Below are 115,343 nucleotides of genomic sequence, written 5' to 3'. Positions count from 1 at the left end.
TCAGAAATAACGTGTCTTAACTGCATTTGATGATAACGCCGAATTAAGCGCCAATAAAGCACGATCAAATCACCAATACCCATAAAAACGATAAAGGTATTTTGCCAAGACCACAAGTGACGTCCACCAGCAAAAGTAATGGTTCTTTTTAAAAAATAAATACCGTTAACCAGGTTTTTATTTTGTAAAATTGTCAAGTTGATTAAAATAATCACCGATAGGTTTAACAATAACAGCAAGATCACCGTTATAACGCCTTCAGCAAACAACTCGCTTTTTTCAGCAGCTGTCAGCTTGACTCTTTCTTTTTTCATCTAGCTAAGCCTCAACTTTATAGCCTACACCCCAAACTGTTTGAATAACATCTTCGCCGCCTGTAGCCGTTTGAATCTTGTCACGCAAGTGGGAAACATGCACCATAACGGTTTTGGCAGAAACTATCGATTCCTGTTGCCAAACTCGTTCAAAAATTTCATCTGCAGAAAACACGCGATTAGGGTGACTGGCGAGAAGATACAGAATACCGAATTCCAAAGCAGTTAACTGAATATCTTTGCCATCAATCGTTTTTACTTCATGTGAATCACGGTTAATAATAAGCGGCCCAACCTCAAGAATGTCAGGTTCATCATCTTTGACCTGCTTTTGACTGCGACGTAAAAGTGAGCGAACCCGTGCCATTACCTCTAATGGATTAAACGGCTTTGACACATAGTCATCAGCCCCCGTAATCAAACCCTGGATTTTGTCCATGTCACCAGTTTTGGCAGACACAATAATAATAGGAATGTCTGAATCCTTACGAACTTCCTTAATAACATCAATTCCACTCATATTAGGCATCATGACATCTAAAATCATTAATGCAATATCAGGAGTGGTAGTTAATTTTGTAATTGCTTCTTTGCCGCTGTAGGCAACTACTGGGGTATACCCTTCATTTTTAAGATAAATACTTAACAGTTCGACGATTTCTTTATCGTCGTCAACAACTAAAATTTTCATAGGGCTAATTTCCCTTCTTTTTACTTATTGATTATATTCGTTTTATTTTTATATTCTACTAAATATAGTGTAGCAGAATCTATGTCTAATATTTTAGACAATTTTGTAACAAACTACTAATATTCAAGCATAACTTTATTGTTTTATTAAAAAAGCCGGATTTTCCAGCTTAGTTTCTACTTTAAACTATTAATATTATTCAGATATGTAACCAGCCATTGCCGATCAACAAGGCCTAAAAAGTCCCCACTGGCATTTTGTACCAGCACTTCATTTTGCTCACTTAAAAGAGTTAACAATTTAGCAATTGTGTCCTCGACATTAATTAACGGCATTGCCGCCCGTGAGCCAGATTCAGCCCGTTTAAATTTAGTCAATAAAGCTGCTTGCTTCAAAGTTGTTTCATATAGGTTGCTGCCTATGCTGCCTCTGAAAAAGTCTCGGACAAAGTTATTAGCCGGATGCCGTAAAATTTCTTCTGGCTGATCAACCTGCAGCAATTGGCCATCCTTCATAATACCAATTCTATCAGCTAAATGGAGTGCCTCGTTCATATCATGCGTCACAAACAAAATAGTATTATGCAGTTGCTTATGCAAGTCAACAACTAGTTCTTGTAAATTTGCTCGAGAAAGTGGATCAAGTGCACTAAAAGGTTCATCCATCAACACGATAGGAGGCTTTGATGCAATAGCCCTTAAAATGCCAATTCTTTGTTGTTCACCACCAGACAGTTCCTGGGGATAACGTTGAGCGTATTCTTGCGGATTGAGACCCACTTTTTGCAGCAGTTGGGCTGCCAATTTTTCCAGATTATCGTTTACCCCTTGAATTTCTGGAATGAGAGTAATATTTTGGGCAACGGTCATATTCGGAAAAAGAGCGATTTGTTGCAACACATAACCAATTTGCCAGCGCAATTTTTGCACATCGTATTCTGTAGTAGGCCGTTCATTAATTAAAACCTGGCCAGAATTTGGGTCTTCCAAACGGTTAATCATTTTAACAGATGTTGTTTTCCCACTACCGGAGTTGCCAACTAGGACAAAAAGTTCACCTTGTTGAATATCAAGATTAAGATCGTTTACTACTATTTTACCGGCAAAAGTTTTTTGTACATGTTCAAATTTAATTGCTGAAGCCATCTTATTTCTCCTTAAGTAAATGCTGTTTTACTAAATAATGATGCGCCACTTGGCCTGGATCCATATTTTTGATATTGACCTCATAATTCATTTCCTGCATTTGCTTTTCAGTGATCTTGCCGGCTAATTTATTTAAACTGTGTACCACTTGGGGATGCCGACGTGCAAAGTCGTTACTCATTAAAGGAGCACCCTGATAAATAGGGAAGTTATGTTTGTCATCTTTTAAAATACTTAAGTGATACTGCCGCAATTCACTGTCAGTTGAATAGGCATCAACGATGTTAACCTTATTTTGGTCTATTGCTTGATAGCGCAGAGCCGGCTCCATTGATTTAACTGGGAAATCAATTTTGTATAGTTTCTTAATTCCTTTAAAACCATCTCCACGGTCAATAAATTCTAAAGTCATACCACCCTTTAACTGATTAGTAATATTAGCCAAATCACTGATTTTCTTTAAATGATTTTTGTTTTTAAAAGAGGTTTTGACAGCCAAAGCATAAGTGTTATCGTAGGCCATTGGTCTAAGTAAAGTAAGTTTATCCTGCTTATTCACTAATTCTTTAGCTTTAGCATAAGTTTCTTTTTCAGATAAACCCGTCGTTTTTACCGGAGTTTTAGCAAAAGTCTCTAAAATAGTACCCGTAAATTCCGGATAAATATCGATCTTACCGTTTTTTAATGCACTAAAGAGAAAAGTAGTCTTACCAAAATTAGGTTTCAACGTCACTTGAACGTGCGCATCACCCTGTTCAATTAATTCTTTGTACATATTAATCAAAATTTCGGGTTCAGAGCCTAGCTTACCAGCAACAGTTATCGTCTCTTTTTGATTAGCAACAGTTTCATAAACACCACTGCCTGCCAAAAATAAAACACTGACAGCTAAAACTCCTAAAGCAGTTTTAACTGAAGCATGTTCTAACCACTTGATCAAGGCACTTAAAATAATAGCCAAGGCACCTGAACAAACTGCGCCGATAATTATTAAAGCAGTATTATTACGGTCAATTCCCAGTAGTATAAAACTACCAAGTCCGCCTGCGCCAATTAATGCTGCCATGGTAGCTGTCCCGATAATTAAAACTAAAGCTGTCCTAATACCAGAAATAATTGTGGGCATAGCTAAAGGTAATTCAACTTTGAGCAGCTTTTGCATGCGCGACATGCCGAACGCATCTGCAGCTTCTTCCAGAGCTGGATCAATTTCTGTTAATCCCAAATAGGTATTCTGAAAGATAGGTAATAAAGCATACACTATCAAGGCAATTACCGCAGGAACTGTTCCTATGCCGACAAGGGGTATTAGCAAACCCAGAAGTGCCAAAGAAGGAATAGTTTGTAATATACTGGCAATTTGCAATAAAAATTCTGCTACTTTGGCATGTTTTACAGTCCAAAAAGCTAGTGGCATTGCAATTACCATAGCAATCAGCAGTGAAATTAATGATATCTGTATATGCTGCAGCAATGCAATCCCTAAATCGCCTCGGCGTTCACTTAAAATTTGGATGATTTGATTCATTTGCGTAATTCCTTTTGTCTATGACAATTTTTTAATTATCCTAAATTACATAAAGATTTTTGTTAATAGCTTTAGACCCAGCTAATTTCTTAAACCTTACCATAACACAAACTTGCGTTCTGTAAGTATTTATTGCTTGCAGGTCTTTTTAAGCAAAAAAATTCCCAGCACCATAATGCTGAGAAAATTTTATCAAAATTACTGTATTTCTTTTTTGCCAGTATATAACTCGTAGTAGTAACCCTTTTGCTTTAGAAGCTGCTCATGGTTACCGGCTTCAATAATATGACCATGATCAAGTACTAAAATCAAGTCCGAGTTAACAATTGTGGAAAGACGGTGGGCAATAACAAAACTTGTACGTCCTGCAAGCAGATTATCCATACCAGCCTGCACTAACTTTTCAGTTTGCGTATCAATGCTGGAAGTTGCCTCATCTAAAATCATGACTGGTTCATCAGCGATCATCGCCCGCGCAATACTGAGAAGCTGCATTTGACCCTGAGACAGGTCTCCGCCATTACCATCGATAATGGTTTTGTAGCCTTCGTCCAAGTGATGAATGAATTCATCAGCATGCGACAAATGCGCTGCTTGATACACATCATCATCACTTGCTTCGGTATTACCAAAGCGGATATTATCCATAACTGTACCAGTAAACATGTGTGTGTCCTGCAATACTATTGATAATGACCGCCTTAAATCATCTTTTTTAATTCTATTAATCGGAATACCGTCATAGGTTATAGTACCAGAATTAATTTCGTAGAAGCGATTAATCATATTGGAAATAGTGGTTTTACCCGCTCCGGTTTCACCAACCAGTGCCACTTTCATACCCGGTTTGGCATCAATCGAAATATCATACAAAATTTGTTTATTAGGCGAATAGCCAAAGTTGACATGATCAAAAACAATATGACCATTGACAGTAACTTTCTTCACTGACCCATCTTTTTGCGGTACATTCCAGTGCCAAGCACCCTTTACATCTTCGTCTTTGGTGATAGTTACATCACCATCATCAACTTCAACTGTCTGATCCTCTAAATCGAAAATTCTTTCCGCACCGGCTAAAGCCATTACGATAGAATTTAACTGTTGTGAAATCTGAGCTATCGGCATTGCAAACTGTTTTGATAATTGCAGAAAGGCACCAATAACCCCTAATGAAAGAGGTGCAATATGGTTGATGGCTACCGCACCACCTAAAACTGCAATTAAAACATAAAGCAAGTTGCCCAAGTTACCCATAATTGGAAATAAAATCGTGGCGTAAGTATGAGCCTTGCCAGATGCTACCTGCAAAGAATCGTTATAAGCATTAAAATCTTGCTCAACTTCAGGCTCATGGCTAAAGACTTTAATTACCTTAAGACCATTAAGCATTTCTTCATTATATCCGTTAACTTGTCCTAATTCTTTTTGCTGCAGCTTAAAGTAATGAGCTGAACGTATCGTTAAAAAGCGGACAACGATAATAGAAAGGGCAAAGACTACTAAAGTAAAAATAGTTAGCTGCCAGCTTAAAATCACCATCGCACCCAAAACAAAAATAAGGTTTAAAGCTGAGTTCATAAACTGTGGAATCGATTGAGAAATCATTTGTTGCAACGTATCAATGTCGTTAGTATAACAGCTCATGATGTCGCCATAATCATTTTCATCGAAATAAGAAATTGGCAATTTTTCCATGTGCTCAAACATTTCCATCCGCACTCTGAATTGGACTTTTTGTGCTAAAACTGCCATTAACATTGCAAAAAGATAATTAGAAATGAATCCAATAGCATAACAGCCAAACATTACCGCAATTGCGTGCAAAAGTGGACCAAAATCTGGTCTGGCCTCTTTGGTTAGCGGAATAATGTAAGTATTTATCAAGCGTTCAATAAACAAGGAACCTAAAACATTCGCAGCAGCCGTGAGAATTATGGCAACTGTAGAACTGATAAGCATCCAAGGACTGGTGCTGGCAACTAATTTAAGCAGACGCCACAGTATTGTAGAACGTTTACCAGAGATTTGGTTATTTTGCTTTTCCACTGCTTTATTCAAATTAATCACCTACTTCTTCTGTTCTTCTTGAAACTTGGCAATCGAGCTGTACAAGTCATTGCGCTGCATCAGTTCTTCATGCGTACCAATATCCTGAATTTTACCATCATCCATGACAATTATTCTGTCTGCATCCTTAATGGATACGATCCTCTGCGAAATAATTATTTTAGTGGTATCCGGCATATTTTCTACCAGTGCTTCGCGGATTTGACGCTCAGTTTGTGTATCAACCGCTGAAGTAGAATCATCCAAAATTAAAATCTTAGGCCTCTTTAGCAATGCCCTTGCAATTGTAATTCTTTGCTTTTGGCCACCGGAAACATTAGCCCCGCCTTGTTCAACCATAGTTTCATACTGGTCAGGCATTTCACGAATAAAATCATCTGCATGAGCAATTTTGGCAGCAGCAATAATTTCTTCATCAGTGGCATTTTCGTCACCCCATTTAAGGTTCTCCTTAATGGTTCCTGAAAACAGAACATTATTTTGCAAAACCATCGCCACGTTGTCACGCAGTGTTTTTAAATCATATGATTTTACATTGTGTCCTGATACCCGAACGGCTCCTGAATCCGTATCATAAAGCCGTGGAATCATTGATACTAAGGTTGATTTTGATGACCCGGTTTTCCCAATAATACCAATTGTCTCACCCGGTTTAATGGTTAAATTGATATTGTTTAAAGCCAGGTTCTTATCATCTGGATCATATTTAAAATTAACGTGATCAAAAATTACTTCACCATTGTTTACATGCTTTAAAGGTTTGCGTGGATTTTCAATTGATGGTTTTTCATTGATAACGTCAGCAATTCTGTGACCACTAGCAGCAGAGACAACCAGTTGAGTAAAGATCATTGCCAACATATTCAAACTGCCTAAGACAGAGTTTGAATATGAAAACATTGAAATAAGCTGACCAGTTTGTAAACTGCCACCAACAATTTCTTTGGCCCCAAACCAGCAAATAGCCAGGTTAGAAATATTTAACACTGCCATAACCACAAGTGAGTTCAATGACATGATTTTTTGTGCAGTTGCAAATAGTCTGTAGATAAAGCCGGCAGATTTTTTAAATTTAACTGTTTGTGCTTCTTCTTGCACATAGGTTTTAACTTCACGAATGCCGCGAATGTTTTCCCGCACTACTTGGTTCATGCGGTCATAGCCCCTAAAAATCTTAGGAAAATACTTGCTGGCACTTTTAATAATGATACCGAGCAGAATGACAAAAACTGGTGCAATCACTACAAATACCAGTGATAATTGGGGACTGACAATAACAGACATGATTATTGAAACCAATAACATCATTGGCGCTCTGACTGCAATTCTAATTAATATTTGATAAGACATCTGAACGTTATTAACGTCAGTCGTCATTCTTGTAACCAAACTGGCACTAGAAAAATTATCAATATTTTCAAAAGAATAGTCTTGCACATGATAAAACATGTCTTTACGCAAATTAGCTGCAAACCCAGCTGCAGCATGAGCAGAGGCATAGCTGGCACCAGAACCCAAAACAAGTGAAAGAACCGTAAACACCAATAAAACAATACCGCTTTTAGTAATGTAGGGCATGTTCCCTTTCATAATGCCATTATCAATTAAAATACCAACCAAATATGGTATTAACATTTCAATGATAACTTCACCAGTGACAAAGAGTGGCGACAGCAAAGACAGTTTTTTATACTGCCTGATTGACTTACGCAACGTGTTAATCATTAAATACCTCTTTCTAATTTGCTAAAACGTTATTTAATTCTTATATGTATCAGTTTAAAAAGGATAAATAGATTCATAGTAAATCTATTTATCCTTTAAAATATATAGTTATCTAAGTATAGCTCTTTTCTTGACAAAAAGCACCTATTTACTCCTATCAGCTGGTGAAAATGCAGAGCCAATGATTTGATAATGACGGCGGAAAAGCCAGCGAATACCGTATGCCACCGCAGCAATTATCAAATTATATATTCCTGGTAAAACAGGATTAATAATTTGTAATGCCCGCAAAGACAGTACGCCAAAACAGATAAAGAGCAATGCCATCATTAAAATGAAGCCCCAAATTAATTTTGACCAGGGAATTTTACGATTTTTACCACCATTAGGTAAAACCCACTCATTATACTTGGTCATAAAAACACCTAATGCAGCACCAACAATCAGTAAGGTTAATGCACCCATCTCTGAATTATATTTGTTGTTCTTTTGGAATAAACCGATTAAGCCAAAAAGACCAAAGAAAAGGGCAACATAAAATAAAGCATTATCTGTGGCATATTGCCAAAACGGAATATCAGAAGCTTTCCGCTTTTTCGGCTTTAACATATCAGCAGCTTTTAATTTAGGTGATAGGCCGTAATATGTACTGGCCGGTTGACCATGACGCTGCGCAATTATTAAATCATTCAAAAGCTCATCTACTTTCTTTTGAGCATCTTCATGACTCATCTTGCCTTGTGTTTCAAGTTCTTTTTGCAAGCGAAAAACATAGTCAGAATTTTTATTACTGAGTTGTTTACGCAATTCAGCAGGCTGCATTTGTTTGACTTCATCATCTATGTTCTGATTGATTACTTTTTCTTTTAGTTTTTCCTGCTTGCTAGTATCTATTTTAGCTTGTGCTTCAGTTTTCTTTTCTGCCATTATTATTTCCTAAACGTTAAATCTAAATTCAATAATGTCGCCATCTTGAACTTCATAATCTTTGCCTTCAAGACGCAACCTACCAGCTTCTTTAACTTTCTGCATGGTTTCATATTTGTCTAAATCCGCAAATGAAACTACTTCGGCGCGAATAAATCCCCGTTCAAAATCAGAATGGATAACACCGGCAACTTGTGGTGCTTTCATCCCCTTATGGAAAGTCCAGGCACGTGTTTCAGGACCACCAGCTGTGAAGAAAGTTCTGAGGCCTAGAATATGGTAAGCTGCCCGGATTAAACGGTCAAGACCTGATTCCGTTACACCTTCAGCTTCTAAAAACTCGGCTTTTTCATCGTCATCTAAGCCAGCAATTTCTTCTTCAGTAGCTGCGGATATACCTAAGCATTCAGCGTTTTCACTGTCGGCATGTTTTTTGACAATTTGATAATATTGATCTTCTTCGGGATCGGCCATTGAACTTTCAGCAATATTAGCTACATAAATAACCGGCTTGTCAGTTAACAAAAATAGGCCCTTAACAATTTTTTGGTCATCTTCATTAAACTTGATTGAGCGCACGGGTTTACCCTCTTCTAGAACTGGCTTAATTTTTTGCAAAACGTTAAATTCAGCTTTAGCTTCCTTGTCATTTTGCTGGGCAATCTTTTTAACCTTATTAATGCGGCGGTTAACAGCATCTAAATCGGCAATTGCCAGTTCTAAATTAATAGTATTGATATCTTCTTCCGGATCTACTTTACCGGTAACGGAAGTAATATTGTCATCTTCAAAAGCACGGACAACATGAATAATCGCATCAGTTTGGCGAATATTTTCCAAGAATTTATTACCCAGACCTTCTCCTTTGGAAGCCCCTTTAACTAAACCGGCAATATCAGTAAATTCAAAAGTAGTATGAACTATTTTTTTAGCGGGAATTAGTTCCTGAATTCTAGCAAGTCTCTTGTCTGGAACTTCAACCATACCAACATTCGGTTCAATCGTAGCAAACGGATAGTTGGCCATTTCCGCTCCCGCTTTAGTAATTGCGTTAAACAAAGTCGACTTACCAACATTAGGCAACCCAACAATCCCAGCAGTTAGTGACATTTTTTATCCTCTTTCTAAAACAAAATCAGTTATTATCTTGATTAAAGTGCGGTTGTGCTATTTCATTTTTAGGCACATAAAGCTCATTTTTAGTGTTGACCGGATCATTCGCCTTAGTTAAAACTTTTTTAAAGTTATGCGTAAACTTTGAACGCGGCATCATTACGATGTGGCCGCAGCCCATACATTTTAACCTGATATCTGCTCCTATGCGCAAGACTTCCCAGTCATTAGTTTTACAGGCATGAGGCTTTTTCATCAGTACCGTGTCCGCTAAACTATAGGAAATTTCTTTATTCATCAAGATCGACTCCCAGCACATCAAGTATTCTGTTTAATTCGGCAGTTGAAGAAAAGCCAATAGATAAATGACCACTGCCCTTTTTGCTTTCAGAAATATTGACAGTTGAACCCAATTTATTAGCCAGCTGATGTTCAGTAGCGCGGATAAAGGGTGACTTCTGCACTGTCTTTTTGCGGGGCTTTTTAGCATTAAGATTGGCGACCAGTGCCTCAACTTTGCGCACTGGCATCCCTTCTTTAACTACTTGTTTTGCTACTTCATCAATCTTGTCTTTGTTTTTCAAACCTAAAAGCGTTCTGGCCTGACCCATAGAAAGATCACCGTGCTGTAATAAATGCTTTGTCTTGTTAGGCAAGGTTAACAGACGCAAGTAATTCGCAATATAAGGACGGGATTTGCCCATTCTTTTTGAAACTTCTTCTTGAGTCAGACCCAAGTTTTTTTGCAACATTTCGTAAGCCTGGGCTTCTTCAAGCGGTGTTAAATCTTCACGCTGCAAGTTTTCCAGAACCGCAACTTCCATCATTTGACTTTCACTAAAGTCACGCACAATTGCCGGTATAGTAGTTTTCTTAGCTAATTTAGAGGCGCGAAAGCGACGCTCACCGGCAATAATTTCATAGCCGTTAATAGACTTACGCACAATTATAGGCTGAAAGACACCATTTTCTTTAATTGAATCAGCTAGTTCTTTAAGCGATTTGTCATCAAAATTTTTCCGAGGCTGATATGGATTAGGCCTGATATCGCCCAAGTTTAAATCTTGAATTTCTTCCTCATTATTGTCTTCAATCTGCGGCTCGTCTTCAAACAGCGCTTCGATCCCGCGACCGAGACCACCATGCTTTTTGGTGTCCTTATTTCTTGAGTTTCTTGCCATGATTCTTCAACACCTCCTTGGCTAAATCATCATAAACTTCGGCACCACGAGAATTTGGCGCATATTCCGTAATTGCTTGACCATAACTTGGTGCTTCAGCCAGTTTGGTAATTCTGGGGATAATAGTTTTATATACTTTATCAGAAAAATAGGAACGTACTTCTTTAACAACTTCAGCACCCAGATTAGTCCGGGCATCTAGCATTGTCAGTAAAACTCCCTCAACTCCAAGGTCTTTGTTAAAGTGCTTTTGCACCAAGCGGATAGTGTTAAGTAACTGACTAAGACCTTCCATAGCATAATACTCACTTTGAACCGGAATCAAAATTGAATCAGATGCTGTAAAGGCATTAATAGACAATTGACCTAAAGAAGGCGGACAATCAATAAAGATAAAGTCGTAATTGCCACTAATTGAGTCTAAAGCTGATTTCAACCGCGTTTCTCGTGCCATCATACTAATCAGTTCTGTTTCCGCACCAGACAAATTAATAGTTGCTGGAACTAAATCCAGGCGATTAGTCGAAGTATGGAAAATCGTATCTTTAAGCGGAACATCATTAATCAAAACGCTATAAATATCTTGATCAATTGCGGACTTTTCAATTCCCAAGCCAGAAGTGGCATTACCCTGCGGATCAATATCCACTATTAAGACTTGATAACCGCGTTCTGCAATCGAAGCCGCCAAATTAATAGTCGTGGTCGTCTTACCAACGCCACCTTTTTGGTTAGCAACCGAAATTACACTCACCATATTTTCCATGCCTTCCTACTTTCTTTTTAATTCAATCGTAATCATATAATCATCAGGATCGTTATTTTCTTTAAACTTAACTTTAATGCCAGACTGCTGTGCAAGTTTTATTGCCTTTTTGATCGTATTAATCTGTACTTTTAAGTCCTTGGGAATGCGATTAGCTGCTCGTCTGGTCTTTTCAGCCTGCTCTTTTTCTTTGTCCTCAATTTTTTTGTCGGCAAAATATTGCTCTACATTTTTAACGATTTTCTCGGTATCACTCACATTAAGGTTGTGAGCCAAAATTTCATCGAGAACGCGGCTCTGGTCTTTTTCACTAAGCCCGACTAAACAACGACCATGACGAGGAGAAATTTCACCACTGGCCAAATAACTCTGCACCTTAGGTGTCAGCTTTAGTAGGCGCAACTTATTCGCTACATAAGATTGCGACTTGCCAATATTTTGGGCCAAAGTTGTTTGAGTTAAATTATTTAACTTCATGAGATTATTATAGGCCTGTGCTTCATCAATCGGATTTAAATCTTCTCTTTGCAGGTTTTCTATTAAAGCTAATGAAGCAGCTTGACTATCATCCATATTGTTAACGATAGCCGGAATTTTTTCCCAAGCAAGATGCTTTGCGGCCCGCAATCTGCGCTCACCAGCAATAATTTCATAATCATCACCCTTTTCACGCACAATAATAGGTTGAAGCAAACCATCTTTATCTAAAGTCGTTGCTAATTCACGAATTGATTCTTCAGAAAACTCATGTCGTGGTTGATATGAATTAGGTTTAATTTTACTTAGTTCAATATCTTGAACTTGTTTATTTTTAGGTATTTCTTCATGATGACGCAAAGAAGAAAATAATGACATTTTGAGTCCCCCTGTTTAATGAATTGGTTTGCGGTGCGGCGTACCCGCCTGCCGCGGATATTTTTTGGGTGTAGGCTGCACTTTTTTTATCAAGATTAGCGTGCGATCTTCACTGCTTTGAGGCAGTTGCAATTCTTTTATGGCAATTGCCTTGCCGCCTAAAGTTTTTAAAGCTTTCTGACTAGATTTTAATTCATCTTCAGCTTTTGGTCCCTTGAGAGCGATAAAATTGCCGTTTTTCTTAACTAGTGGCAAACAATATTCACTCAACACAGCCATGTTGGCAACAGCCCGGGCAGTTACAATATCAAACTGCTCACGATATTGTTTGTTTTGGCCCACGTCTTCAGCGCGACCATGAACTAAAGCAACATTTTTTAAATTTAGCTGGCTGATTAACCCTTGCAAAAAATTCAACCTTTTACCCAGAGAATCGACGATCGTTACCTGCAATTCCGGCAACATAATTTTAAGCGGAATTGATGGAAAACCAGCACCCGCACCAACATCACACAAAGACTGGGACTTTTTAAATATTTCGCCAAACATTAAAAGAGGCGTAATACTATCGAAAAAATGTTTTAGGTAAACATCATCTTTTTCTGTTATGCGAGTAAGATTAACTTTTTTATTAGCTTCAATCAGACTGGTAAAGTATTGGTTAAATTGGTTGATTTGATTTTCATTTAATTTAAAATTACGTTTTGATAATTCTTGGACAAATTGTTCAGGATTCATTTTTCACCCGTGAAACCTTGTTTCACACCCTCTAAATTTAACGCTAAAAATGGCTTATTGTAAAGTCAATGCATCCCTTTAATTATGAAATATTTTTCGACTGTCGTCAAAGTCTAAACGCATAAATTAAGCTATAATATCGTCAAAGGAGATTAATATGATTGTTACTCTAATTGTTCTGGCTTATTTGGCACTAAAAACTTATAAAGGATTTCAAACAGGCTTTACCAGACTAATCATCAATTTGGTATTTTCTGCTATTGTCTTCATTGCCGCAATCCTTTTTCAGAATCCTGTTGGCAATTGGCTTTACAGTCAAATTACGGGACAGAATATTCAAACCACTCTAACTCCTGGAACCAACTTAATGCTTTTCCGTTTTTTAGCATTTTTTGTTATTGTCTTTATCGGCAAGATGGTGGTTAAGATTTTTAAAGGATGGGTGCCAAATAAAAATCCTCATGCAACTAATTTTGGCAATTTACTTGATAGCGTATTAGGTGCTTTTGCATCCTTTTTTGCCAGTTACTTTTTCGTTTATATTATATTGTCAATGCTTAATGCTTTACAAAACCCGTGGTTTATCCAGCAGACCCTTGATTCGTCATTTATCCGTTTCATTATTTACAACACTCCCGGTTTATCCAATGGTTTGTTTAACAGCATTTTTAGCATTAGTCGAACAGCTGCTTAAAATAATTAAATTTAGAACTGTTTTTTAATAAAATTGTAAATAGCGCCCTTATCATTACCTTTTAAGAATAAGAACATACTGTAAATAAAAAGTGCCCTTCACGGCACTTTTATTTACTACTTTTGAAAATTGTCATACTCAACGTGTTCATCATTATATACAAAGACAGCTCCAATGCGATCAGGATCATCATGCCAACCAGCAAGCGGCTTTCCTGCAAAGAACAGTCTCTTGCATTCGATTTCTGCTTCAACTGAATACTTGGTAAAGGTAGTGACTCCAGCTAAATTTGTTTCAACTGGATAACCAGTCCGTGGGTCAATTAAATGATGATATTTATGGCCGTCAACTTCCAGGTAGCGTTCATAAGTGCCACTAGTAACCGCTGAACATTCTGGCACCATTACCGAAGCAATATTATTGCCACGAGGCTCTTTAGGATCTTGCACTCCTACTGACCACTGACCGCTAGTCCTTTTAGGTGAGTCGCCAACAAGTAAAATGTTGCCGCCAAGATTAATAATTCCGGCATGAACACCGTAGGCCAACCAAAAGTCCTTAATGCGATCCGCGATCCAGCCCTTGGCAATACCTCCCAGATCTAATTCCATTCCTGACTTTTTCAAAAAAACGGTTTGGTCAGCGTCATTCAAGTCAACACTAAAAGGATCAATTAGCTTCATCCTTTCTTTAATCTGATCAGCAGTTGGAACATGGGCCCCCTTAAAGCCAATTGCCCATAATTTAACGACTGGACCAATTAAAGCATTGAAGCCAAAATTTTCCCGGCTTTTTTCTACCGCCAATTTGATCAAATCATAGGTACCACTGGAAACTTGCACTGGCTGTTTACCAGCCGCATGATTTACATCCATAACTTCAGATTCATCACGATTAACTGTTAATAAATCTTCATAATGGTCAATCAAATTAAAAGAGTCGTTAATGACATTTTTATCGCGCGCTCCAAAGATTTGTAAGGTTATTGATGTGCCTAAAGCATGATGCTGTCCCACTTGTTGTTCTAAAGTTAAATTTTTAATCATTGATTTTATCCCTACTTTTCCAAATAGTTTTCTCTTATTTTTTCTTTCATCTGCTCATCGATTCTTAATTGGTTGTCAATATAAGAATCCATGCCGCCATAGTTTTCATTGATTGTAATCAAGCTCGTATCAATATACGCATTGGCTACCGAACCCAAAATACGCATGTTGGCACGGAACTTATCATTTTCTCCAGCTCTTTTAAGGCGCTCATCACGCACCTTGCGGTAATCGTTGAGCATTAAGTTGGAATAAAGATAATCCTGCCGAATCGTCTCTAGATCTACTCCTAAAATGTGAAGCAATATTACAGTTACCAATCCCGTCCTGTCTTTACCTTCCGAGCAATGGTATAAAACTGAGCCATGAGTCGTTTCAGCAATTAAACTGACAATTTGGTGAATGCTATTCTGTGCAAATTTATTGCTGACATGATCATGATATCTTTGGCACATTGTATAAAAACCCGCATATTGATCATGGCGATATTGCTCAAATTCTATACTCCTATCAAGGCCATTGCCACCAGTATTGTCATCAGCTGACAATGGGAATTCATAATGAGCAACCCCTGGTATATTTCGGTCAGGGTTAGCCTTGCACTCAGCTGGTGAACGTAAGTCAATAATTTTAGTCAAACCATTAGCAAGCAAAAATTTTTCATCTTTTAATGATATTTCACTTATGTTGCCAGTGCGCAATAATCGCCAACTTTTGATTTTATGGCCGCCCAGGCCAATATAGCCGCCCAAGTCGCGGGGATTACGAACAGATTTTACAGGTAAAACGACAGGTTTTGTCATGCCAACTTCCTTTCAAATCAAAAATAACCGGATAGGATGCTCCTATCCGGTTATTTTACTCTCTACCAGTTAAACTGGCAAAAGTTTATTTATGTGCTTGCTCAACAAACTTGAAGAAGTTATCCATCATGCCATCTAACTGCTTGATAGTAGCTTCATCAGTCAATTCTCCAGTTTCTTTGTTAAACTTATCTGGAGCCTGACCAATTAAAACTTCGTTGCCTGGCAATACATTTGCACTCATATCAGGTGAAAGCAAAATTTCACGCATATCTTCTTGAGCGCGACCAGTACCTTGTGCACCGTATGATGCACCAGCAACAGCAACTGGCTTCATCTTCATAACATTAGGACCTGCATGTGAACCAAGCCATTCAAGACTGCTCTTTAAAGCAGCAGGAATAGTATGATCATATTCAGGGGTAGTGATTATGATACCATCAGCACTCTTAACGTCTTCAATCCAAGCCTTAATAGTGTCATCAGCCATTTCTGTTCTGCAGAAAGGTGTCAATTTATCGACTTCTTTTACTTCAATATCTGCTTTGTCACTATAATGCTTGGCAATAAATTGTGCCAAAAAGCGATTATAGGAAAAGGGTGCATTTGTACCAACAATTGCTAATATTTTCATTCTCGACCCTCCTACTTAGTTACTTGTGCGTACCAACTATCAACTTCATCGAAAAATTGACCTAGGAATTTAACAGTTGACTCATCTTTCAAGTCACCATTATCATCAAATTGAGTTGGTGCAACACCCATCATGAATTCATCACCATTAAAGACCTTAGCGCCAAAGCCTGGTGCAGTCAACAAACTCTTCAAACGACTTTGTGAACGAGAACCACCTTGTGGCATTGGTGAAGTTGACACAATAGCAACTGGCTTGCCCTTAAATGGGTGAGTTACACAAGATAACCACTCAAGTGCGCTACTTAAAGCACTGGTAACAGAGTGTTGTTGCTCAGGAGAACCGATTAAAACCAAATCAGCGTCCTCAATTTCTTTACTCAAGGTTTGGATTGCTTCTGGAGCATCTTCACCCTCTTTAAACATTGGCAACCCTTTAACAGTTGCAAACTTAAAATCATACTTGTCGGCAAAATGCTTAGAAATAAATTTAAGCAATGCCTCATTAAATGAATTATTGGCATTTGAGCCACATAATGCAAGGATTTTCATAAAAACCACCTTTCAGGAAAACTAATTTCAAAACTAATTATAGCATATCCGTATCTTTTTAACATGTTCCTTGTTTCAGATAGTTTTAATAATTTAATAACTGCTCACAAGCAAACATTCCCTTGCTAATAGAGCATTAAAGTCTATTTCTTATCTTTGTCTTCATTAGTATCAAATAAAGAAACTTTACTTGTCTTGCTTAGCCAGTCATTTAAGATTGCATCATTAATCTGTGCTGTTAAAACATTTATAATTTGTGTTTGCGAAAATGTTGCAATTTTATTAACTATTAATGAAGCAATACCACTGGTGGTAATCCAGTTAGCAATGACAACACTTCTAATCCTATCCTCGGAATAATTACTATCTGGATACTGCTCTCTAAATTTTTCAATACCAAAATTAATTAATGTATCGGCGATAATTTTACTACCAAATTTACCGTCAACAAACATTGCTCTAAAAAGATTTTCCTGCTCCTTAGCAAAATCAATATATGATAAATCCATATCTATTAATGGTTTACCAGTATAACTTTTTTGCAAAATATTATTCTTTAAGTTGTCCGCAATTTTACGCAAAACCTCTTTGCGCAAATCTTCCATACTATTAAACTCAAGATATAAAGGCTGAGTGGAAAAATGACCAGCCTTGGCAATATTGCGAGCAGTCAAACTCTCAATGCCGTCTTTAACAACCATTTTGTAGGCAATACTTAAAATCTTATTTCTTCCTATTTCTTTTTTTCTAGCCATTTTGGTTTTCCTTGATTATCTTTAAAACGTACTATTTTATAAACCAGTTTTCTAGAGACAGTATTACTACTATCGAAATTCTATTTAGACAAATATTTGAAATGAGTCAATTAGTCCTCATTATTTAAAAACTCGTCATAATAAGTCGAAACCATGTCGCTTACTTCTTCTTTGCTTAGACCTTGCGCAGCGCAATAGGAAAAGAAAGCAGCAGAAAGAATATACCCTCGTTCAGAATCATCTGTTAGATTGTCTGAAAATGTCATATTAATGCTGTGGTTTTGGTAATCGGTTGACAACTCAATCGACTTATCTTCTGGGATATCATTCATTACTATACCTCTACATAAAAAGCCTTACTCAATAATATATTATACTCGTATCGCTAATAAATAAAATAAAAATTATACCAAATTAAAACATATACTCAAAAATACTTTTTTGTTATTTTAGCAAAGAAATCATTATTTCCTGGTAATTTACTCAAGCAGTTAAAAAACAAATTAATAACTCTGCTTTTAATTACATTAGTTATCTTACTGCAAAAAATAACATTTTCTTTTCACTATTAAGAATAGTAAATTTAAAAGTACTTTGTCAAGGGCAAAGTACTTTTTTCTAACACAAAAGAATTAATGATTTTTCTGCTAAATTTAAACTTTTTGAAAACAATTTTAATTAATAACATTGTTCATGCTAAACTAGAATTATTACAAATAATAAAATTACTATTAATAAAAAAAGATTAGTTGATTTTTCGCTTTTAATTAAAATAATTTTCGTAGTTATTTTTTATATTGTTATTTTTATTTACGAAATTTAATAACTAAATTTCTTGCTTTATATTGCCATCCATCATTTCATAAATATGGTCTGCGTATTGCTTTAGCCTTGGATCATGCGTTACTAATAATACCGCCTTGTTATAGTCTTTTGCTAGTTTTTTAAACAATTGGCCCACCTCTGCCACATTTTCACTGTCAAGTGAAGCAGTAGGTTCATCGGCCAGTAAAATTTGTGGATTAGCGTAAAGAGCACGTGCAATTGCTGCTCGTTGCTGCTGACCACCTGATAATTCACTCGGATATTTATTAAGTAAAGAACTGATACCAAGCTGTTTTAATAATTCCTGCAATTTTTCTTGACTGATATTGCCTTTTTTCTTTACCTTATTAACTAGTTCAAACTGCTCTTTAATTCTTAGAAACGGCACTAAGTTATAAGCCTGCAATACAAAACCCAGCTGCGTTAGTCGTAAATGATCACTTGCTCTCGCGGAAATACGTGCAATATTTTGACCATCAACAAAGACTTCTCCAGTAGTTGGCTTCTGCAAAGATCCGGCTATCGTTAAAAAGGTACTTTTCCCAGCTCCTGAAGGCCCCATGATTAAGACTACTTCACCTAGGTTGGCCTTAAAATTGATATTTTTTAGAGCAACCACTTGTGCAGCTCCAGTGCCATAAACTTTTTGAACATTTTTTAATTCGATAATTGCCATATTATTCACCTATCGCCTTTGCCGGATCGACCTTTAAAATTGATCTGATTGGAATTAAGCTACCGATAATTGCCGTTAACAGCAAGCCTACTGCACCAGTCAGAATAATTTTTGGCGTGAAGCTGACAGGAACCGCGGCCGGTAAAACTTTAACTGTCACAAACATTGCTGCCAAGCCAATGACTAATCCAGCAAGAACTAATATAATTGCCTGGCTAACGGTTGCTTTTATTAAAGTGCTGCTGGGAATCCCCTGTGCACGCATGACCGCATAATTATGCATTTTCTGCATTGTCAAAATGTACAGGAAAACTGCGATTATAATTAATGAAATAATGTATAAAAAGCCGATCATTAGTTCAAAAGTCATATTTTGGGCTATATATCCTGGAAGTTTTTTAATAAATCGGGCAATAGGATATGTCTTGCTATCTTTATAATTATATTTGTATTGCTGATCACGAGAAATTATAGCTGAAGCCTCTAAAGTTGGCATCCCTTGCCGCAACTTTTTCCAAGACTCCAATGTCCCGTAAATAATTGGAGCAATATTAATTTTCGCATTTTTAACAAAACCAACAATTTTGTACTTTCTACTTGAGCCGTTTAGTGCCAGTTTGTCACCTATCTGGTAGCCTTTAGTTTTAAAGGCTTGATCAACAGCCACCTCATAATTCTTTTTCGCTCTTCTACCAGCAATAAGTTCCTGATCATGATAGATAAACTGCTTCTTTTTAACTCCAATAAATTGTGCTGAAATTTGGGGACGTCCGGCTTTCTTAACTACGACTGGAATTTGACCAAGCAATGCTTCATCTTTAGATAGTGTTGCTTTTTTTAAATCAGTTTTGGTTAAAAAAGACTGACTCATACTTACGTTAGCATTTTTATTTAAGACTACTTTTTGAGCATCCCAAGATTCCAATGCCTGCGTATTTTCACTGGCCAAGCCAGTTGCTAGTGCCGATAAGACAAATATGAGATAACTAATCAAAAAAATCATTAAGATTATTAACCCATAACGTAGTTTCTCTCTTTTTATTTCTTTAATTGCTAAAAACATTAGTTCTTTCCTTTGTTTAACAGTTCCAAGCTCGCTTTAAAACGAGTCATAATTGCCTTTTTTTGAACTGGATTTGTTAATACTAAGCGAATGGTGGCATGACTGAGCACCATTGCACTCCAATTCTGCGGATCTAATCCAGCTAGTATTTTTGGTGTAAAAGGATGACCAGGCGAACTTTCATTATACAAGATATGCATTTTTATTAATCCAGCATATGTACTTGCCTGCATTTCTTCAATAAAATGAACAACATTGTCATAATATTGCTGTGCATCAAACTGCGCTTTTATTTTTATGGGCAAATGAATACTTTTTAGAGCTAATTCATACATATAATGGTATGCATCCTCTAAATCAACAAAATATTTGTAAAAAGCTCCGCGTGCGATGCCCGTTTCTTTCACTATTCGCGCTACTTGTGCTTTTGCCAAAGGATAGTTGCTGAATTCTTTTAACAACGCACTTTCAATTTTTTTCTTTTTGCCGGCAGGCAAGTTAATAAAAGTTGACTTAGCCATTTTCCTAATCATCTCCCTTTGTCATAAGTGACATCGTGTCACTTTATAAAAATAATAGTTCATTTATTTTTAGTCGTCAATTATAATGCTCGAATATTTGTTTTCATAAAAAAAAGCCTCTTGAATGAGACTTAATACGCTATTCAAAAGTTAAAATACGGTTATAATAATTTGCCCGGGGAATACCATCACGGTAGGAAACTTTGGCTAAAGCGCAATTATCCATGGTTTCAAAATATTTCATATCACCATGCGTAAAGTAGTGGGCAAACATCATTCTGATCAAAGTACCATGACAAAATACGAGCACCTTTTTAGTCAAGTAATTCTTTTTCATATCATCTAGAAAACTGCCGCACCTTTGATCCAGTGCCGCAAAAGATTCGCCACTCGGGGCATATTTAATATAGTCAGCTGCAGCCTTGCCCCAAGGATCAATGGCATCAGGATATTTTTGCCCCAGCTCTGAAAGGAAATGACCATCCCATTCGCCAAAATTAATTTCCGTTAGCCTTTTATCAATTTTTATTTCTTTTTGTCCTTTAGTAAAAATTTCAGCGGTTGTCAAAGATCTCTTTAAAGGACTTGAAAAAACTACATCAAATCCCGCAGGATCGAAATTCGCAGCAGCTCTTTCAGCACATGCACGACCAGTCTCATCTAAATCATGATCAAAAACCGAACCTTGAATACGACCAGTTTTATTTAAATCTGTCTGACCGTGGCGAACAAAAACAATTTGCATAATAACCTCACATTTCTATATCTTAAATTTTAGCGCCGTTTAAAATCGAACTTTGTCCTGAAAACATAAGTGTTATCAGTACTAACTTTCGGCTCAAACACAAAACCAAAATCATGAAAGTCCTGCAGTTGCTCCGTTTCAGTTAATTGATTTTCAGCAATATAGCGCACCATTTCTCCACGAGCCATCTTGGCATGCACCCCAACTGTTTTCCACTGACCGTTTTTCCTTTCTTGAAAATCAACAGTAATCATCTGCCTGCCATTCTTAATGTATGGAGTAACATTGCGAGAATATTCTTTAGAAGCCAAATTAATGAGTATCTGATCTTCATTAAAAAGGTTATCAGCGATTGTCGTGCCCCAAAAACGGTATAAGTTGGGCTGTTTAAAACCCTCTACTTTATTTTTCATTTCCAATCTGTATGGCCACACGCCATCAAAAGGTCGCAGAACACCGTACAGACCTGATAATATACGGACATTCTCTTGCAAATAAGACAAGGCGGGGTTAGTGAACAAGTCCGGAGCCATATATTGATACTGAATGCCAGAATAAGAAATAATGGCAGGAGTTAAACCATCTTTTTGATTCAAGTTTAGAGTTTGAATCTGCTTTTGACCTTCTTTAGTTGTGCGCTCGCTAGATTGCCAAATTTTTTGTAATTCATTAAAACTGCATTTTTTTAAAAATGCGGCTAATTCTTGAGCTTGAGCTAAAAATTGTGGGTGCGTTCTTGCAGAAAAAGAGTCACTATCAACTGTCATTTTCATTGCTGGTGAAATAATAATTTTCATCTTTACCACCTTTTGGGTTAAACTTATTAATAATATCTACTGAAGGAGAGAAATCAATGAATCCTGATTTTGCCATCGTATTAAATTTTAAACTAAAAAGCGCAAAAGATGTAGACGCTGATTTTTTAGTTAAAACTGCTCGCAATATAGGTGCCCGGGCTGTCAGCGTTGACGCTCATCAAACAGACTTTAAAAAAGCTTGTGCAAAATACACTATTGCTTTGGTCGATGCAGAAACTATTAAAGAAGGTTGTGATTTAGTCTCAGCGGATCCAATTGCAAAGCTTGTAGCTAATCGTAAAGATGGGCAAAATACGATAATTAATATTCCGGTCACAGATAATGGGAAGTTGCCTTCTGCAACTGAAGAAATGCTCAAGCAAATCAACAACTGGATGCATCTTTTTGGTCATGCTTTTAATGAAAGCGAACCCTGCGCGCTTAAAATAAGTGGGGTTGCTGAAAATAATGCTTTTGTATTACAAAATAGACACGTGCACTACCAAAAGTATCTTTTTATCAAGGCTCCCCTGCCAGAAACTATTAAAGTCCATGGTTTAATAAATAAGCCTAATCGCATCGAAATGATTGAGAACAGGACTGAGCTGGATTTCACTTTTGCTGATGACGAATTGAACATCAACTTAAAGGATGTGCCTGAAAGTGATTTTACCTGGCAGGTAATTCGGATTCAAGAGCACCGGCCAGAAGACGATATTAAAGAAACTAAATATTAGCAGCTTAACAATTTTAAATTAAAAACTGATAAACCTTGTTAAAATTATGCAGCTTGAATAAGAATTCAGTCTACATCGTCAAACAAAGATTTATCAGTTTTTTTAATGATTCAATTTTTAATTTTTACCGTTGGCCGTAATAAGCATTCGGACCATGTTTACGGTAATAATGTTTATCTAGCAAATACTGCGGTAATTCGGAATTCTGATGGGTTAATTCTAAAGTGTGAAAATCTTCTTCTGCCACTACTTCCAACACCTTGGCATTATAAACTGCCTTAGCCGCATTTTCACCCCAAGCAAACGGGCCGTGTTGACTGACTAAAGCTGCTGGTGTGGCTTCATAATCAAGATTACGCTCTTTAAAGGTACGCACAATTGTCTTACCGGTATTGCCTTCATAATCTTCTTCTATTTCTGCCTTAGTCAAGGCATCAGCAGCCGGCACAGCAGTATAAAAGGTATCTGCATGAGTTGTGTTTAGTGCAGGAATATCCATTTTGGCAGCCGCAAATGAAACTGCCCATGGTGAATGGGTGTGCACAATTCCACCAATTTTAGGAAAATGATTATACAAATAAGTATGGGTTGGTGTGTCTGATGACGGATTTTTGTCTCCTTCAACTACCTCTCCTTTTAAATTAATAACCACCAGATCCTCTGGCTTCAGCTCCTCATAGGGGACCCCAGAGGGTTTAATTACAAATAAGCCTTGCTCTCTATCTATTCCTGAAACATTGCCCCAAGTAAAAGTCACCAAATTTAACTTGGGTAGTGACATGTTAGCCTCATAGACTTCTTCTTTCAATTTTTCCAGCATCTTATTCTCCTTTAACTTACCTTTTCTTGAGTAATGCCTACCTGTTTAAAAATATCATCAAAAAATACCTTGGCACTTTTTACCTCATCAAGTGCATTTTCATCACCGTTATCTCCAGACCACATTTCAATAGTAAAACTGCCATTGTAATCTAATCTGACTAAAGTACGGAGTAAACCAGTAAAATCAACGCAGCCCTGACCAAAAGGTACATTCTTAAATTGACCCTTAAAAGTTGGGGTAACTTTTTTACTGTCTTTTAAGTGAATTGCACAGATAGTATCAATGTATTTTTCAAGTTGCGCTGGCACATCGTTTTCTGGCCAGGCACTCAAATTGCCTAAGTCAGGATATGCTTGCAGCCACGGGCTTTTAGCTAAGTCATGATAATGGGCAATCTTAGTCAGGCTGTTAATAAAGGGATCATCCATCGTTTCAATTGACAGCATAATATTTTTCCTAGCTGCCATATGGACGCATTTAATCAGATTTTCAACGTAATATTCTCTGGAAGTCATAGTCTTTTTTTCATAAAAAACATCATAGCCGGCCATTTGAATATTGTGAATTCCCAAATCGACACAAAGATCAATTGCTTTTTGCATCATTAACAAGGATTTCTCGCGAATTGCCGGATCAGCTGAACCTAAGGGAAAGCGTCGGTGACCCGATAGCATGAGGTTATTTATCCTGGTATTTGTCTCCCACATTAGATTACGAATTTCATTTCTCTGGTCTCGTGTCCAATCTAAGCGTGCTAAACGTTCATCGCTTTCGTCAACGGAAAATTCTAAAAAATTAAAGCCCAAGTCATGTGTTAATTCAAAAGTTTCCCGCCACGACAAGTTCTGGGGCAAAGCTTTTTCATAGATTCCTAAAGCATTAACTGTCATTTTTCTCTCCTTATATTTATTAAAAAAGGGAAAATGAACGTTCTCTCACTTATCCCCCTTTTTTAGTATTTAATTAACCCCAAATTCTGTTGATTTCGTCTTTAAACTGTTTGGCAACAGCGTGTGGGTCATCTGCTTCTCTGATAGCACGACCAGCGATAAAGGTATAAACTGGAACTCCCTTAAACAGCTTTAAAATTTCGGGATGAACGCCACCGGTAACGGAAACTTTAAAGCCCATATTGATCAGATTTTTGACATTTTCAACGTCCTGCTGCGACCATTTTTGGCCAGCAAACTTGGCGTCACGACTTTGATGGTAAACTACCTGATGAATGCCGTGATCAAGCCACTCTTGCATTCTTTCTTTATTGTCCCAGCCTTCGTAAAGTTCAACTTGAACTTCAATTTCCTTTTGAGCATTGCTCATAGTAGGAACAGTAGCTGCATTAATACATGTCATCCAGTCAGCACCGGCATCCTTGCATGACTGACCACACTTTGTACCAGCATCAGCACATTTAATATCAGCCAGCAAGATTTTATCTGGTGCCATTGCACGTAGGTTCCTAACAGCACTTAAACCGTCTCTATAAACCAGAATAGTTCCCGCTTCAACAACATCAATTACGTCTTCAACTTTACGCAAAACATCTATTGCCTGCGCTGTATTGTCACTGTCTAAAGCTACTTGTAATTTTGGTAAGTCCATTATTTTCTCCTATTACTTTTTAAACTTTGTGGGAATGTCAGAAGCATTTACTTTATCTTCAACTTCTTTAGCTGAAATAACATTTTTTATGCCAATGACCTCACCGCCACGCTTTTTAACTTCATCAAACATACTGATAAATGGAATTGAGGTAAAAACTACGTCATAGTTACGCGCAATGCCTTTTGCTTCTGAAATAGAAGTATGATCAGCTTGAGTTACTTGGTAGCCCATCTTTTCCAATGTCTTCTTGACAGTCCGCAGCAGCATTAAGCTTGTTCCTGAACCATTAGCACACGCAGTCAAAATCTTCATATAGAATCGTCCTTTCTATAGTTATTCTTCTTTATTATTTAATTTCTTCCATGCTGGGTAATCTTCAGTGATCATGAAGTAACCTTCAGGATCGGCACGGTATTGTAATTGTGGAATAGCTAAAAGCATAATAATGATTACTGCTACACCGATATAGCCGAGATATTTCATGATTACAGTGAAGAATGGCCAAACAGTCGCCCAGTCAAACATGCCGAGGTAGCCACCGTATCTTGCCATCCCTACCCAGGTAGCAATTAAAGCTGAACCTGCAACTTGGATTAAACCAGAAATGAACGGCATAATCATCGCACACTTATAGCCTCCACGGTCATTTGAATACAGGCCGATAGCGGCATTGTCAAAGAACAGTGGAATAAATCCGGCTATAACCAAAGTTGGTGAGTGGAAAACAAGCAATAAGATAATCATGGTAAATTGGCCTAATGCGCCAAACATAAAACCAATAGTTTGTGCATTTTGGGAGCCAAAACCTAAGGTGGCAGCAACGTCAATGCCAGGTACAGCTCCTGGCAGCCAGCGATCTGAAATTCCCGTGAAGGATTCAGTTAATTCATTAACGAAAGTTCTAACGCCAAGCTGAAGGATTGCCAGATAAACTGAGAATTGCAGGGCTGTTTGCAAAATGTAAAAGACAAAGCTTTGTCCTTTTTGCATAAAGTGAGCCTTGGTTAAGTAATCTGGCCCCAAAACTACTAAAATTGCGCCGATGAAAATCAACATTAAGATTGAAGTTGATACCATATTGTCATTAAAGATTGACATAAAACTTGGCAATTTAATGTCTTCAAGTCGTTTGTTTTTACCCTTGCTCTTTTTCACCGAATGCTTTTCAATCATTTCGGAAAGCTTGGCAAAAAAGTAAATACCAAACATCTGCTGGTGAGCAACAGCAAAACCGGCTCCATCAGTTAATTCTTGAGTGATACCAACTGTTAGGTTTGAACCCACAGCCCAGTAGAGCCCCAAAATCAAACTCATGATTGCTAAAATCGAAAAGCGATTTAATTTAGGAAAACAGAATAATATCAGCCAAAAGGCAGTTGCTGCCTGCTGCACCTGTACATTGCCCGTAGTAAACACGGCCCGCAGCTTAGTGTATTTGGAAAATCTGACCAATAAAATATTAATAATATAGGCAAATAACAGTAATAGCATTGTGTCCGCAAATGAACGGCCAAAGCGTTGCATGATGCCGGCGTTAACAGCATTTTGTCCAAAATACGGGTCGATAATCATCGCACTAAGATGAAAACGATCTTTTAGGCCTACAAGAATCGGCCTAAAAGTGTTAACTAAACCTCCAGAACCAGCAGCTAATATAAAGTAGCCAACTGTAGCCTTTAAAAAACCTGACAGAACTTCATACCACTTTTTACGTTCCAAAATATAGCCAATGAGAACGATGAAACCGATCATGAACGCTGGTTGATTTAATACATTAGTGGCAAAGTAGCTCCAAATAGCTAATAAAGCATTTAAAATATTTTGCATTTTTCTTACCTGCTTTTTTCTTTACTCTTATCATGTTTTTGCATGACTTTTTGATAATCTTGTAAATTCTTCACTTTACGTAGGTCTTCAATCATGTCATCTTCCATCAGCAAGTTGGAAAGGTTAGCAATATTTTTCATATGAGTAGGGTTATCTTTAGCAGCTAGCATAAAGAATAGTTGCGCATCTTTTTCTGGATCATTTGGGTCAAAGGAAACTGCTTCTGGAAATATTGTCAGACCAATACCAGTACCTAAAACCTCCGAACTGTTGGCTTGCGAATGGGGCATTGCCACACCGGGAACAATCACAATATACGGTCCATATTGTTTGACGTCTGCAATTACCTGATCAATATATTTATCCGTGACGAGATTATTTTTCTTCATTATTTCACCGGATATCCTGATGGCTTCCTGCCAATCTTTCGGGTGTTTCTGACTGATATTAATCAAGTGATTTTCTAAAAAATATCTGAGCATGATTTCCTCCTACCAAATTTTTAATGAAAAAAAGAATTATAGTAATTCTGGGAATGGTAAGTCAGGATCATTCTTAAATGCATCATGAAAGCCACGATCGTACATATATTCAAATTTATCTTTATCTTGAGGGAAGTTAAATTCGCCACCGACTTGCCAAATGTATGGTTTAAACTGATATTGTAAGCGATTCTTTTTTCTGTTCCACAGGGCCAAGATATCTTTAGGATCGCTATAGAAGTTCGTCCAAATGTCATAGTGCATTGGGATAATAACTTTTGTCTTTAAAGCTTCTGCCATGCGTAAAACTTGTGAATCATCAAGTTTATCCGTAATTCCGCGTGGATTTTCACCATATGCACAAAGGGCAACGTCAACCTTATTTTCGTTACCATGTTTCACAAAAGTGTTAGAATAGTGTGAATCGCCTGAATGGTATAAGTTTCCACCCGAAGTTTCTACGAGGTAGTTAACTGCTACTTTGGCCATTTCTATTGGCTTAGTACCTGCCAATTTAACGTTCGGATCATCTTCTGTAACAAGTTCAGTCCGGTCGAAAGCTTCCAAAGCCTTAATTGTCACTGAACCAACCTTAACTTCATCTCCAGGTTTAACTACAGTGATTTTTTCTGATGGAACGCCCCATTCTTCCCATTCATCAGCTACGCCTTGAGGACCAATAAATTTTGCATTAGGGCAAAACTTGTTAACACAAGCTGCTGTATAAATATCCAAGTGGTCGTGGTGAGTATGAGTAACACACAGTGCATCTAAATCTTTGATGGCAAATGGGTCAATTACGTACGGTTTATTACGTAAATTAGGTTGTAAAGCCTCTCCACCTGTCATTCTCATCATTTGGTGACCTTGGCGCATCTTGCCGTCGCCATGGGTGTGTTTACCTGTACCGTTCCACATATCAATTGCAATATTTGTACCCTCATGTGTTTTGAGCCAGGTACCCATGCAGCCTAGCCACCAGATTGCAAACGATTTTTCAGGTACCTTTTTTGCAGCGATTTGCTCGTTTAAGAAAGTGCCCCATTCTGGGAAATTATTTTCTGCAAAAACTTGCGGTGTCACTTCATTAATATTAGTTGGTTTCGTCATTTTTTCCTCCTATGTTCTTTTTATCCTTGTTTTCATGTTAAATTATATTGTAGTATGTTATCGCTTTCAACCATATTAAAAGATAATTATTACTTTTTATGGTATTTTTACAAAAAATAAGATATTTTATTGATAATTATCATATTTTATGGTAATTTTTGTTACTGAAAATAAATAGTTGTTATTATGGTGAGAATTTAAAATGAAGAACTCGTATCAAGAAATCAAAAATAGACGCCAAAAAATCATTGATTTACTTAACCACCAAAAAGAGATCAGCTTAGATGAATTGAGTCAAAAGCTGAACGTTTCTATCATGACAGTTCGCAGAGACTGCAGCAATCTGGCTAATCAAGGCAAGATATTGCAGGAAAAGGGCATCATCTCGTTAGTAAAGCCAGAAGAAGTTCCTTTTACTGATTCTGTCAGCTACATTAAACAAAGGCTCGGTGAAGAAGCAGCTTCTCACATTGAGAAACATAATTGGGTCTTTATCAATTCAAGTACTACCGCTTTTGAGGCGATTCCGTACTTACTCAAAAAAGACGTTAACATTTTAACCAATAATGGCTATGCGGGTAATTTAGACATGCGAGCCAGTAACAGCCAAATTATCCTAAGTGGTGGTAACGTCTCTCGCAAAATGATTATGAGCGGTGACTTGGCAGTTGAACCGTTTTTAAAAATATTTGCTGACTGGGCAATTATCGGCTGTGCGGGTTTAAGCCTGGAACGGGGTATTTCAACACCTTTTATGGAAGAAGCAAAAGTAAACAAAGCTATTATTAAACAATCTCGTAAATTAATAGTAGTTGCTGATTACAGCAAATTTAACCAATTTTCTAATTTTGTAATCGGTCAGGCCAGTGATATAGACTTATTGATCACTGATTCTTTTACGCCCAGAGATACGGTTGAAGGGTTTATCAAAAATGGTGTACAGGTTATTCAAATACAATTGTAAGCACAAAGCAGGGGTAAAAAGTTTGTTACTTTTCACCCCTGTTTTAATTCGTTCAGAAATAAAGTTTGCTTATTTAAGATATTCCAGCAGCTGCTTAATGTCCGTTTCTTTTTTATCTTGCGAAATATTTTCATCATTCAAAATTTCAATTGCATGTTGCACTATTGAATAAATCTGCTTGTCGTCATTACTGTCAAGCACCAGATAACTGATTTTAAAGTAAGATTCCAAGTTTGAGGTATCTTTTTCTTCTAGTGCTTTTTTAATTAAAAATCTAAAAATCGCCTTCATATTGCGCGTCTTTTTGCGTTTTTCCTGTTTTTTATCATAAACAGGTAAAAATAAAGCAACGCATACCGCAGCGATTTCTGCAGCTGCAGTAACCCACTCTGACAAAGGTCCTATACTCATAATCTTCTCCCCTTGGTTATTACACAAATATTGCTTAAATGAAAATCAAGATTTTGCTTCCAAACACTTTTTCACTTTAATATATATGATTTCTATTATATACATTTATATAAAAACTTGCACTTTTTATTTCTATATGCGATATGATTATATTAAGGAACTAATTATTTTATTTGGGAGGTAAAATATGCAGTATAAAAAGCCTTTTTATAAAAAGATATGGGTTTGTTTTGTAGTAGTTTTTATAACTTTTTTAACTAATTTTGTTTCTGGCAACATAGGTATACAAAGTGCACAACAAACAGTTATTGCAAAATCAACAAAAGTAGTAAAAAGTAATGCGAAAAAAGTAGTTACTGAAAAAGTAACTGTTAAAAGAAGAAAAGCTACTCGCAAAAGAAAGCAAAAAAGACGCAAAGGTATAGCCAAACGTAATGTACGTAAAGTCTATATAGCTCCTAATTCGGGGAGAAGATACCATTTTAATCCGGGTTGCCGTGGTCTGCGAAGAGCACATAGAAACATAACCAAAATGTCGTTAAAAAGGGCTATTAGCCAGGGTTACACCTTATGTAAATGGGAAGATTAAGGAGAAGAATAAATAATGATTAAAATCGGTTTTAGAAAGCCTAGTTTAAGAAGGTCTATTTCTGCCAGAACAAAGGGAAGAGCAACAAGGGCTATAAAAAGAGCCATTATTCCCAACTATGGTAAGCGTGGTATGGGTTGGGCTCATCCAAAAAGAAAGTTATATAATACAATTTACCATAAGACTACCTTTGATACTCGTAAATTATTTATTCATGACAGTTCTAGAAAAAACAAATAAACATTAGGAGAGCCGATTAATTCCAAAAAAGTTAACAATAGTTTCTCTGAAATGAACAAAAAAGCATAGTAAAATACTTCTAACGCATTAGCTAAGATTGCTATACACAAAAAGACTGATAAATCAGCGTTTCACAAACGAAATTTGTCAGTCTTTTTTATTATATTAAAGTTTCCAAATCCACTATTATCACAATCATTGCATTATGTTTACCATTGCTTTTTAGTATAAGATGTTGTTTCTTCTATTGAAGTGAATAATCATGAAACAGTGACATCAAAGTTAACGTGAGAATTGTAAGTTAATTAGTTAGCTTTAACTATGAATGCAGACCATAATATTTGAGCATTTGAATAATTTCCTGGTCAACCTGAGTCGTGGTTTCTTTCACTGGTTTACGCGCTGGACCCACATTTGCAATATTGGCTAATTCTACTGATCGCTTTAAAACTGCCGGTACTGTCCTTTAAAAAATATAATCTTACTTCTGCGCTAATTGATAACCGAGTACCCAACCTAAGGTCATGGCCATGCCAAGGGTCAACCCTTGCATTGGAGTAGAATATTCGATTGCGAATCTTTCACCGGCATTGTTACCACAAGCGTATAAATTGTCGATTGGATTCCAGTTAGAGTCAACTACTCGTTGCTCAGAATCTGTGTTAACTCCGTTTAAGGTAACTATTCCAGTCATTGGCTTATCTTCAACAAAGTACATGCCAAAGAATGGACCTTTATTAATCGGCAATAGGAGTTTTGGATCCCTACCGAAGTCTGTATCCTCACCTTGTTCACAGAAATGATTATATTTAGTAATTTCTGCTTTAATATTTTCTTTTTGTTTTTCATTCAAATGCATATATGTAAGCAAAGTGTCCAAATCTTGAGCACCCCAACATGAAACTGTTTCGCCAGGGTTGGTCTTTGCACCTTTAGCGCCCCGATCGAGCCACGATTGGAATTCTTGATACAAATCAACTTCTTCATCACCGCCTGTTGGTACAGAAAAGTGCTCTGGAATTGATCTGCGCATTAATTCTGGCCACTGACTATCCCAAATTGCAAAATATCTACCCGGTTTCGACCTTTCGACACGCTCTCTCATTCCAAATACACCGAGAACAGTTTCATCAGTAAATCTCTTACCATTGCTATCAAAGTAAACAAATGGTGACCCCCAAGGATTAAACCGTGATGCGCCTATTTCAGGTGCAGGCTGTCCTGAAAAGCTTGAGCCCCAGCGTAAAACATTGGTTGCATATTTATCAGAATTTAAAATAACCTGAGGATCAACCGCACAACGCGGACCCGGATCCATTGTGGCTCCAGCCCATAAAGCCATTTTTATGCCACTGCCATCTCTGCCAAAACTTGGACAGTGTAATTCTTCTGTGTCCAAGCCATGAGCTTCATATACATTTCTTTTCTCGTCTTGTAAAGCTTCATACATTTGAGGATTACCACCATAATCCCCGCCAGTTAGAACAACCGCATCATTAGCCAAAAACTCTATAAATTGACCATTTTTATCTTTTGCAATAACTCCCGTAACTTTTTGATGAGGCACTTTTTTACTAAAGAAACTCACTTCACCATTTTCAGAAGTTTTTTCATCTTGCTCTTCAACTGAATATGATTCATGAATTAGTTTAACCCCCTTAGTTTCCCAATACCATTTTGCTCCTTGCTTTTCAGCATCAGCTATTAATTTGGGGGCAGCAGCATTATAGTTAATTTGCACAGCACCAGTCCAACTGGTAAACTTATTTATTTCCCTGCCTTGAGGTAAATAATCATGTTTAGAAGTAACATTTAACAAACATGCTTTGTTAACAACTTCAGGAGCAGCATGATCCATTAGCCAATCTATCATAGCACCACTATTATCTACAAACTGCTTGACTAGCATAGGATCAGTCCGATTATGAGTTCTTCGTTGATACTCAGCAATAAATTCGCTCTTTTTAATCTTAGGCGCACCATTTTCTAGTTGAAAATTAGAATTAACAGCTGCAATATCATGCATACCGTAATAATAGACATTATCTTCCGCTTGGGCTTCAATTACAGCAACTTTTTTGTGCTTTTCACTGGCAGCAAAGGCGCACATTGTTCCAGCATTGCCACCACCAACTATTACAATATCAGCATGAATAACCTTCTTTATTTCTTCAGAATCAATTTGAGGCTCATTTCCGAGCCAGTCAGGAGCCTTTTTTATGCTTTTACTTTGAGCTGGCTTTCCACTGGCTTCATTTATGATTTCCTGAATATCTTTCTTAATTGCATTTGAAGTGACACTCGCACCACTAATTACATCAACGTCTGCACTTTGTGCTGCTAAAATTTTAGCCTGCATTTTGGGTGCTGCTAACTGTCCAATATTTTTAGTCTCTTTACTAGCGTCAATCAGTAATTCAACGATTTTATTATTTTTGATTTTTGCATCTACTTTTACCAAATCATGCATTCCTTGATTTTCTGCATGATAATTGCCATCTTTATAACTTGCCATTTTAATTCCTCCAATCTAGCATGTTACTGTCTTCACATACTAGATTAGATTATTTAGCCAATCTATCAATTTACAGATTCGTGATTTTGTTAACATAAGAGTTAATTTTGAGGAATAAAATCTGGCAGAGCATAAATTAAAGCTTTAGTTACTTCTTTAGGATCATCTTGCATTTTATCCCTTATCCATTTAGAAGTAGCCGAGGCTTGCATATAAATGCAGTACTTTAGAATTACTTTTTCTTTTTCCGTTAAATATATGCCTTTTTGATAAAATTTCTGTTTAATAATTTTTAATACATTTTCATAACCTTGTTCTGGAAATGGTGTGATCCCCTTCTCACTGTTTTGAAATAATTCCTTATGCTTTAACATCACAGAAAAGAATTTTAACAGGCCATCATACCATCCATATTGAACATAAATATTATTCATGCAGTCCGCCAAATAATATTTCCATAACCATTGGTGAATGTCGTATATGTCCTGAAAATATTTATAAAAAGTAGTACGAGAGACATTACTTTTTTGACAAAGTTCAACTACAGAAACTCGTTCAATGTCCTTTTCTTTTAGCAATTCATTTAACATGCTGGCTATTCTTATTTTTGTTTCATTAGCTTTAACTTTTTGTGCCATTTTAGCTATACCCTTTATTCAGTCTCCAAGTATGAACGGTTTATTTAATTTTATTATATACTCATATCTAAAGTGCAAAAACTTCAGTCAAAGTAAAATGACAAGCTTTTTTGTCCTTGATACCAAAATCACATTTTAAATCTATTGAATTATGTCTACAAACTAAACTAGCTAATTGCAGCTTTAAGTTAATTTTCCATGTTGCTTTACGTTCATAATAAGAAATGCTATAGGCGAAATTTTATATCAAAAAAGACGTAACTTTTACGGTTACGTCAATTAATTATTCAGCTAATTATAAATAAAATTACTTGCCACCTTCGGCTCTTGACTTATAGGCTCCTTCTGCCGTATTGATAACCAGTTCTTCACCTTCCTTAATGAAGTCTGGGACCTGAACTACCAAGCCTGTTTCCATAGTAGCTGGTTTGCCGGAACCGGTAACAGTTGCACCTTTAATGCCCGGTTCAGTATGAGCTACTTTCATTGTGACAGTTGATGGTAATTCCACACCAAGCAACTTGCTGTCATTAGCAAACTCCAATTGAACTTCGATATTAGGCATCAGGTAAAGTTTGTCATCACCTAGTTGTTCTGCTGAAACCTCATATTGCTCATAGGTTTCAGTATCCATGAAAGTATAAATATCACCTTCATTATAAAGATACTGCACATTTTTCTTGGTAATTTCGACTAAATCTACTTTCTCGGTTGGACGCATAGTTTTATGAACAACAGCACCACTTTCCACATTACGCAAATCCATTTGCATAACAGTGTTGCCTTTTCCCGGCTTATGATGATTGGCCTTTAAAACACGAATTAGTTTGCCATCTTGACTAAAAACCATACCTTTTTTTAAGTTAATTGCTTGTACCATTTTTTACTCCTTTAAATCTTTTTCTAAATTAATTACTGATTTTAAGAAAACCACGCTGGAGGTAAAGCAAATTTTTTAATTAATAGTAAAAAAATCTTGCTCATAATGATTAGTATAACAAAATTTGGACTTTATCAACACCACTAAATCAGTGATTAATGATTTTAATGTAGACCAAATAGTGATTTGTTAATAAAATTACATATTAACTTTAGTGCCTACCTTTTGCTTTGCGGCTTTATCATAAATTGACTTCGTTGCCATCAGGTCTTGAGCGGCAATGCCAACAGTTTCAAAGAAAATTATTTCGTCATCGTTTTCACGCCCTATTAAGTCGCCACTGACGACTTGACCAATCTCACCGGTAAAACTATTATTTGTAACCATGCCCTTATTTAACGGGATAATTATATCGCCAGATTCTGCCAAAACAGCATCTTTAGAATCAAAGTAAATTTTATTTGCTTTAGTGACTAGTTCAGCCGGGGTTTCTTCCATTTGTGGTTGGTAAGCACCAACGCCGCAAATAGTTGCCCCTTTTTTAATAAATTGAGCATCATAAACCGGTTTAGTTGACGGTGTAACAGATATAATCACATCTGCATCCTTCACGGCTTCATTTCCTGTCTTAACTGCAGTGATTTTGGTATGGTATTGCGCTAATTGCTCTTGCATTTTCCCAGCAAACTCTTGGGCACGTTCAAAATCGAGATCACTAACTGCAACTTCATCTAGGTCACGTACAATCAGCATTGCTTCAAGCTGTGTAGCAGCTTGTCCTCCCGTACCAATTAACGCACCCTTTTTGCAATTCTTTTTTGCCAAATATTTCAACGCTACACCAGAAGCAGAGCCAGTACGCAATTGGGTAACATAATTACCATCCAAAATCGCATTCACTATGCCAGTTTTGGTATCAATATTTAATACCTGAGCATTAATTGAAGGCAAGCCTTGATTAATATTTTCAGGAAACATGTTCAACACTTTCACACAAGCAGCATCATATTCTTCACAAAAAGCTGGCATACACAAGAAGGTATCTTTACCATTTTGCTTAAGAATCTGAGTTCTTAGTGGCACGTCTACTTTACCTGCAGAAAAATATTTAAAGGCATCGGCCACTGCATCAATGCAATCTTCTAAGGAATAACATTTTTCAATATCACTTCTGTTTAACAGTAACATTTGTTCCTCCTGTATTACTCTTAACTTCACACTTTCAAAGCCTATTATAAATTACTCTTTGTAAAGGCACACATTAGATTTGTTTAAGATAAATTTGGTCGATAACATGACCTGCAGTTTTATGCAAAATCAAGCTGGCGCGTTGCTTTGTTGGAGCAATATACTCACGTAAGTTGACCAAGTTCACCATTTGCCAAGTTTCCTCTGCAAACTTTAAGGCTTCATCCCTGGGACCATTAGCCATCTCATAATAAAAATTATGCGGATTATTTTTATTTAGTTCCATTACCCTGACGAAACGCTGCATAAACCACTTTTCAATCAGATCCTCAGGAGCATCAATATAAATTGAAAAATCAAAAAAGTCACTTGTCACAATTTGGCCATTGGTAGGCAATTGCAGCGTATTAATGCCCTCAATAATTAAAATATCGGGTTCACACACGTGGCCATATTCCCCAGGCACAATATCACTCAATTCCTGAGAATAAAGTGGATAAACAATATCTTTTTTGCCACTCAATACATCTTGGAGAAAATCAGTAAGCAATTTCATATTATAACTTTCAGGAAAACCCTTGCGGTCAGTCAGATTGCGTCTTGCCAACTCCTGGTTAGAATAAATGAAACCGTCTGTGGTCATCAAGTGTACTTTCAAGCCTGGGTATGTCCGGCTAAGCAATACTTGTAAAAGTCTGGCAGTGGTAGATTTACCCACTGCTACTGAACCAGAAATACCAATAATAAAAGGTGCGCTAGCAACTTTCTGCTGCAAAAACTCGCTTTGCTTTTGTTGCAGAGACCGTTTATCCTGATAAACTAAATAAAGATACTCAATTAAACTGCTGTAAACTTCTTGTACGTCAGTTAAATTGATAATATCTCCCAAAGATTTTATCTTTGCCAGTTCTTCTTTAGTAATCTTAACCGATTCAGTGGCAGAAAAAGACTGCCATTTTTCCCTGTTAAATTGTAAATAATTTTTCATCCTAATGTCCTTAAATTTTATGTTTATCAATATAGTAAAATAGAAGTATAATGTTTCCTAATTAATTTTTCTAAGTAAAAAGAAAGGCAAAACTATGAAAAAGATAATTCTTTTTGGCGATTCTATATTTAATGGCTACCATGCTGGTCATGATACCAATGTCATAACTGCAGGTGTGCAAAAAAACCTAGACGCAGATGCACAAATTATAAACTTATCCTTAAGTGGTGCTACTACTGCTGAAGGCAAGAAACGCCTAAATTTAATTCCCCAAGATGCTGACATAGTAGTACTTGAATACGGTACAAACGACATGTCAAGTGATTGGGGGATTAGCAGCACTGCTTATGCTCAGAACCTGGATCACATGGTTGAAACTATCGGTAGCGCTAAAATGATTATTGCAGGTCCATCTTATGAAGATCCTAATAACAAGGACATCATGCAATACTATAACCTTGAAGATATGAAAGTATACAATCAAATTGCCGCAGATTGTGCACGCAAGTATCATATTCCTTTTATTAACTTGATCGCCAATTTTTGCCAGTTAGAAAATTTATCTTCGTACTATCAAGAAGATGGGCAACATCTTACTGCTGCGGGAAATCAAATTTTAATTGATTTGGTTGTGGCAGCAATTAAAGAAAAACTTGCACAAATGTAGTGCAAGTTATCATTTTTATAAGTCTTTATACATCATAACATGCTTAATGTCAGCCTCTACAAATGGCTCGCCTTCAGTGTGATAGCCTAAAAAATCATAGAAGGGCTTGGCCTGCCATTGTGCATGACAATAAAGCCGGTCGATCCCCTGATCACGCAGGTATTCATGAACCTGTTTCATCATTTTGGTTCCCAGCTTTTGCCCGCGGGATGTTGCAGCTACTGCTACTCTGCCTAGCATCCACTTACCATTTTCTGGAAAAATACGGCAAACGGCCAAGGCATTTGTTTTTTCTGCATTAAGCAAATAGACCTGAATTGAGTCTAAATCTTGATCGTCAAGTTCTGGTACTGTTATTTCCTGCTCGGTTACAAACGTATCTATTCGTAAACGAGCTACACAAAACATTTCGCGACCTGTCATTTGCACAACCCGCTTGAAGGTAAATTTTTCACTGTCAGTCATAAAATCTTCCTACTTTTCTATATAAGTTTTTCGGTCTACTTCCAGAAGTGGACTCTTTTCGTTAGTATAAATAATATCAAGCTTGTACATCGCCCGAGAAGTTATTGTGTATACAAGTTGCGTTTCATCAATGCGATGATAATTTTCTTTTGAGGCAGCCCACATAATAACGGCATCAAACTCCAAGCCTTTAGCTAAATAGGATGGAATAACTAAAGTGCCCTCAACTAAGCGCTGATTGGCAGTAGCAATCAATGTTGCTTTCACTTTATCTTCTTGGAGCTTTTCTGCCACAATTTTAGCGCTGGCCAAGTCCTTGGTAATAATTGCAGTTGTCATGTTAGCCTGATTATTTTCATCTAGTATTTCTTCCAGTACCTTGATTGCAGCAACATCATCGCAGCGTTGCCAAAGAGCGGGCTTAGGCCCCTGACGGTCAAATGATTCAATTTTTTCACCTTGCCGCAGGATTTGCTTAGTAAATTCAGTCAACTGTTTTGTTGAACGATAAGATTTAGTTAACTGGACGACATCAGTTTTTTCAGGATCAAATAAACCACTGATCTGCTTAAGCAGACTTCTACTTTCATCTTTGGTAAAAATAGCCTGGTTTAAATCGCCCAACATCGTAAATTTAGCACGAGGGAAATTATATTTCAGGTAGCAAAGTTGAAACGGCGTATAATCCTGAATCTCGTCAATAAAAGCATAACGCATTTCATAATCTACATGACGACCTGTGATTAGATCATAAAGATACAAGTAGGCTGAAACATCATTCATATGAATATAATGCTTCATAAAGCTTTGCTTAACTTCTTCGATGTGTTTTTGCCAATCTACTTCTGCAATTTGCCATTTACTTAGGTCAGTCATTTTAGGCACAGCACGTAAAAAGTTCAAATATTGGGCACGCATATTAATAAAATTATTCCGTCTAATTTGCTGGAAAACTTTATCAAGTGCCTTCACGACAATTTTACGGCTGAGGAATTTTTCTTCTTTTTCCTCTGATTCAAACTCTTGGTCTGGACGATCATATAAAGCATTGAGCTGCTCTTGACTAAGATTTTGGATGGCATCAGACACCCAGGCCTTTTTAGTTTCACTGTTAATCTTGCGATTGAGCGATTTTATTAATCCTTCGCGTGTAGCATCAATTCTATTGCTCAAATTATAATTGGAATTAAATGAATAATAGAGTTCACTGATTTTTTCTTTCGTAAAAAATGGTTTCTTTTTATTACGGAAGTAAATATTTTTAAAAATTACGCCGCGTTTATTGAGGTGTTTAGCATAATGATGCAGTAAATTAAAGAAATTTGTTGAATCCTTAAATTGACTAATTGCAGAATCAGCCCTGCTATCCTCAAATTGATCAAACAAATTTTCAACGGTCATTCCCGGTAGTCTTCTAGCTACAAACTGCCAGTAAGTCATTTGCACCATGTTTTGTTCACCCATCTCGGGCAAAACATTCTTGATATAATCGTTGAATAATTGATTAGGGCTAAACATGATGACGTCACTACTGGTAAGGTTGCCGCGATAGCGATATAGCAGATAGGCAATTCTCTGTAAAATTGCAGAGGTTTTACCCGAACCAGCTGCTCCTTGAACAAACAATAGGTCAGCACTGGTATTTCTAATGATTTTGTTCTGCTCACGCTGAATAGTCGTGACAATCGATTTCATCTGCGTGCCGGATTTTTCACCTAAGACTTCCAGCAACATTTGGTCACCAATAGACTCATTGGTGTCAAACATGTTGACAATCTTGCCGTTTTCAATCATAAACTGCCGTTTTTTGGTCATATCAACGGTAATTTCACCTTCAGGTGACATGTAAGAGACTTTGCCAATCTTACCATCATAATAAATTGATGAAATTGGGGCGCGCCAATCATAAATCAAAAAGTGATTATTTTTGTCCGCAAAAGAACCTAGACCAATATAAATAGTTTCCGGATTTTCATTTGCTTCTTTAAAGTCTACTCTGGCAAAATATGGCTTTTGTTCTAATTTTTGGATAGTACTTAGTTGTTTTGCTGCATGCTGCCAGGCATTTTGACGTTCATCAAGCAGTTGCTGTTGCTGGTGAATAGACAACGCAGTCTCCATAGATGTTGAATAGCCGTCATAATCTAATTTTACATCATCAAAAAAGTGTGAATTAAGATCTTGGGCTTCTCCTTCAGCCGACTTAATTGACGATGACAACTCGGCTTTTTTAGCCCGTATCATTTTTAAAATCTTGTCGAGATGCTTTTGCTCAAATTCTTTATCATCCATCGCTTTTGTCATAAACTCACCTAATTTTCCAAAACTTGCATTCTATTTTACCATGAAATCGGTTTATATTAAAATCTTGGATTTGTTTTTAGCTAAACAGTAAAATCTGCATAAATTTCCTGATAATGATTATAATTTATGCGTTAAAATCAGTAAATTATGAAACTTTTACTATTTTTCCTATATAATGTAAGGTAATGGAGTTGATTAAGGTATGAAAAAATATGGTCATTTTTTATCTAAATTAGCGTGTGCGCTAGTTGTAATTTTTACAATTGGAAGTGCAATTGCTCCGATTGCTGATAATTCGTTATCTAGTTGGCCTTCTCAGACCGTTTATGCCAAGAAAGTTGCTAAAAAGGCAAAAAAAGTTAAAAAGAAAACAAAGAAAAGTAAAAAGGCCAAGAAAAAACGTACAGCTGCTGTAGCTTCTTCTTGGCACTGGAAAAAGCCTAAAGCTTCTATTTATATAGATCTTGATAATAATGAAGAATTAATTTCTGCTACTAAAGATGCAATTGATGAATGGAATGATACTAAAGCCTTTACTTTTACCGTAGCCAAAAGCAGGAAAAAAGCTAATATTGTAGTTGAACAGGTTTATAGTCCCAATACCAATTATGCGGGGTATACTACTTTTCATTATTATGTCAAAACTGGAATCATGTATTCTGCAGTTACCAGGTTAAATATTTATTACTTACAGAATTTTTCACCATACAGTTATACTTACCAACGTATTTTAAATACTGTAGAACATGAATTGGGACATGCAATCGGACTAAAACATAATAATGGGGTGTCTGTAATGTATCCTACAGGTTCTTTATACCCAATTGAACCGGTCGATGTTGAAAATGTTCAAAAGTTATACAAAAAATAAGATATTAAATTTGCGAGGAGTAAAATGAAAAGAATATATATAGTGCGTCACGGTGAAACTTTTATTAACCGCTATAACAAAATGCAAGGCTGGTGTGATACGCCACTAACAGAAAAAGGAATAGCAGGCGCTGACCAAGTTGGTGAAGCTTTAAAAGATGTGCCTTTTGACATTGCATTATCAAGTGATATGAAAAGAGCAAGCGACACTTGTGACATCATCATTAAACACAATGTTAACCGTGATGAAATTCAACATATCGCAACTCCTTTTTTCCGTGAACATTTTTACGGCTATTTTGAAGGTATGGATTCAGATGCTGCTTGGCAAATGATTAGTGGTCCCCACGGTTATAAAAGCCATGCTGAAATGCTTAAAAATGAATCATTAGACACTGTTAAAGACTGGATTAAAGAGGCCGATCCTTTTCATGATGCAGAAAATGCTAAAGAGTATTGGGATAGAATAAACAAGGGGTTCAAATTAATCAATCAATTAGATGGGGCTGAAAATATTTTGCTCGTTACTCACGGTTTTACAATTCACAGTATTGCCGATCGTTACAGCGATTTTGATATTAAAGAACGCCCTCGTAACGCTTCAATTACAGTGATGAATATGACAGAGCAAGAGAAAAAAGTTGTTTCATATGATAAATTAAAGCTCTGATGCCCCCAATTAACAGGAGAATATTTTATACAATCAAAAAAGTTAGCTATTCTTTCTTAGAAAAGCTAACTTTTTTATTGTTTAAAAATAAGTCTTATTCAATTTTAAAAGTTTTACCCACTTTGCCATTAATTAATTCTTCTACAGCAATTGGTTTTTCAGGATTATGATCTTTATCTACTGTGATTTTCCCAGTTACGCCAGTAAAATCTTTAATTTGTTCCAGACCCTTCGTGATTTTTGCAGAATCATCGGATTTTTCATTTTCGATTGCTTCTTTAATCATATATACCGCATCATAAGCTAAAGCAGAAAAAGTTGGTGCTTCTTCATGGTAGCGGTTCTTGAAATCACTCATAAATTTAGAAGCAGTTGGATCCTTGGCAGCTACCTGTGTTGAAAATGGCGTAGTATAGTAGATTTTACTTGCATTTTTAGCACCAGCAATTTGTACCAGCTTCGGATCAGCCATACCATCACTACCGACAATTGGTGCCTTAATTCCAATTTGACGCGCTTGCTTAATTATTAAGCCAACTTCCGTGTAGTAGCCAGGAACGTAAATAGCATCGACTTTCTTAGCTTTAAACGAAGTTAATACAGCGTTAAAATCTTTGTCACCTTCTGAAAATGTCTGACTATCAACTATCTTGCCTTTATAAGTTTTCTTAAATGCTTTAGCAAGACCGTTACCATAGTCACTTGAATTGTCAGTATAGACAGCCACTCTCTTTGCCTTAATGTTATTCATTACGAATTTGGCTGCACTACCACCTTGAAAATTATTTTGGTAACATGCCCTAAAAACAAATGGCTGCACTTTACCATTCTTTTGTAAAGTGTAATTTGGATCTGTCGCCGAAGGACTGACACTTGGTACCTTAGCCTTAGTAATATTAGGAATTTCAGCTGTGCCAGCATTAGTAGTTGCCGGTCCTACAATTGCTGCTACCTTTTCTTTTGTAGCTAATTGGGCAGCAACTGAAGCAGAAGTAGAAATAGCAGTTTTATTATCACGCATGATCAGTTTGATTTTTTTCTTATGACCATTAACATCAATGCCGCCTTTTTTATTAATTTCACTAACTGCTAATTGAATACCTTGCTTTTGAGCGTTGCCATAACCGGCTGCAGCTCCAGACAACTCCATGTTAACGCCAATTTTGACTGAATCTTTATCTTGCTTAGTTCCATCCCCACTACTGCTTTTAGCAACAGTACAGCCTGCCAGCATAAAAGCAGCCATGCCAGTGATTACAACATTCATTATCTTCTTAATACCGCTAATATTATCCATCATCTTGTTCCTTCTAACTATTCTTTCTATTCTTTAACTAAAATTGACCACAAAAAAGCCTCATTCAAATCAATGAATGAGGCTTAAATTATCAATTAGTTAAACCCCAATCATTGACACGCAAACTAGGGCTTAACTACTATAAATTACATCACGTAATTCATGTATGTTAAGTCCTGCGCTCCAACAACAAGGCAACTAAATCCTGAGTTTGAAAGATATTCATATTACTTTTTTGTTTAAAATATTTCGTTTCCATCACAATTACCTCCTCAGAATTTTATGTAAACTCTATAGTTTTCACTATCTGACTTAACAATGAATTAACATCATTGTCATTACAACAACTTGATTACCACTAACCACCAAAATATACTTTCTGTACTTCCGGGTTAGCCAACAATTCTTGACCAGTACCACTTAATTGCACTACTCCTGTTGCCAATACATAACCACGATCGGCAATAGATAGAGCTTGTTTAGCATTTTGTTCTATCAACAAAATAGTGGTACCTTTTTCGTTTAGTTCTTTAATAATTTTAAATATTTCTTGAATATACAGGGGTGATAAACCCATTGATGGTTCATCAAGCAGCAACAATTTTGGCTTTGCCATTAAGGCACGACCCATGGCCAACATTTGCTGCTCACCACCAGACAGGGTAGCTGCATCCTGATTACGCCTTTTCTGCAAAATTGGAAAGCGTTCAAAAATGTCTTTGTAGGTTTTTGAAACTTCATCATGATTCTTTTGCAAAAAAGCACCCATCTGCAGATTCTCCATTACGGTCATTCCAGCAAAAATATGCCGACCTTCTGCTACTTGAGAGATACCCGCGCTCACAATTTGCGGAGCACTTTTGTGATCTATTTCTTCGCCAAGGTAGAAAATTTGACCACTTTTGGGTTTTAACAAGCCAGAAATTGTCTTAACAATAGTTGACTTACCAGCTCCATTAGCTCCAATTAGGGTTACGATTTCACCTTGGTTAATTTCAAAACTGACATTCTTAACAGCTTGAATAACACCATAATTTACAGACAAGTCACGAACTTCTAACATTGCCATCTAGTCATCACCCTCTCCTAGATATGCTTCAACAACTTTAGGATTGGCCTTAATTTCTTCAGGCGATCCGGTAGCCAATATCTCGCCTTGATCAAGTACATAGATTCTTTCAGCCAGGTTCATAACTAAAGACATGTCATGCTCAATTAACAAAACCGTGATCTGAAATTCCTTCTGAATATATTTAATAAGATTAGTCAAATCCGCTGTTTCTTCTGGGTTCATACCAGCAGCAGGTTCATCCAGGAAAAGAATCTGCGGGTGAGTAGCCAAAGCACGTACTATTTCCAAGCGTCTTTGCGTTCCATAAGGCAAGTTCTTAGCCAAAGTTTGTTCATTATCCGTTAAATCAAAGATTGCTAATAACTTTTGCGCAGCTTCCTTCATTTCCTTTTCCGTTTTATAAAAACTGGGTAAACGAAAAACTGTTGTTAAAAAGTTTTCTTTGTATTCATTTGTCATTGCAGTTAGAACATTATCCATAACAGTTAAGTCTTTAAATAAGCGAATATTTTGAAATGTACGGGATAAACCTAAGTCTGCAATTTGCACAGCACTTTTATGCGTTAAATCATAATTTTGATCATCAACTTGCAAGTTGATCTTTCCACTAGTAACTTGCACCATTCCAGTTAGCAAGTTAAACAAAGTGGTTTTACCTGCACCATTAGGACCAATCAAGGCAACTAGTTCGTGCTTATCCAGATGAAGTGAGACATCATTAACTGCAGTTAACCCACCAAACTTGCGCACTACGTGGTCAACATCTAATAAGTGTGGCATATACTAGCTCCTTTCCTTTTTGCCAAAATGGCGTGTCAAATTTTTAAGAGAGAATTCCCAGTTACCCAAAAGTCCTGATGGTTTGAAAATCATGATTAGTATCAGAACTATTGCATAGATAACCATTCTTAACGCACCGAAACTTTGTAAAACTGTATCTAAAACGCCTAAAACGATTGCTGCAACAAACGTGCCAGTCATACTGCCAACACCACCCAAAACAACAATAACTAAGATAGAGATAGATTCCATGATACCAAAGTTTGAAGGAGATATTGTTTGCAAGAATGAAGCATGGAGACTGCCAGCTATTGCAGCAGTTGCGCCACCTAAAACGAAAGCAGCCAATTTCCATTTAGTAGTATTAATTCCCATTGCTTCAGCAGCAATTTCGTCTTCACGAACAGCTTTAATTGCCCGACCGTCTTTTGAGCGAATAAAGTTTGTCAAAATGATTGTGGTCACACAAACCAAGATATAAACAGTTGGCCATGAGCATAACTGAGGAATATTGTATAACCCTGCCGCTCCACCAGTAATTTTCAAATTATTAATGACATTGCGGATAATTTCAGCTGCTCCTAGAGTTGCGATTGCTAAATAATCACCCTTTAAGCGAATGAAAGTTGCCGTACCAATAACCGCAGCAATTACAATTGCTATCAGGACACCTACTAGCATTGAAATTAAAAAGCCAGCTTCGCTACTCATGCGTTGAGTAATAATCGCGGTAGCGTATGCTCCAATTGCCATAAAACCCGCATGGCCCAGAGAAAATTGACCACTAAAACCGATAATCAGGTTTAAACCGGTAGCTAAAATAATATTTATTCCAATCGTGACCAGCATGTTTTCAATAAAATCATCTATCACGCCGACCATAATCAACGCATTGATTAAGTAAAAGCCGCCTACCATTAATAACAGCCACGACAAAATGTATTTCCAATTCGATTTCATTTTGCCACCTACACCTTCTCTTTAGCATTTTTGCCAAAAATACCAGCAGGTAAGAAAAGCAAAATGACTATTAATACTAGATAAACAACTGAGTCTTTATATGCCGACAAACCGATAGACTGGAAAAATGTTTCCAAGATACCGATTAAGAAGCCACCAATAGAAGCCCCTGGCACTGAGCCGATTCCACCAAGTACGGCAGCAACAAAGGCTTTAATTCCTGGTGTCATCCCCATTAAAGGATCGATTTGGTTGTAGTACATTCCAATTAAGATACCTGCAGCACCAGCTAAAGCCGACCCTAAAGCAAAGGTAAATGAAATCGTATGATTAACATTAACACCAACTAGTTCGGCGGCAGCAGGATCTACGGATACTGCACGCATAGCCCGACCCATTTTGGTCTTTTGAATAATGACCTGCAAGGAAACCATCAAGATTAAAGCAGTAGCCAAAATCAAAATCTGAACATTTGAAATTTGCACTCCACCGATATTGTAATTAACCTGTTCAATTACTTGGGGGAAACTGCGAGCATTTGATCCTACAAAATATGACATACCGTTTTCCAGTAAAAACGATACACCGATAGCCGTGATCAGTACAGCTATACGAGGTGACTTACGTAGTGGCCGGTATGCAAAATACTCAATCACCACGCCTGAGACTGCACCAATAATCATTGCAGAAAGCAGTGCTGTAATAAAGTTAAAATGCCAAGCATTAATAACATAGTAGGCAAAGAATGCACCTAGCATATAAATATCGCCGTGGGCAAAGTTAATTAAATTAATAATGCCATAAACCATGCTGTAGCCTAAAGCCAGCAGGGCATAAATCGAGCCCAGCGACAAGGCGTTAATGATTTGCTGTAAAACTGTTTGCAAATTTAAGCACTCCTTTCATTTTCTTATTTACTCAACACGGAATGAGTCGCTTACTTTACCGTTAGTCAATTTTTCAATAGCAATTGGCATTTCTGGATTGTGGAATTTGTCCATGGTAATTCTGCCAGTAACACCGTCAAAGTCTTTAATCTTAGCTAGACCTTCAGTAATTTTAACCGAATCATCTGATTTTTGTTCTTCAATAGCAGTTTTTACTAAGTAAACTGCATCATATGCTAAAGCTGAAAATGTAGGTGCATCTGCATGGTAACGAGCTTTATATGCTTTGATAAACTTAGCAGCTTTTGAATCTGGGTTCTTAGCAGCTACATTAGTTGAAAATGGTGTAGTGTAGTAAATATCAGTTGCGTTTTTAGCACCTGATATTTGAACAAGTTTAGGATCACACATACCGTCACCGCCAACGATTGGAGCTTTAATACCCATTTGCCGTGCTTGTTTGATGATCAAACCTAACTCTGTGTAGTAACCCGGTACATAAATAGCATCGATTTTCTTAGATTTAAATGAAGTTAAAACAGCATTGAAATCTTTATCACCTGCAGAATACGTTTGACTATCAACTATCTTGCCCTTATAAGTATCTTTGAAGGCCTTTGCTAAACCAGTACCATAATCACTGGAGTTATCAGCATAAACTGCTACTCGTTTGGCTTTCAATTTATCGGTGACAAATTTAGCAGCGCTCTTTCCTTGGAAAGTATCTTGGAAGCAAGCTCTAAAGACATAAGGCTGAACCTTGCCATTTTTTTGTCTGGTATAGTTTGGATCCGTTGCAGATGGACTGATACCGGGAACAGAAGCCTTGGTAATATTAGGAATCTCAGCGGTACCACAATTAGTAGTAGCCGGCCCTATAACTGCTGCCACTTTATCTTTAGTTGCCAGTTGTGCAGCAACCGAAGCAGAAGTAGCAATTGCGGATTTATTATCACGGATAAGCAATTTAAGCTTCTTTTTATGCCCGTTGACATTAATTCCACCGGCTTTATTAATTTCAGAAGCTGCTAACACTATGCCTTGCTTTTCAGCACTACCATATCCAGCAGCAGTACCAGACAGCTCAATGTTAATACCAACCTTGACAACATCTTTATCTTGGTGTGTACCCTTGCTTCCCCCGCTTTTTGCAACGGAACAACCAGCTAGTGCCAAGCCGGCCATTCCCACCGTCAAAACACGCAACAATCTTTTTGAAAATTTACTCATCATTTTCTCCTTTTCAAATAGCCTGGTAACTAAAAACCTCATTCATTTAATGAATGAGGCTTAGATCAGTTATTAGATAAGCCCCATTCATTAAGACGCAAACAAGGGCTTTTCATGTAAAATCACTAAAAGTAATTTAATCATGCTAAGTCCTAGACGACAACAACAAGGCAATTAAACTCTGGGCAATAATATTTTTAATGTTGGTTCGTTTATTTAAATATTTAGCTTTCATTAAAATCGCCTCCCAAAATTTAATTTAATACTTAGAATTATAAAAAAAGAACATTAGCATGTCAAGAAGTTTTTGTAATTATTTTTATCAAAGTTCTCAGTATTTTTTATTAATTCTATTGTTTTCACAGGCAAAACAAACGCACGCTGTTAAAGCGTGCGTTTTACTTACCAGACTTTTTTAAAATACTGCTTTTTTCCGCCAAAATACAACCATGATGCATAAAACAAAATAGCTTAAAGTCATGAGCATTATTGGTAACCATATTTCATAATATGCTGTTGGCAGAACCTGATTAAAGATTTTTAGACCAAACAAAGCATCAAAGACACCAAATACCGCTGGAATTAAGAACAGAAGTCCTGTTCCATAAGTGCTGCTTTCCTGCGATACTTTTTGAGTCTTTAATTTTTGATCAGCATCCCGGTTTTTCTTAGCAAATTTTATTACCTCTATTATCAAAACAGCAATCAAAGTTACACCAAATACAAATGCCAGTGAGAAGCCCAAAATTTTCATTTCTTTACTCATCCCCAAAATTAGCTGATAAGTAGCCACCTTAGAGTTGCTATAGAGGTGACTATAAGCAAGACTACTTTGAGCCTGTTTATGTTCAATTTTTAGTAAAAATGGCCAATCTCTCTCAAAACTGTTTAGCTGCACCAAAGTCAGATATTTAGTATTGCCTTTAACCTTATTTAATTCTGCAGCTGAACAAAGTGCAATTGTTTTATTTTTAAAACCATTGGGAACGAGTTCGCGAAAGCTGTTGCCTGCCAGAGAATTTTTATTCAATTGGTCTAACTTAATAGATTTGACTTGAAAATTGCGTCTGCCGGTGCTTTTGACGTACTTAACTGGATTATCTACCAATTCATTACGAACAAAATAAAAGTGCCCTTTTGTTTCTTTATAATGGTATGTTTGTTGCTTTTTAATTTTTAGTTGCGCCACATCGTTTTTAATATTGGCGGTGTTGCTGGCAATTACCCCATCATAATAAGTTCCCCTTTTAATATCTTGAGAAAAGGCATTAAAGTCATGACTTAAAGCCAGAGCGCCCATAGTCAAGGCAAAGAGTATGGAAATGATAGTAAAAACACTGGCATAATGATGGAGTCCCAGCTCCGTTTTTCCTTTAGTTAACTTAATTTTGTTAAACCAAGTTGCAGACAGCAAGCTTAATAACGAGTGGCAAAGTAAATAAGTACCTGACACAATTGTGACAAAGGCTGCCAATAAAGTATTAAACAGATTTTGACTAGGCAAATTTAGTATAAAATAGCCGGTTACTACTAGTATCAACCCTAAAACCATTTCAATTATTCTTAGTCCTGAATGTTTTTGAAAAATTGCAGATGCGTCTTCTTTTGCAGCTACACTTTTTAAAATTGTTCTGGTTAAATTATAAGTTACTACTATACCGCCAATCATTATTACAGCGGCCAGCAGCATTATCGCTTGTACGCCCCAACTTACCTGCAGAAAATCGTTAATGAAATTAAAATTTACTGCAGGTAGTTTTAGTAAGCCACTAAACAGCTTAATAATGAGGGAAGCAAGATTAAGACCCAAAATAATGCCGGTTACTATCATCAAACCGCTAATAATGAGTGTCGCACAAAGTTCTATTAGTCCAATGCGCATATTTTTTAATTTTTGCATCAAGATCACCAAACTTTCTGTTTAGCTCCTTCAAGCAGACCACCTTTTAACTTAATTATAGTTAGCGCTGTCATTTTTCAAATGACCTGGTCAGTTTCTTGAACATATTTTAATATTTGCTTTTAAACCATTATTCTTTTTTAAATATTGTTTTTTGTTAGTGTCGATTCCCTCCAGCTTGATTGCCATTTTTAAAACATTTTTCCTATCATCTTTCTTTATAATTTTTTCCTAGTCTAAACTTTATAAATAATCCATCTACAAATGCTTCATAAATATGATCATCTACTTTAGACCTAATTTTTAAATCTTCGCTTAACTTACAAAATATTTTTCCCATGTTTCTAATTAATCTAAATTGAGCCCAATAAGAATTAATTTATGTAATAAATTTTCATTTTTCTTACTCCTTTCTATTTACTTCAAGTTTATTACGATTTTATATAAGCATATAAAAAATGTCATATTTAACTCTTAATGTTTTAATATGACATTTAAAAATTTTATTTATTAGCAATCATTAGTTCTTCAAGTTCTTTACCATAACTGGGCATGCCAGCAATTTTTACACATTTAGTTATTGTTTGTACTTCATCAAGATACTTGGGATTTTGATCATAATGATATTTGATTATATTCTCATAAGCTGGAGCAATAGTTTTATAGAAAAATATATCTGGTTTTGTTTTGATTTGTTGTTCACTACTTACATAAAATGCTGTTTCTTCGAATTTTTTGTTACGAATACACAAAATCATCATATTAATAATTATAGATAAAACTAACTTCTGAATATCTATGCTACTTGAACCAATAAACTGACGTATTACTCTTTTTGAAATCAATAAATTACTATCTAAATCATAAAAACTCATAAGGTTGCAGTACAATCTTAAACTATCAGAATTAAAATGAGAAACATCAAACGTTCTTTCTTTCAATCTATCTATAACGCCACTATCAATACTGGAAAGATTTTTGTTAATTATTGCAATAAAGATATCAATTATATCTAATTTATCTTTTTTATTTGGAAAATCACTTTCTGCAACAAAATTTCGTATTTGCTGCAGATCATGCACAGAATTTTGATAATATGCTTCATTAACCATCCTATCAATTTCTAGATTTTCATCACGTACAGTCTTCGCCTGTTGGTTTAACTTACCAAAAAAATCAGTTAATGAAATTTTGTTAACGTTTAATAGTTCAATTAAATTATCTGCTGAAATGCTGCTTAAATTTTTTTCAACTTTTGCATAAAATGACGGGCTTACCACATCATTAACCCATTGCCTTTGTGTTTTCTTTTGCTGAATGCGATAGTCTTTTAGTAATTCACCAATTGTCATTTAAATTTCCTCAACTATTTGATTAACTATCAAATATTACACTTTTAAATTTTATTATAATCAAAAATATAAAAGTATCATTAAATTTAAAATAAAAATTATATGATACTGAGGTAAAAATTGGTTATTACATTCTGTCAATGTCTAATGTCTTATTGCATGCAGCTTTAAAAGTTGTAAATCAGAAAATTATCTACCCTACTATGACAAACTCTATAAACAAATATAATTATTGAAATCTCGTTTATGACCATACTAGCAGGATAAATAGCCTTCTTTTGATGTTATTCGATACCGACACTAAGTAAATACTTTTAAAATTTTTTATAATTTATTTTTTATCGTTAAATTGGTATTGATTAAAATCAACAACTACATCATACTTTTGCAGTTCTTCAGGATCGTAATGATGAATAACTTCAACAAAAGTAAAGTTTGAATCAAAAATATATTGGTGAATTGCCTTTGATGAAGTTTTATCAAGTGAAGCATTAATTTCATCCAGTAATAAAATTGGTCGATTGGCTAAAATAGCCCGTGCCACCTCAATTCTGGATAATTGGCCACCAGATAGTTGATCTGCATTGTCACCTAATTGATAATCAAATCCCTTTTCTTTAATTAATTGTCCTAACTGTAGTCCTTGACATACCTCAAGAACTTTTTCTTTAGCTATATTGGCTCCTAGAGTTAGATTAAACCAAAGCGTATCAGAAAAAATAACTGCACTCTGGCTGGAATAGGCAAACAACTTAGTAAACGATCCTGCCACTACTTCTTTATGATTAAGTATAATTTTCTTAGATTTGCCGTACTTACCATACATTAAAAATTGTAACATCGTAGATTTCCCTGATCCTGAGGGTCCGATGACCGCAATTTTTTGACCAGACTTAATATCAAGATTAATATGTTGTGCTAATACCTTATCCTGACGCATTAAATCTAGGTCTTGCACTTGCAGTTCATTAAATGCAGGATTATTGGTTTGTTCACGCTCTGCCTTATCTGCTTTTTGTATATACTGTTTTATCTTTCGCACAATTGGCTTTGTAGTAGATAGATTATTTCGTTCTTGCAGAATTTGTAAAATTGGATTTACAAATGAATTAGATAATTGCGTTATTGCAAAAAGAGCACCTAAAGTAGTTTGACCTTTAATTACTAATGCAATACCAATTGCAAACGGCAATAAATAAGTACCCATAATTGCAATTGCATTAAGAAAAGCACTGGTATTAGTATTAAGCACATTCATCTTGGCTAATTTTTCTTCTAATTGGTTAACTTTATACTGATTTTGTTTAACTGCATTATCCTGCTTATCATATAAATTAAAGGTAGCAGTACCAGATAACAAATTTTTAGTTTGATTAACATATTTATCATTAGCATTTGTCCAAGCCTCTGCAGCATTTTGAATAGGCTTTTGGAAAAAGGTGGAAACAATTGTTGGTATAACCGAACCAATAAAGAATATTATTGTAAGCTGCCAATTTAGATACAAAGCGAATACCATAGCAAATACGACGGTGTATGAATAAATCAGAATTCCTATTTCAGCATCATAGCGATTTGTTTCCAAAAGTTTAAAATCATTAGTTAAAAAACCTAAATTAGAAACATTTTCTTGCTCATCCGAGAGCATACCCCTCATCACTTTAAGCCTTAACTTAGTATTGACCTGCTTAGCAGCGTCTGCTTTAAGATAATCAAAAATTAAAGTGGCGACTAAAATTAAGATCAATAATAAAATATTTTTACCAAAAAAGACTGGAATAGCTGCAAAATTTTTAGCTGTTGCCAAATTAATTAACGAACCAACAATGTATGCTGTAACAATATTCTGCATACTGGAAATTAATCCAAAAATATTTAAACAAAAAAACTTAAAATGCGAATAATATTTATAAACCATGATTTTCTTTTCCTTTCAAAAAACCTTCGTTATTTATATAAATAATATAATTGCCTTTTTATTTTTATTAATAAAACTGTCATATTTGACGCAAATAAGGTGGATATGACAAATCCAAAAGCTAACAGAATTTATTTCCTATCGACTTTCACCTATACCAAAGTAGCTTAACATAGTATATTAATTGAAATAGAGCTAAAGCCAAGTAGCTAGCAACTTTAAAAGGTACATAAAAAATAAAGCAGTAATCAAAAAGAGGTAGGACAAAAGTCCATTTCTTTCTGATTACTACTTAAATAACCGAAGCATCTTTTCGATTAAATTGGCTAATTTATCAAAATCTTGTCCTAGCTTGCGCAATGCAGGCGTTAGACTGGTTAGTAGTAAACACTTCAGAAGAAATAAAAGTACAATCCTTCCCATGCTATCAACTTTTTTCGAGGAGGATCGAAAGGCGTACTTCACTATTCTCTCATGTGTTCTTATGCTATAATTTCAGTAGAAGAAATAAAGTGCGATCTTTGCATGCAAAAGAGGCGTACTAGGCGTCTAGGCAATCCAGTGGATTGCCTTTTTGTATATCTACACTTTGACAAGACAGTCGCTTACTGGACTGCACGAACAATCGTATTTATTTATCTTTAAAATAATTTAAAAGGTGTGACTATAACTTGAATACTACTTTAGTAATAATAATTATTTTAGCTTTAGAGCTTCTGCCAATTGATACTTGGCTTATTAAATATAATATGGTGATTGCTAAACCTATATTTTTTAGTTTAGCATTGATTGCCGTGTTTGTTCTCTCTCTAGTAGGTTTTTCAAAAGCTTTTCATTGGTATGATTATCTAATAGCGGTTATTGCATGTATTTATGAGTGGATAATATTCTTCAGAAATGCCAAAAAATCAGCAAAAGCAAACTAATTAGCTGTGCCAAAGATGATAGATTTCAATTTTATCTTGTTTAGATAATTTAGACATAAAATACCCCCAAATTTGTCCTAAATCTGGGGTCACTTCAAAATCAAACATGGCTTTTTCAAGTTTATTTATTCGCAACTAAAAGCTCTTCTAACTCCTTACCATAATCTGGCATTCCAGCTAATTTGATACTTTTAATTATTATTTCTGTTTCATCCAGATATTTTTTATCATGATTATCTTGATATTTAACTATATTATAAAATGCCGGTATCAGCAGCTTATAAAAGAAAACCTCAGGTTTTGTTTTTATTTGATCCGCATAATTAACAAATTCCTCAGTTTCTTCAAATCGCTTATTTCTAATGCAAAAAATCAGCATATTGATAATGATAGCCAAAATTTTTTCTTGTATTCTGACACTGCTTGATCCAACAAGCTGTTTTATTATCCTTTTAGATAGCAATAAGTTGCTATTCAAATCATAAAAGCTCATGAAATTACAGTACATAATTAAACCATCTTCATCAAAATTAGAAATATTAAAAACTTTTTCTTTCATTTTGTCTATAACTTCTTTATCTAGCATTGTAAGGTCTTTACTAATTACCGCAATATAGGTATCAATAAGAAGTAATTCATCATTTTTATTAGGCAATTCACCTTCAGCAACTACATCTCGTATTTGTTGCAACTCTTTTTTTGAATTTTGGTAATATGCTTCATTAATAAGTCGATTTATTTCTAATTCTTGTTGATTAATCGACTTATCTTTTTGATTTAATTTACTGAAAAAATCAATCACTGGAATTTGATTAGAATGTAGTAATTCAATTAAATCTTCAGCAGAAATCCGACTTAAATTTTTTTCTACTTTCGCATAGAATGAAGGGCTTATCACATCTTTTGCCCATTGTTTCTGCGTCTTTTTTTGACTTATCCGATAATCTTTTAGCAACTCCCCAATTGTCATTTTTATTCCTTCTAACTTTAAACTGTCAAATATGACATTCCTCTCTTTTTCATTATAACCAAAATATATCGTTAAGTTATGAAGAGAGTTAAAAATGTGACCATCTTTTTAAAGAATAAAAAATTCAGATCAATCCAACATAAAATAATGAACGCTATACCAATTTTTCGCATATTAGGGATAAAAGCGTTCTCCAATTAAGATTTTGTGAAATTAAATTTATCCACAAGAAAAAGCCCAAAATATTGGGCTTTTTTCGGGTAATTGTACAAAATTTGAGCAATTAAAAAAATCGTATCCAAAAGGACACGACTAAACGAAAAAAATAAGCATTAGTCCAAGCGACTTCTGCTTATTTTTTCATGAGATGTTGCGTGAATTCCCACCAATTAAAGAGTTATTAGTTTAATTTTGAAGACTCACTTCAAAATCCATTCTTTTTATAGTTATTTATTTGTGAGCACTATTTTTTCATATAATGTAACTGTTAACAAATAATAACCCAGATAAAGCACAATAAAAATTGTAAATGGAATCCAGATATTATGGTATGGAGATATCAGCAATGTTTTAAACAGTTGTAAGCCACAAAGGACATCTATTATGCCTAAAATTGCAGGCATGGTGAACAAAGTACCAATTTCTTTTCTGATTGAACTGCGCAATAATTGTGGCCTGGCTCCAATTTCATGTAGCATCTGGTAGCGCACCTTGTCACTAGCGGCACCACTTAAAACTTTAAACATTAACGTCGAAGCGAGCATAGTCAGAAATGCTATTCCTAAGAAAAAGCCCATAAATTCAAACGCACTGGTAAAACCAATCATATTGCTATAGTTATATGATTTTGAAGAAAGGTAAATATCTTGGTAATTGCGATTTTCCCTTAGTTGCTGTTTTTGAATTTGTTTAATCACTGGAAAATCATGGGCAAAGTCTTTGACATTAATATAACTGACGAATTTTTTCTGACCACCAAGTGTATTCCACCTCTGCGGTGAAAGTAGCTTAATTTTCTTAGGAATGCCGTTAGGCACCATTTGGCTAAAAATGCTGTTGGCAGCTGTTTCCGGTTTATCCAGTTCGGCAGTAACCAGTGTTTTCACTTTATATGTAGGTAAATTGTCTTGATTGTTATGAAAATAGATTTCTATTTCTTTCAGCGGCTGTTTTTCAAATTCCGCACGGTTAAAGTAGAGGTGCATCCCCTTTTCTTTGTAGTGATAAGTCTGCTTATTAGTAATGGTTAATTTTGCTTCTGCTTTTTTAACTGCTGGCGTCTGACTAACAATTGTAGCATCATAATAAAAGCTTTTTTGCGTCTCGTCCTTCATGGAGCCAAAATTAAGTCCCACGGTAATTGCACCTAGAGCCAAGGCAAACAGAATTGAAATCATAGTCAATATCTTGGTGTAGCTTTGCAAACGAAATTTCAACTGCCCAAGAGTAAATTCATTAATGCCACGATATGAAAAAGATTTTTTATTAAGTAAATAATTAATTATAGCTGTAAAGACACTATTAAAGACGAAGAAAGAACCAACAATAATTGTTACTAAGGCGGTGGGAATAAGAAAGTAAATATATCTGGTGGACAAAGTCATTACATAGTAACCGACTGCCAGCAAAAGCACACCGCAAATTGCTTCAATTCCCCGCAAAATTGGATGATGATTAAGATTAATGGGAGTTTGATCTTCGTGTAAAAGATCAATTACCGGTGTATGTGTAAGTTTGTGCACATTGCTCAGTGCACCCAAGAGAAAAATAATAACAAAGAAAAGCAAAGTCCCTATTATAGCGCTGGGTAATATTGCCTTAAAGTGAGTAATTTCCAGCCCTAGTTTACCTACCAGCACCTTGGTAACTATTGTGGTCAACCCAAGCCCCAGTAGTATTCCCAGCAGAACTGCTAAAAAGCCAGTTAACAGAGTTTCAGAAAAAATTAGTAAGCCAATCCGCGTGCTTTTGGCTCCAAGCATCATATACATGCCATAGTCATGCTTACGCATGCTTAACAAAAACGAATTGGCATAAACAAGATAAACCGATGTAATGATTACTAACAAAATAATGCCAAAGGTAAAAATATAAGTCAGGTATGCTGTTCTACCGTAGACATCTTTACTAATAAATACTGGGTTAGTAGCAATTGACAAGAACATGTAGAAAATCATGCTGGCAACAATTAAACCAGAAAATAATACCAGATAATCTTTTAGTCTATTCTTAATCCCCGTCACAGACAGTTTCCAAATCATTACTGCTCCTTTCTTTAATTAAAAACAAGAATCTATTTACTGCTCCCAATTTTACTCACGTTCCAGAACGATTTTTTCATACAGTTTTACGGTTAATAAGTAATAAATCAGGTATAGCACGATAAAAATTGTAAAAGGAATCCATAAGTTCTGGTATGGGTGTGGCAAGAGCAACTTAAATAGTCTCAACCCAAAGAGCACATCGATTACGCCTAATACGCCGGGCAGAAGAAACAGCACTCCAATCTCATTTTTAATAGATTGACGCAAAACTTTTGCCCTTGTGCCAATTTCAAATAACATTTGGTAACGCACCTTGTCACTAGCTGCGCCACTTAAGACCTTGAACATTAAGGTTGAAGCCAGCATGGTCAGGAAAGCGAAGCCTAAAAAGAAGCCCATAAATTCAAAACCGCTGCTGAAATTCTTGATTAACTGGAAACTACCCGCCTTGCTGGAAGTATAAATATACGAATAAGCAGGATTTTCCTTCAGTTGTTGTTTCTGCAATTTTAAGATGGTGGGGAAATCCTGATCAAAGTTTTTCACTTTTACAAAGCTGACAAACTTGTCTTGTCCTTTTTTCTCAGTCCATTTTTTTGGTGAAACCAGGCGAATGATTTTGGCAATACCATCAGGAACCATAGCACCAAAGGCATTATTAGCGTATGTCGCTGGGACGTCCAATTTCTCAGTGGGCAAATTGACCTTCTTGTATGCCGGTTTACCATTTTTCATGTAAAACTTGACGTTTTTTACCGGGTTATTGTTAAATTCACTGCGGTTAAAATACAAATATTTACCCTGCTCTTTATAATGATAGGTTTGTTCACGGGTAATAGTCAGCTTATTTTTAGCCTGCTCAACTTTAGGAGAGTCACTGATAATAGTAGTGTCGTAATAAAAATTGTCTTCAAGTTGCTCACTGAGCGTGCTGAAGTTAAGCCCTACAGTAATAGCTCCAAGTGCCAAGGCAAAAAGCAGTGAAACAACTGTCAAAATTCGCGTATAATCATGCAATCGAAATTTCAACTGGCCTAGAGTAAATACCCGGATGCCATGATAAGAAAAGCTTCTGCGGTTAAGCAAAAATCCGATTAGGGCGCTGAAAAAAGCGTTAAATGTGAAATAGGAACCAGCGACTATTGTCACCAGCGCTGCTGGAATAATAAATAAAATAGCACCGCCTGGAAGACCCAAAATAAAGTAGCCTGCAGCTAAAAGTAACAGACCCAGTATTCCTTGAATCCAGTGCAAGACCGGCCGGTGTTTGTAAGCAACTGGCTTTTGGTCATCGCGCAATAGTTCAATTACTGGCGTCTTGGTTAATTTACGGACATTTTTTAAAGCTCCGAATAAGAACATGATAATGAAGAAGATAATCGTCCAAATGATAGCGCTAGGTAAAACAACCGCAAAATGTTTCACTGTCAACCCTAAACGAGATATTAACAGCTGTGACACTATGGCAGTGAGGCCAAACCCGAGCACAATACCCACTAGTGTAGCTAAAATGCCAGTTATTAGAGTTTCCAAAAAAATCAGCAAACCAATTTTGGTACTCTTAGCTCCCAGCATCATGTACATACCGTAATCATGTTTGCGCATGCTCAACAAAAAAGAATTGGCATAAACAAGGTAAACCATGGTAATGATTATCAGCAAGATAATACCAAAGGCAAAGGTGAACCGAACATAGCTGCTTGGTGCTGAAATATCGTTTTTGATAAAAGTAGGGTTAATTGTAATTGTAAGGAACATGTAAAAGATCATGCTGGCAACAACCAAGCCGGAAAATAAAACCGCATAATCTTTAAAACGACTTTTGATTCCCGTTAAGGACAACTTCCATACCATTTTAGTTCTCCTTATTCGTCAGTATCTAAGTGGTCGATTAATAGATGGTAAAATTCTTGTCTGGACTGACTGTTTTTCAACATTTGCTCACCAATCTTGCCGTCTTTAATAAATAAAATGCGACTGGCAAAACTGGCAGCAAACGGATCGTGCGTAACCATCAGAGTGGTAATACCATCGTTTTGATTCAAATCAGCCATAGTATAGAGCAATTCGCGGGCGCTCTTTGAATCTAAGGCACCCGTCGGCTCATCGGCAAGCAAAATTGCAGGTTCATGTACTAACGCCCTGGCAGCTGCCACTCTCTGTTTTTGCCCACCTGATACTTCAGCGGGATACTTGGGCAAGATTTCTTTGATGCCTAGTCTAGTTGCAATTTTGTCAACCAGCGGATCAATTTTTCTGGGAGAAATACCCCTTAAACTTAAAGGTAAGGCAATATTTTCACGATTAGTTAAATTTTCCAGCAAATTAAAGTCTTGAAAAATAAAGCCGATTTGCTTACTTCTAAAGTCAGCTAATTGATTGGCATTTAAAGTGCTGTTATCCTCATGGTTAATAAAAACATTGCCTGTTGTCGGTTTGTCCAAAGTTGACAAAATGTTAAGCAAAGTTGTTTTACCGGAACCAGAGGCGCCCATAATGGCCACAAATTCACCTGAATTAACCGCGAAATTAATACCTTTGAGAGCCTGGTACTGCTTTTCGCCCCGCTTGCCGTATGTCTTAGTAACTTGGTCTACTCGTAAAATTTCAGTCATTAGTAAAATCCTCTTTATAATACTTCTGTACTATTTATCTAATACACTAATTCCATTACTAACTTTTGTCAATAAAAAAATAAGCCTCTCCGACTTTGAAAGACTTATCTGCATACTTTTTCCTTGTTTTTAGCGGTCAATTAAGAATATTAAGTTTTTCTTAAAAACACTTCTATTTTCTTAGCCTACTCTGCGTAACACCTTGTTGAGCGGCGTTACAATAATCGGCGTCACAATTGCAGTGAATACTGCCTCAACCAGACCATTCAGACCTAGGGCAATTATTAACGCTGTAATTAAAGGCGTCCCCTGAGCGAAGCTGCCCAAATGGCCTAGCAGTTTGGCAGAGTTGCCCATGAAAACCAGACTGGTTAGTAGAATTACAAAAACAGTGTTAGTTAAAGAAGTCACTGCTCCCGCAACCGTGTAGCTTACTTCTTTAATGCTATTTTTCTTTTTAGCAGTTAATTTTCCAATCAGTCCTGGAAAAAGCCCCGCCAAAACACTAGGAATTACGGCAATCGCAAAGTTCTGAAAGAGCATCAAGCTGACAATATCGCCTGGTTGCGTATATGCCTGCACCATACGGGCAATACCCCAGAAAATACCAAAAAATGTGCCGGCAATTGGTCCCATAAGCAAAGAATAAATGGAAACAGTCAAAGGAATAGTAGTTATAGCCGGCAAAGTTGGCAATATGCGAATATAACCGATATTAGGAATGAAAGTTTGCAATAAAAAGATTGCGACAAATATGGCAGTAATAGCCAGGTTCTTAGTTTCTTTTCTGCGCATTTGCGTCCTCCTTAAAAAAACACCTTGCTATTATATTGCTTAGAATTATTTGTCGCAAATATTATCTCTGCTAAGTATTAGTTTTAATAATAATTACTTTAATAAAAACTATATTTTAAATCTTTTCTCTAAAACTGATCCAGACTCAAAAAAGCGCTTAAATTTTTCAGCTTCCGTAAGTAATTTTTCCCGATTATCTACCTGTGAAAGCTTATAGCCAACAAAATATGGCGAAGCTGTGTAGCGCAAAATCAATTTCGCACAAATTCCCTGATCAAAACGCGGATAAAAGAACAAATTGTAGGAGTCACAGCGACCATTGGACAAAACTTCCAGCATGTATTTAGCTCCGCTTTGAATCCAGTCAGACCAGTCATCAATACTTTTTTCATCAAGCAGATTGAAATCTAATTCGATATAGCCTTGAATCGGATGGGTGGCAACGTTAACCTCCAGCCCGTTGTTGTTAAAAATACTAATGCCTTCAAAATTATTGGGCTGAAGATACTTATAGCCGTTCATCTTTTTCAAGCCAACGATTTGCATGTGCGGGTGCTCAAGTGAACCTCCAGAATTTTTGCCAAAATTCTTGTACCACAATACCGAACCAAACTCAGGTGAATCATTCATTTGCTTAAAACATGACAGTGAAAAGCGCATCAAAGCCCGATTATATTCAGGTGAATAGGTAGTGATATCTCCCGTATGTTTATTGGATTCAATCAAAACTGTCTGAACAGTATCCAGCAATGTCGGATATTTGTTATCCAGCCAGATCATCCCTCCCTGCCTTTTTATAATATTAGTCAGTTCCGCCACATTACAAAAGGGACAACCAGAATTATTTTTCACTTTACGGTAAGAATTAGGCTTTTCTTTAGCTATGTTAACATCAAACACTAATGGGTCATTTTCCATTGGGCAATCCCTCCTAAAAAATTTTCTTAAATCTTGCATTTTACTAGAGCCGCAATAGATGGTAAACTGTAACCGCAATTATTTTTTAAAAAATTCCAACGGTGGTAGAACTATGCAATCAAAAAGAAATTTAAAAAAACACAATAACCGCAATAACTTATTTCTGATTATTATCGGAATTGTTCTGATTTTAGCAGTTATATTTGGCGTGGTTCTATATAATAATCACGTTGAATCGCAAAAGCAGGCTAAAGCATTCGCTATTAATCATTTTAACCCTAATGTTAATATTTATGGAGTCGAAGTTGGAAACTTAACAATTAATAAAGCAACAGCCAAGATTAATCGGAAAGCCAACAATATTGTTTCCCTAGAAAATGGTAAAGTTGCAATTGAACGCGATCCCAGCATTGATACGATTAAGAAAAAGGAAGTTGCCAATTACTTCAAAAAACAGCATACAACGATGCCAGACAAGCAAAATTATGAATACCGCAATACTGACTTAGATGCTGCCAATAAAAAAATGCACGCAGTCAGTCATGCTGTAGTCAATTACCATGTTGCCGGCAAATTTTATCAGCTTAAAGCTCAAAGTCTGATTAACCAGGCAATTTACAAAAAAGGCAAATATTCATTTCTTAACTCGGAAAATTTAACAGCAAAACTCAATAAAATTGATCAGGAAGTTGCAACTATTCACCAAAGTTACAAGTTCACTGTGCCAAAGGGCAACAAAGTTGCAGGAAACAAAATTACCGTCAAAAACCAAAGCTATGGTTGGGGTGTTCATGTCAAAAGGGCTCAAGCAGCTGTCGAACAAGCATTTTTAAACGGGACTAAAAATCTTGATGGTAAAGATTACATCTATGGCCTGGGTTATAGCACTTATGGCTTAGGCTATGGCAAAAACAATCACGGTATAGGGAATAACTATATTGTTGTTTCACTTAAAAAGCAGGAAATGTGGATTGTAAAAAATGGCAAATTAGTCGTACACTTGAATGATATTGTCACTGGTACGAGAGATGGCGTTAAGGGTAACAGTACCCCTCAAGGAGTTTGGTATATTCACTATAAGCAAGGTCATGCTGTATTGCGCGGACGCAATAACGACGGCTCTAAATATGCTTCACCAGTCAGATACTGGATGCCATTTACTTTAAGTGGCTGCGGTTTTCATGATGCCAGTTGGCGCGGCGATTGGAGTAAAAAAGCTTATTTACGTGGGGGTTCTCATGGCTGCGTTAATATCAAGCCTAGAGAAATAAAACAAGTCTGGCATAATGTAAGCAAGCATGAACCGGTAATTATATACGATTAAGTAATTTAGTAAGCAAAATAAAGAACAAGAATTAAAAACTTGTTCTTTTTTTGTTATGAATGTACGTTACGAATATTGTTGCAACCATTGACTTTCACGCTAAATAGCAATAGTATTAAATTACCTAATAGGTAATTTAAAGGCTTGTGGAGGAAGTATGCTTATTAATTACAAATATAAAAAGGTTGAAAAACAGTGTGAATCTCTGAAACAAGCAAAAAAATATTTACCAGAAAAGGTCGCCAAAAAGTTAATAAAAAGAATTAATTTTATCAAAAGTTCAGAAAATTTAGCATCAGTGATATCCTTTAGACCTTTAAGATTTCATAGCTTAAGAGGTGACAAAAATGGTTTTTATGCAATGGATATTGATGGCAAAAAATGTGAATATAGGATAATATCTACTTTTGATGGGTATAAAAGGGAGCAAGTTTTTACTGAGTCTAAATCTATAACTATTATTGAGATAACGGAGGTTAGTAAGCATTATGAGTAACGAAATTGAATATAAAGATCTAATCGCTTTCCATCCGGGTTCTTATGTAGAAGAAATCGTGGAAGACTTAAATATTACACAAGCTGAATTTGCTGCTAGACTTGAGGTATCGCCTAAAACTATTAGTAAAATAATTAATGGAAAAGAAAATATTACATCTTCAATTGCCAATAAACTGTCTAAGGTGACTGGTATATCAATAAAAACATGGTTGAATTTGCAAGCTAACTTTGATTCAAAAATTGAAGAAATTGAAAATGAAAAGAATCAAAATGAAAAGAAAGTTTGCAATTGCATTAACTTTTCTTATTTAGAAAGTAATGGCTATATTGCTAAGAAAAGATATAAATTAAAGCAAAAAATTGAAGTTCTACATAAATTACTTAACCTTTCAAATTTAACCAGACTAGAAGACTTCAATGCTGCAGTGAGCTACCGGCGTTCAACCTCAACCAACGAGAGAAAATCTATAATCTGTTCGAATGTTATGCTCGAGCTTGCGACTAACAATGCTCGTAACAAGACAGCTAATAAATACAATAGGGAAAAGTTGTCAAAAATACTACCGACTATTAAAAAAATGATTTTAGAGGATCCTGATCTGTTCTACCCTAAACTAAAAAAATTATTATTAACTTGCGGTATAGTTTTAGAAGCTCTGCCAAACCTTCCAGGAGCAAGACTAAATGGAGCCACTAAAAAATTCAAAAACGGTAGTGTATTGCTTCTAATTACTGATAAAAATAAGTATGCTGATATTTTTTGGTTCTCATTGGTTCATGAATTGGGACACATATATTACGAAGATTTTTATTCTGGATACAAGGATAAAAATCAATATCAAGAAAAAGAAAGGAAAGCTGACCAATTTGCTACAGACTTCTTCATCTCCCAAAAAGAATATAAAAGCTATGTAAGCGAAGGAATATTCACCAGTCGCACAATTAAAACATTTGCTAAAAAAACAAAGGTATCTGCTGGAATAGTAGTAGGTCGCCTGCAATCTGATGGATTAATTAACTTTAGTCAATTCAACAAACTCAGAGATAAGTATGAGATCTCATTAAATACGTCAAAAGGATAACTAAAAACCAAAAAATTAGTTAAGGATAACAAAACGCACACAAAAGTATTTTAAAACATTGTGTGCGTTTTTATTATCAATTTTAAATATTAAATAACTTTTACTTATAAAGCTTCCTTAACAGCCTGATTGACAGCATCTTTTTCAGCATTAATTACGTCAACCTTGGACTCGATATTCTTGGTATCCATTCTGATCTCACGACCAAGACCCGGCTGATCAACCTTTGGCTCAAAGAATTCTTTGAATTCTTCCAGTCTCTTTTCAGTATGGAAAATGTTTGAAGCCACAGTAATATAAGTGGTAAATTCCATATCACCACCGACTGTCTTTTCCAGCCATGACCATTGGTCCCGTAACCAGTCCCAAGCAAATTGTTCGCCCTTTGGATTGGCTAAAACATTCGCAAACCAAGAGCGCAAATCTTGAGGCTTAACGACTGCAGCATTTTCAAAATTCTCAATAAGTTTCTTGATTTCAGCTGGATTCTTGGTGTTGGTAATACCATCAGTAAGATCGTCCTTATAGTTAGGATCGATGGCAGCTTGATATTCTTTCAGCAAACGATCAACTAATCCTGGTTCATTATAATTCCTAACTTCATTCATTAAAACATACGGTCTAACTGAAGCATCAATTTCATTTAAGTTTTGATCGTGCTCCACAAAAATTTGGTGACCAGCTTTTATCACAGCAGAATTATCGGCATACAAAGCTAAGGCTATTTCTAGTGGTCGAATTCTCTTATCATCATCTGTATCAGAATCTTTTGCTTGCCAACCTAAACGTTCAACTTGCTTTTGGGCTAATTTATTAACAAATGCCTTCAAATCTTTTTCTTGAGCTGAATCAGGTGTAACAAATTTAAATAATGAACGGATACTAGATAACAAGGCACTAATGACAATGTATGATTTGGAATCCGCAAATTTCGGCAGCAACGGTACAATTTCAGCGTATGAGATTTGCTTGCCTTCTGCTAAAAGTCCTAAATCTTGCAATAATTGCAATTGATCTACCGGTTTAAGCTGATTAAATTCAGCCATAATATCGTTCATCAAGGTTTCATCATAATTGACAATGAAATGTGAACTATTGCCTACGTTTACACGCAAAGCGTGACCAGCTGCACTGCGTAATTCTTGGTAATCTCCCAGATCCAGTTCACGTTCAGACATAATCTGCGGTGCCGTAAAGTTTGCGTTCAAAGGGATAGCCCACTTGCGTCCAACTTCTTTGCCTTCACCGACGAAGAACTGCTTTTGGCTCAAAATCAAGTGACCAGCTGAGTTTACTTTAGCGGAAACAACAGGGTAACCCGGTTGATCAAGCCAAGTATGCATGATTTTACCAATATCTAAATCGGTGGCAGTCGAAAGAGCACTCCACAAGTCGTCACCCGTAGCGTTGCCATATTGGTGCAGCTCAAAGTAATACTTAAGTCCCTTACGCAAAGCATCGTCCCCTAAGAGTGCCCGTACCATAACCAGCATCCTCGAACCTTTAGCGTAAACAATTGCACTATCAAAAATCGAGTCAATATCAGCTGGATGCTCCACATTAACGTGAACGGATTGGACACCATCAGTGGCATCACGTTTTAAAGCTGCTGGCACCTCAGAAATTTGGTAAAGATTATCCCATACATGCCAACTCGGCTCCAAAGCATCAACTGAAACATATTCCATCATGTTGGCAAAACTTTCATTGAGCCATAAGTCATCCCACCACTTCATGGTAACTAGATCGCCAAACCATTGGTGCGCCAATTCATGAGTGATAACCGTTGCCACATACGCCTTTTGATAAGGAGTAGCATTATCAGGATCAAGTAAAATTGCGACTTCACGATATGTGACTAAGCCCCAGTTTTCCATTGCTCCGGCAGAAAAGTCGGGCAGCGCCAATTGCCAAGAATGTGGCAGCGGGTACTTGGTTTGGTAAAATTCTTCGTAAAATTCAATTGCCCGTTTTGCGATATCCAAAGCAAAGTCTAATTCCTTTGCTTGATGTGCTTTAGTCGCAAAAACTCCTACTTTAACGCCGTCTTTGGTTTCGATGATCTTTGATTGTAATTCACCAAAAGCAAAGGCAATCAAGTAGCTGGACATTCTAACCGTTTGTTCGAAGTAGTGCACGCCATCTTCAACTTTAACTTCCGGCATGTTGGCAATTGTAGTTTCACCTTCATGCTCATCATACTTAAGTGCTAAAGAAAAAGTAGCTTTGGCTTCCGGCTCATCAACACATGGGAAAGCCTGACGTGCAGCTGTTGTTTCAAATTGAGTACCGATAATCTGCTTTTGAACACCATCAACTTGATAGTATGACGGATAAATTCCCATCATAGAATCAGTCAGCGGTGCCGAATACTTAATCTCAACTGTGACTTTGCCAGTTTGACCCAGTTCAATAGCAATTGCTTCTTTGTCCTCATTGACAGTGAACGGTACATCCTTGCCTGCACTGGTAACAGAAGCAATTTTCATATACTTCTGATTAATTAAAATAGTATTTTCAAGTGCCTCACCTGTTATTGTTGAAGTACCGTTAATAGTTTTCTGTGCCCGATTAATGTCTATGAACAAGTCATAGTGTTCAGGGTGAAAAGTTTCATAAAAATGTTTAGCAGCCATATTTACCTCCTAAAATAATAGTTATTATCAATTTTAACAGACATATATGGAAATAACATGATTTTTCATAGCAATGGATATTTGCTCTGCTTTTATTTTTCAATAGTGGCAAAATTATTAAATTTTTAAAAAATATTGTAAGAGTTGCGTGTTCTTTCTGTAACAACAATGACACATTGACTGTGTATTATTATCCGTAGAATTAATACAGTTAATTGTGGGGATTGAAATATATTGAAGAACAGTAAAAGTTTAATACTTAAGTTAATTACAGCACTGGCGCTTTCATTTAGTTTTGTCACTGCTATAAATATAGAAACAAACAATAATAACTCGTGTACACAAACAGTACAAGCCGCTCGTAAGAAGTCAAAAGCTGAACGCGCAGCTAAAAGATGGATTGCCATGCGTGAATCAGGTGGCAATTATTACGCACGCAACGGTGTTTGTTATGGTAAATACCAACTTAACATTGCTTACCTAAACGGTAATTACTCTAAAAAGAACCAAGAAAGAACGGCTGACACATATGTTTACGGTCGTTATGGTTCATGGGTTAACGCCAAGAACTTTTGGTTAGCCCACCACTGGTATTAGAAAATACTCTTTAATACAAATATCCCATTATAAAAAATAGCCCAACTAATTGTTAGGCTATTTTTTATATGAATTTAGATGTTAAAACAAAAGGAATTTAATTTTCTTCATTATGAGTCTTTGACAAGAACGGTGCCAAGGTCTTCAAATCTGGTCCCTTACCGCTGGGAATATTTTCTGCACGAGAGACAATAATTGGATTAAGTCCTGTGTGAGTCAAAATGTAGAATTTATTTTCTTCTAATGCCTTGAACACAATTCCAGGTATTTTATCTATTGGCATGCCTGTTACGATATCTTGTTTAGCACGTTCTTGGCCTTCCTTAAATGCTTCACTTGAATAGTAAGGATCATTCTTATCAGTGTATTTAGCTGGTCTGTGATTTTCAGTATGATATAAGTCTGTCTGGACAAAGGCAGGACAAAAGACGTGCATGCTAATGTTAGCTTTTGCAACCTGCATATCATATTCCACTGCCTCAGTCAGTCCCACAGATGCGAACTTAGAAGCAAAGTATGATGGCATTGAAGGACTGGCAACTAGTCCAGCAATTGAAGCTACATTAATAATGTCACAATGATCTTTTTGTTTACGCATAATTGGTATTACGCGTTTTAATGCCCAAACCTGACTCATTAAGTCAGCATGCAAAATCCATTCCCAATCACGAGTAGGAAGTTCACAAATACCACCAGGTACCGCAATCCCAGCTGAATTAATCAATAAATCAATTTCATGATATTCAGCTACTGTCTTTTTGACCATGGCGTCAACTTCATCTTCATCGGTTACATCAGTAGGAATGCTAATAACATCCGCGCCTAAATCTTTAATATCAGTTTCTGTCTTGCTCAACGCTTCATTATCTATATCAGCAACGGCAAGTTTCATCCCTCTTTTTGCTGCTTCTAATGACAGTGCTCGTCCAAATCCGTGCGCTGCACCAGTAATTAATGCAACTTTGTCTTTAAATTCTTTCATAATGCAAGCCTTTCTATTTGATTGTTCAATACTGAACTAACTTACATTATTAATATTAAACGCTTACTGTATAAATAAAAATATATAATATTTACAGTTTGTTAGATATTTAACAATTGTGCATATCTATTAGGCAAATTAGCTTTTATGTCTTTGATTAGCCATCTTTAAACAATGAACTATTACATCTTTTTGCGTTCTGCGAAACATATCTCTCATTTCCTCTGGAGTCTCTTTTTGTCCATTATTAAGCCAGTCAATAATTATTTCTGTAAATCCACCAGTAAAGAAATGGGCTATAAGGTCACGGTCTTTCTGACTTACATGTAATTTATCTTTGCTGATTACTTCATCGATATAGCCTAGAAGTATACGATTTTGTGGTTCCCTAAAAATTGCATTAAATTGTTTAATATCTAAATTTTCATAAATAGCTCGTCCCAAGGTTGGATTAACAGCAAAATATTGAAAAATTTGATATAAATCGTCGTACCATTTTTCATAACCTTTTGACTGCTCTAATAAATTAATTATCTCATCCTGGACAGTCCACTTGATTAAATCAGGTACATCCCTAAAGTGATAATAAAAAGTAGGTCTGCTTTTATTAGTTAAAGTAAGTAATTCACAAACAGTAATTTTGTTTAAAGGCTCTTTTTTGAGCAACTTCTTTAATGCCCGCGCAAATTCTCTTTTTGTATTTAGTGAAATCTCTTTATTTTTCATTTTATTTGCCAAACTGTAACCCAATAAGAAAAATTTCCAGCAATTATTTGTTGCTTGCCACTATTTTCTTAATTTTTGCAAAGCGTTCATCCCACTCGTTAACAATTAAATCATCATATTCTTGCTTTAATAAAAAGTCGAGCAGGTCTTTTTTATCAGGCCGGTCTAAAAACAGGTAGCTTTGCGGAATAACAATCTGGGGCAAAACAGTGCGCAACTGGTTAAGTGAAATCTTTTTAACAGCACAAGATTTTAAAATTGGAATAATACAACCATCATCTTTAGGCATAAAATAGTCATAAATTTCGCCATAATCATCATTTTGAATTTCCCGGCCTATCTGAGCTAATGTCGTCGCATTGTTACGAATCAAAGGGGCGCACTTGATAAATAACTGAATTCCGCCATTATTGCCTGTAGTATAAACAAAGGCTTGAAAACTATCTTTAAAAAATCTCTTGCGATATTCAATTATTTTTTGACCCGTTAAAATTTCTTTGACATATTCCTGATGCAGAGAAATTAGTAAAGTAGGTAAAAACGGATCATAAACTTCATCTTCTATCTGACACATTAATTATTTTCCTTTTCTTTGTTCTTAATTGTGCAAATACTTATGTTTATCATAAATATCTTCGGTTAAACAAGCAACTGAATATTTAAAATATCAGATTAGCAAAACTGAATTATTTTAGACACAAAAAAAGCTGAGCTGCACTTCAACCATTGAAGTACAACCCAGCTTTTCTAATCATCTTACGCTCTGTGTCTTAATAAATGAGCCTTTGCGGGTTCACCTTTTAACCAAGTAGCAAAGAATGCATAGCCGAAGACCATCAAAGCAACTACAGCTGCCAAAATAATCATATTATTATTGTTCAGCGAAATTGTCTGTTCCTCTTCTAGCAGATTCTTTGACTCATTAACTTGATTGCATAATCCAAAGAATAACATGATTAGACTGCTTAGAGTTAGTAAGCCATTAACTGCCGTTAAAATTTTCATTTTCGTTAACTTCAAAAAATCATGTCCTTTCTTTCGATTTAAATACCAGCATTATATACCCTTTAAAAATAAATGCAAGGCCTTTGCTTAAAATAATTTAAATTTTTTGTTTCTAATATGAATATTATTATAATTTTATAATCAAATCTTCTAAAATCCGAACAAAAAGGAGTACAGCATCTGTACCCCCTTTTATTGCCATTCACTTGCCAGCCATTCCTGTGCCAGTTCGAACCAGTGGGCAGCGTGCGGATTCTCTTGCCATTCTCTACCCTTAACCACCATATCTTTACGAGCTAAAGAAAAGCCGTGACCACCACGATTGAATATATGGGCTTCACAGGGAACCTTCTTGTTATGCAAGGCTTCCACATATTCAAACGTATTGGTTACAAGTACAACTGGATCATCCCAGGCATGGAAGATAAAAGTTGCCGGCGTATTTGCAGTTACACCTAATGAACTATCCTTAATAAATTCATCTTGGGGTACTTTATCTTGTTCATCTTCTGGAATGTCAAAGCCAATTTTAGTCAGATTAATTAAGGGATAACCCAAAATAGTCTTATTAGGCAGAACTTCCGCACTCTTAAAACCAAACTCTTTTTGATATTTTGCAGAGTTAGCCATACTGTTGGCAAAACTGGCAACATGACCACCAGCAGAAAAGCCGATTGTGACTATTTTATCTGGATCAATCTGATAGTCTTGCGCATGCTCACGAAAGTATTTAACAGTGCTTAAGACATCAAGCCCGGCATCCGGATAAATGTCACCTTCGTCTTGCACGAGGTTGTATTCCATGACCACACTGTTAAAGCCGCAATTATTGAAAGCCAGGGCAACCGGCTCTCCCTCTCTTTTAGACAAATGGTCAAAACTGCCACCTGGAACTACTATCGCCAAAGGATGTTTTGGAGTTACCAATTCACCAATTGAACCCAAGGTGTATGTGTGCAGGTTGAACTTGCGCTGGTTAAAATTAGTTAACGTTAAATCATTTACTTTCATTTTCTTCCCCCACTTTTACCATGTTTTTTGCTAAAAATGTTGTTGCTAATGGTACTGTTAATAATACACCAATTAGAGAGTACATTATAATCAAAGCCTCATTGACAAACATTTTTTCGTTTAATACCTCACCTAACGTATAATTCAAACGAATGTACCATAAGAATAACGAAAGAAAGCTGCCGAACATCCCAAATAAAATTGTATTCATAGCTGTCCCCAATACGTCATTACCGATTTTAGCACCACTGGCCTTGAGCTCTTCATACGAAATTTCTGGATTATGCTTTTTAATTTCTAAAAGTCCTGAACTCATAGCAACAGCGGATTCAGCTACAGCACCAAGTGTGGAAAAGATAGCAACTGCTACTGCAATTAAAGGGTAACTCAATCCCGGCATCTGGGACAAGCCCACCAAAATTTCTCCTGCTTCAGGGCCAAGACCGGCAGCTTGCGCCAACCATTCAAAACCCAGAATTATAATGCTAGTTGCCAGGCACACAATTAGTGAAGAATAAAAAGAGTTTTTCGCAACTTGATAATCATGTGTTCCAAGAAAAATTATGGTCACTAGTTTTAACGGCACAAAAATCAAAATCAGAAGTGGAATATTGATGCTCCAAGAAATCAGAATAGCAACTAAAATTAATAATAAAGTATTGATTAAAACACTAAAGAAGCTGCGAATCCCTGTTTCACCGCCAACAACAGTCATTAAGATTGCAAGCACAATTAGTAAGGCAGTTAAGGTGCTCATTTTCTAATCCCCGCTTTCCGCTTTTTCTCTTCTAAAAACAGCAGGCTGCAACCCGTGGCAAAGACCACCGTCAAAACAATACCAATTGCGGAAATGATACTTTGTGTAACGCCAAGGGAAAGGGTGAAGCCAAAAGTGGAACGCAAGCTGTTATTATCCCGCAAATAGATAATCGTCATCGGCAATTCTTCTGACATAAAGATTAATACCAAGACGTTAATCAGTGGCCCCATTATTTCCTGTCCCATTGTGCGTCCACTTTGAATTAACTGCTTGGCAGTTAAATCGACCTTAGTCTGTATCAATTCGTAAAGACTGGAAATAATATCGGTGGCTTCGTCCATCACGGCTCCTAAAATACCCAGTAATGTTTGTGCCAAAAAGATGCCACGAGGATCCTGAGTCGCATAATCTCCTGTTTCGTATTTAATTTCCGATTCTCCTGTCAAACGCATGATTAAGTAGCATAATGCAAAAGAAACAAAAGTGCCTAGAATTGTTGCCAACCAGGTTGCCAGCATCTTACGGTTAAAGCCTTGAACAACCAATAAACTAAAGAATGAAAAAATAATATCGGCTAGGCCAAACAGTAAAACGATATAAGAGCCATTTAGTTTAATATCCAGCATAATCACAAGGTAGAAAATTACCCAGCTGAGTATCATCGATGCAATTAAACTAAACGACTTTTTACCTGAGACTGCCACCATCAGCGTGGACATTACTGTCATTGCCAAAACCAAAACCCAGTCTCGTTTAGGATCCTGAATAACTGGTTCACCGTGTTTGACACTGACAAACAGGCGCTGACCTGCACGAAACTTTTGTGTGACTAACTGTGATGGATAATACATGTTAGTGGTTTCGTAGGTTTGACCTTTAAATTTACCAGACAAGACTTTTAAATGAAGGATCTGTTTTCTGGTTTCGTCTTTATTGCCATAAACATCTGTACTTTTTTCTTCCAAAGTATCCTTAATTTTACTGTCAGTGACCACAGCTACATCATTTTTAGAATAAATATCTGTTGCAAAATAGGTGCAGGTAGTTAAAATTAACCCCACAACTGCTATTAATACCGCAAATAAGTAGCGCTTTTTAATTTTTTTCAATCAAATCATTCCAATCGATTTATACTTACCTACTGTAACTTAAAAACAGTTATTAGACATTAATTTTAAGCTAAATTTGTAAAATTTAAATATTATAAAAACGACTTTTAACCAAAAGTCGTTCTTTATGTGCCTACATATCTAAAAACCGCTGCCACCAGTGAGTTTTCTCCGGTTCGATCTGCATATCTGCTAATGTGCGGTGGGCATTAGAGTTGGCACTTTTTTCAGCATTTTCCTTAGCTTTAGCCAAAATCTCTTCATGCATCTGCTCACTTGATTTTCCTTCATCCTGCGCCACCTGAGCCCGTTTTTCGGCCGCGGTTAGAGGCTTCGTTTCTGGCATTTCCTGCACATCAGTTATGTCATCACCGTTATCGGTAACAATTCCTGAAATATCCGGTAAAACACTAAAATCATCATCAGTACCAGCTGCTTTAATTTGCGGTTTTTCTAACTCTTTTTGCTTTTTCAGCAACTCTTTATTTTGCTTTTCAATTCGGTTCAACTGTTTCTGCAGGTCGCTTAGTGCAGTATTTTGCTGGCCAATAGTTTGTTGCAAAGCATTCAGTAATTTCACCATCTGGGAAGTAGACATTACCTCCTGCTTTTTGCCATTATCCATATGCTGAGGCTTGTCTTTTTTGTCAGTAACAGCAAAAACTTGCTGTGCGGCTTCTTGCAGGGTCAAGCCATTATCCCGGGCTAATTGGTGAAAGTCTTCGAGATCCTGCACATCCTGCTTACTGTATAAGCGCGCATTTTGCTTGGTCCGTGCATAGTAATCCGGTTTACCAGTTACTTTTTCTACAATCAAAGAATATTTACGTAAAGTTGCAACACTAATGTGCAATTTCTTAGCCGTCGCAGAAGGCGCGGTTAATTCTTCAAAATTATGCTTATCTTCGCTCATCAGATATACTCCCCAGCACAATCAAATTAACCAATTTTGTGTAACAAGTTTTTCTTATGGTCAAAACGCTCCTGCGCTTTGACAATCAAACGGGTAATTAATTCCGAATAAGGAATTCCTGCTTCTTCAAAAAGTTTAGGATACATACTAATATTAGTAAACCCGGGCAAGGCATTAACTTCCGTTAAGATTACCTTATGATCACTTTCACGCAAAGTGGAATCAACCCGAGCTAAGCCACTGCATTCTGTAACTTGATAAACTTTTAAGGCATTAGCTCTAACCTTATCTACAATTTCTTGAGGTAATTTGGCAGGAATTTGCAAAGTAGTGGTGGAATCATCATAGTATTTATTTTCATAACTGTAAAAAGTACCCGCCGCATTAATAATTTGGCCGACACCGGAAACAATCGGCTTGTCATTGCCTAAAACAGCAGTTTCAACTTCTGTACCGTGAATGGTTTCTTCAATTAAGACCTTATCATCGTATCTAAAAGCATCAGCCAGAGCCTCAGCAAATTCTTCTTTATTGGTAACATGATGCACTCCAACTGAAGAACCTTGATTTGACGGCTTAACAAAAAGATCATTGCCCAGTTTAGCGCTCACTTTGTCATAATCACGTTTAGCATTATTAGCATCTTCATACTCAAACCGCTTAATTGCGATCCAGTCAGCTACAGGAACACCAACTCGCTGTGCTAAAATCTTGGTAAATTCCTTATCCATGGTCACGGCAGAAGCCAGGACATCGTCACCAACAAAAGGCTTGTTTAAAATTCTGAACAGTCCTTGCAAACAACCGTCTTCACCTAAATTGCCGTGCACAATCGGGAAGAAAACATCAATTTCCGGTAAATTCTTTAGTTGAATTAAATTTGAAATGTTGGCTACTTCATGCGGATTCTCAATAGTGTATTTAGGATCCTTTAAGACTTTAAAAGAATCTTCTTCACTGGCTAAATAGCCGTCATTGGTAATCCAAATTGGGTGGACGTCAAACTTATTTTGATCGATGGCATTATAAATGTTGTGGCCAGACATAATTGAGACTTCGTATTCAGATGAATTACCGCCAAAAATTAAACCAACTTGTGTTTTCTTAGTCATTATTTTTACCTCTTAGTCATTGTTTCTAACTTTTAATTATACGGCAAGAAAAACCCGAAGAACTGTAAATTAGACAAATTTTTAGGAATATTTTTTATTATAAGCAAAAAGTCTTGCATAAGGCAAAATCATATCCGAAAAATTTATACTATATTAAAAATTGCTATTCGATTTCCAAGTGATTTCATAAAGTTGATTGATTTTGGTTGGATGTTTGCCCAAAGCGGTGGAATCAAAGGACTGATGATAGGCTACGGTTAAGTAAAGATCATTAACGCTAGCCAGTTGAATGCCCTCAAGCTCAGTATAATAGCCCGGAATTTCCAGTTTACTATCGTTAGCTAAATTTACCAACTCCCAAAATGCAGGATCAGCTTCTCCCCAAGGAATTTTAACAATTTTTCTATTTTGACCGAGCCTGTCGTCCGCAAATTGACTGGAAATATAGATTGTGCGGTTGTTGTCAATAGCAAAGCCCTGCAGCGAACCAACTAACCCAGCTCGTCCAGAAAATTGTGGTATTTTAAAAGCGGCTATACTTTTTATTGTTCTGATATCAACGTATTTGCTTGCAGTTGCAGCTTCATCAAGCGCCTTATTAATTTCAGCTAAATAATAGAGCGCAAAATAACCGGTATAGTCGTTATCACCGTACGCAAGCAGAAAATAACGCAAATCTGGTGAAACTGCAGCTTCTACGCGGGAAAATTGATTGCCGGCACAGCCTATGCCTAAATCAGCTCCCGCATAATTTAAATTTGATAATCTTGGTTGCATTTTGGTATTAGCCGCTATCTTAAAATAATGCGGAATTTTTATGCGCGCTATTTGTTTAGACCAAGTCGACCAGGTGGGGTTTAAATCGTTTGGCTTTGTGCCAACGAACCACTGCCCTGGTCTTCCAGCTGTCTCCAGCGTCTGAGTATGACCTGCAGCAGTGCCGGTTAAATGCAAAGCTGGAATTTGCTTATTAAAAGAAACATTATTGCCATTTTGTCCGCGATAAACAAAGTTGTCTCCTGCTACGTGTTGCAAAACATAAGTATAACCGTCAATAATGCTGGTTTTCTGGACTACCACTTGGCGCAAGTCCTTATCTACTGGTCCAGTTGCCCCATCCCAATCGTCCAACCTGCTTAACAGAGCAATTTTGACGTTTCGTGCTGCCTGCATCTTTTCATTATTAGCCAAGATCGTCATTTCCTCACTAAATTTTTCCAAAAACTCAATCAATTTATTAAATATAATTATTATTTTAAAAATAAAATTCTACTCGGTTTTATTTTGCCTTATAATTTATGCTAAAGAAAGGAGAGCATCTTAAATGATAAAAAAACTTTATTCTGCCCTCTTCTGTTTGCTTTTCACTTTTCCTTTTAGCAATACACAAGTTTTTGCTACAGAACTCACTCCAAGTGAAACGAATGAAGTGAGTCGTTTGCAGCAGGAATATGCACAACTTGATAACACTGCTTATAATCTAAATAACCTTTATTTAAACAAGCCGCAGTTTAAAACGAAATTTAAGTCAGGCACACTTGTACCGGACTATCTTGACAGTCAATTGGCATATACAAACTATTATAGAAAATTATTCAATTTGACTCCCGTTAAAGAAAATTTTCAAGATAATATTGCTGCCCAAAAAACTGCTGCCGTTTTAGCCGCTCTTGACGCTAATCCGATGGTCAATCAGCATAATTTGCCTTACGAAAAAAGACCGAAAATAATTAATAAAACTACGTGGCAACTAGCCCGCAACATTTCCAGCATGGCCAATCTTAATTTTAATACCAGTGATCAGACTGCAGGTGAAGTTATCACTGACTTAATTACTGATCGGTACAACTTGACCGGTGCTGACACCGGTCACCGTGCATGGCTGTTATCAACGCGCTTAACTATAACAGGCGCAGGTGCAGCTTATGGCAAAAACGGGTATCGCTATTCTGTGCAAAAAGTTTTTAACGCCGCTGATGTCTTTCGCACTCCCAGTCGAGAAACGGTAACTTATCCCAATAGTGGCGTCTTTCCAATTGAGCTTTTACAAGGTGATAATATCGCCTGGTCAATTTATCTCTCTAATAAAATTTATAAAGGCACACCAAAAATAACCATAACTGATAAAGACACTGGTGAAGCTTATCAAGCAGAAAATGTACGCAATTATAGTCACACAGGCTATGGCAATTTTGAAACTATTATTACCTACTATCCAGGCTCAATTCCACTAGTTCTCGGTCACGAATATGAAGTAAAAATCACAGGTTTAACTAGTTACACCTTTAAGCTGTTTCAACTTCAAAACAAGTCAATAGAATAATAAAAAGCATCTAGAAAGAAGTATCCTATAACAACCGTGAATTTTCATTACTAGATGAGTGAAAAAATTAATTAACAAAAAGTTCCAGCATAAGTTCTTCAATTGCATTCAAAGTGTCTTGAAAGTTTATCCTTCGGGCATAAGCTTTTTGATGTGTATAATTTTTCCATTTGTCTTGCATTGCCTTACTACTTTTTATGTCATTTAACGTAATTTGCCATAAATAATTTTCCTTATTTACTTTTTCAAAAATTTCATTAAAGCTGTTCCTTGAATTAGCAGTATTTTCTAAAGCAGTTCTAGTTATGGGTAAATTCAGCTTTAGTTTTTTATAATCTGTTTGCTTTCTAAGCTTGTTTAACATATATATGTCATAAAAGTCTTTCATTCGAGTATTGACAATACTGCGACTAAATACTGTTTCTAGTTTTTGGGCAATGATAGTTTCATTATTATAAGCATAAATTTCTATTGGACTGTTATCGATCAAAGAATTATATTCATATTTGATTTCTTTAGGGGTTATGATATCACCGGTAGAAATATCTATTTTGATATTGGCCCTAGATTTTTTATAAAGAGTGCCCAGTAAATGAACTCGGTACCCAACATATTCAGCTCCTTCATGTATCTTTTGTACATTACCAACTCTTTTAATTTCAATTGGGTCATTTTTACTTGGAATAATATTGCAAATTTCATCAACCATTTTTGTTGCTTCGGAAGAAGTCAAATTTTTCCCTTTAATATCTGTATCAATATCTTCTGTCGTTCTGTTATTAATACCAATTAAACTTGACAGCAAAAATCCACCCTTTAGGATTAAATTATTTTTATATTTTGATTTAGCTATTCTTTGTACAAAATCATCTAAAGTAAATTCCTCCAAAATTACCTGTGTAGATGTTTTATTATCTTTTGCCAGTTTACGTATATGAGCTATCATTTGTTGATTATTAGTGAAGCTTCGAAATTTATCATTCATTTTTATAGCAATATTTCTATGTATTCCTGAACTTTCTTAACAGTTTTGAATTTTCTTGCAAAGTACAGCAATTTAGCAATATTTTTATTGGGCTGTTTTAAATACTGCTTATAAGCCTTATTTATTATTTCAGGATCAACGTGATTTTGTGGGCGTAATATTTCTGCCATAGTTCGATCAATAGAATAAACCCTAACATTATTTCCATTAGGAGTTTTTACTATTACAATACCCAGATTGTACATTTGAGGTACTTGTTGATGAGGCAAAATTTGTTCTTTTAACTCCGAGTTTTTGTACCCCCTCGGAAAAGTAAGCTCAATTTTATCTGGAACACGATCACTCAAACCATATAAATAAAGGGCGGAGCTTAACGATATTATTCCCTTTTTGAGTCTCAGCTGAATAGTATAAAAAGCATCTTCCAAATGATTTGGACTGCCATAAATTCCTTTGTCAATTAAAATCAATACGTTGTTTTTAAGGAAGTTCTTTATTTGTTGTCCTGAAAAGTTTTTCTTCGTAAGTTGTTTTCTAGACAGCACATAATTATTTTGCTTTAACAAATTTTCCAATTCAGATTTATTAGTCATTTTAGTCACATCCTTTTATCTATATTTTACCCCATCACCAACTACAATGGGGTAAAATATAGATAAAATTAAATAAATAAAAACCATATTTCAAAATGGTATGGCCCCCAAATTTGTCCTAATTTTAGGGTTCATATCAAACTTAAGTGAAATATGGTTTTTATTTTAAAAATTAGTATCCCTTCTTAGAGAGATAATTGCATCTTTAGATAGTTATTAAGCGAACTGAGTTAATTTTAAATATAGTTGGCTACGGCAGCTAATAAATCTTTTTCATTATTAACTATGGTGCCATTAAGTTTGATCAGCCCAGTAGTATACAAGTTAACATAATGGAATTGGTTTTCTGCAATTTGGGTCAAAGCTTGTAGCTTCTTTTGGTTAGTAGCTCCCTGCTGACGAGTATCTGTATATAAACCAATTATCGGAATTTCTTTTGCATAAGCTACGCCTATTTCACTCGCTACACCATTGTCAATGCTGAGGCCGTCAAGAACGGCAATCATCAAATCGCTATTAAGCAATTTTTCAGTATCAGCTTGCGCAATCATTTTAGAATCAGCATAAGCCTGTTTATCATTAATTGACGCGTTTTCCTGAGGCAAATACAAATCAATTGAATTATCTATTTGACGTATTTTAGCCGCCAATCGCGCGTTGTAATTAATTTCTGCTTGTGAAAACAGAGCATTTGCAAAATAAATTTTCATATATGTTTCCTTTGAAAAAACGATTAATTATTTTAAAACAGAGAGGCTAATTATTGGGAGAACTGATTTCCCACGGAATTGCACTTAAAATATAAAGAACAACTCCTACAATAACAAAGTCCAGAAAGATACTGCTGCTTATTTCTAACACAAAACCTAATACAGCTAAACCTTCAACATTAAAAATTACTGGAATAATAGCCAATATGCCCGCAATTAATATTAACCAAAAACCTGCCCACATACCACATGCGGTAACTTCGTGAGTCAGCATTTTTGAATTAAAAAATAACTTCATATCACTTATTAATGAACGTAAACTAATAATAGCCATTATCAGTATAATTACATTGACAATTAATAAGATGAAAGCAATATTGCTTCCAAGAGTAATTGTGTTCAGATTAAAAGAATCGATTACATCAAATGGAGCATTATTTTCCTGCTCCTTTAATTTTTCTTGTACTAACTGGGCATCACTAGATGCACCTTGATCAATGTTTAAATCAATGTCATGTAAAATTTGTTTGGCCAATTTCATATTACTGAACTTGAACCAAGGTCTCCCAAGGGTATAGTCAATAATATGATCAGCAATTGGTTGAGTTTGCTTAGTAGTTAGCAGATTGGCATTACCATTTTTATTAGCTCCAATTGCTTCTGCCAGTGCATCAAAATGCTTGTTTACTTGTCTAACTACTACAGCCTCATTACTACTGTTTCTAATTTGTCCCTTCATAAAAAAGGGATTAAGGAAAGTCGCGGTAATCATGGTTAGCGATACAACCAGAAAAATGATAAAGGACAGAACCTGTTTGTATTGGTTGTTCTGTTCTTGACTTATTCTGTGCAAACCATCTCGCGCGCCATTTGCCATATTTTTCCTTTCTAACAGACAATCTCCTTGTCTTCATCAAACATCGTATCTATTGCATGATGAATGGTCTTAATGTCAGTAGATTCAATAATCTCATGACCCTCTTTAAGCGCCTTTTCAATAGTTGGTTTTGAGGAATGTAAAAAGCTGTACATGAATGCTTTGGTACCATAATCAGCTATTTCCTCAGGAGAAACTTCATATTCTTTATTATCATAATAAAGACGACTCACACCAGTTACGGCAAAGGCAATCCCCATCCGCACTTCTTTGGGATCGAAGTCAAAGTGATCAAACAACTGCTTTTCTTTTAACCAGTCGTTGATAGTTTTACTCCAAAAGTCCAGCGATTCGTTACTCTTAAACACCTCAGTAATAATACGTTTAAGACCTTCATCATAAATTCCCAGCATTTCAATCGCATAAATAAAAGCTTTGGTGCGAGCACATACTTCGTCTTCTTTATTAACACTAAACTTCTGCACTTGCTTGTCTAGTGTATTGAGAATGTTCCGAACTACATCAGCAATCAAGTTTGATTTATGGGGATAATATGACTGCAGTAATGATTTGGAAATGCCAGACTTTTCTGCAATCATTTGAAATGAAACACTGTCCATACCATTTTCTCTAATTAAGTGAAAAGTATTACTTAAAATTGTACGTCTTCTTTTATAATTTTTACGTCGTGCCATAATGTTTTCTCAGCTCCTATATATTTTGCCTTAATTATACCAATGATATAGAATAAATAAACAAAAAGGCACTGGTATATTATTGGCTGATAGTTTTTACTAAAGAAACATATACTAAAAGCAAGCCGTTTAATATGTTATTACTTTAATTTACTTTCACTTAACAAATGCATTGAACGGTCATTATATACATAATTAATTCCACGCGCTAAAAGCAAATCTACTGAAATACGAACCATTCTATCTGGATAATGGCTGTGTTTAATAGTATCAGTTACCACTATCTGTTCAATTGGCAACTCATTCAGAACTTCAGTAGCATTTTGTGATAATAATGCGTGTGTTGCAGCAACATAAACTTTCTTGGCGCCTGCCGCTAGAACTGATTTAGTTGAAGAAGAAATACGTGATCCCGTATCAATTAAATCATCTACAATAATACATTTTTTGTCCTTAACATCACCAATCATGTCATGTACATCTGCGTCATAACGTGCGTGGCGCTGATCAACAATCGCAATTGGCGCATCAAAGCACTGACCAAAATTACGAGCGAGTTTAGCCCCAGAATGATCGGGAGAAACAACTACAATATCGTCTTCCTCTTTGGTAGCAATACCGTTATCAATAAAATATTGTGCTAAAAGTGGCATAGCATGCAAATGATCAACTGGCACATTATAAAAGCCTTGAATTTGCGAAGCATGTAAATCAAGAGCAATTAAGTGATCTAGACCAGTAATTTGTAATAAATTAGCTATGAGTTTAGCAGTTATTGGTTCGCGCGAACGAGTTTTGGTATCTGAACGTGAATAAGCCAGGTATGGCACTACCACATTGATTCTGTGTGCCGAGGCGCGATGTAATGCGTCCAAAACAATTTCCAGTTCCATAAAGTTTTCATTTACGGGATCCTGAATTGACTGAATAACGAAAACGTCACATCCTCTGACACTTTCGCCAATATTAACTTGAATTTCACCGTCACTAAAATGTTGCACAGCAGTTTCAATTAACGGCTTTTTCAAGATTTGTGCAATTTTCTCATTTAATGCGGGATTTCCGCCTAACCCAATCAGCTTCATCGGGTGCAATATTTGAAGAAGTTCTTCCTTGTTCATGACTACCTCGTTTTTTAAAAATTACAATCTTTGCAAGTCTATTATAACCAAAAAAGTCCCCAGTGCCTAGAAAAGTAATAATTCAAACAAAAAGCCGAAGCTAATATCGGGTGTTAAATATTAAATTGAAAGTAAAAGTATTCTTAAATTAAATAAACTACTTAAAAAAGTCTTCCATTAAGTTTAGCAGTTTAAAGCTCTTAACTGCGTAACTTTCATGCTTTTGTCTAGGCATAATGAGAAGCTGTCCTTGAGGAATAATTTGACTATACCAGCGAACGTGTTCTACTTTAACCCAGTCTTTTTCTCCCACAACACAATAAGTTGGTATCTTGATTGCCTTCAAGCTATCAACAGACATGAAACTTTCTGATAATTCCACCTTACTATCACGGTTCATGCGCAAAAAACGCAGAAAGCCTTCAGTCAAATAATGATATGATTTGATACCATTGCCGTTCACAAAGACACCAGCTACCATGAGCTTTTTAAAGATATTTTGATCCTGACTTGCAAGCATCATTGCTACCAAGCCGCCAGCATCAAAGCCAAAACAATAGCAGCCTCTGATATTCACTTGCTTAATAAAAGCAGCCAGGTCTTCAACTTCTGTTTGATAGTGCTCGGCAGGTTCTCCCTGACTGAGACCATGGCCTCTCATATCCAGAACATAAACCGTATAGTAAAGAGAAAGCGGGGCAACAATTTGGTCAAACATGCCACCATCTAAATGGTGTCCGTGTAATAAAAGCAGCGGGGCACCCTTGCCTAACTTACTGTAATAAAGTTCGTTACCATTAACTTTTTCTCTCATCTTTGGTCTCTTTCGCTAGCCTCTACCAAATTTTGATTAGAACTTTTTTCTTTCTTATGTTCATGCCACAAGCTGCGGACAATGATCTTAGCAATAATATAGTTAGCTTTAAAATTATCAGGAATCATTTTGGCGTTAAAGTGATGAACCATGCTGTCCTTACGCTGCCAATAATGATAGATAGGCTTGCTATCACAATAAAAACCTTCTGTTAAGGACAAATATTGCACATTAAATATCTGATCTTCCATAAAAGCTAGATTTTCCATGAAGTGAAGATGATTCTGCCGCACAACCGATAATTTATAGCCCTTGTTCCAAGTATAGCCCTTGACTGGAGTAGCCAGGCAATGATTATCACATAAAGAGCCAAAGGGATTACTGATTAATTGGTAGGTTCGGGCCTTGCCTTTCATGCCGCGCACCACTTTTTTGGTGACAGGAATTGAACCTGGTTTGTTTTCATAATCAAGCCAGAAACCACAGGAAACCATTGCTGCATCAGGATGGTCGTGAAAAGCATTTACAAAAAATGCTGTATAATCGGAATCTACCCAGTCGTCACCATCATGAAAAGTAAAATATGGCGTATCAACGTTGGCAATACCGACATTGCGTGCATCAGACAGACCACCATTGTGCTTGTTTATTATCTTGAAGTAACGGAATTTTTCCCGATAGCTTTCTGCTATTTTTCGCGTATTATCCGTTGAACCATCATTGACAATTAACAACTTAAAATTGGGATCATCTTGCTTAGCCAAATGATCAAGTGCCCGCTCTAAATATCTTTCGACATTGTAAACAGGCATAATGACAGTTAATTCAGGTTGCTGAATCATAGCTCCCTCCTTTAACTTGTTATTATACCATCTTAAATATTAAAAATAACGTAAAGTAAGTGGTACATAACTATTATTTAACCTTTTGCTTTTAGCATTTAGTATAATTAGGAACAGTCAAAAGGAGTTAATTATTTTATGAAAAAAGCAAAAACATTTTCAACTATTATTACACTGTTATTGTTTAGTATGCTCATGTGCGGCACTGTTACACAAACCGTTAAGGCAGATGAATTACCGGTTGTCTGTCTTGGAACTTCTTTAACCGCTTCCCAAAAAAGCGGTACGCTAAAAACCCTCAGTGAGCCACTAAATGGCAGCAGCTACCAAACAATTACCATCACCGGTGAAGATTTGGTCAAATATCTTAATCCTTCGGGTGCGAACTTTACAACTCACTCTGGCGTCTGGTCCAGTGCCATGATTGAAAAAGAAGCACAAGGTAGTGGTATCAACGTTCATATCCTTGACTACCAGGGACGCAATAATATTACTACCATTACAGCCGATCAATATAAAAATGCCGCTTTAACTGCCGGTATCTCTGACGCCAATATTTATGTTACCAGTGCTGTGCCAATTGATGGTTCCGGTGCTCTAGCCGGTGTTTATGCTGCCTATAACAAAACCGGAGAAAATTTAAATCAAAATCAAGTAAACGCAGCACAAGACGAAATGAACACATTAAGTAAAATAACCAAGGAAAATAAGGATAAAAGCGGTTATAGCGACGCCCAATTAAATAATGCAGTTGCAGGCGCTAAACAGGAAATGGGTAAAATCGGCAACAACGTGTCAGATAGTCAAATTCATGATATTGTAAATAACCAAATTAATATTAATCATCTTGGTGACGTTATAAATAATAACCAAAAACAGCAGATTATTAACGTCTTAATTGAAGTCCGTGATTCCGGTGCTTTAAAAAATCACAAATTCAAGGACCAGGCTGATGCTTTATCCAAAAACATCAAGAAGAACGCTAAAGGAATCTTTGATAAAATCAATACCCCAGAAAATCGTAGCTGGTTTGAACAAATTTGGCATAATATTACTTCATTTTTCAGTCACCTTTTTAGTGGCCTAATTGTGGCTGCTTTTAATTAATTACATTTGGTCCATGAATTTGTTTAACGTATGATCGACAAATTCATTGCCACGATTATTAGCGTGTCCTTTGGTCCATTCAAATTTAGCTTGAGAAAATTTATCTAAAAGCTGGTCCAGCTCCTGCCAACACTCAAGGTTGGCAATTGCACCTTTTGTACTTTTGGTCCAGCCCCGTTTTTTCCAATTTTCAAGCCAGCCTTTAGTAATTGGATTTAAAACGTATTGTGAATCCAGTACAAATAATAATGGTTTTTCGTTAAAACCCAACTCGAGCAATTTTTTGAGTGCTTCTATTAAAGCTGTTAGTTCCATCTTGTTATTAGTTGCACCAAACTCTCCATTTGAATCATAAGTAGACTTTTGTTGGCCATCTTCTTGCCATTCAATTAGATAAGCCCAGGCAGCCTTGTCAGTCGCACGCACATGACCGCCCTTAAAGTTACCGGTATTGCGGGTACCCCCGTCAGTATAAATTGTGGCAAAAAAATCGGATGGATTAGACTTATTAACCCTGTTTAGCGCCTTAGGCTTTGGGACAGAAGTTGATGTAGCAGGATTTTGCTTGATTTTGCGACTTTCTTTTTGAATCTTGGCAATTGCTTTTTGTAATGAGTTCTCATCTTTTTGAAAGACTTGATGAACAGTTTCGCGATCCCAAGCTAAATACTCAGTGGCATCAGTTATTTTGGCAAAAGATTTGTATTCGGCACCAGAATAGCCTTCAACTTGTTTTCGGGCATCTTCCCAAGTGCGATAAACACCTGGCTTGCGGCCCTTTTTTACTGCATAAAATTTCATATGCTCCCCTATCACTAAAATTTTCAGTCAATGCTAAAATATAAGTAGTTCTATTTTTTAAGGTGGTAATATGTTCTTCAATACTAAAAAATACAAGGAAGAAGTGGAGAAAAACCACAAACGCGACCTTGCAAAGGAACCTAGCAGACTAAGCATGCTTTTCTTGGCTGTCTTGGCAACTTTTGCTCCTACTCGTGTTTTCTTGCGTTTACATAAAAAAAGGATTGAAGACAATGCCACAATCGAACCAAAAAATGGCGATTTTGAACAAGTACCTATCATATATTTTCATGGCTTTCGTGGCGGTGACTATACTACAAAGGTAATGGTTAAGCAGGCACTTGCTGATAAAGGCAATCCCAAATATCTCAAAGTTACTGCTGATTTACTGGGTAACTTTAAGCTAGAAGGCACTTGGACTGGTGATCCTAATCCAATTGTGCAGGTTGTTTTTCGCCAGCGGCTCGTTGGTGTGTATGCAATTGACTACTACCTGCGTTTCACATTACCATTTCTAGCTCAAAAGTACCACTTTTCACACTATTCGGCAATAGCACATTCTTTGGCCTGTCCCTGCATAGTACGAACCGAAATGCATGAATACCGAAAGAAAAACTTCCCTCATTTAGTCAAATGTGCCTTCATCGCGGGACCTTTTGATGGTGTAGTTTATTTGGGAGATATCCCTAACGTTAACGCCTTTAACCAAAAAGGTCGTCCAGCTGTGGTGAATTTGCATTATCTTTACCTCTTGTTCAGACGCAAACGGTTTAATCCCAATATTTCAGTATTAAATATTTATGGTAATGTTTTGGACAATACCAACAGTGACAAGTTTATTTCCGTCACTTCTGCTAAAAGCATCCGCTATATTCTTGCACCTTATGCCAAATCTTATCATGAAGTTGAAATTCGCGGAAAGAAATACGCTGAACACAGCTGGATGCACGATAACCCATTTGTCATCGACATTATTGATAAGTTTATTGGTCTTAAAAAATAATTTAATTTTGGAGGAAACACGTGTGATTCTGCTCCGCGACATAGGACGTATCATCATTATTACCAATACTATATTGGCCTTTTACATTGTCTTTCATAGAAGACGCTCTGTCTCAACAACTTGGGCTTGGTTGATTATTCTGCTGGTTTTTCCAGTTTTAGGGATGATCATTTACGGCTTTTTTGGTCGGGGAATTTCACAGGAAAATATTTTTGCCATTAACAAGCAACATCATATTGGGTTGCGGAATGTGCAAAAATCAATTACTGCTGCACCTAAAAAAATCAGCGCATCTGATACCTCAAACAGAGCCCAAATGGTGGTGCACTTTTTTGATCATGATGGCGAGTCACCTTTGAGCAAAAACAATCATGTTAAGCTCTATACCGATGGCAAAATTATGTTTCATGACATGATGGCTGACATTAAAAATGCCAAACAGTCAGTGAATGTTGAATTTTATACCTTTTATAATGACAATATTGGCAACGACTTTCTTGATTTGCTGATTAAAAAAGCCCAAGAAGGCGTATCTGTTCGTTTGCTCTATGATGCCTGGGGTTCAATGGGTGCAACCAAGGCCTGGTTTGATCAGTTAAGAAAAGCTGGCGGCATAGTCCTGCCCTTTATTACCTCACGCAACATGATTACGCGGTATCGGATTAACTACCATTTGCACCGTAAAATTGTGGTAGTTGACGGTAAAACTTCTTGGACTGGCGGCTTTAATATCGGTGACCAGTACCTGAGTCGCAAGAAAAAATTTGGTTATTGGCGTGACAGTCAGGTGCGGATTGTCGGATCTGCTTCTTTACTATTGCAAGAGCGGTTTGTCATGGATTGGAACGCTTCAATTCAAAAAGAAAACCAAGTCATTGCTTTCAATACTATCCTTTTTCCTAACTTGGATGAAAATGAGATTCATGCTGGTGATGTAGCAACACAAATAGTTTCAGACGGACCTGACCGCTATAATGCTAATATGCGTAATGGTATTATGCGGCTGATGTCTCTAGCAAAAAAACGTCTCTGGATTCAAACACCGTATTTAATTCCTGACGACGCGATGTTTGCCACTTTGCAAACAATTGCCCAGTCAGGAGTAGACTTACGAATTATGATACCGTGTAAACCCGACCACCCATTTATTTATCGCGCTACACAATGGTATGCTAATGAATTATCCCGTTATGGTATTAAAATTTATATTTACAATAAAGGATTTATTCATGCTAAAACAATTGTAGTTGACGATACCTTCTCTACTGTGGGATCAATGAATCAGGATTATCGCTCATATGACCTTAACTTTGAAGATATTGCCGTTTTTTATGATAAAAATTTCACCCGTGAAGTCGCAAAATCATTTGAAGATGATATGAAAGTTTCATCATTATTAACCCCTGAAGATATTGCCAAACAGGGTCGCTGGCTTAAAATTTTGCAAAGCTTTTCACGGATGCTTTCGCCAATTTTATAATTAACAAAAAGCCTTCCAGAACGGAAGGCTTTTAAAATGCGCTATTATTAATTATTCTGCAAAGTGATAAACACTTTCAGCTGGGTAGCGAGTTGTTTTAGCCATAGTTTCTTCAGTTTCATTGCTCTTGCCAATTACTATTGCCATTACTGGTAAGTAGCGTTTTGGCTCCAAGTTAAAGGTTCTGGCAATTTTAGATTCGTCATAGCCAGCAATTGGGTTAGTGTCGTAACCATGATTGCGAGCAACAAGCATAAACTGCATAGCAGCAAGTGAACAAGACCTAATGGAATCAATTGCACAAGAATAATATGTGCCATTTTCATAAGATGGCAAAAAAGTTCTTAAGACTTCGTCTAATTTTTCCTTAGTGATGTTGCCTGTCTCATATTCCTTAGTCCAATTTTCACGATACTTTTTATAAGCATAAACATCAGCAAAGACTTGCACAACCGCAGCACAGCTGTCCATTTGTGGATCGTTAAATCTAAGCATGTATTTCTTAACTTTAGCAATAGTTTCCGGGGTATCTGCTACTTCAAAGTGCCAGCCTTGTAAATTGCAGCCAGAAGGAGCCGTTACTGTTTCTTCAAACATTTCTTTAAATTCTGAACGCGGAATTTTGACACTTTTATCAAAATGGCGCACAGAATGACGGTTTTGTACTACATCATTAAAATCGTTATTACGCATATCTTCACACTTTCTAATATAAATATATCTCTACTATGTTAATTTTACTACATTTTGTTATCTACTTCACATAATTTTTTGAAAAAATTAGCAGTATAATAGAATTTAAATATTATGAATAATGAAGGCTATTAAAATGAAAAAATTAGTTAGAGACAAAATACCAGAATTTGCACACTATGCTACTTATCGTGAACTTAGTCACGCAGAAATTGAACCAGCTTTAAAGAAAAAATTAATTGAAGAAACTAATGAAGTTCTTGCTGCTAAAACTGAAACTAATTTAATTGAAGAATTAGGTGATGTTTACGAAGTCATTTTGGCTTACCTTAAATTTAAAAATGTTGATCAAGCTACTTTTTTAAAACAAGTAACAGAAAAGCGCGCCCTTAAGGGTGGCTTTACTAAATATCTAGAAATGAATTGGGAAGAAAAATAAGCCCATGAAAAAAGCCACGTTAATGTGTGGCTTAAAAAATGTCTTGAATTTCAATCCGAATATCATGGTGAATATGATTTTTAAGTGCCTCAACAATTTGTGCTACGCCATAGGAAAAGCGAAGATAATATTGTCTGTTCTTCTGGGTTGTTAAAATACAAATTACCTGCTTTTTCTTCGGATTAGGCACTTTAATTAAAGTAACCATCGCAATCTCTGAATATGAGACGGTCCGCCGAAAGTAACCTGAAACAACAGCCCTTTTAGGCGCGAGACCCGTAAAACCATCAATAATACCAATCAACAAGAAGATTGCCAAAAAAATACTGAGACCTGGATCGCCCTTTTCAATTAATTGCCAGGCAAAACCTATCCAAATAAAAATTACGGCCCAAATAACTGAAGACGAGCGATAATGTCCCTTTAAGTCAATATTTGCCTGCCAGTACCAACTATAACAAGTGTAGCCTAAAAGCAAGGCATCCAAAATTAGATAAAAAACTACCATATAACTCTCCTCAATTGTATTTTCATCTATTATAACAGATTGACAGTCGTTAGATATTTTTTCAACATTAATGATATTTTACTTGCATTTTTATTAAAATCATGATTAAATTATTATCAAATTAAATGCATTGAAAAAGACGAGTAGATAACTTACCTCTTTAAGTGAATCGGTGATAGTGGAAAACCGTTAGACCCTGGGTTATTGAAAAACACTTTTAGCAGCACGCTGAAATTCTTGTAAGAGTAGGTTGTGTCGTCTCCAGTACGTTACCACGCTGGTGAAGCATGATAGTGCTTCATGAGTTGGCCCAGAATTTGGGCAATTAAGGTGGTACCGCGGAAAAAGCCTTTCGTCCTTGTTTTTATTAAAAACGGGATAAAGGGCTTTTTCTTTTCCTTAAATTTACAGGAGGTCAAAACAATGACTTTAATTTTACCCGAAGATTATCATCCAACTCTCACAATTCGCGATACCGAAGCAGCAATTGTTTATATCCGTGAAGAATTTCAAAAGGTTTTAGCTAAAAAATTACATTTACAACGAATGTCTGCCCCACTGTTCGTCGAAAAGCATACAGGACTTAATGATAACCTGAATGGCGTTGAACGTCCAGTTGCTTTTGATGTCAAGGATTTACCAGCAGATGACACAGTTGAAATCGTGCATTCCCTTGCCAAATGGAAAAGAATGGCACTGAAGAAATATGGCTTTAACATGCATGAGGGCCTTTTTACCAACATGAACGCCATTCGCCGCGATGAAGATTTAGACAATTTTCACTCAATTTATGTTGACCAATGGGATTGGGAAAAAATTATTGCCAAAGAGGAAAGAACGATAGAAACTCTTAAAAGTACCGTTACCAAGATTTTTGCTGCAATAAAGGAAATTGAAGCTGGCTGTGTTTCCCGTTACCCTGCTTCTACTTACCGTTTGCCGGAGAAGCTTTACTTTATTACTACACAAGAATTAGAAGATCGCTGGCCGGACATTAACCCTGAAGAAAGAGAAAACAAAATTGCCGAAGAAGAAAAGGCAGTCTTTATAATGAAAGTCGGCGATAAACTGAAGAGAAGCGGCAAGCCTCACGATGGTCGTGCACCCGATTATGATGACTGGGAATTAAACGGTGACCTGATTTTTTGGTATGAACCTTTAAAACAAAAAATTGAAATTTCTTCTATGGGTATCCGCGTTAGTCCTGAAAGCCTGCACGAACAACTGAAGAAGGCTGATTGTTTGGACCGTGAAAAATTGGAATTTCACCGCATGTTGCTTGCTGGAGAATTACCTTATACCATTGGTGGTGGGATTGGGCAATCTCGCTTATGTATGCTTTTGCTTGGCAAAGCTCATATCGGTGAAGTTCAAGCCAGTGTTTGGCCTCACGATATGATTACTAAGTGCAAAGAACATGGCATTCAAATTCTATAATAAATGAAAACCATGCTGTCAAAATTGATGGCACGGTTTTTTGGCTCTATAATTTATCCTGTTGATGACTAACTAAGAACCCAGATGCAAACAAAAAAGCTATCATATGTAATGAGTTTTTAATCCTTAATATTAAAGGATACCTGATACTTGATAGGTACTGCCCTGACTTCATCTTCAGGTCTAATTATAGGATTCTTAAAAGGATAAATTACAGGTTGATTACCATCAAAGAAAACAAAGTAAATCCAATAATTATCGCATTCTAACGCGTGTTGGCGTTCACCTTCTGACATTTGGAAAGTTATCTGATTACTTATATTAGTAGAGGTCGTCTTAACCTCTATATGACGTTCAGTCCCATCTTTTTCAAAAGATAGAATGTCATACCCATATGAATCAGATTTATTTGATCTCTGTGTGATTCTACCTTGTAAATTAGGATAATCCTTTAATCTATTGACTTCATAGAGCATTACCTGCTTCTCACCAGTAACTCCAATTTCAGTTTTTTTCTTCTCCTCTTCAAGATAGTCAATCTTGGGAAGAAGATTATTGGTCTTAGATTTGGATCTAGTCTTCTTATGCTTAACTATTTTCTTATTAATTGCAATCGGAGCCTTATATGTATAGGATTTTCTATTTGAATTAGCATCATCATAATCGGAATAAGAGTTGAGAAATTTTAGAAAAGCCTTGGTGCTGGCCATAGGGTACCTATGGTTTTCTTGATTAAATTTAGCAAAACCATTTAACTCCATAATTGCACTCAGATTTTTCTTAAAAGTATCACTGAAGACATCATCTGGAATAGATCCATAAATAGTCTTATAATTGAACAACATCTTGATTATACCGTCTCGATAACTATGGGGTCTACCACTGTTAGTAGCTTTCTTCGCTTTGCTTTCCTCTTCCTCATAATTTTTGAATTGCTCAAATATTTTTTTAAGATATTCATTATCTCTGATATCATTAAGCTTTTGGTCGTTTACTCGTTTTACCCAAACAAATTGAACCATTAACCTCACCTCGTAATCTTATAATCTAGAATAACATAAAGGTTCACAATTTATTTCCAGAGATTCAGGATTATTCAATTTAACAAAAATGATTAGTCAATTGGGACAAAATTTTAATAGCAAGTCTTTCTATTTATTTAAAATTGCTCTATTATATTCTAATTATTTTCATTCAAGTCATCATCCAGTTCTATCTCAAATTCTGCAGCGATTTCTCCAATTAATGAGCTGACAGAACCATATTCCTTTTTTAAGACCTATTTTGTCACTAAGCGAAATGTAAATAGTCATATACTTTCCCTTTTCTTAGACTAAATTCTCTTTTAAGAGCAGACTTTTGATTAACTCTGTATTATTTTATTTTAATCCTCATGGTCTTTTTCACCTTGTTCGTTTGAATTTTTGCTTAGTTTCGTTGATTCGATTCACTATTTTTGCGTAAGAGTAAAACCTATGTATGAGTATCTTGACAAATCACTTAAAGTAACACCATCGAACATTTATTGCAATAACCCTATATGTTAGACAAAATCTTGTAGTAAACTAGCAGTAGCAGAATTAGTTTTAAGAAAGGCAAAATTATGATTGATGCAAATAAAATAGCTGAGTTAAAAAATGATATTGATCAGGCACGCCACATTACTTTTCTGACTGGTGCCGGAGTTTCAACTCATTCTGGTATTCCTGATTATCGCTCTAAAAACGGTATTTATGATGGCGTCTCTGAAAGTCCGGAAACGATTTTAAGTGAGGAAACACTTTATCAGCGACCAGAATTCTTCTACAAATTTGTGATGGATAATATGTATTTCCCTGAAGCCAAGCCAAATGAAATCCACCAGAAAATTGCCGAGATCTGCAACGAAAAAGGCGATCTAATCACACAAAATGTTGATGGCTTGGATACCAAAGCCGGCAATAAACACGTAACCGAATTTCATGGCTGTCTTTATAATATTTACTGCACTAAGTGCCATAAACCAGTTTCATACGCTGAATATGCCAAATCTTACCAGCATGAAAATTGTGGCGGTATTATCAGACCAGGAATTGTTTTATACGGTGAAGCCATTAACGGAGACAGTTTAGCCAAATCAGTCAATGCAATGCAAAATTCTGACCTTGTAATTATTTCAGGTACCAGTTTTGTCGTGTACCCTTTTGCCCAGCTTTTATCTTACAGACAGTCTGGAGCTAAAGTTTGGGCAATTAATAAAACTGCCATTCCAGCAGAAGGAATTTCCTCCATTATTGCGGATGCACTAGATGTTTTTAAACAGCTTTAACTAGTTTTTAAAAAGAAAGCCCTTTAAACCAACAGAATTGCTTTTTTACCCGGATGCTATAAATTACTTGTGCTAAAATACGACACAGTAATTAAAAATAATTCTGAACTAGAAAAGAGCTTTTAAATGGCAATTTTTAAAATGTATGCTCCCTTTTTCAGTGGAAGTAATTGGATTCACGTACTGACTAGTGGCAAAGATTGGCTCGTCATCTTAACCCTGATTCTAATGGAATGCTTGCTTTCTGTTGATAATGCAGTCGTTTTGGCAGCTCAAACCAAGGTTTTGCTTGACAAGAAACAACAGGAAAAGTCATTATTCTATGGTCTTTGGGGCGCATACATTTTTCGTTTCATTGTGATTGGGATTGGTACTTATCTGATCAATTTTTGGGAAATTAAACTAGCAGGCAGTCTCTATCTTTTTTATCTATCCTTCAAGTTTTTCTACGACCAAAGGCATCCCCAAAAGGCTGCCGCAAGCGCAAAGATTGAAAGTGCAAAAATTACTGAGCATTCCCCCAAAAAGGGCAAACATTTTCTGTCACTTTTCTGGCGGACCGTTATTTCAATTGAAGCAATGGATATCGTCTTTTCAATTGATTCAGTTTTAGCTGCCCTAGCGGTTTCCAATAATCCGGTAGTAGTATTAATTGGTGGCATGATTGGTATCTTATGTATGCGCGGTGTTGCCGAAATCATAATCAAATTGATGGACATTATTCCTGAACTGCAACCGATGGCTTACGTTTTAATTGCTATCATTGCTCTTAAACTTTTATTGTCTTTACCACCGTTACATTACGAACTGCCTAATACAACTTTTGCCTTTATTGTGTTCGGTATTCTTCTCTTAACTATTGCTTTTCATTTTCTACGAGCAAAAAAGAAAAGACGGAAACTATAATCTTTGTTCAACGTATTCTTTGAGCACAACTGCCTGGTTGTGCTCTTTATTCTTTGCACCATAAAGAAAAAGGACATCTTGTTTTGCAAGTTCGTCTTTCACTCGGGTAACAAAACTAACAGTCACAGGATTATGTTCTAATTCAGCAATGTACTTTTGCCTAAACTCAGGATATTTAGTATCATCGTGATTGAACCACTTACGCAATTCGGTGCTGGGACCAATTTCTTTAACCCACTCATCCAAATTAGCATCTTTTTTGCTTTTGCCTCGTGGCCACAGACGATCAACTAAAATGCGGTAGCCAGCAGGCTGCTCATGTTCGTAAATTCGTACTAATTTTATCTTTGTCATTGTAATATCTCCTTTTAGTTTAAGTTTACTACACGGAAGAAAAAATGAATTATTCAACTTATTTCTCTAATAAATCAACTGCTGCCATTACTAAAGATTTGATTGGCAGACCATTAACATATAATGATGGCCAGAATATAATGGGTGGTTATATTGTAGAGGCTGAAGCTTACTTAGGTGTTAAAGACCGGGCAGCACATTCTTATGGCGGTCATCGCAGTCCGGCTAATGAGGGTCTTTATCGTAAAGGTGGAACTATCTACATTTACGCCCAAAGACAGTATTTCTTTTTCGATGTCGCAACGCAAGAATATAATGAGCCGCAAGGAGTTTTAATCAGGGCTATCGAACCAGTCTGGGGCATAGAGCAGATGATTAAAAACCGTGCCGGTAAAAATGGTGTACTTTTAACTAATGGACCAGCCAAAATGATGCAGGCTTTTGGTATTCACGATAAAAAATGGAATTTACACTTCTTGTCTGATTCGCCATTTAAAATTGATTTAGATGATAATCATAAAAAGTGGGCTAAGGAAATTAAAACCAGTGCCAGAATTGGCGTTAGTCAATCCGAATTAGAATGGGCCAATAAAAAATTACGTTACTATGTAGCAGGTAATCCGTATGTTTCCAGAATGAAAAAAAGTGCCTATCAAAAAGATAATGGCTGGCAGTGAGAGCAGGATCCCAGCGGCCTTTTAAAATAGTAAAAGATAATAAATGAGATAATTATAAAATATTTTTTAAATAAAGTTATTGACAAGTCACTCTTAATAGCCTATTATTTTTCTAAGTTAAATAATTTCCAATGCAATAGAGGTCGCGGTTGTTACGAAACTAATCTGAGTGAGCGAACACTTTGAAGATTAGCGCAAGAATTACTGCCGAAACAAGAATATTGTTCGTTTCAATCTTTTTGTTGGGCTGCAAGAGAATATTTTGCAGACTGTCCTGGTTCATCTCCAGGGAGCGCTATATGATTTGTTCAAAAAATGGATTATAACCTCGTTGTTTTTGACTAACAGCGAGGTTTTTGTTTACGCTTTTATTGTATTGGCTTTATTTGAAACATATTTTGTGGAGGTTTTCAAAATGAAGTCAAGATTTAAGTGGCTGGCTACCTTAGTTGCCCTGTCCACCTGTTTGGGCATTGGGGCTAATTTTAGTCTGAATGAAGTTAACGCCAAAAAAGATGACGGTACACTAAAAGTCGCCATGGAAGCTAATTATCAGCCGTACAATTGGACACAGACTAATGATGCCAATGGTGCTGTGCCAATTGAAGGCTCGAAAGAATACGCCAATGGGTATGATGTCAAGATCGCAAAAATTATTGGTAAAAAATTAAATAGAAAAGTAGAAGTTGTTAAGACTGAATGGGATGGTTTACTGCCCGCTTTGACCAGTGGCAAAGCTGATTTGATTATTGCCGGCATGAGCCCAACAGCTGAACGTGAAAAGGCCATTAATTTCTCTAAGCCTTATAGAAACAGTACTTTTGTGGTAATTACCAAGATTAACAGCAGATATGCCAACGCTAAAAAGCTGACCGACTTTAAGGGTGCTAAATTAACAGCACAACAAGGTACTTTCCACTATGATCTGATCAAGCAGTTAAAGGGTGCTAAGAGGCAACCAGCTATGCGCGATTTTGCGGCAATGAGGCAAAGTTTAATTTCTGGCACTATTGACGGTTATGTTGCCGAAGACACTGAATCAACTTCCTTTAAGATGGTTGACCCTGATATTAAGTCAATTCCTGTCAGCAAAATGGCTGGTTTCCACGCTACTAAAGAAGAATCTGTCACTTCAATCGGAATTGCCAAGCCCAACAAGGCACTGCTTAAGAGCGTTAACCAAATATTAGCTACTATTCCCCAAGCAAAAAGAGTCAGATTAATGACTGAAGCTGTCAAGCAGCAGCCTAAAACTGATAATAATAAAAAAGGCAAAAAGGCTAAGTCAGAGCCTTGGTTAGTATCTATGTGGCGCCAATATGGCGGCATGATCTTAAATGGTATCGGCATGACGCTTCTTCTAGCTTCTGTAGGTACCATAGCGGGCTTTTTTATTGGATTGGCCGTTGGTATTGTGAGAACTATTCCTACACCAACAACCGGTGGTAAAAGATGGCTGCTCAAGTTCGTCAACTGGCTGCTTTCAGTTTATATTGAAATTTTCCGGGGTACGCCAATGATGGTTCAAGCTGCTGTTATTTACTATGGTATTGCCCAATTCTGGCACCTGAACATTGACAGAACTGTCGCCGCACTAATCATTGTTTCCATTAACACTGGAGCATATTTAGCCGAAATCATTAGGGGAGGAATTATTTCTACACCCGAAGGTCAGTTTGAGGCAGCCAGCGCGTTGGGAATGACTCATAATCAAAGAATGTGGCATATTATTTTGCCACAAGCAATCAAGAACTGCTTGCCTTCAATTACTAACGAATTTATCGTTAATATCAAGGATACCTCAGTTTTGAGCATCATCTCAGTATCCGAGTTGTTCTTCGTAGGTTCAACAATTGCGAGTCAGACATTTAAGTTCTTCCCAACTTATTTAACAATTTCTGCTATCTACCTCATCTTGACCTTTACCATTACCAGAATATTCAACTTAATTGAAAAACACCTCCAAGGAAGTAAGAATTACAACTTAATGGCAAACCAAGTTCAAGTTGGCACACCAAAAGACATGGAGGCTAAGAACTAATGACTGAATCAAACGAAACTATTTTAAGTTTAAAGCACATCAAGAAAACATTCGGTGAACACCAAGTTTTGAAAGATATTTCTTTTGATATAAACAAAGGTGAGATTGCCACAATTATCGGACCTTCAGGTGGTGGTAAATCAACAACTTTGCGCTGCATCAACCTGCTTGAGGAACCCACTGCTGGTGAAGTTGATTTTCACGGCAAAAATGTTTTGGCGCCAAACTACAATCGCAATATTTACCGGGCAAAAGTCGGCATGGTTTTCCAACAATTTGATTTATTTGAAAACAAGAATGTATTAGCCAATTGTATGGTAGGTCAAGAGTTGGTATTAAAACGCTCAAAAGACGAAGCACGTCAAATTGCGCTGGCAAATTTGAAAAAGGTAGGCATGGAGCAATACGTTAATGCCAGACCAAGCCAACTTTCTGGTGGACAACAACAAAGGGTCGCGATTGCCCGTGCTATCTGTATGGATCCTGAAATTCTGTTATTTGATGAGCCTACTAGTGCTTTAGATCCAGAAATGGTCGGTGAAGTTTTAAGCGTTATGAAGAACCTAGCCACTACAGGTTTAACGATGATTATCGTAACCCACGAAATGGCGTTTGCGAAAGAGATTTCCGATCAAATGTTTTTCATCAGCGACGGTGTAATTACTGAACAAGGTAAACCTGATCAGTTATTCAATCACCCGCAAAATGAAAAAACCGCGAAGTTTTTAAGTAATTTTCAGAATAGCTAATAAAGTCTAATTAAACAAAAAAACTGGTAAACTCGCCTTGTTAATAATGTGAGTTGCCAGTTTTTAGTTTGCTTGTGACTCTAAAAGCATAGTAATTTCCTGATTAAATTTAGTTGGCTCCTCCCACTGCGGGAAATGCCCAGAATGGTCAAACCAAATCAATTTGCACTGACTAGTAATTTTAGCAGCATATTCTGCAGCCAACTGCGAGGACACATGATGGTCATGCCTGCCCTCACAGAAAGTGATGGGAACGGCAAAATGCAGGATATTTTCGAAATTAACGTCCATTAGTTCTTCCCAGAAATATTGAATTGATTGCTTCGAGCCTTGCAAACGATGAATTAAGTCTTTAAAAGAATAATCTTTGGCAGATATAAAAGGCCAAATTAATTTACGGTAGTTTTTAGCGCCGTAGATTGAGCCGCCATAAGCTACAATCATTTTAGTTAATTTCAGGCTGGCATCAATTGGTTTGTGAGCAAAATCAAGTTGGTCAAGTTTGGCAGTGTTTTTCATTTTTGTTCGTAAAAAAGCTTTTTGTAAAGCAATATTCTTTTTCATATTAACGACTTGACCTATTCCGATATATTGCGTAACCAGGTCTGGATACATTTGAATAAAATAGAGTCCTAAAACCGTACCCCAAGAATGACCCATGATAATCAATTTATCTTGTTTTAACCGTTTTAATAAATAAAGCACAAACTGATGAATATCTGCCAAGATGGTATTAATAGACAAGTTTTCTTCAGGTGAAAATTTGTAATACGATAGCCCGCTGCCTCTTTGTTCCAGATTGACAAAGATAAAATGATCTTCTAGTTCACTATTAAACTTTTTGGTCAAGGGGATGCAGGCATCGCCCGGTCCACCATGCAAATATAAAATGATTGGTTTCTGACCTTGCTTTGAACTAATTGAAAAATAAAGTTTAGTGCCGTTAATTTCTACGTTTTCTATCACTGATGTACTACTCATTTTTTGCCTATATTCATATAATCGCTTGTTATTATGCATACACTGCTACTTTATTTAAGTATATTATTAATGTCGCTACCTTGTAAATTGCAAATTATATTTACAAGACTGACGCAATTTTTATCGAATAAAGGCTCGTAGCTTTTACTACTCTAAACTAAAAAAGCTATCGGAAGAGCGAGCTGAGAAAACTGTATATATCAAATAGTCTGACGAACTTTATGCTAGAAAAAAAGCACCAAGCATTTTAATAGCCTGGTACGCAAATTATGTTAAATTCTAATCATTTTTATCTTCAACTTTGTATAATTTAACTCGATTAATTAAATAGTCAAATAAGAACACACAGATTAAATTTAAAACAACAATCAAGAGTATCAATAACGGGTGGTCTTCTTGCTCATCTGTCATATTTAACAAATATAAAGTTTCAAAACTAATAGGTGCACCTTGTAATACCATACAGTAAATTAAATCATTTTCGACTTGGTCAATAAATGTATCTTCTTTTACTTCAAACCAAGCTGTAGCAATTATTGTCATGATGAACGCACTAATTGACCATATTAAGTTAAAATTCGGCTTATTGGAGAAAAAAAGCGCCATTCCAAATGAACATAACAATAGTAAAGCGGCTCTTGCTAATTTCATTTTCATCTCATTTCCTATAACCTTTCTTTTTTGAATTTTTTAATTATTGTATAATTTATAATTATAAATGAAATATAAAGTTAATCAATAGTCTAATCAGTAATTGCAGCTAAATCATAGAAAATGCTGCGCTTATTTCATAATATTTAGCAATAAATTTACTTTAATTTATTTTTAATTACTCACTTTACATCTTAATAGTTATGTACTAACCTATAAGTTATTATTATCATAGGTATAACTGAAATTTTAAGTTAAATTAAAACTGCTTTTTTGTATCTAAAAAAATTCAGAGAGACATAGAAAAGTTGGTATCTGTGATAAATTTAATATTGCTTTGTGCATAATAAATCTTGGCAATATCATGATTGGAGCTATTAATAATGATCAAAAACCAGACTACGATGAAAGAACAACTGCTAATAGATCATGGCTATAAATATTTATGGTTTATTGTATTAGGCGCATTCTTGTTGGTTTTAATCATACCGTTTTTCAAATCTGTTGATTTAAGCGTTTGCACCTTAGGCCTGCTACTATCAGCTTTGGCGGAAGTATTGACAACATTTTTTCAACACAAACATATTACCTTTATTATAAGTTTGGTTTTGGGTTGGCTATTAGCTCTAATAATTAGTGTTATTCTGTTTTTTTACATCATGTGGGCTTCAGGCAACATGCTTTTTGTCAAATAATGAATTTAAATAAATATCGCCACAGAAAAGAAAGAGCACAAAAACAGGCAAACCATTCAATTTTTGGCTTGCCCGCTTTTTAGTTGATGCTCAAATAGCAGTGTATGCTTAATCATCGTGTTTTCTGTGCCATTCTTTAATCTGCTCCAACCTCTTTTTAAAGCGGTCTTCATGACCCTGCGAGGTTGGCAAATAATATTCGTGTCCCTCTAAACTCGGTGGCATAGTTTTCATTGTCGTTAACTTGTCTTTAGCATAATGCGCCAGCTGGTAACCTTTACCATAGCCTAAATCTTTCATTAACTTAGTCGGGGCATTGCGAATTTGCAAAGGTACTGGTTCATCAATCGTCTTCTTAACATCTTCTTCAGCAGCTAGTCTAGCTTTATAAACTGCGTTTGACTTTGGTGCAAGCGACAGATAGATCACAGCTTCCGTCAAATGCACATCACATTCCGGCATCCCTATAAATTGACAAGCCTGAAAGACGTTGACCGCTACATTCAGCGCATTAGTATCTGCCAAGCCAATATCTTCACTGGCAAAGCGCACTAGTCTGCGTGCAATATAAAGTGGATCTTCTCCCCCTTCAAGCATCCGTGATAGCCAATAAATTGCCGCATCTACATCGCTGTTACGCATCGATTTATGCAAAGCGGAGATGATATTGTAGTGTTCTTCTCCGTCTTTATCATACAAGACCGACTTTTGAGTGATTAATTGCCCCAGACTTTCCATAGTCACAGCAATCGTATTGCCAGTTTTATGACCGTTTAAAACTGCCATCTCCAGCGTGTTTAAAGCCGTCCGAGCATCACCATTAGCAAATTTGGCAATGGCTTTAATCTCCTGCTCACTGATTTTGACGGTTAATTTGCCAAAACCATTAGGGTTCTGCAAAGCATTTTGCAATAACTTGATAATATCTTTGACTTCAAGTGGTTTTAAGACAAAAACCTTGCAGCGTGAAAGCAGCGCCGAATTAACTTCAAAGGAAGGATTTTCGGTCGTGGCGCCAATTAACGTGATACTGCCACGTTCAACATAGGGTAAAAAAGCATCTTGTTGTGCTTTATTAAAACGATGGATTTCATCTACAAATACCAGCGTTTTTTGCCCCACTTCGTGTTCTGCTTCAGCCTGCTTCATAATTTTGCGAATTTTAGTAATGCTGCTGTCAACCGCACTAAAATTAAAAAAGCTCGCTTGACTCTGCCGGGCAATTATTTCAGCCAAAGTCGTTTTGCCGACTCCCGGTGGTCCCCAAAAAATCATTGAGGAAACCTGGTCATTATCAATGATTTCTCGCAAAATTTTTCCCGGTCCCAGCAGCTGTTCTTGTCCCACAAACTGATCTAGATTTTGGGGACGTACGCGGTTAGCCAAAGGCTCATTTTGCCCACTGTTTGCAAATAATGATTCTTGCTTCATCATTACATCTTCTTTATTTACTTCTAGATACTTACTAACCTAATTATACAAGTATTTGTCCGCTAGCAAAAACAAATGAACATCTGTTTGCTCTGATTTTACTAACTAGTTTGCGTTATAATTATATTGGGTATAAAGTCACATATAGTGAGGTAAAGATATGAAATTTTTCAAAAAAATTGGTATTGGCTTAGCCGCAACAGTGTTGACAACTAGTCCACTGCTACCAAGTCTAAATCATATTCAAACAGTGCAAGCTGCGCCAAAAACACAAAAACTAGCTAAAAACAGAATTACTTTAGTCAATGACGCACCCGTATATAATCAATATGGTCAAAGACTTAAAGCAAGAAAAAACGGGAATTATTCTGTAATTGAAGCAGATGTTAATGGTTTCTGCTATGTTTCTTCTTTTGATGTCGACTCCTTAGATTATTACGGCACAATAATGATTAATGGGCAAAAATACTATAAAATTGGTCAAGGAGAATATATTAATGACGGTGATGTCAATAACGTTAACGGCAAGAGCTCTAAGACCGGTAAGCTGGTTTTGAATCACAGATCTGCGATCTATACTAAAACCGGTAAACTAAAAGGCAAGACTCTACCAGTTAAATCAGTCGTTAACTATCAGGGTCAGGTTAAGCAAACTCAATCCAAGCAAAAATATTACTTTGCAAAATTTAACGTTTCTGAGCAAAAGGCAACCTTTTATTATTTGCCGACAGAAACAGTTAATGGTAAAGACTGTTATGCAATAGGGAAAAATCGTTATATTAGAGCAAATAACGTTGACAGCATAGATGGGTATCCTCTTATGTATAATGGCGTTACCTATGCCACTGTTCTCAAAAAGACGACAACTCAAACATTAACCAATGATTCTACTAAACACGTTCTAAAAAAGGACCAAAAAATTAAAGTTGATTTAGCGGTCCAGCCTTGGGCAGAAGACTTTGAAGGCTATATCTATCGCCTGCACGATTATCCTAACGAATATGTTGGTCAAAGTTACATTAAATTGAGAAACTATTTGCCAACATCAAGTTACGATGAACTTACATTCACCTATGTAAGACCTAATACTACGACAAATACTAAATTCTATAATTTTGACGGTACTCCAACAGGTATCAGTTACAGGAACCGTAAGCAAAACCCCTTGACCGTTGATGGTCTTTATTACTTATGGGTACCTAGCGAAAACAAAGCAGAACTGTTTTATCACTTTTTAACCTACAGAATAGACAGAAACTATTTTGTTAATAACGACGGCACTGACCTTAAAAAACCAGAGTTTGATAAAAACAATAAACTAATTGAATCGACAGAAGATAAGATGCGTTATACTAACAGCTTTGTCAAAGCTAGTGATGTTACTTTTGCCAGTGGAATTAAACTTACCCCTCTCAATACTGCTAAAGATGCTGAGAACGATCAGAAAGTAGCAACAGATAAGGATAAGCAAGAATTACAAAGAAAATTTGAGGAAAATAAGAATAACAAGAATGTTAAGTGTGAGCAACAAAGTGCAGTAAGTAATTATAATAATGCTTTGATGATTGCTTCTTCTGTTTTACAATCTCCAAAAGCAACGATTGCTCAAGTAAAGCAGGCAATTTGGCTACTTGACACAACCAAAATTCAATTAAGTACTTTAAACTTCGCTGAATGGAGTTAAATTAAAAAAATGGAGTTAGTCCACCAAATAAGAGTGGTTTAACTCTATTTTTATTGCTTAATTTGAAAACTAACTAAATCACGCGAAAATATTGAAAGCCACGCAAAAGTTTAGGTAATTTATATAATAAAACCATTTTAAATATCAGTTTAGGGTACAATGATATTAACTTAAGCGATTTTTTGTGAGGTCATAAAATGAAATTTTTCAAGAAAGTTGGCATTGGCTTAACAGCCCTGGCTCTATCCACCACTCTATTTTTGCCATATACCGCTAACCCCCAAACAGTAGAAGCAGCTCAGAAAGCCAAAGGAAAAGTCACGCTGCTTGAGAGTGATTATGTTTACAACCCGTTAGGCCATAAAATAAAATTGAAGCAAAATCAGAGTACACATAGCTATAACATTCCTAACGGCTTTAGCACTGATCCCAAGGGCTATTTGACTACAGAAATGATAGTTTATGATGACGACAGTAGAACCAATTATCCCTACTACGGCACTAAAAAAATTAACGGACAAAAGTTTTACCACTTGGGGCATAACTATTATATTAATAGTGCTAATGTTTTAAAAGTCAATGGGCGCAATATCACACAAGGTAAATTGACTATCAAACACGATGCACTGATTTACACCAAGACTGGCAAAACAACGGGAAAGAAACTAAGAACTAATACAGTTGTTAAGTACCAGGGAAAAGCTAAGACTGCTACTAAAACACCCAAATATTTTTACTACCTTAAGGATGTCGCAAGGTACTTCCAGCCCAAATACGTACCTGCCCACAAAATAAAAGGAAAATATTTTTACTCTTTAGGACATAACAGTTACATTAAAGCAGCCAACGTCGGCTATATTAACGGTCACATTGCTCGCTACAACGGTGTTTCGTCAGCGACTGTTCTTAAGAACACCGCCAGCATAACGGTAAATTATTCTGCCGTTAAACGTAAACTGAAAAAAGGACAGAAGATTAAACTTGATTTAACTGTTATTCCTTACCAAAATGATGGCTTTGAGGGTTATCTTTACAGACTGCACGACTATCCGGATGAATATGTTGATGAAGATGATGTTAAATTGAAAAAGAATTTGCCTATCATTGACTATCGCGACTTAGTTTATACTTACGTTACGCCAGTGACAGACAACAGCGTTGAACTTTATGACACATCTGGCAAGACAATTGGTAAACGTATTATAAAGCCGCAATACAGTAATCTAACAGTTGATGGCATAATGTATCTCTGGGTACCTGAGGAAAATAAGGCGGAACTGTTTTATCATTGTTTAAATTACAGTGACGCTAGTGTGATTGATGCCAACCAACCAAACCCGGTGCCAAATTCAGAACCAACTTACCCTGCAAAAAAGCAAGCACTAATCTATGGCAATAACTTTATTAAGGTGAATGATGTGAAATACGTCAGCGGGTTAAAGCTAAAAGCACTGAATACGATTGAGCAGGCTGAAAATGGGCAAAAGATTGCGACAGGAGCTGATAAGCAGGAACTGCTCACACTTTTTAACGAAGGAAAAGATATAGCACAAAATAGCGCCTATGATAATCTCATGTCTAACTATGATTGTGCCTTAAGAAACGCTTCTGCTATGTTAAGGTCTGATAAGGCAACTGTCACACAGGTAGATGAAGCTGTCTGGTACGTTAAAACTGCTAAAAAGCAGCTGACAACTATGTCTACCCCTCCCGGTGATTAAATGGCTACTGGTCAGAGCAATATTAGTTTTACAAAAATAGTCCAAGCAAATATAATAGACAATATGTAGAGCCTGGCAAAAACGAGACTATCAGTTTAATGCTGATTTATTAGTTATTAAAAAATAGCTATAAACTGACAAAACGTGATGACCAGCCTAACGATAAAGGATATTGAAATCAAATTTAAAGGAGTAAACCAAAGTGAAATTACATAAAAATATTATTGTTGCAGCTGTCGCGGGTATTACCGTTTTAGCGCCAGTTATTAGTCAAGCTTCAGCTGTTTTAGCAGATGTCGCTGCAACTAATCAAACAAATACTAATACTAACACTAATACAAACAATCCAGATACAAGTGCAATAGATAAAACTGAAACTCCTGTAGCTGAACCAATTTCCCAACCTATCCAAGATAATGATCCCGAGCCTAAGACCAATATCCACAAGACTAAGAAGACCTGGTCAAAACGCCATCAGAAAGCAAATAATTATTTCAATAAGAACGTCAAGAAGGGGCAGAAGTTAACGAATAAGACTAAAAAATTAGCCCTTTACAAGAAGACCTTGAAGCATTTTAAAAATTATAAAACTAAGTATGCCAAGACTTTCAAGAATTATCTTAACGCTGAAATTAAGTGGCTAAAGAGACAAATTAGGAAAGATGTTCCTACAACTAAACCTTCTGGAGATCTTAAGCCAAAACCTGTAAAACCTTCTCAACCTCATGGTGGTTGGATTGATAGTACATTATATAGTAATTATACATTAGATTATAAATATTATCGCAAATATCCAAGTGATTATAAAAAGAAAGTTCAAAATGATATTAAAGATTTAAAGAAACGTGGCTATAAGTTTAATAAAGATTTATCTGATAAAGGATACGAAGCACATAATAAGAAGCTTCAAGAGCGTGATGATAAATTAATGGATGAAGGTAAATTAAAATAACCATATTTATCTCTGTTAATTGAATATAATGGAGGTAACAATATGGAAGATAAAAAAGAAATACTAGCAAAAGCTAATTCGTACTTAAAACGAACTAGCCTTTTTTGTCTTATCTATTTAAGTTTGAACCCCTTAGGCAGTTGCGGTTTTTTGCCATTATACATGACATATGTTTCCTTGGGGCTCTTTTTAGCCGAATGGTTATACAGTTTTAGCAATTGTTTTGCAGTATATTTTTTGCCTTTTGGCTTTGCCAACAGCTTGGATATGTTTAAAGCCTTTGCCTACTCCCGAACTCTTACGTAAGCGGTAATGACCGAGTTTGACAACAAAGCCTTTGGGATTACCGGCGTTGAGCAAAATCTGACTGTTATGAATGTTAAAATGACTTAGATCAACTCCAGCGAGTTTCTGATCATTAGTAAACATTTCCGTTGAATCATACACTTTTGGTAACTGCCAGCCACGCAAATCAACAAAAACAAGATTATCACAGTTCATAAACATTTCGCTGACCCTGGTAACCTGACGTGTATCCCAAGTATGCAGGTCAAGGTGCTCAAGACTTTTTGTACCTTTAAACATCCTAAGCATATCAGTAACTTTGGCAGTATTAAAGTGCCTCAAGTCAATGTCTTTTAGACTGCTGTCGCCACTGAACATTGAATTCATCCAGCGTACGTTCTTGGTATTCCAGCCCGTTAAATTGAGTTTAGCCAAAGAGCTGTCTCCAGAAAACAGCGAGATCATATTAGTAACGTTGCTGGTATCAAAACTACTTAAATCCAAACTAGTAACAGCTGGATTGTACGCGAACATTTCTTTCATATCTTTAACTTTACTCGTATCAAAGTGACCGAAATTTAGCTGATCCAAATGGGCGAATTTTGCAAACATACCAGACATATCTGTAACATTACTGGTATTAAAGCCACTTAAGTCAAGTTTAGTTAAATTAGAACACCCTTGGAACATATTTTTCATACTGGTGACATTTTTGGTGTCCCAATTAGCCAAATTTAAGTGAGTAACAGTGCTACCCCTAAACATTTCCGCCATATTTGTCACTTGGCTGGTATCAAAACTACTCAGATCAAGACTTGACAGATTTGGGGTACTGGAAAACATATCGGACAGATTAGTAACTTTGCTGGTGTTAAAGTGCTTAAGATTTAGTTCAGGAACCTTTACTCTAGCAAACATACCAGACATGTTAGTGACATTACCGGTATCAAAATTAGCCAGATCAAGCTCTGCCACATCGCTATCCGCAAACATCTCTGCCATATCGGTCACATGGCTGGTAGCAAAACTTTTCAAATTAAGATGTTTCATCGGGCTGTTTCTAAACATACCGCTCATATTTGTGACTTTGTTTGTATTAAAACTGCTCAAATCTACTTCTGTTAAGGCTGTGTTGTCAAACATTCGTTCCATGCTAGTCACTTGGCTGGTATCAAAGTGACTCACATCAGCTTTAGTTAGAGCTTTGTCATTAGTAAAAAGCAAAGCCATATTTGTCACTTGACTAGTATCAACTTTGTCGAGGCCCGTAATATCCTCCAAATACTCAAGACCGGAAAACTTTTCTGCCGAATTCGGAGCCATTTGAACTGGTGTTTCAAACACAATATGCTCAATATTGCCAGACCATTTAAACTGCTTTAAAAATGGTGTGCTGGATAATTGACTGCTTTTTTGCGCGCCACTAATCCGCAGAGTTCTACTAATAACATCGTATTGCCATGTGCAACTGCCATCAGTGCCAGTCCACAGTCCGGCATCAGATGGCAAACCTGTCGCACTAATTGGGACAACAGCAGGAGTTTCCGTTGCAGCAGCTACATTTTCGTTTGTTTGCACCGTTACGACTAAACCTAATGCCATTGTTGCAATCCCTATCCCAGTTTTTTCAAACTTGATTAAATTTGGAAGCTTCATCTTGATACCTCTTTTCTCTTACCCTAATTATACGGGTTTTTTGCTTAAAACTTATTAATGATTTGAAACTTAAGTTAAACTTTGTCAGCCTTTTATTCATTTATCGTAAGACATGTATTGCTGCACCTATATTAGGTTATAATAAATTTAGTAGAAAGGATTAGTAAGGAGGTAAATCATGAAATTAACCAAAAAAATCTGTTTGGCGATCACGGCTTTGGCATTAGTCGTCACACCTTTTTTAGTAAATTGCAATCAAATACAGACAGTTGCAGCTGCCAAAAGCAGTAAAAAGACCGCAAAGGGTAAAATCACGTTAATCTATGATGCCCATCTTTATAATAAATATGGTCACAAAATTAAAAACAAGAACAAATATGTGCCTTATGCTGAAGATGATGCCAATGGCTATAAGTACATTCCAGGATTTAATGCAGATGTTATGCAATATTACGCCACCAAAATAATTAATGGACAAAAATTCTATAATATTGGTGATGGTTGCTACATTAGTACGGCGGATATTAAAGAAGTCAATGGTAAGAACAGCAAAAAGGGCAAATTGGTTTTATTACAGAAATCAGCTATTTATACTAAAGCCGGTAACAAGACTGGCCATACTTTACCTAAGCGCGCTATTGTTAAGTATCAGGGCAAAGTTAAACAAGTTAAGTCAAGACCAAAATACTATTATAGTAAATACTTTAAATCAGATAATAATGAGCATATTTACTATCTGCCACTCACAAAAATTAAAGGAAAAAATTATTATGCTATTGGTCAAAATCGCTATGTCAAAGCCTATAATGTTGCAAGTTTAGATGGTTATCCTTTAACTTACAATGGGGTTACAACGGCCATCGTTCTTAAAAAGACAGCAACTCAGACTTTAAACGAAATGAAAACCAAACATATTTTAAAAAAGGGTCAGAAAATAAAAGTTGATTTGGCTGTTGAACCTTGGGCAGAAGATTTTGAAGGCTATATTTTCCGCCTGCATAATCATCATGATGAATACATAGATGAAAACTGTATCAACCTGAGAAATTACTTACCAACGACCGACTACTCTGATTTAACCTATAGTTTTGTTACTGCAAAGACTACTGCAAACGTTAAGCTTTATGACGCCACAGGAAAACCCGTTGGAATTAGTTTTAATACTGCAAAGCAGTCTGACTTTAATGTTGACGGCTTATTCTATATTTGGAATGCGGCTACAAACAAAACGGAGTTGTATTATCACCTTCTGAGTAACAATTTAGACAGAAAAGCCCTTATCAATAATGATGGCACACAACTAAAGGCTCCAGCGACTGACAAAAAATATGGTCCAATCACTCTAACCACCAGTGAAAAAATAATAGCAGTTAACAGTTTCGTTAAAGCAAGTGATGTGAAATTTAGCAGGGGCATAAAACTTTCTCCTGTAAACACTTCGTTAGCAGCTGAGCAGAAACAAAAAGTAGCAACCGACAGCGATAAAGTGAAGCTCCAGAAAGACTTTGACTCTGGACAGCAAACTATTAACGAGAGTGTCCATTATGATGCACTTATGCAGAGCTATGACTATGCTTTAGCTAATGCTGCTGTTGTCTTACGGTCGAGCAAAGCGACACTGGCGCAAGTAGACCAGGCAATCTGGTTGTTAAAAACCACTAAAACACAGATAAAAACTTTAAACTTCCCTGAATTTGCCTAAAGTTTACTAAAAAGACAAACTAAAAAGGATTAGTTCTGAAATGTGATGTGAACTCTCAAATTTGTCCTAAATTTGGAGGTCATATCAATGAGCTAATCCTTTTATTTTACTAAAAATCAAAAATGAAATGATTTTGGTAACTGTGGTTTTTTACCGTTATACATGACATAGGTTTCTCTAGGGCTCTTTTTGGCAGAGTGATTATACAGCTTAAATAATTGCTTTGTAGTATATTTTTTGCCTTTCGGTTTTCTAATTGTTCCTTTGCCTACAGCTTGAATGTGCTTAAATCCTTGACCTACACCTGAACTTTTACGCAAACGGTAGTGGCCCAGCTTCACAGCAAACCCTTTTGGATTGCCTGCCTGATTTAAAATCCTGCTGTTATGAATATTAAAATTAGTCAGATCAACCCCTGCTAATTTCTTGTCCTGCATAAACATATCTGTCGAATCAGTTAGTTTAGGCATGTGCCAGCCGTGTAAATTAACATTAGTAAGATTAGGACATTGAGCAAACATCTCACTTACTTCAGTTAATTTGCGGGTGTTCCAATTATGTAAATCAACAGTTTTGAGATTCCGATCATTTTTAAACATCTCATATGCTTCAGTGAGACTATTAGTTTTAAGATGACTTAAATTAATATTGACCAGCTGCGGGTCGTTTTTAAACATGCGACTCATACTTCTGACCCGTTTGGTATTCCAGCCTTTCAAATTAACCGTCTTTAAATTGTCATCATCACTAAACATGCCTAACAAGGTCGTATTAGACTTAGTATTAAAATGACTTAAATCTATGCTGGTTATTTTTTTCATACCAGAAAACATATAGCTGGTATTAGTTACCTTGCTGGTATCAAAATGACTAATATCAAAATCAGTTAAATTTTCAGCACCGTTAAACATGCTAAACATATCAGTTACCTTGCTAGTATTAAAGTGCTTAATATTTAAACTGACGATATTCTTTAATCCGGCAAACATAGTGCTCATATCAGTAACATTGGCAGTATTCCAGCCCGTTAAATTAAGTTGTTTTAATGCTGTATCGTTTGAAAACATGCCTGACATATTAGTTACTTTACTAGTATCAAAATTACTCAAATCCAAACTGGTCAGATTTGAATCCCCAAAAAACATAGTTTTCATATTTTGGACATTACTAGTATTAAAATTGTTCAAGTTTAGAGTTGTTATGTTCCTACTATGAGAAAACATGCTGCTCATGTCCGTTACGTTTTTGGTATTAAAGCCTGAGCAGTCGAGCTGTTTAATCATGCAATTATCGAACATTCCGCTCATATTTTGTACTTTACTGGTATCAAAGTTAGCTACATTAATTGTTTCTGCCTTGGAACTGGAAAACATATTTGCCATATCGGTTACTTTGCTAGTATTAAAATTTTTTAAATCCAGCTTTTTAAAATTGGCTGCCGCAAACATGTTGTTCATAGTGGTTACATTTGCGGTATTCAATTTACTCAAATCTATTGCTGTAGCAGTAGCATTATCCATACCTAATCTGTTGAACATGTTACTCATATCTGTAACTTTATCAGTATTAAAATTACTAATATCTAAACTAGTAAGTTTTGTATCACCGGCAAATAAACCAGACATATTGGTTACATCACTAGTATCAGCGTTTTCTAAACCCTTAATATCAGACAAATATCTCAAATTGGCAAATTTTTGTTTTGAATTTGCAGGTAACTTAAACGGACCTTCAAAAACGATATGCTCAATACTTCCAGCCCATTTGAATTCTTTGGTAAAAGGTGTACTTGACAATTGTGCTCCTTTAGCACCACTGATAGTCAGAGTATTAGTAAGGACATCATATTGCCACGTGCAGCTGCCATCCGTGCCAGTCCAAAAGCCCAGCTGATTATTGACAGTACTGGTTGCAGTCGGTGCTTTTTTTGCAGTTTGATTGTTAGCAGCAGGTGCAGCAGAATCTGCCAAAACATTTTGGATCAGATTAGCGCCACTCATCATGCCCAAGACTGCGGCAACCGTACTGATACTCATTTTTGCTAAAATATTTTGCTTGAATTTAGTTGACTTCATTTTTTGACCTCCTTTTCCTCTTAATTTCATTGTAAGCCTTTTAAAAGTTAAATAATATCTTCTTTTGCGTTTACTTGCGCTAGTTTCCAGCCAGTCATAAAGTGCTGCTCGCGTAAAGAACGCAAGTCAGTATAATCACTCTCCAGGCTATCAATTGCATCCTGCAGTTTTTTGTTTTGCTTACGGATCTGGTCAAGTTCAGGATCATTAACAACACCCTTCAGGTGCATTTTAGCGGCTAATTCGCGTCGTCTTTCCTCAAATTCACCCTTCAAAGTAGCAAGAGCGTCTTCATATTTGACCAGTTTTCGGTTAACTTCAGGAATTTCATTATTTAAACTGACAAATAATTTATACGGCATGTTGGACTTGATGCGATTGCATTCCGTGCAGGATAAAATCAGGTTGTCAAAATCATTATTATGTGACAGTGAAACTGGGTCTTTGTGATCGACGCTACGTCCGCGCCTGCCGCAATATTGGCAGCGATAATGGTATTTAGCGCGAATGCGCTCACGGTCAATATAATCCACTTCATTGAGTTTAAAGTCGACGGTTAATCCTAATTTACTCAGATTTTCGGCAAAAGTAAATTCGCTGCTGGGCACAAAGTCAGTTTGACCTGTCTCGCTGTCAATTACTGCCTGGTTAAAATTATGTGCTGATAGTTGTTGCTGGGCTAATTCATTCCCATCATAATCCTGAATAAAAGCCTCATAGCGCTTACGCAGGTCATTTTTAGCAACCAAAAATGTTGAATTATCTGCGACTTCATCTTTTCCTACAAAAGTAAACAGTAGGCATTGTGCAAAAACATTAACCGCAATATTGGCAAAGTCTTCCGGCTTTTCTCCTCTTTGAATGCATAGATCGCAAATACTGGTCAGTTTAGGATTAATCAGACCCGTTTGTTTAAAATGTTTGGCATTTATGCGCAATCCACACGCGCTGCATTGAAACTTCACTTTTAAGCATTCTCCTTAGAGCAAAATGTATGTATCATTAATCTAATTCTACTCAATTTAGAGCAATAAAAAAAGGCGGACGAAAGTTTCATCCACCTTTTAGTCTTAATTAAAAACAAACTATTTATTTTCGTCTGCTTTGGCCTTGTTCAAGAAAGCAACAACTGCTGCCACGTGCGCAACACGTTTCTTGCCGTTCTTCTTGTTCTTAGGTCTTTGGTTTGGTTCACAACCAGTGTTGTAATTTTCACCTTTACGCATAGTACTATACTTCCTTTCAAGATTTTCGAAAATCTTATATAGTTTAACACTTAGGACTTTTTGAAGCAAGATTTGCTGATATTGCGCCATTATCTTTTACCATTTAAAATAAAAAGCGCTCCATTTTGGAACGCTAAAAATAAAGTGATTTTTGAGTACATATTATTAGTTAAATACACTAATTATTTTCACTAACTGTCATGGCAGCATCAATTACGCCACTATCATCTGCCAAACTGATTGCAGCATTTTTTTCATCTACTACTAAATCATTGCCTAAATATTGCATTTCTGCTGGACTGGTATATAAGTCTAAGCCGGCATTATTTTCAACTTTAATTGCAAAATCTGGATCTTGCTTATCCAATACTACAAATTGAAAACGAGTCCCGGCAGCACAGCTACCGGCAATGTTAGAATATTTGTTGGAGCCGTCATTTAATGAAAGCAAAACAACTTGTCCGTCTTGCACACTTTTCTTGATTTTCTCAGCAGCACCTGCTTTAATATTCATCTTAACTGATTCGGAATTACTCATTTTAATATTTCCTCCTAATCTTTAGCAATTTTCTCAAGTATAGGATATATTAAGTTATAGTGTCAAAAATTATGTTTATAGTAAAAGTGCTTTTCACCATGAAAAATTTATTATTGCGTATAACAAAAAAAAAGGTCAAAATGTATATAGCGATTATAGATGATTATAACTTGTGAAAGGGGACATTTTATGACCGTCTTGAAAAAGGTTTTTAGTGATAAAATCCTGCAGATTACTTTTGTAATAACGATTATCAGTCTTTTTTTTGCTAGGCCGCGGCTTGAGGATATCAACTTACATACGATTTTTTCAGTCGCCGCGATGCTAATCATTATTCAAATATACGCTTACTTGCACGTGTTAGACGTGCTGGCGTATAAACTGACCAGTATTGCCGATAATATGCAGAAATTAAACATTTTGTTTACGCTTCTAGCGATTATTGCCGGGATGTTTCTTGGCAATGACATAACAGCGCTTACATTGATTCCCCTGTATTTAAATATTG

Annotated in this window: 116 protein-coding genes, 1 riboswitch and 1 other annotated feature (2 of these 118 cut by a window edge); of the genes, 30 read left to right on the top strand and 86 right to left on the bottom strand. The window is 36.2% G+C overall.

The features are described 5' to 3' along the window. From AAA926_RS08685 to rsmG, 13 genes are all read right to left on the bottom strand, one after another. Positions 1-314 carry the start of a sensor histidine kinase gene (locus AAA926_RS08685; protein WP_198180364.1) on the bottom strand. The gene continues 841 nt to the left of window position 1, outside the view, so only the first 314 of its 1,155 coding nucleotides appear in the window; the start codon lies at positions 312-314; the stop codon falls past the left edge of the window. Between the two features lie 4 nt (positions 315-318). Continuing rightward, positions 319-1,005: a response regulator transcription factor CroR gene (gene croR, locus AAA926_RS08680; protein WP_034978891.1), complete on the bottom strand. Its 687-nt coding sequence runs from the start codon at positions 1,003-1,005 to the stop codon at positions 319-321. 176 nt (positions 1,006-1,181) lie between these two features. Continuing rightward, complete coding sequence (locus AAA926_RS08675) at positions 1,182-2,150, bottom strand: ABC transporter ATP-binding protein (RefSeq protein WP_198180362.1); 969 nt, start codon at positions 2,148-2,150, stop codon at positions 1,182-1,184. 1 nt (position 2,151) lies between these two features. After that, positions 2,152-3,678, bottom strand: coding sequence for an ABC transporter permease/substrate-binding protein (locus AAA926_RS08670; protein WP_198180360.1), 1,527 nt, complete (start codon positions 3,676-3,678; stop codon positions 2,152-2,154). A 198-nt stretch (positions 3,679-3,876) separates the two neighbouring features. After that, positions 3,877-5,748: an ABC transporter ATP-binding protein gene (locus tag AAA926_RS08665; RefSeq protein ID WP_370466830.1), complete on the bottom strand. Its 1,872-nt coding sequence runs from the start codon at positions 5,746-5,748 to the stop codon at positions 3,877-3,879. Further along, positions 5,749-7,473, bottom strand: coding sequence for an ABC transporter ATP-binding protein (locus tag AAA926_RS08660; RefSeq protein WP_198180358.1), 1,725 nt, complete (start codon positions 7,471-7,473; stop codon positions 5,749-5,751). It abuts the gene before it with no gap. A gap of 144 nt (positions 7,474-7,617) precedes the next feature. Beyond that, positions 7,618-8,400 carry a DUF1129 family protein gene (locus AAA926_RS08655; RefSeq protein ID WP_198180356.1) on the bottom strand — a complete coding sequence of 261 codons (783 nt, stop codon included), beginning with the start codon at positions 8,398-8,400 and terminating at the stop codon, positions 7,618-7,620. Positions 8,401-8,409: 9 nt separating this feature from the next. Beyond that, entirely contained in the window at positions 8,410-9,510 is a 1,101-nt protein-coding gene (gene ychF, locus AAA926_RS08650) for a redox-regulated ATPase YchF (RefSeq protein ID WP_338207170.1), read from the bottom strand. Between the two features lie 25 nt (positions 9,511-9,535). Next, positions 9,536-9,811: a DUF951 domain-containing protein gene (locus tag AAA926_RS08645; protein ID WP_198180352.1), complete on the bottom strand. Its 276-nt coding sequence runs from the start codon at positions 9,809-9,811 to the stop codon at positions 9,536-9,538. Beyond that, positions 9,804-10,694, bottom strand: coding sequence for a ParB/RepB/Spo0J family partition protein (locus AAA926_RS08640; RefSeq protein ID WP_198180350.1), 891 nt, complete (start codon positions 10,692-10,694; stop codon positions 9,804-9,806). The genes AAA926_RS08645 and AAA926_RS08640 overlap by 8 nt, the downstream gene beginning before the upstream one ends. Then, positions 10,672-11,451, bottom strand: coding sequence for a ParA family protein (locus tag AAA926_RS08635; protein WP_198180500.1), 780 nt, complete (start codon positions 11,449-11,451; stop codon positions 10,672-10,674). The genes AAA926_RS08640 and AAA926_RS08635 overlap by 23 nt, the downstream gene beginning before the upstream one ends. 15 nt (positions 11,452-11,466) lie before the next feature. Beyond that, complete coding sequence (gene noc / locus AAA926_RS08630) at positions 11,467-12,315, bottom strand: nucleoid occlusion protein (protein ID WP_198180348.1); 849 nt, start codon at positions 12,313-12,315, stop codon at positions 11,467-11,469. Positions 12,316-12,330: 15 nt separating this feature from the next. Beyond that, entirely contained in the window at positions 12,331-13,053 is a 723-nt protein-coding gene (gene rsmG / locus AAA926_RS08625; protein WP_198180346.1) for a 16S rRNA (guanine(527)-N(7))-methyltransferase RsmG, read from the bottom strand. A 157-nt stretch (positions 13,054-13,210) separates the two neighbouring features. Here rsmG and AAA926_RS08620 point away from each other — a divergent pair, with 157 nt between their 5' ends. Then, entirely contained in the window at positions 13,211-13,747 is a 537-nt protein-coding gene (locus tag AAA926_RS08620; RefSeq protein WP_198180344.1) for a CvpA family protein, read from the top strand. A gap of 116 nt (positions 13,748-13,863) precedes the next feature. Here AAA926_RS08620 and AAA926_RS08615 read toward each other — a convergent pair whose 3' ends face one another. From AAA926_RS08615 to yaaA, 11 genes are all read right to left on the bottom strand, one after another. Continuing rightward, positions 13,864-14,793, bottom strand: coding sequence for an FAD:protein FMN transferase (locus AAA926_RS08615; protein WP_198180342.1), 930 nt, complete (start codon positions 14,791-14,793; stop codon positions 13,864-13,866). Positions 14,794-14,804: 11 nt separating this feature from the next. Then, positions 14,805-15,596: a tyrosine-protein phosphatase gene (locus AAA926_RS08610; RefSeq protein ID WP_198180341.1), complete on the bottom strand. Its 792-nt coding sequence runs from the start codon at positions 15,594-15,596 to the stop codon at positions 14,805-14,807. Between the two features lie 85 nt (positions 15,597-15,681). Further along, on the bottom strand, positions 15,682-16,230 hold the full coding sequence (locus AAA926_RS08605; RefSeq protein ID WP_198180340.1) for an NADPH-dependent FMN reductase: 549 nt from the start codon (positions 16,228-16,230) through the stop codon (positions 15,682-15,684). 11 nt (positions 16,231-16,241) lie between these two features. Continuing rightward, positions 16,242-16,781 carry an NADPH-dependent FMN reductase gene (locus AAA926_RS08600; RefSeq protein WP_198180339.1) on the bottom strand — a complete coding sequence of 180 codons (540 nt, stop codon included), beginning with the start codon at positions 16,779-16,781 and terminating at the stop codon, positions 16,242-16,244. A 143-nt stretch (positions 16,782-16,924) separates the two neighbouring features. Further along, positions 16,925-17,536 carry a TetR/AcrR family transcriptional regulator gene (locus tag AAA926_RS08595; protein ID WP_198180338.1) on the bottom strand — a complete coding sequence of 204 codons (612 nt, stop codon included), beginning with the start codon at positions 17,534-17,536 and terminating at the stop codon, positions 16,925-16,927. A gap of 110 nt (positions 17,537-17,646) precedes the next feature. Then, complete coding sequence (locus tag AAA926_RS08590) at positions 17,647-17,868, bottom strand: hypothetical protein (protein WP_198180337.1); 222 nt, start codon at positions 17,866-17,868, stop codon at positions 17,647-17,649. Positions 17,869-18,362: 494 nt separating this feature from the next. Continuing rightward, a complete protein-coding gene (locus AAA926_RS08585; protein WP_338207166.1) occupies positions 18,363-19,037 on the bottom strand; it encodes an ABC transporter ATP-binding protein in 675 nt (224 codons plus the stop codon). Position 19,038: 1 nt separating this feature from the next. Then, on the bottom strand, positions 19,039-20,100 hold the full coding sequence (locus AAA926_RS08580) for an ABC transporter permease (RefSeq protein ID WP_198180334.1): 1,062 nt from the start codon (positions 20,098-20,100) through the stop codon (positions 19,039-19,041). After that, positions 20,100-20,621: a TetR/AcrR family transcriptional regulator gene (locus tag AAA926_RS08575; protein WP_198180332.1), complete on the bottom strand. Its 522-nt coding sequence runs from the start codon at positions 20,619-20,621 to the stop codon at positions 20,100-20,102. Before AAA926_RS08575 ends, AAA926_RS08580 begins: the two co-directional genes overlap by 1 nt. A 139-nt stretch (positions 20,622-20,760) precedes the next feature. Beyond that, positions 20,761-21,366: a histidine phosphatase family protein gene (locus AAA926_RS08570; protein WP_338207165.1), complete on the bottom strand. Its 606-nt coding sequence runs from the start codon at positions 21,364-21,366 to the stop codon at positions 20,761-20,763. Between the two features lie 29 nt (positions 21,367-21,395). Continuing rightward, positions 21,396-22,163: a peroxide stress protein YaaA gene (yaaA, locus tag AAA926_RS08565; protein ID WP_338212330.1), complete on the bottom strand. Its 768-nt coding sequence runs from the start codon at positions 22,161-22,163 to the stop codon at positions 21,396-21,398. A 56-nt stretch (positions 22,164-22,219) separates the two neighbouring features. On the opposite strand from yaaA, the gene AAA926_RS08560 reads away from it, so the two are divergent. Beyond that, positions 22,220-22,900, top strand: coding sequence for a hypothetical protein (locus AAA926_RS08560; protein WP_338212329.1), 681 nt, complete (start codon positions 22,220-22,222; stop codon positions 22,898-22,900). A gap of 124 nt (positions 22,901-23,024) precedes the next feature. On the opposite strand, the gene AAA926_RS08555 is transcribed toward AAA926_RS08560, so the two are convergent. The 7 genes from AAA926_RS08555 to ulaG all read right to left on the bottom strand — a co-directional run bounded on the left by AAA926_RS08555 (position 23,025) and on the right by ulaG (position 28,747). Beyond that, entirely contained in the window at positions 23,025-23,720 is a 696-nt protein-coding gene (locus AAA926_RS08555) for an L-ribulose-5-phosphate 4-epimerase (RefSeq protein WP_265893583.1), read from the bottom strand. An 11-nt stretch (positions 23,721-23,731) separates the two neighbouring features. Further along, a complete protein-coding gene (locus AAA926_RS08550; protein ID WP_338212328.1) occupies positions 23,732-24,613 on the bottom strand; it encodes an L-ribulose-5-phosphate 3-epimerase in 882 nt (293 codons plus the stop codon). Positions 24,614-24,686: 73 nt separating this feature from the next. Continuing rightward, positions 24,687-25,325 (bottom strand): 3-dehydro-L-gulonate-6-phosphate decarboxylase, encoded by a 639-nt coding sequence (locus tag AAA926_RS08545; protein ID WP_198180320.1) that lies wholly within the window; start codon positions 25,323-25,325, stop codon positions 24,687-24,689. A gap of 12 nt (positions 25,326-25,337) precedes the next feature. Beyond that, positions 25,338-25,640 (bottom strand): PTS sugar transporter subunit IIB, encoded by a 303-nt coding sequence (locus tag AAA926_RS08540; protein ID WP_198180318.1) that lies wholly within the window; start codon positions 25,638-25,640, stop codon positions 25,338-25,340. Positions 25,641-25,661: 21 nt separating this feature from the next. Continuing rightward, complete coding sequence (gene ulaA, locus AAA926_RS08535) at positions 25,662-27,155, bottom strand: PTS ascorbate transporter subunit IIC (protein WP_198180316.1); 1,494 nt, start codon at positions 27,153-27,155, stop codon at positions 25,662-25,664. A 5-nt stretch (positions 27,156-27,160) separates the two neighbouring features. Then, positions 27,161-27,637, bottom strand: a complete 477-nt coding sequence (locus AAA926_RS08530) for a PTS sugar transporter subunit IIA (RefSeq protein ID WP_198180314.1) — start codon at positions 27,635-27,637, stop codon at positions 27,161-27,163. Between the two features lie 36 nt (positions 27,638-27,673). Then, positions 27,674-28,747 carry an L-ascorbate 6-phosphate lactonase gene (gene ulaG, locus AAA926_RS08525; RefSeq protein ID WP_198180312.1) on the bottom strand — a complete coding sequence of 358 codons (1,074 nt, stop codon included), beginning with the start codon at positions 28,745-28,747 and terminating at the stop codon, positions 27,674-27,676. A 202-nt stretch (positions 28,748-28,949) separates the two neighbouring features. Between ulaG and AAA926_RS08520 the strand changes: the two genes are divergently transcribed. Further along, entirely contained in the window at positions 28,950-29,711 is a 762-nt protein-coding gene (locus tag AAA926_RS08520; protein ID WP_198180310.1) for a DeoR/GlpR family DNA-binding transcription regulator, read from the top strand. A 69-nt stretch (positions 29,712-29,780) separates the two neighbouring features. Here AAA926_RS08520 and AAA926_RS08515 read toward each other — a convergent pair whose 3' ends face one another. After that, positions 29,781-30,122: a hypothetical protein gene (locus tag AAA926_RS08515; RefSeq protein WP_338212327.1), complete on the bottom strand. Its 342-nt coding sequence runs from the start codon at positions 30,120-30,122 to the stop codon at positions 29,781-29,783. Positions 30,123-30,309: 187 nt separating this feature from the next. Between AAA926_RS08515 and AAA926_RS08510 the strand changes: the two genes are divergently transcribed. Next, positions 30,310-30,711: a hypothetical protein gene (locus AAA926_RS08510; RefSeq protein ID WP_338212326.1), complete on the top strand. Its 402-nt coding sequence runs from the start codon at positions 30,310-30,312 to the stop codon at positions 30,709-30,711. Positions 30,712-30,726: 15 nt separating this feature from the next. After that, positions 30,727-30,951 (top strand): hypothetical protein, encoded by a 225-nt coding sequence (locus AAA926_RS08505; RefSeq protein ID WP_223896702.1) that lies wholly within the window; start codon positions 30,727-30,729, stop codon positions 30,949-30,951. A 481-nt stretch (positions 30,952-31,432) separates the two neighbouring features. On the opposite strand, the gene AAA926_RS08500 is transcribed toward AAA926_RS08505, so the two are convergent. From AAA926_RS08500 to coaA, 5 genes are all read right to left on the bottom strand, one after another. Then, positions 31,433-33,466 carry an FAD-binding protein gene (locus AAA926_RS08500; protein ID WP_198180305.1) on the bottom strand — a complete coding sequence of 678 codons (2,034 nt, stop codon included), beginning with the start codon at positions 33,464-33,466 and terminating at the stop codon, positions 31,433-31,435. Between the two features lie 101 nt (positions 33,467-33,567). Further along, positions 33,568-34,104 carry a TetR/AcrR family transcriptional regulator gene (locus AAA926_RS08495; protein ID WP_198180303.1) on the bottom strand — a complete coding sequence of 179 codons (537 nt, stop codon included), beginning with the start codon at positions 34,102-34,104 and terminating at the stop codon, positions 33,568-33,570. Positions 34,105-34,411: 307 nt separating this feature from the next. Next, complete coding sequence (efp, locus tag AAA926_RS08490; RefSeq protein ID WP_198180302.1) at positions 34,412-34,984, bottom strand: elongation factor P; 573 nt, start codon at positions 34,982-34,984, stop codon at positions 34,412-34,414. 198 nt (positions 34,985-35,182) lie between these two features. Then, positions 35,183-36,172 (bottom strand): ornithine cyclodeaminase family protein, encoded by a 990-nt coding sequence (locus AAA926_RS08485; RefSeq protein ID WP_338212325.1) that lies wholly within the window; start codon positions 36,170-36,172, stop codon positions 35,183-35,185. A gap of 73 nt (positions 36,173-36,245) precedes the next feature. Beyond that, positions 36,246-37,160, bottom strand: coding sequence for a type I pantothenate kinase (gene coaA / locus AAA926_RS08480; protein ID WP_198180300.1), 915 nt, complete (start codon positions 37,158-37,160; stop codon positions 36,246-36,248). A 94-nt stretch (positions 37,161-37,254) separates the two neighbouring features. On the opposite strand from coaA, the gene AAA926_RS08475 reads away from it, so the two are divergent. Next, positions 37,255-37,827 carry an SGNH/GDSL hydrolase family protein gene (locus AAA926_RS08475; RefSeq protein WP_198180299.1) on the top strand — a complete coding sequence of 191 codons (573 nt, stop codon included), beginning with the start codon at positions 37,255-37,257 and terminating at the stop codon, positions 37,825-37,827. A gap of 15 nt (positions 37,828-37,842) precedes the next feature. Here the strand turns inward: AAA926_RS08475 and AAA926_RS08470 are convergent, their stop codons facing one another. Continuing rightward, a complete protein-coding gene (locus AAA926_RS08470) occupies positions 37,843-38,292 on the bottom strand; it encodes a GNAT family N-acetyltransferase (RefSeq protein ID WP_198180298.1) in 450 nt (149 codons plus the stop codon). Between the two features lie 9 nt (positions 38,293-38,301). Further along, complete coding sequence (gene helD, locus AAA926_RS08465; protein ID WP_198180297.1) at positions 38,302-40,596, bottom strand: RNA polymerase recycling motor HelD; 2,295 nt, start codon at positions 40,594-40,596, stop codon at positions 38,302-38,304. Between the two features lie 202 nt (positions 40,597-40,798). Between helD and AAA926_RS08460 the strand changes: the two genes are divergently transcribed. Both AAA926_RS08460 and AAA926_RS08455 read left to right on the top strand, forming a co-directional pair. Next, positions 40,799-41,467 carry a M57 family metalloprotease gene (locus AAA926_RS08460; protein WP_198180296.1) on the top strand — a complete coding sequence of 223 codons (669 nt, stop codon included), beginning with the start codon at positions 40,799-40,801 and terminating at the stop codon, positions 41,465-41,467. A 24-nt stretch (positions 41,468-41,491) separates the two neighbouring features. Continuing rightward, complete coding sequence (locus tag AAA926_RS08455) at positions 41,492-42,136, top strand: histidine phosphatase family protein (protein ID WP_198180294.1); 645 nt, start codon at positions 41,492-41,494, stop codon at positions 42,134-42,136. A gap of 94 nt (positions 42,137-42,230) precedes the next feature. Here AAA926_RS08455 and AAA926_RS08450 read toward each other — a convergent pair whose 3' ends face one another. From AAA926_RS08450 to AAA926_RS08410, 9 genes are all read right to left on the bottom strand, one after another. Then, positions 42,231-43,433: an ABC transporter substrate-binding protein gene (locus tag AAA926_RS08450; protein WP_370466835.1), complete on the bottom strand. Its 1,203-nt coding sequence runs from the start codon at positions 43,431-43,433 to the stop codon at positions 42,231-42,233. Positions 43,434-43,791: 358 nt separating this feature from the next. Continuing rightward, positions 43,792-44,502, bottom strand: a complete 711-nt coding sequence (locus AAA926_RS08445; RefSeq protein ID WP_034979002.1) for an ABC transporter ATP-binding protein — start codon at positions 44,500-44,502, stop codon at positions 43,792-43,794. Next, complete coding sequence (locus tag AAA926_RS08440; RefSeq protein ID WP_046331508.1) at positions 44,503-45,285, bottom strand: ABC transporter ATP-binding protein; 783 nt, start codon at positions 45,283-45,285, stop codon at positions 44,503-44,505. Positions 45,286-45,288: 3 nt separating this feature from the next. Further along, entirely contained in the window at positions 45,289-46,245 is a 957-nt protein-coding gene (locus AAA926_RS08435; RefSeq protein WP_034979007.1) for a branched-chain amino acid ABC transporter permease, read from the bottom strand. 8 nt (positions 46,246-46,253) lie between these two features. Then, a complete protein-coding gene (locus AAA926_RS08430; RefSeq protein ID WP_034979008.1) occupies positions 46,254-47,132 on the bottom strand; it encodes a branched-chain amino acid ABC transporter permease in 879 nt (292 codons plus the stop codon). Positions 47,133-47,159: 27 nt separating this feature from the next. Then, positions 47,160-48,362: an ABC transporter substrate-binding protein gene (locus tag AAA926_RS08425; RefSeq protein ID WP_338207135.1), complete on the bottom strand. Its 1,203-nt coding sequence runs from the start codon at positions 48,360-48,362 to the stop codon at positions 47,160-47,162. 415 nt (positions 48,363-48,777) lie between these two features. Next, positions 48,778-50,262: a hypothetical protein gene (locus AAA926_RS08420; RefSeq protein WP_338207134.1), complete on the bottom strand. Its 1,485-nt coding sequence runs from the start codon at positions 50,260-50,262 to the stop codon at positions 48,778-48,780. 503 nt (positions 50,263-50,765) lie between these two features. Then, positions 50,766-51,614, bottom strand: a complete 849-nt coding sequence (locus tag AAA926_RS08415) for a helix-turn-helix domain-containing protein (RefSeq protein ID WP_338212324.1) — start codon at positions 51,612-51,614, stop codon at positions 50,766-50,768. A 331-nt stretch (positions 51,615-51,945) separates the two neighbouring features. Continuing rightward, positions 51,946-53,532, bottom strand: coding sequence for an ATP-binding cassette domain-containing protein (locus AAA926_RS08410; protein WP_338212323.1), 1,587 nt, complete (start codon positions 53,530-53,532; stop codon positions 51,946-51,948). A 671-nt stretch (positions 53,533-54,203) separates the two neighbouring features. On the opposite strand from AAA926_RS08410, the gene AAA926_RS08405 reads away from it, so the two are divergent. Then, positions 54,204-54,458 (top strand): hypothetical protein, encoded by a 255-nt coding sequence (locus tag AAA926_RS08405; RefSeq protein WP_109585773.1) that lies wholly within the window; start codon positions 54,204-54,206, stop codon positions 54,456-54,458. A gap of 121 nt (positions 54,459-54,579) precedes the next feature. Here the strand turns inward: AAA926_RS08405 and AAA926_RS08400 are convergent, their stop codons facing one another. The 6 genes from AAA926_RS08400 to AAA926_RS08375 all read right to left on the bottom strand — a co-directional run bounded on the left by AAA926_RS08400 (position 54,580) and on the right by AAA926_RS08375 (position 62,020). After that, positions 54,580-55,428, bottom strand: coding sequence for a helix-turn-helix domain-containing protein (locus tag AAA926_RS08400; protein WP_338207131.1), 849 nt, complete (start codon positions 55,426-55,428; stop codon positions 54,580-54,582). Positions 55,429-55,874: 446 nt separating this feature from the next. Beyond that, positions 55,875-57,689 carry an FtsX-like permease family protein gene (locus AAA926_RS08395; RefSeq protein ID WP_338212322.1) on the bottom strand — a complete coding sequence of 605 codons (1,815 nt, stop codon included), beginning with the start codon at positions 57,687-57,689 and terminating at the stop codon, positions 55,875-55,877. Between the two features lie 51 nt (positions 57,690-57,740). Next, the gene (locus AAA926_RS08390; protein WP_338207129.1) at positions 57,741-59,546 is read right to left on the bottom strand and encodes an FtsX-like permease family protein; all 1,806 of its coding nucleotides are present in this window, start codon (positions 59,544-59,546) and stop codon (positions 57,741-57,743) included. An 11-nt stretch (positions 59,547-59,557) separates the two neighbouring features. Continuing rightward, entirely contained in the window at positions 59,558-60,307 is a 750-nt protein-coding gene (locus AAA926_RS08385) for an ABC transporter ATP-binding protein (RefSeq protein WP_338207128.1), read from the bottom strand. Positions 60,308-60,487: 180 nt separating this feature from the next. Beyond that, complete coding sequence (locus tag AAA926_RS08380; protein ID WP_081945394.1) at positions 60,488-61,102, bottom strand: ECF transporter S component; 615 nt, start codon at positions 61,100-61,102, stop codon at positions 60,488-60,490. Positions 61,103-61,210: 108 nt separating this feature from the next. Further along, complete coding sequence (locus tag AAA926_RS08375) at positions 61,211-62,020, bottom strand: DUF4931 domain-containing protein (protein ID WP_265893554.1); 810 nt, start codon at positions 62,018-62,020, stop codon at positions 61,211-61,213. A 112-nt stretch (positions 62,021-62,132) separates the two neighbouring features. Here AAA926_RS08375 and AAA926_RS08370 point away from each other — a divergent pair, with 112 nt between their 5' ends. From AAA926_RS08370 to AAA926_RS08360, 3 genes are all read left to right on the top strand, one after another. Further along, positions 62,133-63,344, top strand: a complete 1,212-nt coding sequence (locus tag AAA926_RS08370) for a L,D-transpeptidase family protein (RefSeq protein ID WP_265893553.1) — start codon at positions 62,133-62,135, stop codon at positions 63,342-63,344. 157 nt (positions 63,345-63,501) lie between these two features. After that, entirely contained in the window at positions 63,502-63,840 is a 339-nt protein-coding gene (locus AAA926_RS08365; protein ID WP_122025557.1) for a type II toxin-antitoxin system RelE/ParE family toxin, read from the top strand. After that, positions 63,833-64,924: a HigA family addiction module antitoxin gene (locus AAA926_RS08360; RefSeq protein WP_265893552.1), complete on the top strand. Its 1,092-nt coding sequence runs from the start codon at positions 63,833-63,835 to the stop codon at positions 64,922-64,924. Before AAA926_RS08365 ends, AAA926_RS08360 begins: the two co-directional genes overlap by 8 nt. Positions 64,925-65,028: 104 nt before the next feature. Here the strand turns inward: AAA926_RS08360 and AAA926_RS08355 are convergent, their stop codons facing one another. Further along, entirely contained in the window at positions 65,029-67,560 is a 2,532-nt protein-coding gene (locus AAA926_RS08355; protein WP_265893551.1) for a M1 family metallopeptidase, read from the bottom strand. A gap of 231 nt (positions 67,561-67,791) precedes the next feature. On the opposite strand from AAA926_RS08355, the gene AAA926_RS08350 reads away from it, so the two are divergent. Then, a complete protein-coding gene (locus AAA926_RS08350) occupies positions 67,792-68,157 on the top strand; it encodes an aggregation-promoting factor C-terminal-like domain-containing protein (RefSeq protein WP_034980791.1) in 366 nt (121 codons plus the stop codon). A gap of 97 nt (positions 68,158-68,254) precedes the next feature. Here AAA926_RS08350 and AAA926_RS08345 read toward each other — a convergent pair whose 3' ends face one another. The 10 genes from AAA926_RS08345 to AAA926_RS08300 all read right to left on the bottom strand — a co-directional run bounded on the left by AAA926_RS08345 (position 68,255) and on the right by AAA926_RS08300 (position 76,966). Continuing rightward, complete coding sequence (locus AAA926_RS08345; RefSeq protein WP_338212321.1) at positions 68,255-69,139, bottom strand: SDR family NAD(P)-dependent oxidoreductase; 885 nt, start codon at positions 69,137-69,139, stop codon at positions 68,255-68,257. A gap of 138 nt (positions 69,140-69,277) precedes the next feature. Continuing rightward, positions 69,278-69,865 (bottom strand): TetR-like C-terminal domain-containing protein, encoded by a 588-nt coding sequence (locus AAA926_RS08340; RefSeq protein ID WP_265893549.1) that lies wholly within the window; start codon positions 69,863-69,865, stop codon positions 69,278-69,280. A gap of 43 nt (positions 69,866-69,908) precedes the next feature. Beyond that, entirely contained in the window at positions 69,909-70,439 is a 531-nt protein-coding gene (locus AAA926_RS08335; protein WP_265893548.1) for a hypothetical protein, read from the bottom strand. Between the two features lie 182 nt (positions 70,440-70,621). Continuing rightward, positions 70,622-70,870: a hypothetical protein gene (locus tag AAA926_RS08330; RefSeq protein ID WP_265893547.1), complete on the bottom strand. Its 249-nt coding sequence runs from the start codon at positions 70,868-70,870 to the stop codon at positions 70,622-70,624. 192 nt (positions 70,871-71,062) lie between these two features. Continuing rightward, the gene (locus AAA926_RS08325; protein WP_109585757.1) at positions 71,063-71,881 is read right to left on the bottom strand and encodes an alpha/beta hydrolase; all 819 of its coding nucleotides are present in this window, start codon (positions 71,879-71,881) and stop codon (positions 71,063-71,065) included. Further along, positions 71,868-72,638 carry a YibE/F family protein gene (locus tag AAA926_RS08320; protein WP_265893546.1) on the bottom strand — a complete coding sequence of 257 codons (771 nt, stop codon included), beginning with the start codon at positions 72,636-72,638 and terminating at the stop codon, positions 71,868-71,870. The genes AAA926_RS08325 and AAA926_RS08320 overlap by 14 nt, the downstream gene beginning before the upstream one ends. Continuing rightward, positions 72,635-73,750 carry a YibE/F family protein gene (locus AAA926_RS08315; RefSeq protein ID WP_265893545.1) on the bottom strand — a complete coding sequence of 372 codons (1,116 nt, stop codon included), beginning with the start codon at positions 73,748-73,750 and terminating at the stop codon, positions 72,635-72,637. The genes AAA926_RS08320 and AAA926_RS08315 overlap by 4 nt, the downstream gene beginning before the upstream one ends. A gap of 133 nt (positions 73,751-73,883) precedes the next feature. Continuing rightward, complete coding sequence (locus AAA926_RS08310; RefSeq protein WP_265893544.1) at positions 73,884-74,663, bottom strand: MerR family transcriptional regulator; 780 nt, start codon at positions 74,661-74,663, stop codon at positions 73,884-73,886. A 26-nt stretch (positions 74,664-74,689) separates the two neighbouring features. Then, positions 74,690-75,775, bottom strand: a complete 1,086-nt coding sequence (locus AAA926_RS08305; RefSeq protein WP_265893543.1) for a D-alanine--D-alanine ligase family protein — start codon at positions 75,773-75,775, stop codon at positions 74,690-74,692. Between the two features lie 153 nt (positions 75,776-75,928). Further along, complete coding sequence (locus AAA926_RS08300; protein WP_265893542.1) at positions 75,929-76,966, bottom strand: helveticin J family class III bacteriocin; 1,038 nt, start codon at positions 76,964-76,966, stop codon at positions 75,929-75,931. A 133-nt stretch (positions 76,967-77,099) separates the two neighbouring features. Between AAA926_RS08300 and AAA926_RS08295 the strand changes: the two genes are divergently transcribed. After that, positions 77,100-78,098: a CAP domain-containing protein gene (locus AAA926_RS08295; protein WP_338212320.1), complete on the top strand. Its 999-nt coding sequence runs from the start codon at positions 77,100-77,102 to the stop codon at positions 78,096-78,098. 67 nt (positions 78,099-78,165) lie between these two features. Here the strand turns inward: AAA926_RS08295 and AAA926_RS08290 are convergent, their stop codons facing one another. The 8 genes from AAA926_RS08290 to AAA926_RS08255 form a co-directional block, all read right to left on the bottom strand. Then, on the bottom strand, positions 78,166-79,083 hold the full coding sequence (locus AAA926_RS08290) for a nucleotidyl transferase AbiEii/AbiGii toxin family protein (protein WP_198180232.1): 918 nt from the start codon (positions 79,081-79,083) through the stop codon (positions 78,166-78,168). A 2-nt stretch (positions 79,084-79,085) separates the two neighbouring features. Continuing rightward, positions 79,086-79,676 (bottom strand): type IV toxin-antitoxin system AbiEi family antitoxin domain-containing protein, encoded by a 591-nt coding sequence (locus AAA926_RS08285; RefSeq protein ID WP_338212319.1) that lies wholly within the window; start codon positions 79,674-79,676, stop codon positions 79,086-79,088. 236 nt (positions 79,677-79,912) lie between these two features. Continuing rightward, positions 79,913-80,386, bottom strand: a complete 474-nt coding sequence (locus AAA926_RS08280; RefSeq protein WP_338212318.1) for a nucleoside 2-deoxyribosyltransferase — start codon at positions 80,384-80,386, stop codon at positions 79,913-79,915. Between the two features lie 46 nt (positions 80,387-80,432). Then, a complete protein-coding gene (locus AAA926_RS08275) occupies positions 80,433-81,263 on the bottom strand; it encodes a hypothetical protein (protein WP_338212317.1) in 831 nt (276 codons plus the stop codon). A gap of 11 nt (positions 81,264-81,274) precedes the next feature. Continuing rightward, a complete protein-coding gene (locus AAA926_RS08270) occupies positions 81,275-81,958 on the bottom strand; it encodes a TetR/AcrR family transcriptional regulator (protein WP_045927417.1) in 684 nt (227 codons plus the stop codon). 140 nt (positions 81,959-82,098) lie between these two features. After that, complete coding sequence (locus tag AAA926_RS08265) at positions 82,099-83,079, bottom strand: ribose-phosphate diphosphokinase (protein WP_198180226.1); 981 nt, start codon at positions 83,077-83,079, stop codon at positions 82,099-82,101. A gap of 157 nt (positions 83,080-83,236) precedes the next feature. Further along, entirely contained in the window at positions 83,237-83,893 is a 657-nt protein-coding gene (locus AAA926_RS08260; RefSeq protein ID WP_109585750.1) for an alpha/beta fold hydrolase, read from the bottom strand. Next, positions 83,890-84,735: a glycosyltransferase family A protein gene (locus AAA926_RS08255; RefSeq protein ID WP_338212316.1), complete on the bottom strand. Its 846-nt coding sequence runs from the start codon at positions 84,733-84,735 to the stop codon at positions 83,890-83,892. The genes AAA926_RS08260 and AAA926_RS08255 overlap by 4 nt, the downstream gene beginning before the upstream one ends. A 189-nt stretch (positions 84,736-84,924) precedes the next feature. Here AAA926_RS08255 and AAA926_RS08250 point away from each other — a divergent pair, with 189 nt between their 5' ends. After that, positions 84,925-85,842 carry a DUF1002 domain-containing protein gene (locus AAA926_RS08250; protein WP_370466834.1) on the top strand — a complete coding sequence of 306 codons (918 nt, stop codon included), beginning with the start codon at positions 84,925-84,927 and terminating at the stop codon, positions 85,840-85,842. Here AAA926_RS08250 and AAA926_RS08245 read toward each other — a convergent pair whose 3' ends face one another. Then, positions 85,843-86,643 (bottom strand): ribonuclease H family protein, encoded by an 801-nt coding sequence (locus AAA926_RS08245; RefSeq protein ID WP_338212314.1) that lies wholly within the window; start codon positions 86,641-86,643, stop codon positions 85,843-85,845. A 70-nt stretch (positions 86,644-86,713) separates the two neighbouring features. Here AAA926_RS08245 and AAA926_RS08240 point away from each other — a divergent pair, with 70 nt between their 5' ends. Together AAA926_RS08240 and cls are read left to right on the top strand one after the other, a co-directional pair. Further along, positions 86,714-87,646, top strand: coding sequence for an alpha/beta hydrolase (locus tag AAA926_RS08240; protein ID WP_046331478.1), 933 nt, complete (start codon positions 86,714-86,716; stop codon positions 87,644-87,646). Positions 87,647-87,668: 22 nt separating this feature from the next. Next, the gene (gene cls / locus AAA926_RS08235) at positions 87,669-89,126 is read left to right on the top strand and encodes a cardiolipin synthase (RefSeq protein ID WP_338212313.1); all 1,458 of its coding nucleotides are present in this window, start codon (positions 87,669-87,671) and stop codon (positions 89,124-89,126) included. A gap of 51 nt (positions 89,127-89,177) precedes the next feature. Here cls and AAA926_RS08230 read toward each other — a convergent pair whose 3' ends face one another. Then, positions 89,178-89,819 (bottom strand): nitroreductase family protein, encoded by a 642-nt coding sequence (locus tag AAA926_RS08230; protein WP_223902906.1) that lies wholly within the window; start codon positions 89,817-89,819, stop codon positions 89,178-89,180. 136 nt (positions 89,820-89,955) lie between these two features. On the opposite strand from AAA926_RS08230, the gene AAA926_RS08225 reads away from it, so the two are divergent. Next, positions 89,956-90,258, top strand: coding sequence for a nucleoside triphosphate pyrophosphohydrolase (locus tag AAA926_RS08225; protein ID WP_338212312.1), 303 nt, complete (start codon positions 89,956-89,958; stop codon positions 90,256-90,258). A gap of 31 nt (positions 90,259-90,289) precedes the next feature. On the opposite strand, the gene AAA926_RS08220 is transcribed toward AAA926_RS08225, so the two are convergent. Continuing rightward, positions 90,290-90,766, bottom strand: coding sequence for a hypothetical protein (locus tag AAA926_RS08220; protein ID WP_034980835.1), 477 nt, complete (start codon positions 90,764-90,766; stop codon positions 90,290-90,292). Between the two features lie 121 nt (positions 90,767-90,887). Next, positions 90,888-91,129 (top strand) — a binding site (T-box leader). A 60-nt stretch (positions 91,130-91,189) separates the two neighbouring features. On the opposite strand from AAA926_RS08220, the gene asnA reads away from it, so the two are divergent. Then, positions 91,190-92,203, top strand: a complete 1,014-nt coding sequence (asnA, locus tag AAA926_RS08215) for an aspartate--ammonia ligase (protein ID WP_338212311.1) — start codon at positions 91,190-91,192, stop codon at positions 92,201-92,203. 119 nt (positions 92,204-92,322) lie between these two features. Here the strand turns inward: asnA and AAA926_RS08210 are convergent, their stop codons facing one another. Then, entirely contained in the window at positions 92,323-93,225 is a 903-nt protein-coding gene (locus tag AAA926_RS08210; protein ID WP_338212310.1) for a protein NO VEIN domain-containing protein, read from the bottom strand. A gap of 581 nt (positions 93,226-93,806) precedes the next feature. On the opposite strand from AAA926_RS08210, the gene AAA926_RS08205 reads away from it, so the two are divergent. Beyond that, positions 93,807-94,511 (top strand): NAD-dependent protein deacylase, encoded by a 705-nt coding sequence (locus AAA926_RS08205; protein WP_338212309.1) that lies wholly within the window; start codon positions 93,807-93,809, stop codon positions 94,509-94,511. A gap of 126 nt (positions 94,512-94,637) precedes the next feature. After that, positions 94,638-95,417, top strand: coding sequence for a TerC family protein (locus tag AAA926_RS08200; protein WP_338212308.1), 780 nt, complete (start codon positions 94,638-94,640; stop codon positions 95,415-95,417). Here AAA926_RS08200 and AAA926_RS08195 read toward each other — a convergent pair. Next, complete coding sequence (locus AAA926_RS08195; protein ID WP_034980841.1) at positions 95,412-95,771, bottom strand: DUF488 domain-containing protein; 360 nt, start codon at positions 95,769-95,771, stop codon at positions 95,412-95,414. The two genes, AAA926_RS08200 and AAA926_RS08195, sit on opposite strands and share 6 nt — an antisense overlap. 44 nt (positions 95,772-95,815) lie before the next feature. On the opposite strand from AAA926_RS08195, the gene AAA926_RS08190 reads away from it, so the two are divergent. The 3 genes from AAA926_RS08190 (at position 95,816) to AAA926_RS08180 (ending at position 99,238) form a co-directional block, all read left to right on the top strand. Beyond that, a complete protein-coding gene (locus AAA926_RS08190; RefSeq protein ID WP_223903022.1) occupies positions 95,816-96,448 on the top strand; it encodes a DNA-3-methyladenine glycosylase in 633 nt (210 codons plus the stop codon). A gap of 129 nt (positions 96,449-96,577) precedes the next feature. After that, positions 96,578-96,754, top strand: a riboswitch (Lysine riboswitch). A 109-nt stretch (positions 96,755-96,863) separates the two neighbouring features. After that, complete coding sequence (locus tag AAA926_RS08185; protein WP_338212307.1) at positions 96,864-98,489, top strand: ABC transporter substrate-binding protein/permease; 1,626 nt, start codon at positions 96,864-96,866, stop codon at positions 98,487-98,489. After that, positions 98,489-99,238 carry an amino acid ABC transporter ATP-binding protein gene (locus AAA926_RS08180; protein ID WP_338212306.1) on the top strand — a complete coding sequence of 250 codons (750 nt, stop codon included), beginning with the start codon at positions 98,489-98,491 and terminating at the stop codon, positions 99,236-99,238. Before AAA926_RS08185 ends, AAA926_RS08180 begins: the two co-directional genes overlap by 1 nt. A 63-nt stretch (positions 99,239-99,301) precedes the next feature. Here AAA926_RS08180 and AAA926_RS08175 read toward each other — a convergent pair whose 3' ends face one another. Both AAA926_RS08175 and AAA926_RS08170 read right to left on the bottom strand, forming a co-directional pair. Next, a complete protein-coding gene (locus AAA926_RS08175; RefSeq protein WP_338212305.1) occupies positions 99,302-100,204 on the bottom strand; it encodes an alpha/beta fold hydrolase in 903 nt (300 codons plus the stop codon). 294 nt (positions 100,205-100,498) lie between these two features. Then, positions 100,499-100,870, bottom strand: coding sequence for a hypothetical protein (locus AAA926_RS08170; protein ID WP_338212304.1), 372 nt, complete (start codon positions 100,868-100,870; stop codon positions 100,499-100,501). A 383-nt stretch (positions 100,871-101,253) separates the two neighbouring features. Here AAA926_RS08170 and AAA926_RS08165 point away from each other — a divergent pair, with 383 nt between their 5' ends. Then, positions 101,254-101,565, top strand: a complete 312-nt coding sequence (locus AAA926_RS08165; protein ID WP_338212303.1) for a hypothetical protein — start codon at positions 101,254-101,256, stop codon at positions 101,563-101,565. Between the two features lie 108 nt (positions 101,566-101,673). On the opposite strand, the gene AAA926_RS08160 is transcribed toward AAA926_RS08165, so the two are convergent. Beyond that, positions 101,674-102,996, bottom strand: a complete 1,323-nt coding sequence (locus AAA926_RS08160) for a replication-associated recombination protein A (RefSeq protein ID WP_338212350.1) — start codon at positions 102,994-102,996, stop codon at positions 101,674-101,676. Positions 102,997-103,156: 160 nt separating this feature from the next. Between AAA926_RS08160 and AAA926_RS08155 the strand changes: the two genes are divergently transcribed. The 3 genes from AAA926_RS08155 to AAA926_RS08145 all read left to right on the top strand — a co-directional run bounded on the left by AAA926_RS08155 (position 103,157) and on the right by AAA926_RS08145 (position 107,353). Beyond that, positions 103,157-104,680 carry an SLAP domain-containing protein gene (locus AAA926_RS08155; protein WP_338212302.1) on the top strand — a complete coding sequence of 508 codons (1,524 nt, stop codon included), beginning with the start codon at positions 103,157-103,159 and terminating at the stop codon, positions 104,678-104,680. A 197-nt stretch (positions 104,681-104,877) separates the two neighbouring features. Beyond that, a complete protein-coding gene (locus AAA926_RS08150; RefSeq protein WP_338212301.1) occupies positions 104,878-106,401 on the top strand; it encodes an SLAP domain-containing protein in 1,524 nt (507 codons plus the stop codon). Positions 106,402-106,603: 202 nt separating this feature from the next. Beyond that, positions 106,604-107,353 (top strand): hypothetical protein, encoded by a 750-nt coding sequence (locus AAA926_RS08145; protein WP_338212300.1) that lies wholly within the window; start codon positions 106,604-106,606, stop codon positions 107,351-107,353. Between the two features lie 201 nt (positions 107,354-107,554). Here the strand turns inward: AAA926_RS08145 and AAA926_RS08140 are convergent, their stop codons facing one another. Further along, positions 107,555-109,294 (bottom strand): BspA family leucine-rich repeat surface protein, encoded by a 1,740-nt coding sequence (locus tag AAA926_RS08140; protein ID WP_338212299.1) that lies wholly within the window; start codon positions 109,292-109,294, stop codon positions 107,555-107,557. A 178-nt stretch (positions 109,295-109,472) separates the two neighbouring features. Here AAA926_RS08140 and AAA926_RS08135 point away from each other — a divergent pair, with 178 nt between their 5' ends. Next, complete coding sequence (locus AAA926_RS08135; protein WP_198180175.1) at positions 109,473-110,996, top strand: SLAP domain-containing protein; 1,524 nt, start codon at positions 109,473-109,475, stop codon at positions 110,994-110,996. Positions 110,997-111,112: 116 nt separating this feature from the next. Here the strand turns inward: AAA926_RS08135 and AAA926_RS08130 are convergent, their stop codons facing one another. The 4 genes from AAA926_RS08130 to AAA926_RS08115 form a co-directional block, all read right to left on the bottom strand. After that, complete coding sequence (locus tag AAA926_RS08130) at positions 111,113-113,071, bottom strand: BspA family leucine-rich repeat surface protein (RefSeq protein ID WP_198180174.1); 1,959 nt, start codon at positions 113,069-113,071, stop codon at positions 111,113-111,115. 47 nt (positions 113,072-113,118) lie between these two features. Continuing rightward, on the bottom strand, positions 113,119-114,036 hold the full coding sequence (locus AAA926_RS08125; RefSeq protein WP_198180173.1) for an HNH endonuclease: 918 nt from the start codon (positions 114,034-114,036) through the stop codon (positions 113,119-113,121). A 120-nt stretch (positions 114,037-114,156) separates the two neighbouring features. Then, positions 114,157-114,297, bottom strand: coding sequence for a hypothetical protein (locus tag AAA926_RS08120; RefSeq protein WP_090094091.1), 141 nt, complete (start codon positions 114,295-114,297; stop codon positions 114,157-114,159). 178 nt (positions 114,298-114,475) lie between these two features. Continuing rightward, positions 114,476-114,835, bottom strand: coding sequence for an iron-sulfur cluster biosynthesis family protein (locus AAA926_RS08115; RefSeq protein WP_198180172.1), 360 nt, complete (start codon positions 114,833-114,835; stop codon positions 114,476-114,478). 189 nt (positions 114,836-115,024) lie between these two features. On the opposite strand from AAA926_RS08115, the gene AAA926_RS08110 reads away from it, so the two are divergent. Beyond that, positions 115,025-115,343 carry the 5' end (the start) of an SLC13 family permease gene (locus AAA926_RS08110; protein ID WP_198180171.1) on the top strand. 782 nt of this gene lie beyond the right edge of the window, so the window shows 319 of its 1,101 coding nt (coding positions 1-319); the start codon lies at positions 115,025-115,027; the stop codon falls past the right edge of the window.

It is taken from the genome of Lactobacillus juensis (assembly GCF_036246285.1).
Taxonomy (GTDB): domain Bacteria; phylum Bacillota; class Bacilli; order Lactobacillales; family Lactobacillaceae; genus Lactobacillus; species Lactobacillus juensis.
This window is presented reverse-complemented; position numbering and strand designations above follow the sequence as displayed.

What these genes read in the sequence shown, in the direction of transcription:
- croR (WP_034978891.1), bottom strand. Translation starts at nt 1,005, where the DNA reads ATGAAAATTTTAGTTGTTGACGACGATAAAGAAATCGTCGAACTGTTA.
- AAA926_RS08675 (WP_198180362.1), bottom strand. Translation starts at nt 2,150, where the DNA reads ATGGCTTCAGCAATTAAATTTGAACATGTACAAAAAACTTTTGCCGGT.
- AAA926_RS08670 (WP_198180360.1), bottom strand. Translation starts at nt 3,678, where the DNA reads ATGAATCAAATCATCCAAATTTTAAGTGAACGCCGAGGCGATTTAGGG.
- AAA926_RS08660 (WP_198180358.1), bottom strand. Translation starts at nt 7,473, where the DNA reads ATGATTAACACGTTGCGTAAGTCAATCAGGCAGTATAAAAAACTGTCT.
- AAA926_RS08655 (WP_198180356.1), bottom strand. Translation starts at nt 8,400, where the DNA reads ATGGCAGAAAAGAAAACTGAAGCACAAGCTAAAATAGATACTAGCAAG.
- ychF (WP_338207170.1), bottom strand. Translation starts at nt 9,510, where the DNA reads ATGTCACTAACTGCTGGGATTGTTGGGTTGCCTAATGTTGGTAAGTCG.
- AAA926_RS08645 (WP_198180352.1), bottom strand. Translation starts at nt 9,811, where the DNA reads ATGAATAAAGAAATTTCCTATAGTTTAGCGGACACGGTACTGATGAAA.
- AAA926_RS08640 (WP_198180350.1), bottom strand. Translation starts at nt 10,694, where the DNA reads ATGGCAAGAAACTCAAGAAATAAGGACACCAAAAAGCATGGTGGTCTC.
- AAA926_RS08635 (WP_198180500.1), bottom strand. Translation starts at nt 11,451, where the DNA reads ATGGTGAGTGTAATTTCGGTTGCTAACCAAAAAGGTGGCGTTGGTAAG.
- noc (WP_198180348.1), bottom strand. Translation starts at nt 12,315, where the DNA reads ATGTCATTATTTTCTTCTTTGCGTCATCATGAAGAAATACCTAAAAAT.
- rsmG (WP_198180346.1), bottom strand. Translation starts at nt 13,053, where the DNA reads ATGAATCCTGAACAATTTGTCCAAGAATTATCAAAACGTAATTTTAAA.
- AAA926_RS08620 (WP_198180344.1), top strand. Translation starts at nt 13,211, where the DNA reads ATGATTGTTACTCTAATTGTTCTGGCTTATTTGGCACTAAAAACTTAT.
- AAA926_RS08615 (WP_198180342.1), bottom strand. Translation starts at nt 14,793, where the DNA reads ATGATTAAAAATTTAACTTTAGAACAACAAGTGGGACAGCATCATGCT.
- AAA926_RS08610 (WP_198180341.1), bottom strand. Translation starts at nt 15,596, where the DNA reads ATGACAAAACCTGTCGTTTTACCTGTAAAATCTGTTCGTAATCCCCGC.
- AAA926_RS08605 (WP_198180340.1), bottom strand. Translation starts at nt 16,230, where the DNA reads ATGAAAATATTAGCAATTGTTGGTACAAATGCACCCTTTTCCTATAAT.
- AAA926_RS08600 (WP_198180339.1), bottom strand. Translation starts at nt 16,781, where the DNA reads ATGAAAATCCTTGCATTATGTGGCTCAAATGCCAATAATTCATTTAAT.
- AAA926_RS08595 (WP_198180338.1), bottom strand. Translation starts at nt 17,536, where the DNA reads ATGGCTAGAAAAAAAGAAATAGGAAGAAATAAGATTTTAAGTATTGCC.
- AAA926_RS08590 (WP_198180337.1), bottom strand. Translation starts at nt 17,868, where the DNA reads ATGAATGATATCCCAGAAGATAAGTCGATTGAGTTGTCAACCGATTAC.
- AAA926_RS08585 (WP_338207166.1), bottom strand. Translation starts at nt 19,037, where the DNA reads ATGGCAATTATCGAATTAAAAAATGTTCAAAAAGTTTATGGCACTGGA.
- AAA926_RS08580 (WP_198180334.1), bottom strand. Translation starts at nt 20,100, where the DNA reads ATGTTTTTAGCAATTAAAGAAATAAAAAGAGAGAAACTACGTTATGGG.
- AAA926_RS08575 (WP_198180332.1), bottom strand. Translation starts at nt 20,621, where the DNA reads ATGGCTAAGTCAACTTTTATTAACTTGCCTGCCGGCAAAAAGAAAAAA.
- AAA926_RS08570 (WP_338207165.1), bottom strand. Translation starts at nt 21,366, where the DNA reads ATGCAAATTGTTTTTGTTCGCCACGGTCAGACAGATTTAAATAAAACT.
- yaaA (WP_338212330.1), bottom strand. Translation starts at nt 22,163, where the DNA reads ATGAAAATTATTATTTCACCAGCAATGAAAATGACAGTTGATAGTGAC.
- AAA926_RS08560 (WP_338212329.1), top strand. Translation starts at nt 22,220, where the DNA reads ATGAATCCTGATTTTGCCATCGTATTAAATTTTAAACTAAAAAGCGCA.
- AAA926_RS08555 (WP_265893583.1), bottom strand. Translation starts at nt 23,720, where the DNA reads ATGCTGGAAAAATTGAAAGAAGAAGTCTATGAGGCTAACATGTCACTA.
- AAA926_RS08550 (WP_338212328.1), bottom strand. Translation starts at nt 24,613, where the DNA reads ATGACAGTTAATGCTTTAGGAATCTATGAAAAAGCTTTGCCCCAGAAC.
- AAA926_RS08545 (WP_198180320.1), bottom strand. Translation starts at nt 25,325, where the DNA reads ATGGACTTACCAAAATTACAAGTAGCTTTAGACAGTGACAATACAGCG.
- AAA926_RS08540 (WP_198180318.1), bottom strand. Translation starts at nt 25,640, where the DNA reads ATGAAGATTTTGACTGCGTGTGCTAATGGTTCAGGAACAAGCTTAATG.
- ulaA (WP_198180316.1), bottom strand. Translation starts at nt 27,155, where the DNA reads ATGCAAAATATTTTAAATGCTTTATTAGCTATTTGGAGCTACTTTGCC.
- AAA926_RS08530 (WP_198180314.1), bottom strand. Translation starts at nt 27,637, where the DNA reads ATGCTCAGATATTTTTTAGAAAATCACTTGATTAATATCAGTCAGAAA.
- ulaG (WP_198180312.1), bottom strand. Translation starts at nt 28,747, where the DNA reads ATGACGAAACCAACTAATATTAATGAAGTGACACCGCAAGTTTTTGCA.
- AAA926_RS08520 (WP_198180310.1), top strand. Translation starts at nt 28,950, where the DNA reads ATGAAGAACTCGTATCAAGAAATCAAAAATAGACGCCAAAAAATCATT.
- AAA926_RS08515 (WP_338212327.1), bottom strand. Translation starts at nt 30,122, where the DNA reads ATGAGTATAGGACCTTTGTCAGAGTGGGTTACTGCAGCTGCAGAAATC.
- AAA926_RS08510 (WP_338212326.1), top strand. Translation starts at nt 30,310, where the DNA reads ATGCAGTATAAAAAGCCTTTTTATAAAAAGATATGGGTTTGTTTTGTA.
- AAA926_RS08505 (WP_223896702.1), top strand. Translation starts at nt 30,727, where the DNA reads ATGATTAAAATCGGTTTTAGAAAGCCTAGTTTAAGAAGGTCTATTTCT.
- AAA926_RS08500 (WP_198180305.1), bottom strand. Translation starts at nt 33,466, where the DNA reads ATGGCAAGTTATAAAGATGGCAATTATCATGCAGAAAATCAAGGAATG.
- AAA926_RS08495 (WP_198180303.1), bottom strand. Translation starts at nt 34,104, where the DNA reads ATGGCACAAAAAGTTAAAGCTAATGAAACAAAAATAAGAATAGCCAGC.
- efp (WP_198180302.1), bottom strand. Translation starts at nt 34,984, where the DNA reads ATGGTACAAGCAATTAACTTAAAAAAAGGTATGGTTTTTAGTCAAGAT.
- AAA926_RS08485 (WP_338212325.1), bottom strand. Translation starts at nt 36,172, where the DNA reads ATGTTACTGTTAAACAGAAGTGATATTGAAAAATGTTATTCCTTAGAA.
- coaA (WP_198180300.1), bottom strand. Translation starts at nt 37,160, where the DNA reads ATGAAAAATTATTTACAATTTAACAGGGAAAAATGGCAGTCTTTTTCT.
- AAA926_RS08475 (WP_198180299.1), top strand. Translation starts at nt 37,255, where the DNA reads ATGAAAAAGATAATTCTTTTTGGCGATTCTATATTTAATGGCTACCAT.
- AAA926_RS08470 (WP_198180298.1), bottom strand. Translation starts at nt 38,292, where the DNA reads ATGACTGACAGTGAAAAATTTACCTTCAAGCGGGTTGTGCAAATGACA.
- helD (WP_198180297.1), bottom strand. Translation starts at nt 40,596, where the DNA reads ATGACAAAAGCGATGGATGATAAAGAATTTGAGCAAAAGCATCTCGAC.
- AAA926_RS08460 (WP_198180296.1), top strand. Translation starts at nt 40,799, where the DNA reads ATGAAAAAATATGGTCATTTTTTATCTAAATTAGCGTGTGCGCTAGTT.
- AAA926_RS08455 (WP_198180294.1), top strand. Translation starts at nt 41,492, where the DNA reads ATGAAAAGAATATATATAGTGCGTCACGGTGAAACTTTTATTAACCGC.
- AAA926_RS08450 (WP_370466835.1), bottom strand. Translation starts at nt 43,433, where the DNA reads ATGGATAATATTAGCGGTATTAAGAAGATAATGAATGTTGTAATCACT.
- AAA926_RS08445 (WP_034979002.1), bottom strand. Translation starts at nt 44,502, where the DNA reads ATGGCAATGTTAGAAGTTCGTGACTTGTCTGTAAATTATGGTGTTATT.
- AAA926_RS08440 (WP_046331508.1), bottom strand. Translation starts at nt 45,285, where the DNA reads ATGCCACACTTATTAGATGTTGACCACGTAGTGCGCAAGTTTGGTGGG.
- AAA926_RS08435 (WP_034979007.1), bottom strand. Translation starts at nt 46,245, where the DNA reads ATGAAATCGAATTGGAAATACATTTTGTCGTGGCTGTTATTAATGGTA.
- AAA926_RS08425 (WP_338207135.1), bottom strand. Translation starts at nt 48,362, where the DNA reads ATGAGTAAATTTTCAAAAAGATTGTTGCGTGTTTTGACGGTGGGAATG.
- AAA926_RS08420 (WP_338207134.1), bottom strand. Translation starts at nt 50,262, where the DNA reads ATGCAAAAATTAAAAAATATGCGCATTGGACTAATAGAACTTTGTGCG.
- AAA926_RS08415 (WP_338212324.1), bottom strand. Translation starts at nt 51,614, where the DNA reads ATGACAATTGGTGAATTACTAAAAGACTATCGCATTCAGCAAAAGAAA.
- AAA926_RS08410 (WP_338212323.1), bottom strand. Translation starts at nt 53,532, where the DNA reads ATGGTTTATAAATATTATTCGCATTTTAAGTTTTTTTGTTTAAATATT.
- AAA926_RS08400 (WP_338207131.1), bottom strand. Translation starts at nt 55,428, where the DNA reads ATGACAATTGGGGAGTTGCTAAAAGATTATCGGATAAGTCAAAAAAAG.
- AAA926_RS08395 (WP_338212322.1), bottom strand. Translation starts at nt 57,689, where the DNA reads ATGATTTGGAAACTGTCTGTGACGGGGATTAAGAATAGACTAAAAGAT.
- AAA926_RS08390 (WP_338207129.1), bottom strand. Translation starts at nt 59,546, where the DNA reads ATGGTATGGAAGTTGTCCTTAACGGGAATCAAAAGTCGTTTTAAAGAT.
- AAA926_RS08385 (WP_338207128.1), bottom strand. Translation starts at nt 60,307, where the DNA reads ATGACTGAAATTTTACGAGTAGACCAAGTTACTAAGACATACGGCAAG.
- AAA926_RS08380 (WP_081945394.1), bottom strand. Translation starts at nt 61,102, where the DNA reads ATGCGCAGAAAAGAAACTAAGAACCTGGCTATTACTGCCATATTTGTC.
- AAA926_RS08375 (WP_265893554.1), bottom strand. Translation starts at nt 62,020, where the DNA reads ATGGAAAATGACCCATTAGTGTTTGATGTTAACATAGCTAAAGAAAAG.
- AAA926_RS08370 (WP_265893553.1), top strand. Translation starts at nt 62,133, where the DNA reads ATGCAATCAAAAAGAAATTTAAAAAAACACAATAACCGCAATAACTTA.
- AAA926_RS08365 (WP_122025557.1), top strand. Translation starts at nt 63,502, where the DNA reads ATGCTTATTAATTACAAATATAAAAAGGTTGAAAAACAGTGTGAATCT.
- AAA926_RS08360 (WP_265893552.1), top strand. Translation starts at nt 63,833, where the DNA reads ATGAGTAACGAAATTGAATATAAAGATCTAATCGCTTTCCATCCGGGT.
- AAA926_RS08355 (WP_265893551.1), bottom strand. Translation starts at nt 67,560, where the DNA reads ATGGCTGCTAAACATTTTTATGAAACTTTTCACCCTGAACACTATGAC.
- AAA926_RS08345 (WP_338212321.1), bottom strand. Translation starts at nt 69,139, where the DNA reads ATGAAAGAATTTAAAGACAAAGTTGCATTAATTACTGGTGCAGCGCAC.
- AAA926_RS08340 (WP_265893549.1), bottom strand. Translation starts at nt 69,865, where the DNA reads ATGAAAAATAAAGAGATTTCACTAAATACAAAAAGAGAATTTGCGCGG.
- AAA926_RS08335 (WP_265893548.1), bottom strand. Translation starts at nt 70,439, where the DNA reads ATGTGTCAGATAGAAGATGAAGTTTATGATCCGTTTTTACCTACTTTA.
- AAA926_RS08330 (WP_265893547.1), bottom strand. Translation starts at nt 70,870, where the DNA reads ATGAAAATTTTAACGGCAGTTAATGGCTTACTAACTCTAAGCAGTCTA.
- AAA926_RS08325 (WP_109585757.1), bottom strand. Translation starts at nt 71,881, where the DNA reads ATGAAAGTAAATGATTTAACGTTAACTAATTTTAACCAGCGCAAGTTC.
- AAA926_RS08320 (WP_265893546.1), bottom strand. Translation starts at nt 72,638, where the DNA reads ATGAGCACCTTAACTGCCTTACTAATTGTGCTTGCAATCTTAATGACT.
- AAA926_RS08310 (WP_265893544.1), bottom strand. Translation starts at nt 74,663, where the DNA reads ATGAGCGAAGATAAGCATAATTTTGAAGAATTAACCGCGCCTTCTGCG.
- AAA926_RS08305 (WP_265893543.1), bottom strand. Translation starts at nt 75,775, where the DNA reads ATGACTAAGAAAACACAAGTTGGTTTAATTTTTGGCGGTAATTCATCT.
- AAA926_RS08295 (WP_338212320.1), top strand. Translation starts at nt 77,100, where the DNA reads ATGATAAAAAAACTTTATTCTGCCCTCTTCTGTTTGCTTTTCACTTTT.
- AAA926_RS08290 (WP_198180232.1), bottom strand. Translation starts at nt 79,083, where the DNA reads ATGAATGATAAATTTCGAAGCTTCACTAATAATCAACAAATGATAGCT.
- AAA926_RS08285 (WP_338212319.1), bottom strand. Translation starts at nt 79,676, where the DNA reads ATGACTAATAAATCTGAATTGGAAAATTTGTTAAAGCAAAATAATTAT.
- AAA926_RS08280 (WP_338212318.1), bottom strand. Translation starts at nt 80,386, where the DNA reads ATGAAAATTTATTTTGCAAATGCTCTGTTTTCACAAGCAGAAATTAAT.
- AAA926_RS08275 (WP_338212317.1), bottom strand. Translation starts at nt 81,263, where the DNA reads ATGGCAAATGGCGCGCGAGATGGTTTGCACAGAATAAGTCAAGAACAG.
- AAA926_RS08270 (WP_045927417.1), bottom strand. Translation starts at nt 81,958, where the DNA reads ATGGCACGACGTAAAAATTATAAAAGAAGACGTACAATTTTAAGTAAT.
- AAA926_RS08265 (WP_198180226.1), bottom strand. Translation starts at nt 83,079, where the DNA reads ATGAACAAGGAAGAACTTCTTCAAATATTGCACCCGATGAAGCTGATT.
- AAA926_RS08260 (WP_109585750.1), bottom strand. Translation starts at nt 83,893, where the DNA reads ATGAGAGAAAAAGTTAATGGTAACGAACTTTATTACAGTAAGTTAGGC.
- AAA926_RS08255 (WP_338212316.1), bottom strand. Translation starts at nt 84,735, where the DNA reads ATGATTCAGCAACCTGAATTAACTGTCATTATGCCTGTTTACAATGTC.
- AAA926_RS08250 (WP_370466834.1), top strand. Translation starts at nt 84,925, where the DNA reads ATGCTCATGTGCGGCACTGTTACACAAACCGTTAAGGCAGATGAATTA.
- AAA926_RS08245 (WP_338212314.1), bottom strand. Translation starts at nt 86,643, where the DNA reads ATGAAATTTTATGCAGTAAAAAAGGGCCGCAAGCCAGGTGTTTATCGC.
- AAA926_RS08240 (WP_046331478.1), top strand. Translation starts at nt 86,714, where the DNA reads ATGTTCTTCAATACTAAAAAATACAAGGAAGAAGTGGAGAAAAACCAC.
- AAA926_RS08230 (WP_223902906.1), bottom strand. Translation starts at nt 89,819, where the DNA reads ATGCGTAATAACGATTTTAATGATGTAGTACAAAACCGTCATTCTGTG.
- AAA926_RS08225 (WP_338212312.1), top strand. Translation starts at nt 89,956, where the DNA reads ATGAAAAAATTAGTTAGAGACAAAATACCAGAATTTGCACACTATGCT.
- AAA926_RS08220 (WP_034980835.1), bottom strand. Translation starts at nt 90,766, where the DNA reads ATGGTAGTTTTTTATCTAATTTTGGATGCCTTGCTTTTAGGCTACACT.
- asnA (WP_338212311.1), top strand. Translation starts at nt 91,190, where the DNA reads ATGACTTTAATTTTACCCGAAGATTATCATCCAACTCTCACAATTCGC.
- AAA926_RS08210 (WP_338212310.1), bottom strand. Translation starts at nt 93,225, where the DNA reads ATGGTTCAATTTGTTTGGGTAAAACGAGTAAACGACCAAAAGCTTAAT.
- AAA926_RS08205 (WP_338212309.1), top strand. Translation starts at nt 93,807, where the DNA reads ATGATTGATGCAAATAAAATAGCTGAGTTAAAAAATGATATTGATCAG.
- AAA926_RS08200 (WP_338212308.1), top strand. Translation starts at nt 94,638, where the DNA reads ATGGCAATTTTTAAAATGTATGCTCCCTTTTTCAGTGGAAGTAATTGG.
- AAA926_RS08195 (WP_034980841.1), bottom strand. Translation starts at nt 95,771, where the DNA reads ATGACAAAGATAAAATTAGTACGAATTTACGAACATGAGCAGCCTGCT.
- AAA926_RS08190 (WP_223903022.1), top strand. Translation starts at nt 95,816, where the DNA reads ATGAATTATTCAACTTATTTCTCTAATAAATCAACTGCTGCCATTACT.
- AAA926_RS08185 (WP_338212307.1), top strand. Translation starts at nt 96,864, where the DNA reads ATGAAGTCAAGATTTAAGTGGCTGGCTACCTTAGTTGCCCTGTCCACC.
- AAA926_RS08180 (WP_338212306.1), top strand. Translation starts at nt 98,489, where the DNA reads ATGACTGAATCAAACGAAACTATTTTAAGTTTAAAGCACATCAAGAAA.
- AAA926_RS08170 (WP_338212304.1), bottom strand. Translation starts at nt 100,870, where the DNA reads ATGAAATTAGCAAGAGCCGCTTTACTATTGTTATGTTCATTTGGAATG.
- AAA926_RS08165 (WP_338212303.1), top strand. Translation starts at nt 101,254, where the DNA reads ATGATCAAAAACCAGACTACGATGAAAGAACAACTGCTAATAGATCAT.
- AAA926_RS08160 (WP_338212350.1), bottom strand. Translation starts at nt 102,996, where the DNA reads ATGAAGCAAGAATCATTATTTGCAAACAGTGGGCAAAATGAGCCTTTG.
- AAA926_RS08155 (WP_338212302.1), top strand. Translation starts at nt 103,157, where the DNA reads ATGAAATTTTTCAAAAAAATTGGTATTGGCTTAGCCGCAACAGTGTTG.
- AAA926_RS08150 (WP_338212301.1), top strand. Translation starts at nt 104,878, where the DNA reads ATGAAATTTTTCAAGAAAGTTGGCATTGGCTTAACAGCCCTGGCTCTA.
- AAA926_RS08140 (WP_338212299.1), bottom strand. Translation starts at nt 109,294, where the DNA reads ATGAAGCTTCCAAATTTAATCAAGTTTGAAAAAACTGGGATAGGGATT.
- AAA926_RS08135 (WP_198180175.1), top strand. Translation starts at nt 109,473, where the DNA reads ATGAAATTAACCAAAAAAATCTGTTTGGCGATCACGGCTTTGGCATTA.
- AAA926_RS08130 (WP_198180174.1), bottom strand. Translation starts at nt 113,071, where the DNA reads ATGAAGTCAACTAAATTCAAGCAAAATATTTTAGCAAAAATGAGTATC.
- AAA926_RS08120 (WP_090094091.1), bottom strand. Translation starts at nt 114,297, where the DNA reads ATGCGTAAAGGTGAAAATTACAACACTGGTTGTGAACCAAACCAAAGA.
- AAA926_RS08115 (WP_198180172.1), bottom strand. Translation starts at nt 114,835, where the DNA reads ATGAGTAATTCCGAATCAGTTAAGATGAATATTAAAGCAGGTGCTGCT.